The 115343-nt window shown below is 69.9% G+C and carries 103 protein-coding genes and 1 rRNA gene (1 of these 104 running past the window's edge); 68 read left to right on the top strand and 36 right to left on the bottom strand.

What is annotated here, in order from left to right; all coding sequences use genetic code 11:
• Window positions 1-284, top strand: the final stretch of a protein-coding gene (locus ACIBQX_RS29225) for a GTP-binding protein (RefSeq protein WP_397010005.1). The gene continues 295 nt to the left of window position 1, outside the view; only the last 284 of its 579 coding nucleotides appear in the window; its start codon lies beyond the left edge, outside the window; its stop codon occupies window positions 282-284.
• An 82-nt stretch (window positions 285-366) separates the two neighbouring features.
• Here the strand turns inward: ACIBQX_RS29225 and ACIBQX_RS29220 are convergent, their stop codons facing one another.
• Entirely contained in the window at window positions 367-1140 is a 774-nt protein-coding gene (locus ACIBQX_RS29220; protein ID WP_397010003.1) for an ABC transporter ATP-binding protein, read from the bottom strand.
• A 106-nt stretch (window positions 1141-1246) separates the two neighbouring features.
• On the opposite strand from ACIBQX_RS29220, the gene ACIBQX_RS29215 reads away from it, so the two are divergent.
• Complete coding sequence (locus ACIBQX_RS29215) at window positions 1247-1669, top strand: pyridoxamine 5'-phosphate oxidase family protein (protein ID WP_397010001.1); 423 nt, start codon at window positions 1247-1249, stop codon at window positions 1667-1669.
• A gap of 7 nt (window positions 1670-1676) precedes the next feature.
• Here the strand turns inward: ACIBQX_RS29215 and ACIBQX_RS29210 are convergent, their stop codons facing one another.
• The 3 genes from ACIBQX_RS29210 to ACIBQX_RS29200 are packed head-to-tail and all read right to left on the bottom strand — an operon-like array spanning window position 1677 to window position 4404.
• Window positions 1677-2531, bottom strand: coding sequence for an ABC transporter permease (locus ACIBQX_RS29210; RefSeq protein WP_397009999.1), 855 nt, complete (start codon window positions 2529-2531; stop codon window positions 1677-1679).
• Between the two features lie 29 nt (window positions 2532-2560).
• Window positions 2561-3406: an ABC transporter permease gene (locus tag ACIBQX_RS29205; protein ID WP_397009997.1), complete on the bottom strand. Its 846-nt coding sequence runs from the start codon at window positions 3404-3406 to the stop codon at window positions 2561-2563.
• Window positions 3403-4404 carry an ABC transporter substrate-binding protein gene (locus tag ACIBQX_RS29200; protein ID WP_397009995.1) on the bottom strand — a complete coding sequence of 334 codons (1002 nt, stop codon included), beginning with the start codon at window positions 4402-4404 and terminating at the stop codon, window positions 3403-3405. Before ACIBQX_RS29200 ends, ACIBQX_RS29205 begins: the two co-directional genes overlap by 4 nt.
• Window positions 4405-4999: 595 nt before the next feature.
• Here ACIBQX_RS29200 and ACIBQX_RS29195 point away from each other — a divergent pair.
• The 5 genes from ACIBQX_RS29195 (at window position 5000) to ACIBQX_RS29175 (ending at window position 10094) form a co-directional block, all read left to right on the top strand.
• A complete protein-coding gene (locus tag ACIBQX_RS29195; RefSeq protein WP_397009993.1) occupies window positions 5000-7789 on the top strand; it encodes a nitrate- and nitrite sensing domain-containing protein in 2790 nt (929 codons plus the stop codon).
• Window positions 7786-8208, top strand: a complete 423-nt coding sequence (locus ACIBQX_RS29190; protein ID WP_336208249.1) for a roadblock/LC7 domain-containing protein — start codon at window positions 7786-7788, stop codon at window positions 8206-8208. Before ACIBQX_RS29195 ends, ACIBQX_RS29190 begins: the two co-directional genes overlap by 4 nt.
• 4 nt (window positions 8209-8212) lie before the next feature.
• The gene (locus tag ACIBQX_RS29185; RefSeq protein WP_372462240.1) at window positions 8213-8617 is read left to right on the top strand and encodes a DUF742 domain-containing protein; all 405 of its coding nucleotides are present in this window, start codon (window positions 8213-8215) and stop codon (window positions 8615-8617) included.
• 7 nt (window positions 8618-8624) lie between these two features.
• Window positions 8625-9185 (top strand): GTP-binding protein, encoded by a 561-nt coding sequence (locus ACIBQX_RS29180; RefSeq protein ID WP_397009990.1) that lies wholly within the window; start codon window positions 8625-8627, stop codon window positions 9183-9185.
• Window positions 9186-9284: 99 nt separating this feature from the next.
• On the top strand, window positions 9285-10094 hold the full coding sequence (locus ACIBQX_RS29175; RefSeq protein WP_397009988.1) for a class I SAM-dependent methyltransferase: 810 nt from the start codon (window positions 9285-9287) through the stop codon (window positions 10092-10094).
• A 7-nt stretch (window positions 10095-10101) separates the two neighbouring features.
• Here ACIBQX_RS29175 and ACIBQX_RS29170 read toward each other — a convergent pair whose 3' ends face one another.
• The 6 genes from ACIBQX_RS29170 to ACIBQX_RS29145 are packed head-to-tail and all read right to left on the bottom strand — an operon-like array spanning window position 10102 to window position 16355.
• Complete coding sequence (locus ACIBQX_RS29170; RefSeq protein ID WP_397009986.1) at window positions 10102-11529, bottom strand: MmgE/PrpD family protein; 1428 nt, start codon at window positions 11527-11529, stop codon at window positions 10102-10104.
• Entirely contained in the window at window positions 11522-12406 is an 885-nt protein-coding gene (locus ACIBQX_RS29165) for a cyclase family protein (protein WP_397009984.1), read from the bottom strand. The genes ACIBQX_RS29170 and ACIBQX_RS29165 overlap by 8 nt, the downstream gene beginning before the upstream one ends.
• Before the next feature lie 28 nt (window positions 12407-12434).
• Window positions 12435-13886: a dihydroorotase family protein gene (locus tag ACIBQX_RS29160; RefSeq protein WP_397009982.1), complete on the bottom strand. Its 1452-nt coding sequence runs from the start codon at window positions 13884-13886 to the stop codon at window positions 12435-12437.
• An 11-nt stretch (window positions 13887-13897) separates the two neighbouring features.
• The gene (locus ACIBQX_RS29155; RefSeq protein WP_397009980.1) at window positions 13898-14632 is read right to left on the bottom strand and encodes an ABC transporter permease; all 735 of its coding nucleotides are present in this window, start codon (window positions 14630-14632) and stop codon (window positions 13898-13900) included.
• Between the two features lie 38 nt (window positions 14633-14670).
• Window positions 14671-15420: an ABC transporter permease gene (locus ACIBQX_RS29150; protein ID WP_397009978.1), complete on the bottom strand. Its 750-nt coding sequence runs from the start codon at window positions 15418-15420 to the stop codon at window positions 14671-14673.
• Window positions 15421-15476: 56 nt separating this feature from the next.
• Window positions 15477-16355, bottom strand: coding sequence for an ABC transporter substrate-binding protein (locus ACIBQX_RS29145; RefSeq protein WP_397009976.1), 879 nt, complete (start codon window positions 16353-16355; stop codon window positions 15477-15479).
• Window positions 16356-16900: 545 nt separating this feature from the next.
• Here ACIBQX_RS29145 and ACIBQX_RS29140 point away from each other — a divergent pair.
• From ACIBQX_RS29140 to dprA, 17 genes are all read left to right on the top strand, one after another.
• Window positions 16901-19714 carry a nitrate- and nitrite sensing domain-containing protein gene (locus tag ACIBQX_RS29140; RefSeq protein ID WP_397009974.1) on the top strand — a complete coding sequence of 938 codons (2814 nt, stop codon included), beginning with the start codon at window positions 16901-16903 and terminating at the stop codon, window positions 19712-19714.
• A complete protein-coding gene (locus ACIBQX_RS29135; protein ID WP_397009972.1) occupies window positions 19711-20133 on the top strand; it encodes a roadblock/LC7 domain-containing protein in 423 nt (140 codons plus the stop codon). The genes ACIBQX_RS29140 and ACIBQX_RS29135 overlap by 4 nt, the downstream gene beginning before the upstream one ends.
• A 95-nt stretch (window positions 20134-20228) precedes the next feature.
• Window positions 20229-20552, top strand: a complete 324-nt coding sequence (locus ACIBQX_RS29130; RefSeq protein ID WP_397010724.1) for a DUF742 domain-containing protein — start codon at window positions 20229-20231, stop codon at window positions 20550-20552.
• Window positions 20506-21120, top strand: coding sequence for a GTP-binding protein (locus ACIBQX_RS29125; protein ID WP_397009970.1), 615 nt, complete (start codon window positions 20506-20508; stop codon window positions 21118-21120). The genes ACIBQX_RS29130 and ACIBQX_RS29125 overlap by 47 nt, the downstream gene beginning before the upstream one ends.
• A 55-nt stretch (window positions 21121-21175) precedes the next feature.
• On the top strand, window positions 21176-22720 hold the full coding sequence (ffh, locus tag ACIBQX_RS29120; protein WP_397009968.1) for a signal recognition particle protein: 1545 nt from the start codon (window positions 21176-21178) through the stop codon (window positions 22718-22720).
• A gap of 197 nt (window positions 22721-22917) precedes the next feature.
• The gene (gene rpsP, locus ACIBQX_RS29115; RefSeq protein ID WP_397009966.1) at window positions 22918-23403 is read left to right on the top strand and encodes a 30S ribosomal protein S16; all 486 of its coding nucleotides are present in this window, start codon (window positions 22918-22920) and stop codon (window positions 23401-23403) included.
• 1 nt (window position 23404) lies between these two features.
• Window positions 23405-23650 carry an RNA-binding protein gene (locus ACIBQX_RS29110; protein WP_336208239.1) on the top strand — a complete coding sequence of 82 codons (246 nt, stop codon included), beginning with the start codon at window positions 23405-23407 and terminating at the stop codon, window positions 23648-23650.
• A gap of 67 nt (window positions 23651-23717) precedes the next feature.
• Window positions 23718-24218, top strand: a complete 501-nt coding sequence (gene rimM, locus ACIBQX_RS29105; protein ID WP_397009964.1) for a ribosome maturation factor RimM — start codon at window positions 23718-23720, stop codon at window positions 24216-24218.
• 5 nt (window positions 24219-24223) lie between these two features.
• Window positions 24224-25003, top strand: a complete 780-nt coding sequence (gene trmD / locus ACIBQX_RS29100) for a tRNA (guanosine(37)-N1)-methyltransferase TrmD (protein WP_397009962.1) — start codon at window positions 24224-24226, stop codon at window positions 25001-25003.
• Window positions 25004-25142: 139 nt separating this feature from the next.
• Window positions 25143-25505, top strand: a complete 363-nt coding sequence (gene rplS / locus ACIBQX_RS29095) for a 50S ribosomal protein L19 (RefSeq protein ID WP_189138260.1) — start codon at window positions 25143-25145, stop codon at window positions 25503-25505.
• A 143-nt stretch (window positions 25506-25648) separates the two neighbouring features.
• Complete coding sequence (lepB, locus tag ACIBQX_RS29090) at window positions 25649-26530, top strand: signal peptidase I (protein ID WP_397009959.1); 882 nt, start codon at window positions 25649-25651, stop codon at window positions 26528-26530.
• Window positions 26530-27123, top strand: coding sequence for a signal peptidase I (gene lepB, locus ACIBQX_RS29085; RefSeq protein ID WP_397009957.1), 594 nt, complete (start codon window positions 26530-26532; stop codon window positions 27121-27123). Before lepB (ACIBQX_RS29090) ends, lepB (ACIBQX_RS29085) begins: the two co-directional genes overlap by 1 nt.
• A gap of 52 nt (window positions 27124-27175) precedes the next feature.
• Window positions 27176-27844, top strand: a complete 669-nt coding sequence (locus ACIBQX_RS29080; RefSeq protein WP_397009955.1) for a ribonuclease HII — start codon at window positions 27176-27178, stop codon at window positions 27842-27844.
• 39 nt (window positions 27845-27883) lie between these two features.
• Window positions 27884-28207 carry a DUF2469 domain-containing protein gene (locus ACIBQX_RS29075; protein WP_026215037.1) on the top strand — a complete coding sequence of 108 codons (324 nt, stop codon included), beginning with the start codon at window positions 27884-27886 and terminating at the stop codon, window positions 28205-28207.
• Window positions 28208-28319: 112 nt separating this feature from the next.
• The gene (locus tag ACIBQX_RS29070; protein WP_397009953.1) at window positions 28320-28673 is read left to right on the top strand and encodes a YraN family protein; all 354 of its coding nucleotides are present in this window, start codon (window positions 28320-28322) and stop codon (window positions 28671-28673) included.
• Window positions 28674-30200 (top strand): YifB family Mg chelatase-like AAA ATPase, encoded by a 1527-nt coding sequence (locus ACIBQX_RS29065; RefSeq protein ID WP_397009951.1) that lies wholly within the window; start codon window positions 28674-28676, stop codon window positions 30198-30200.
• 50 nt (window positions 30201-30250) lie between these two features.
• Window positions 30251-31717 (top strand): DNA-processing protein DprA, encoded by a 1467-nt coding sequence (dprA, locus tag ACIBQX_RS29060; RefSeq protein WP_397009949.1) that lies wholly within the window; start codon window positions 30251-30253, stop codon window positions 31715-31717.
• 230 nt (window positions 31718-31947) lie between these two features.
• On the opposite strand, the gene ACIBQX_RS29055 is transcribed toward dprA, so the two are convergent.
• Window positions 31948-33141, bottom strand: a complete 1194-nt coding sequence (locus ACIBQX_RS29055) for a Cmx/CmrA family chloramphenicol efflux MFS transporter (RefSeq protein WP_397009947.1) — start codon at window positions 33139-33141, stop codon at window positions 31948-31950.
• A 474-nt stretch (window positions 33142-33615) separates the two neighbouring features.
• On the opposite strand from ACIBQX_RS29055, the gene ACIBQX_RS29050 reads away from it, so the two are divergent.
• Window positions 33616-34506 (top strand): tyrosine recombinase XerC, encoded by an 891-nt coding sequence (locus ACIBQX_RS29050; protein WP_397009945.1) that lies wholly within the window; start codon window positions 33616-33618, stop codon window positions 34504-34506.
• 334 nt (window positions 34507-34840) lie between these two features.
• Here ACIBQX_RS29050 and ACIBQX_RS29045 read toward each other — a convergent pair whose 3' ends face one another.
• Window positions 34841-35692: a M23 family metallopeptidase gene (locus tag ACIBQX_RS29045; RefSeq protein ID WP_397009943.1), complete on the bottom strand. Its 852-nt coding sequence runs from the start codon at window positions 35690-35692 to the stop codon at window positions 34841-34843.
• Between the two features lie 559 nt (window positions 35693-36251).
• Window positions 36252-37571, bottom strand: a complete 1320-nt coding sequence (locus tag ACIBQX_RS29040; protein WP_397010722.1) for an MFS transporter — start codon at window positions 37569-37571, stop codon at window positions 36252-36254.
• A gap of 640 nt (window positions 37572-38211) precedes the next feature.
• Here ACIBQX_RS29040 and ACIBQX_RS29035 point away from each other — a divergent pair.
• The 6 genes from ACIBQX_RS29035 (at window position 38212) to ACIBQX_RS29010 (ending at window position 44447) form a co-directional block, all read left to right on the top strand.
• Entirely contained in the window at window positions 38212-38835 is a 624-nt protein-coding gene (locus ACIBQX_RS29035; protein WP_397009941.1) for an ArsR/SmtB family transcription factor, read from the top strand.
• Window positions 38836-39554: 719 nt separating this feature from the next.
• The gene (gene rpsB / locus ACIBQX_RS29030) at window positions 39555-40475 is read left to right on the top strand and encodes a 30S ribosomal protein S2 (protein WP_397009939.1); all 921 of its coding nucleotides are present in this window, start codon (window positions 39555-39557) and stop codon (window positions 40473-40475) included.
• Between the two features lie 781 nt (window positions 40476-41256).
• Window positions 41257-42090 (top strand): translation elongation factor Ts, encoded by an 834-nt coding sequence (gene tsf / locus ACIBQX_RS29025; protein ID WP_397009937.1) that lies wholly within the window; start codon window positions 41257-41259, stop codon window positions 42088-42090.
• Between the two features lie 160 nt (window positions 42091-42250).
• Window positions 42251-42949, top strand: coding sequence for a UMP kinase (gene pyrH, locus ACIBQX_RS29020; protein WP_397010720.1), 699 nt, complete (start codon window positions 42251-42253; stop codon window positions 42947-42949).
• A 43-nt stretch (window positions 42950-42992) separates the two neighbouring features.
• Window positions 42993-43550, top strand: a complete 558-nt coding sequence (gene frr, locus ACIBQX_RS29015; RefSeq protein WP_397009935.1) for a ribosome recycling factor — start codon at window positions 42993-42995, stop codon at window positions 43548-43550.
• A gap of 57 nt (window positions 43551-43607) precedes the next feature.
• The gene (locus tag ACIBQX_RS29010; RefSeq protein WP_397009933.1) at window positions 43608-44447 is read left to right on the top strand and encodes a phosphatidate cytidylyltransferase; all 840 of its coding nucleotides are present in this window, start codon (window positions 43608-43610) and stop codon (window positions 44445-44447) included.
• A 135-nt stretch (window positions 44448-44582) separates the two neighbouring features.
• Here ACIBQX_RS29010 and ACIBQX_RS29005 read toward each other — a convergent pair whose 3' ends face one another.
• On the bottom strand, window positions 44583-45605 hold the full coding sequence (locus ACIBQX_RS29005; protein ID WP_397009931.1) for a suppressor of fused domain protein: 1023 nt from the start codon (window positions 45603-45605) through the stop codon (window positions 44583-44585).
• A gap of 148 nt (window positions 45606-45753) precedes the next feature.
• Here ACIBQX_RS29005 and rlmN point away from each other — a divergent pair, with 148 nt between their 5' ends.
• The gene (gene rlmN / locus ACIBQX_RS29000) at window positions 45754-46854 is read left to right on the top strand and encodes a 23S rRNA (adenine(2503)-C(2))-methyltransferase RlmN (RefSeq protein ID WP_397009929.1); all 1101 of its coding nucleotides are present in this window, start codon (window positions 45754-45756) and stop codon (window positions 46852-46854) included.
• A gap of 102 nt (window positions 46855-46956) precedes the next feature.
• Here the strand turns inward: rlmN and ACIBQX_RS28995 are convergent, their stop codons facing one another.
• Window positions 46957-47628, bottom strand: coding sequence for a hypothetical protein (locus ACIBQX_RS28995; RefSeq protein ID WP_397009927.1), 672 nt, complete (start codon window positions 47626-47628; stop codon window positions 46957-46959).
• Between the two features lie 82 nt (window positions 47629-47710).
• The gene (locus ACIBQX_RS28990; protein ID WP_397009925.1) at window positions 47711-48445 is read right to left on the bottom strand and encodes an ATP-binding cassette domain-containing protein; all 735 of its coding nucleotides are present in this window, start codon (window positions 48443-48445) and stop codon (window positions 47711-47713) included.
• 105 nt (window positions 48446-48550) lie between these two features.
• Here ACIBQX_RS28990 and ACIBQX_RS28985 point away from each other — a divergent pair, with 105 nt between their 5' ends.
• Together ACIBQX_RS28985 and ACIBQX_RS28980 are read left to right on the top strand one after the other, a co-directional pair.
• Window positions 48551-49087, top strand: a complete 537-nt coding sequence (locus tag ACIBQX_RS28985; RefSeq protein ID WP_397009923.1) for a DivIVA domain-containing protein — start codon at window positions 48551-48553, stop codon at window positions 49085-49087.
• Window positions 49088-49117: 30 nt separating this feature from the next.
• Window positions 49118-49615, top strand: coding sequence for a GNAT family N-acetyltransferase (locus tag ACIBQX_RS28980; RefSeq protein WP_397009922.1), 498 nt, complete (start codon window positions 49118-49120; stop codon window positions 49613-49615).
• On the opposite strand, the gene ACIBQX_RS28975 is transcribed toward ACIBQX_RS28980, so the two are convergent.
• From ACIBQX_RS28975 to iolC, 5 genes are all read right to left on the bottom strand, one after another.
• Window positions 49569-50576: an AI-2E family transporter gene (locus tag ACIBQX_RS28975; RefSeq protein WP_397009920.1), complete on the bottom strand. Its 1008-nt coding sequence runs from the start codon at window positions 50574-50576 to the stop codon at window positions 49569-49571. The two genes, ACIBQX_RS28980 and ACIBQX_RS28975, sit on opposite strands and share 47 nt — an antisense overlap.
• Window positions 50577-50657: 81 nt before the next feature.
• Entirely contained in the window at window positions 50658-52499 is a 1842-nt protein-coding gene (iolD, locus tag ACIBQX_RS28970) for a 3D-(3,5/4)-trihydroxycyclohexane-1,2-dione acylhydrolase (decyclizing) (RefSeq protein ID WP_397009918.1), read from the bottom strand.
• The gene (gene iolB / locus ACIBQX_RS28965; protein ID WP_397009916.1) at window positions 52496-53335 is read right to left on the bottom strand and encodes a 5-deoxy-glucuronate isomerase; all 840 of its coding nucleotides are present in this window, start codon (window positions 53333-53335) and stop codon (window positions 52496-52498) included. Before iolB ends, iolD begins: the two co-directional genes overlap by 4 nt.
• The gene (locus tag ACIBQX_RS28960) at window positions 53332-54237 is read right to left on the bottom strand and encodes a deoxyribose-phosphate aldolase (RefSeq protein ID WP_397009914.1); all 906 of its coding nucleotides are present in this window, start codon (window positions 54235-54237) and stop codon (window positions 53332-53334) included. The genes iolB and ACIBQX_RS28960 overlap by 4 nt, the downstream gene beginning before the upstream one ends.
• The gene (gene iolC / locus ACIBQX_RS28955; protein WP_397009912.1) at window positions 54234-55175 is read right to left on the bottom strand and encodes a 5-dehydro-2-deoxygluconokinase; all 942 of its coding nucleotides are present in this window, start codon (window positions 55173-55175) and stop codon (window positions 54234-54236) included. The genes ACIBQX_RS28960 and iolC overlap by 4 nt, the downstream gene beginning before the upstream one ends.
• 97 nt (window positions 55176-55272) lie before the next feature.
• On the opposite strand from iolC, the gene ACIBQX_RS28950 reads away from it, so the two are divergent.
• The 8 genes from ACIBQX_RS28950 to ACIBQX_RS28915 are packed head-to-tail and all read left to right on the top strand — an operon-like array spanning window position 55273 to window position 65420.
• Complete coding sequence (locus ACIBQX_RS28950) at window positions 55273-56679, top strand: extracellular solute-binding protein (protein ID WP_397009910.1); 1407 nt, start codon at window positions 55273-55275, stop codon at window positions 56677-56679.
• Window positions 56680-56683: 4 nt separating this feature from the next.
• Window positions 56684-57574, top strand: coding sequence for a carbohydrate ABC transporter permease (locus tag ACIBQX_RS28945; RefSeq protein ID WP_397009908.1), 891 nt, complete (start codon window positions 56684-56686; stop codon window positions 57572-57574).
• Window positions 57571-58389 carry a carbohydrate ABC transporter permease gene (locus ACIBQX_RS28940; protein ID WP_397009906.1) on the top strand — a complete coding sequence of 273 codons (819 nt, stop codon included), beginning with the start codon at window positions 57571-57573 and terminating at the stop codon, window positions 58387-58389. The genes ACIBQX_RS28945 and ACIBQX_RS28940 overlap by 4 nt, the downstream gene beginning before the upstream one ends.
• 1 nt (window position 58390) lies before the next feature.
• Window positions 58391-59461 carry an ABC transporter ATP-binding protein gene (locus tag ACIBQX_RS28935; protein WP_397009904.1) on the top strand — a complete coding sequence of 357 codons (1071 nt, stop codon included), beginning with the start codon at window positions 58391-58393 and terminating at the stop codon, window positions 59459-59461.
• Window positions 59458-60654 (top strand): CehA/McbA family metallohydrolase, encoded by a 1197-nt coding sequence (locus ACIBQX_RS28930; protein ID WP_397009902.1) that lies wholly within the window; start codon window positions 59458-59460, stop codon window positions 60652-60654. Before ACIBQX_RS28935 ends, ACIBQX_RS28930 begins: the two co-directional genes overlap by 4 nt.
• Complete coding sequence (locus tag ACIBQX_RS28925) at window positions 60645-61538, top strand: TIM barrel protein (protein WP_397009900.1); 894 nt, start codon at window positions 60645-60647, stop codon at window positions 61536-61538. The genes ACIBQX_RS28930 and ACIBQX_RS28925 overlap by 10 nt, the downstream gene beginning before the upstream one ends.
• Before the next feature lie 25 nt (window positions 61539-61563).
• On the top strand, window positions 61564-62700 hold the full coding sequence (locus ACIBQX_RS28920; protein ID WP_397009898.1) for a Gfo/Idh/MocA family protein: 1137 nt from the start codon (window positions 61564-61566) through the stop codon (window positions 62698-62700).
• Entirely contained in the window at window positions 62697-65420 is a 2724-nt protein-coding gene (locus tag ACIBQX_RS28915) for an alpha-mannosidase (RefSeq protein WP_397009896.1), read from the top strand. The genes ACIBQX_RS28920 and ACIBQX_RS28915 overlap by 4 nt, the downstream gene beginning before the upstream one ends.
• 34 nt (window positions 65421-65454) lie before the next feature.
• Here the strand turns inward: ACIBQX_RS28915 and ACIBQX_RS28910 are convergent, their stop codons facing one another.
• Window positions 65455-65949 (bottom strand): Lrp/AsnC family transcriptional regulator, encoded by a 495-nt coding sequence (locus ACIBQX_RS28910; protein ID WP_397009894.1) that lies wholly within the window; start codon window positions 65947-65949, stop codon window positions 65455-65457.
• Between the two features lie 240 nt (window positions 65950-66189).
• On the opposite strand from ACIBQX_RS28910, the gene ACIBQX_RS28905 reads away from it, so the two are divergent.
• The 8 genes from ACIBQX_RS28905 to ACIBQX_RS28870 all read left to right on the top strand — a co-directional run bounded on the left by ACIBQX_RS28905 (window position 66190) and on the right by ACIBQX_RS28870 (window position 75061).
• A complete protein-coding gene (locus tag ACIBQX_RS28905) occupies window positions 66190-67623 on the top strand; it encodes a gamma-aminobutyraldehyde dehydrogenase (protein ID WP_397009892.1) in 1434 nt (477 codons plus the stop codon).
• A 22-nt stretch (window positions 67624-67645) separates the two neighbouring features.
• Window positions 67646-68725, top strand: coding sequence for an ABC transporter ATP-binding protein (locus ACIBQX_RS28900; RefSeq protein WP_397009890.1), 1080 nt, complete (start codon window positions 67646-67648; stop codon window positions 68723-68725).
• A 38-nt stretch (window positions 68726-68763) separates the two neighbouring features.
• Entirely contained in the window at window positions 68764-69957 is a 1194-nt protein-coding gene (locus ACIBQX_RS28895; RefSeq protein ID WP_397009888.1) for a spermidine/putrescine ABC transporter substrate-binding protein, read from the top strand.
• 4 nt (window positions 69958-69961) lie between these two features.
• On the top strand, window positions 69962-70813 hold the full coding sequence (locus ACIBQX_RS28890; protein ID WP_397009886.1) for an ABC transporter permease: 852 nt from the start codon (window positions 69962-69964) through the stop codon (window positions 70811-70813).
• Window positions 70810-71601: an ABC transporter permease gene (locus ACIBQX_RS28885; RefSeq protein ID WP_397009884.1), complete on the top strand. Its 792-nt coding sequence runs from the start codon at window positions 70810-70812 to the stop codon at window positions 71599-71601. The genes ACIBQX_RS28890 and ACIBQX_RS28885 overlap by 4 nt, the downstream gene beginning before the upstream one ends.
• Window positions 71602-71741: 140 nt before the next feature.
• A complete protein-coding gene (locus ACIBQX_RS28880; RefSeq protein ID WP_397009882.1) occupies window positions 71742-73136 on the top strand; it encodes an NAD(P)/FAD-dependent oxidoreductase in 1395 nt (464 codons plus the stop codon).
• Window positions 73137-73195: 59 nt separating this feature from the next.
• Window positions 73196-74068, top strand: a complete 873-nt coding sequence (locus tag ACIBQX_RS28875; RefSeq protein WP_397009880.1) for an alpha/beta hydrolase — start codon at window positions 73196-73198, stop codon at window positions 74066-74068.
• 72 nt (window positions 74069-74140) lie between these two features.
• On the top strand, window positions 74141-75061 hold the full coding sequence (locus ACIBQX_RS28870; RefSeq protein WP_397009878.1) for a serine hydrolase: 921 nt from the start codon (window positions 74141-74143) through the stop codon (window positions 75059-75061).
• 3 nt (window positions 75062-75064) lie between these two features.
• On the opposite strand, the gene ACIBQX_RS28865 is transcribed toward ACIBQX_RS28870, so the two are convergent.
• The gene (locus tag ACIBQX_RS28865; RefSeq protein WP_397009876.1) at window positions 75065-77251 is read right to left on the bottom strand and encodes an alpha-galactosidase; all 2187 of its coding nucleotides are present in this window, start codon (window positions 77249-77251) and stop codon (window positions 75065-75067) included.
• 164 nt (window positions 77252-77415) lie between these two features.
• Here ACIBQX_RS28865 and ACIBQX_RS28860 point away from each other — a divergent pair, with 164 nt between their 5' ends.
• From ACIBQX_RS28860 to ACIBQX_RS28845, 4 genes are read left to right on the top strand one after another with little or no spacing between them, the layout of a single operon-like run.
• Window positions 77416-78570: an ROK family protein gene (locus ACIBQX_RS28860; RefSeq protein WP_397009874.1), complete on the top strand. Its 1155-nt coding sequence runs from the start codon at window positions 77416-77418 to the stop codon at window positions 78568-78570.
• 22 nt (window positions 78571-78592) lie between these two features.
• The gene (locus tag ACIBQX_RS28855; RefSeq protein ID WP_397009872.1) at window positions 78593-79546 is read left to right on the top strand and encodes a carbohydrate ABC transporter permease; all 954 of its coding nucleotides are present in this window, start codon (window positions 78593-78595) and stop codon (window positions 79544-79546) included.
• Window positions 79546-80445 carry a carbohydrate ABC transporter permease gene (locus ACIBQX_RS28850; RefSeq protein WP_397009870.1) on the top strand — a complete coding sequence of 300 codons (900 nt, stop codon included), beginning with the start codon at window positions 79546-79548 and terminating at the stop codon, window positions 80443-80445. Before ACIBQX_RS28855 ends, ACIBQX_RS28850 begins: the two co-directional genes overlap by 1 nt.
• 41 nt (window positions 80446-80486) lie before the next feature.
• On the top strand, window positions 80487-81842 hold the full coding sequence (locus ACIBQX_RS28845) for an ABC transporter substrate-binding protein (RefSeq protein WP_397009869.1): 1356 nt from the start codon (window positions 80487-80489) through the stop codon (window positions 81840-81842).
• 50 nt (window positions 81843-81892) lie between these two features.
• Here ACIBQX_RS28845 and ACIBQX_RS28840 read toward each other — a convergent pair whose 3' ends face one another.
• From ACIBQX_RS28840 to ACIBQX_RS28805, 8 genes are all read right to left on the bottom strand, one after another.
• Window positions 81893-83404 carry an MFS transporter gene (locus ACIBQX_RS28840; RefSeq protein WP_397009867.1) on the bottom strand — a complete coding sequence of 504 codons (1512 nt, stop codon included), beginning with the start codon at window positions 83402-83404 and terminating at the stop codon, window positions 81893-81895.
• Between the two features lie 35 nt (window positions 83405-83439).
• A complete protein-coding gene (locus ACIBQX_RS28835) occupies window positions 83440-86286 on the bottom strand; it encodes a BTAD domain-containing putative transcriptional regulator (RefSeq protein ID WP_397009865.1) in 2847 nt (948 codons plus the stop codon).
• 7 nt (window positions 86287-86293) lie between these two features.
• Window positions 86294-87046 (bottom strand): isocitrate lyase/phosphoenolpyruvate mutase family protein, encoded by a 753-nt coding sequence (locus ACIBQX_RS28830; protein ID WP_397009863.1) that lies wholly within the window; start codon window positions 87044-87046, stop codon window positions 86294-86296.
• The gene (locus tag ACIBQX_RS28825) at window positions 87043-87900 is read right to left on the bottom strand and encodes a cytochrome P450 (protein ID WP_397009861.1); all 858 of its coding nucleotides are present in this window, start codon (window positions 87898-87900) and stop codon (window positions 87043-87045) included. Before ACIBQX_RS28825 ends, ACIBQX_RS28830 begins: the two co-directional genes overlap by 4 nt.
• Window positions 87901-87985: 85 nt before the next feature.
• On the bottom strand, window positions 87986-88645 hold the full coding sequence (locus tag ACIBQX_RS28820) for a DUF998 domain-containing protein (RefSeq protein ID WP_397009859.1): 660 nt from the start codon (window positions 88643-88645) through the stop codon (window positions 87986-87988).
• Window positions 88642-89841, bottom strand: a complete 1200-nt coding sequence (locus ACIBQX_RS28815; RefSeq protein WP_397009857.1) for a glycosyltransferase — start codon at window positions 89839-89841, stop codon at window positions 88642-88644. The genes ACIBQX_RS28820 and ACIBQX_RS28815 overlap by 4 nt, the downstream gene beginning before the upstream one ends.
• 83 nt (window positions 89842-89924) lie before the next feature.
• Entirely contained in the window at window positions 89925-90728 is an 804-nt protein-coding gene (locus ACIBQX_RS28810; protein ID WP_397009856.1) for a DMT family transporter, read from the bottom strand.
• Between the two features lie 37 nt (window positions 90729-90765).
• Window positions 90766-91383 (bottom strand): DedA family protein, encoded by a 618-nt coding sequence (locus ACIBQX_RS28805; RefSeq protein WP_397009854.1) that lies wholly within the window; start codon window positions 91381-91383, stop codon window positions 90766-90768.
• Between the two features lie 391 nt (window positions 91384-91774).
• On the opposite strand from ACIBQX_RS28805, the gene ACIBQX_RS28800 reads away from it, so the two are divergent.
• Entirely contained in the window at window positions 91775-92905 is a 1131-nt protein-coding gene (locus ACIBQX_RS28800; protein WP_397009852.1) for a sensor histidine kinase, read from the top strand.
• A 1035-nt stretch (window positions 92906-93940) separates the two neighbouring features.
• On the opposite strand, the gene ACIBQX_RS28795 is transcribed toward ACIBQX_RS28800, so the two are convergent.
• Together ACIBQX_RS28795 and leuE are read right to left on the bottom strand one after the other, a co-directional pair.
• Window positions 93941-94594 (bottom strand): VC0807 family protein, encoded by a 654-nt coding sequence (locus ACIBQX_RS28795; protein ID WP_397009850.1) that lies wholly within the window; start codon window positions 94592-94594, stop codon window positions 93941-93943.
• A 257-nt stretch (window positions 94595-94851) separates the two neighbouring features.
• Complete coding sequence (gene leuE / locus ACIBQX_RS28790) at window positions 94852-95532, bottom strand: leucine efflux protein LeuE (RefSeq protein WP_397009848.1); 681 nt, start codon at window positions 95530-95532, stop codon at window positions 94852-94854.
• A gap of 135 nt (window positions 95533-95667) precedes the next feature.
• On the opposite strand from leuE, the gene ACIBQX_RS28785 reads away from it, so the two are divergent.
• The 3 genes from ACIBQX_RS28785 (at window position 95668) to ACIBQX_RS28775 (ending at window position 100761) form a co-directional block, all read left to right on the top strand.
• Window positions 95668-97497: a M14 family zinc carboxypeptidase gene (locus ACIBQX_RS28785; protein ID WP_397009846.1), complete on the top strand. Its 1830-nt coding sequence runs from the start codon at window positions 95668-95670 to the stop codon at window positions 97495-97497.
• Window positions 97498-97744: 247 nt separating this feature from the next.
• On the top strand, window positions 97745-99325 hold the full coding sequence (locus ACIBQX_RS28780) for a chitinase (RefSeq protein ID WP_397009844.1): 1581 nt from the start codon (window positions 97745-97747) through the stop codon (window positions 99323-99325).
• Window positions 99326-99336: 11 nt separating this feature from the next.
• On the top strand, window positions 99337-100761 hold the full coding sequence (locus tag ACIBQX_RS28775) for a carbohydrate-binding protein (RefSeq protein ID WP_397009842.1): 1425 nt from the start codon (window positions 99337-99339) through the stop codon (window positions 100759-100761).
• Between the two features lie 52 nt (window positions 100762-100813).
• Here the strand turns inward: ACIBQX_RS28775 and ACIBQX_RS28770 are convergent, their stop codons facing one another.
• Window positions 100814-102406 (bottom strand): molybdopterin-dependent oxidoreductase, encoded by a 1593-nt coding sequence (locus tag ACIBQX_RS28770; protein WP_397009840.1) that lies wholly within the window; start codon window positions 102404-102406, stop codon window positions 100814-100816.
• Between the two features lie 118 nt (window positions 102407-102524).
• Here ACIBQX_RS28770 and ACIBQX_RS28765 point away from each other — a divergent pair, with 118 nt between their 5' ends.
• Window positions 102525-103922 carry a hypothetical protein gene (locus ACIBQX_RS28765; protein WP_397009838.1) on the top strand — a complete coding sequence of 466 codons (1398 nt, stop codon included), beginning with the start codon at window positions 102525-102527 and terminating at the stop codon, window positions 103920-103922.
• Here the strand turns inward: ACIBQX_RS28765 and erm are convergent.
• On the bottom strand, window positions 103894-104619 hold the full coding sequence (gene erm / locus ACIBQX_RS28760; RefSeq protein WP_397010718.1) for an ErmE/ErmH/ErmO/ErmR family 23S rRNA (adenine(2058)-N(6))-methyltransferase: 726 nt from the start codon (window positions 104617-104619) through the stop codon (window positions 103894-103896). The genes ACIBQX_RS28765 and erm overlap by 29 nt on opposite strands.
• A 334-nt stretch (window positions 104620-104953) precedes the next feature.
• Between erm and ACIBQX_RS28755 the strand changes: the two genes are divergently transcribed.
• From ACIBQX_RS28755 to ACIBQX_RS28720, 8 genes are all read left to right on the top strand, one after another.
• On the top strand, window positions 104954-105634 hold the full coding sequence (locus ACIBQX_RS28755; RefSeq protein WP_397009836.1) for a response regulator transcription factor: 681 nt from the start codon (window positions 104954-104956) through the stop codon (window positions 105632-105634).
• Window positions 105631-107016 carry a sensor histidine kinase gene (locus ACIBQX_RS28750; RefSeq protein WP_397009834.1) on the top strand — a complete coding sequence of 462 codons (1386 nt, stop codon included), beginning with the start codon at window positions 105631-105633 and terminating at the stop codon, window positions 107014-107016. The genes ACIBQX_RS28755 and ACIBQX_RS28750 overlap by 4 nt, the downstream gene beginning before the upstream one ends.
• Window positions 107017-107061: 45 nt before the next feature.
• Entirely contained in the window at window positions 107062-107583 is a 522-nt protein-coding gene (locus ACIBQX_RS28745; RefSeq protein WP_397009832.1) for a hypothetical protein, read from the top strand.
• Window positions 107580-108677: a peptidoglycan-binding protein gene (locus ACIBQX_RS28740; RefSeq protein WP_397009830.1), complete on the top strand. Its 1098-nt coding sequence runs from the start codon at window positions 107580-107582 to the stop codon at window positions 108675-108677. Before ACIBQX_RS28745 ends, ACIBQX_RS28740 begins: the two co-directional genes overlap by 4 nt.
• Window positions 108677-109339 (top strand): ABC transporter ATP-binding protein, encoded by a 663-nt coding sequence (locus tag ACIBQX_RS28735; protein WP_397010716.1) that lies wholly within the window; start codon window positions 108677-108679, stop codon window positions 109337-109339. The genes ACIBQX_RS28740 and ACIBQX_RS28735 overlap by 1 nt, the downstream gene beginning before the upstream one ends.
• A gap of 20 nt (window positions 109340-109359) precedes the next feature.
• A complete protein-coding gene (locus tag ACIBQX_RS28730; protein WP_397010714.1) occupies window positions 109360-110532 on the top strand; it encodes an ABC transporter permease in 1173 nt (390 codons plus the stop codon).
• Between the two features lie 51 nt (window positions 110533-110583).
• Entirely contained in the window at window positions 110584-111438 is an 855-nt protein-coding gene (locus tag ACIBQX_RS28725) for a hypothetical protein (RefSeq protein WP_397009828.1), read from the top strand.
• A 97-nt stretch (window positions 111439-111535) separates the two neighbouring features.
• Window positions 111536-112258 carry a DUF6597 domain-containing transcriptional factor gene (locus tag ACIBQX_RS28720; protein ID WP_397009826.1) on the top strand — a complete coding sequence of 241 codons (723 nt, stop codon included), beginning with the start codon at window positions 111536-111538 and terminating at the stop codon, window positions 112256-112258.
• 5 nt (window positions 112259-112263) lie between these two features.
• Here ACIBQX_RS28720 and ACIBQX_RS28715 read toward each other — a convergent pair whose 3' ends face one another.
• Complete coding sequence (locus ACIBQX_RS28715) at window positions 112264-113289, bottom strand: AI-2E family transporter (RefSeq protein ID WP_397009824.1); 1026 nt, start codon at window positions 113287-113289, stop codon at window positions 112264-112266.
• Window positions 113290-113809: 520 nt separating this feature from the next.
• On the opposite strand from ACIBQX_RS28715, the gene ACIBQX_RS28710 reads away from it, so the two are divergent.
• Window positions 113810-115330 (top strand): 16S ribosomal RNA (locus tag ACIBQX_RS28710).
• Window positions 115331-115343: the final 13 nt, after the last annotated feature.

Here is a 115343-nt window from a genome sequence, read left to right as displayed (position 1 = left end):
TGCGTGGCGCGATCGGCGCGGTGGTGCTGGTGGACACCCGTCGGCTGGCCGACAGCTTCCCGGCCATCGACTACTTCGAAGAGGCCAAGCTGCCCTTCATCATCGGGATCAACGGCTGGGACGGGCAGTTCGCGCACGGGGAGGACGACGTGCGCGAGGCGCTGTCACTGGGCTCGCACACCCCCGTCGTGCGTCTGGACGCCCGATCCAGGGACGCGGTCAAGACCACGTTGATCACCCTCGTGGAGCACGCGCTGACGCGTCACACGCACGCTCCGGCGTGATCCGAGCGCCTCAGCGGTGCCGCGGGCACCGCTGAGGCGGCGAACCATCCCCCATCGATCAGGACGTCGATCAGTACGTGGATCAGTGCGCGACCGTGTGGCCGCGCACCAGCCGCCCGACCTCGGCCCGCAGGTGGACGAAGTCAGGGTGTTCGCGGGTGGTGATCTGGTCGCGGGGCCCCGGCAGCTCCACGTTCAGGTCGCCGACCACGTGCGCGGGCGCCTTGGACAGCACCACGACGCGGTCGCCGACGTACACGCTCTCGTCGATGTCGTGCGTGATGAGCACGATCGTCATCTGGTGGAGCCGGCGCACCTCCAGCACGAGGTCCTCCAGATCCTCCCGGGTCTGCGCGTCGACGGAGCCGAACGGCTCGTCCATGAGCATCAGGGTCGGCCGGTAGGCGAGCGCGCGAGCGATCGCCACCCGCTGCTGCATGCCGCCGGAGAGCTGGAAGGGATACTTCCGGCCCGCGTCCGTCAACCCCACCGACGCCAGCGCCTCCTGCGCCGCCTCACGCCGCTTGCGCCGGTCGAGACCCTTACGGCGCAGCGGCAGCGCGACGTTGTCGGCCACCGACATCCAGGGGAACAGCGACCGGCTGTAGTCCTGGAACACCACGGCCAGGTTGGCGGGCGTCTGCTTCACCAGCGCGCCGTCGACCTTGACCTGCCCGCCCGTGGGCGTGATCAGCCCGCCGATGGAGCGCAGCAACGTGGACTTCCCGCAGCCGGAGGGCCCGACGATGCACAGCAGCTCGCCGTCGGCCACCTTGAGGTCGAGCCCGTCGATGGCGTGATGCTCGTTCGGCCCACCGCCGCCATATATGTGCGTGAGGTTCTCTATCTCCAGCAAAATGAATTCCTAGGGCCGAGTCCGGCGATAACACGCCGACTCTATCGAAGGGGTCATATCTTGCACATGACTATGGCTAGCGCGCGTGAGTAGTGTGTGGTGCCTGATGAATGGCTTCACTGAGGCGGAGCTCGCCTACCTGCGCACCCACGACCTGGCAAGGCTGGCGACGGCCACGGCCGCCGGGGCGCCCCACGTCGTTCCCGTCCGGTTCAAGCTGGACCCCGAGCGCAATCTGCTCGCGATCGGCTCCCACCTGCTGCCCGACGGCGTCCGTCCCCGCCGCTACCGGCACAACGTCCGGCACAACGAGCAGGTCGCCCTCGTGGTGGACGACTTCACCGACGACGGGCCGCGCGGCGTCGCCGTCCACGGGGTCGGCAGGATCCACCTCCAGGGCGGTGAGGGGCTGAACCCCAGGTTCGAGCCGATCTGGCTGGCGATCATGCCGACCTGGATCTCCTCCTGGGGTGTGGACACGCCTCCCTACGCCGCGCCCCGCAGCCGGTGGGTGACCGAAGGACTGTGAGATCGGCTCACACCTCCACCCGCTGGGCGCTGTGGTGCCAGGCCAGCACGCGGCGCTCGGCGACCAGGAACAGTTCGTTGAGCAGATAGCCGAGGATGCCGAGCAGCAGGATGCCCGCCCACATCGCCGGCAGGTTGAACGTGGAGTAGGCGACGGTGAGCTGGAAGCCGATGCCGTTGGTGGTGCCGGGCAGCAGCTCGGCGAAGACCGTGACGATCAGCGACAGGGACAGGGCCAGGCGCAGCCCGGCGAAGATCTTGGGCAGCGCGGAGGGCAGGACGATCAGATAGACCTGCTGCGCCCGCGACAGCCGGAACACCTGCCCGGTGTTCAGGTGCAGCGGCTCCACCGAGCGGGCGCCGTCGGCGGTGTTGAGCAGCACCGGCCACAGGATGCTGAAGACGATGAAGGCCAATTGCATGCGCAGCCCGAACCCGAACACCACCAGGAAGACGGTGACCAGCGCCGGGGGCGGGATCGCGCGCAGGAACTGCAGGACGCCGTCGAGATAGTCGTACGCCTTGGCCGAAAGCCCCAGCGCCAGCCCGAGAGCGACGCCGATGACCGCGCCGCCCGCCAGGCCGCCCGCCATCCGGCCCAGGCTGGGCAGGACGTTCTCGACGGCCATGTCGGTCAGGAAGAGCCTCCCGGGTGGTCCGGAGAACCACATCGCGTGCATCCGGGTCACGATCGTGGACGGTGGCGGGAAGAACGCGCTGCCGGCGAGTGTCGTACCCCACTCCCACGCCGCCACCAGGACGACCAGCAGCAGCCACCGGGAGGCGAGCGCCCGCGCGAGCCGGCCGATGACCGCGCGCACCGCCCGCACCATCCTGACCGCGCCCACACGGACCGCGCTCACACGGACCGCGGTCGCCCTTCTCACCGCGATCACCGCCCGGCTCCCACGGCGACCGGCGCGCCGGAGGGCGCCCCGAGCCTGGCGTGCTGCCACGCGAAGAGCCGTCGCTCGGCCGCGACCAGCAGCGCGTTGACGACCACCCCGAACAGCCCCACCCAGACGACCCCGGCCAGGATGTCGTCCATCCTCGCCGGCACCGCGATGCCCGCGAAGAAGATGAACACCCCGATGCCCTCGCCCCGGCCCGCCACGATCTCGGTGCTGACAGTGAGGATCAGCGCCACCCCGGTCGCCAGCCGGAACCCGGTCATGATGAACGGCGCCGCCGACGGCAGCGACACCCACCACAGCACCGCCGGAGCGCGGAAGCCGTAGGACCGCAGCGACTCCTTGGCGACCGGGTCGACGCCGCGCAGGCCGTACATGGTGTTGTAGAGGATGGGCCAGAGGGAGGCGTAGATCACCAGGGTGACGCGCAGCTGCAGGCCCGTCCCGATGACCAGCGCCACCAGGGGGATGAGCGCCACCGACGGGATGGGGCGGAGGAACTCGACGATCGCCCGGGTCGCCGCGTCGATCAGCCGGACGCTGCCGAGCAGCAGGCCGAGCGGCACCGCGATCAGCGCCGCCACGCCGAGCCCGATGGCCCAGGCCAGCATGCTGGTCGCCGCGTGCGCGCGGAAGGCTGGATCGAAGAGCAGTTCGCCGGCGCGCAGGAGGATCACCGAGGTGGGCGGCAGGAAGCCGGCGTCGACGAGCCCGGCCCGGCCGAGCACCTCGAACAGCGCGGCGAAGGCGAGCACCCCGACCGCCCGCCGCGACCACCGTGCGGTGGCCGTGGACGGGCGGTCACGGGTGCGGGTCCGGGCGCTCACCCGGAGGTGGTGGGGGACATCAACGACTTGACGTCGATCTCCTTGCTGAGCCATTTGGCCTCCAGCATCCAGTCGGCCACGCGTTGCAGCCGGACCGGGTTGTCGGAGCTGGAGAAGTAGGGGAACGTCACGGTCGCGGCCGTGTCCTTGTCGATCTGGGTGAAGTTCGGCAGCACGTTGGCCACCACCTCACGGTTGTTCTCCATCATCTTGGCCGCGTTGTGCAGCCCCCGCTGGAATGCGGCTGCGGTCTTCGGATGCTTGTCGTACCACTCCTGCGTGCCGATATAGCCGGAGATGGGGAATTCGGCCGCGGGGCCGGAGGCGGGATCGAGAATCTTTCTGGCGCCCATCGAGGACGTTGCCGCCGTTACCATCGGCTCGCCCAAATATGCGGCATCGAGCTGTCCCTTTTGCCACGCGGGCATGATGTTCTGGAACGTCACGGCAACATACTTGATCTTCGTCGGGTCGACGTCGTTGGCTTTCAGGACTTGGGTGAGCGCGAGTTCCTGGAAATTACGCAGGACGTTCACATTGATCGTCTTGCCTTCGAGGTCCTTGGCGGATTTGATCGGTGAGTCAGGCAGAGCCATGATGCTCAGCGAGTCCGGTGCGGCGCGCGATCCTTCGGCCAGGATCCGCAGCTTCAGCGCGCCCTGATCGTGCGCCTGGAACATCGACACGTAATTGCCGAACATCGCGTCGATCTCGCCGTTGAGCATCATCGGAATGGCCTCGGGCGACGACTGGACGATCTCCGGCGTGACCTTGAGCCCCTCCTTCTCGAAGAGTTTCTGGTCAATGGCGACGAACAGCGCGGCACTGTCGATGGCCGGCAGGGCGGCGACCTTCAGTTCGGTCTTCTCCAAGCCGCCGTTGCCGGCGGCGGCGGACGTCTGTGGACTGGCTGTGTCGGATCCGCCGCCGCAGGCGGCGACTCCTAGCGCCAGGGCGAACCCGATGATGGCGGCCCGGGCGGGACGGCCAAGCCTCATGTCTTGGACTCCCTTCACACGATGAGGTGGAGCCTGGAGGGGAAGGAGGGGTGAATGTTACGGGGGATACTCGCGGGACAGTGTGCATGGCGCACGACAGGACCTGACGGTAGCACCACATGATGCGCCATCATCGAGAAAATAACACTTGTGGTTGCATCGCCAGTTTGGCGCTATATCGTAAGGATTGACCCGACCAGTAAACAGTCTTCGTGCTTTCGCCTAATATGGCGCGGTTCGTGCCCTCAGGGGAAGGAGGTGACGCCCGGGGAAGCGGATGCCGGTGGGGCGAGTCGAAGATCGGCTCATGCGAGCTGAGACGAGTCAGTCCGTTTCGCTATTCAGCGTGGCGGACCGGCCTTGTCATGTGCGACAAATAGGGATATGCACAGTGTGACATTTCCTGATGTTTGATCCCGGTCATCGTCGTATGCTCAAATGGCCCTCATTTCGATAGTACACAGAGCCCCGCATGCGACGAGCAAGCATGGTGATCGAGATTTCCCCTCTGGGGCGAGAGGTTGCGAAGGCAGTGACTACGCAGAACGCTGGAGCTACCGCTGACCGCGAGGCGCACGGCCATCAGAAGCGCCGGGTGCCCAAGCCTTCTACGAGAAGATTCGGGCTGGGGAACTGGCACGTCCGATCGCGACTCGTCGCGCTGATCGTCGTACCCACGGCGGTGGCCGTGGCGTTAGGCGGTCTGAGCGTGTTCACCTCGCTCCGGGACGCCGACACCTATCAGACACTGCGAGAGGTCGCCGAGTTCAGCGAGGCTCTCGGCGCCGTCAGCCACGAACTGGCCTTCGAACGTGACCAGACCGCTCTCTACATCGCCCAGGGCCGCCCCCCGGCCAGCGAGCCGCAGCTCCGCAACACCTACGACGGGGTCGACGACCTGGTCCTGGCGGCCAAGCAGCGTGCCACGGCGCTCGCCGGCACCCACGAGGCGGCGGTGCGCTCGGTGTTGCGGCGGCTGGAAGAGGTCGCGACGCTGCGCGAGACCGCGGTCAAGGGGAAGATCCAGCCGCTGCCGACGATCTCCAAGTACTCCCAGATCATCTCCTCCCTCCTCCAGTTCCACGACCAGGTCGGCGAGGTCGCGGTCGACGACCAGGTCTCCCGTGGCGCGGGCGCCGGGGCGGCGATCGCGCGGGCCAAGGAGCAGGCCTCCAAGCAGCGCGGCATCCTGGCCAGTGCCCTGGACAAGAAGGGGTTCGACGCCGGCGAGCTCGACTCCTTCACCGCCGCCAAGGCCCGGGAGGAGAGCGAGCAGACCCTCTTCGCCACCCTCGCCTCCCAGGAGCAGCTGGAGCTCTATCGCAACAGCGTCGTCGGCCGGGACGTCGACCAGACCGACCTGTTCCGGCTGCGGGCCATCGCCCAGTCGTCGGAGAGCAAACCGCTGAGCATCGGCACCAGACCGGCCAGGGACGTGGCCACCTGGTTCGACGTCAGCACAGGCAAGATCGACGCGATGCGCGAGGTGGAGAAGGGGCTGGCCGCCGCGGTCATCCTGCGCGCCCGCGCGCTGGAGAACGGCGCCAACACCACCGCCCTGGTCTCCGGCGTGCTCATCCTCATCCTGCTGGTCGTGGTGCTCGCCATCATCGCGCTCATCGCCCGATCGCTGATCAGGCCGCTGCGCAAGCTGCGCCGCGAGGCCCTGGAGGTAGCGGGCCAGCGCCTGCCGCAGACCGTGCGCAAGCTGCGGGAGAGCGCGGACGGCGTGGCCGGTCCGGTGGTGCCGATCGGCGTCACCACGCACGACGAGATCGGGGAGGTGGCGCGGGCCTTCGACGAGGTGCACCGTGAGGCGGTCCGCCTGGCGGGCGAGGAGTCGCGGCTGCGCAGCAACGTCAACGCGATGTTCGTGAACCTGTCCCGCCGTAGCCAGACGCTGGTGGAACGGCAGATTACCCTGATCGACGGGCTGGAGCAGGGCGAGCAGGACGAACAGCGGCTCGGCAACCTGTTCAAGCTGGACCACCTGGCCACCCGCATGCGCCGCAACAGCGAGAACCTGCTGGTCCTGGCCGGTCAGGACCCGCCGCGCCGCTGGAGCCAGCCGGTCAAGCTCGTGGACGTGGCCCGCGCCTCCCTGTCGGAGGTGGAGAACTACGAGCGCGTGGTGCTGCAGGTGCCCGACGGCGTCTCGATCGCCGGGCAGGCCGTCAACGACATCATCCACCTGCTGGCCGAGCTGGTGGAGAACGCGCTGTCGTTCTCCCCGAGAGAGACCCGGGTGACGGTGTCCGGCAGCCGGATCGACGGCGGCGGCGTGATGCTGTCCATCACCGACTCCGGCATCGGCATGACCATCGAGGAGCTCACCCAGGCCAACGAGCGGCTGACCGACGCGCCCAGCGTGGACGTGTCGGTGTCGCGCAGGATGGGCCTGTTCGTGGTGGCCAGGCTGGCGCACCGGCACGGCATCAGGGTGCAATTGCGACCGCACGGCTCGGGTGGGCTGACCGCCATGGTGCTCATGCCCGAGTCGCTGCTCGCCCAGCCGGCCGCTCTGGCGGGCGCCTCCAGCGGCCCTCGTGAGGAGCAGCCGTACGTGGGACCGCACGCGGCTCCCATGCCGGAGTTCGGTGCGGGGCCCTACCAGATGGGCCCGGCCCACCCGTCCTACCCGTCCAACCCCGACGGCCCCGGCTGGCCCGCCCCACCCTGGCCGCCGAGCGACGGCGGTGGCAGTGGTGCCGGAGGCGGCGGTGGCGGGAGCAACAACGGCAGCGGCTGGCCGGTCGACCCGCGCGGCCCCGGACCCGGGGCCGGTGTCGGCGGCTTCGACTCCGCCGACGTCTGGCTGCCCCCGCGCGAGCCCGGCTGGAACGGCGACCAGTTGCCCCGGCGCTCCGCTCCTGATCAGCCGCCGAGCTGGGCGAAGGGCGAGCGGATCGACCCGCCGCAGCGTCCCAGGTACGACTTCCCCGAGATCGAGCAGGGTGCGACGACCGACCCCGGACTGAAACCCGCTGGAGACGACTACCTGCCGATCTTCGCCGCCGTCGAATCCGCGTGGTTCGAGCGTGGCGGAAGCAGCGCGGTCTGGAGCTCGGAGAAGGCGGACGAGGGCTGGTCGGCGGCCAAGGCCGCGGTCGAGCCGGCGCGCGGCGGGGCGACGGCCGCGGGACTGCCCAAGCGGGTGCCGAAGGCGAACCTGGTGCCGGGCTCGGCGGAGACGGTCAACTCTCCGCGCGGGGTCTCACCGGTGCCCTCGGTCTCCCCGGACCGGGTGCGGTCGCGGCTGTCCAACTTCCAGCAGGGCTTCCGCGCGGCGCGCGAGGACATCAACGGCGGGCGCGCCACCGGGTCCGGCTTCGGCGGCCCGATGCGGGCGGTGGACGGCGGAGACGATCCGGAGGAGAACATATGAACGAGCTGAGCCATGCGGCGCGTGGCGTCGACTGGCTGATCACCGACTTCGTCAGCACCGTGCCAGGAGTGGCGCACGCGGTGGTCGTGTCGTCCGACGGGCTGCCGCTGGCGGCCTCGTCGGGCTTCCCGGCGGATCGGGCGGACCAGCTGGCGGCCATCGCGTCCGGCTTGGTGTCGCTCACCCAGGGCGCGGCCCGGGTGTTCGAGGGCGGCGTGGTCAATCAGACGATCGTCGAGATGCAAAGGGGGCTGATGCTCATCATGTCGATTTCAGATGGTTCATGCTTAGCGGTTTTAGCAGCCCCTGATTGTGATATGGGACTGGTGGCGTATCAGATGACGCTGATGGTGGACCGTGCCGGTCAGGTGCTGACACCGGCGGTCCGTGCGGAGCTGCGCGCGAGCCAGACTAGGTGATGTGGTGACGGATCCACGGTGGAACAGCGGTGGCTGGGAGCCCGAGTCCCAGCCGCGGTTACAGGCTGACCCGGCCTCGCCGGTGCGTCCGTACGCGGTGACCGGGGGGCGGACGGCGCCGCGGGTGAAGCTCGCGATGGAGGCGCTGGTGTCCTCGGCCACGGCTGAGCACAGGGAGTTCTCCCACATCACGCCGGAGTATCAGGCGATCAGCCAGCTCTGCCGGCAGGTCCGCTCGGTGGCCGAGGTGTCGGCCCTGCTGCGTATTCCCTTGGGTGTCGTTCGGGTGTTGATCGCGGACATGGCGGCCGAAGGACTGGTGCGGGTGCACCAGCCCGCGTTGGAAGACGCGGGCCGGCCGGATGTCAACTTGCTGGAAAGGGTGCTCAGTGGACTTCGCAGGCTCTAGTCCGGGGTTGACCTCGACGAAGATCGTGGTGGCCGGTGGCTTCGGCGTGGGCAAGACGACGTTCGTCGGTGCGGTTTCGGAGATCATGCCGCTGACGACCGAGGCGGTGATGACGGACGCCTCTGCCGGGATCGACGATCTCGGCATGACCCCGCTGAAGTCGACCACCACGGTGGCGATGGACTTCGGCCGGGTGTCTTTGGACCGTGACCTGATCCTCTACCTGTTCGGGACGCCGGGGCAGCACCGGTTCTGGTTCATGTGGGACGACCTGGTACGCGGTGCCATCGGCGCGGTGGTGCTGGTCGACACCCGGCGGCTGGCCGACAGCTTCCCGGCCATCGACTACTTCGAAGAGGCGCAGCTGCCGTTCGTCGTGGGCATCAACGGCTGGGACGGCAACTACGCCCACAGCGACGCCGAGGTGCGGGACGCGCTCTCGCTCGCGGCGCACATCCCGCTCATCCGGCTCGACGCGCGGTCGAAGGAGTCGGTGAAGAGCGCGCTGATCCACCTGGTGGAGCATGCGCTGACCGTCCGTACCGCCGTCCCCGGCTGGAGCGGCTGACCCCTGCCGGGGCAGACGCCGCCGCTTTCGGCCCCTTGTTGATCGTCAGCTTCCGTGACAGGCTCAAGATCACTGATCATGCGCTTGTGAGGGAAGCCGATGGATGCCAAGGATTACATGGCCGGCGTGTTCGACCGCGCGTCCGGCACCTACGAGCGGGTCGGCGTGCCGTTCTTCGCACCCGTCGCCGCCGAGTTGGTACGGCGGGCCGCGCCCGCGCCCGGCGACCATGTCCTGGACGCCGGTTGCGGGACCGGCGCCTCGCTCGTGCCGGCGGCGCATGCCGTCGGTCCCACCGGCCGGGTCGTCGGGCTCGATCTGGCGCCGGGGATGGTGGCCGCCACCGCCGCCGAGATCGAGCGTCACGGCCTGAGCCAGGCGATCGCCCTGCTGGGCGACGCGGAGCAGGCGGAGAAGCTACTGCCCGGTGAGCGGTTCGACGTCGTGCTCGCCGGGATGATGCTGTACTTCCTGCCCGACCCGCCCCTTGCCGTACGATCCATGGCGGGGTTGCTGCGACCGGGCGGGGTGCTGGCGGCCAGCCTGCTGGTCCGCTCGAGCCCGGCCGAGGCCGAACTGCTCGCGCTGGTGGAGCGGGCGTTGCAGCCGTACGCCGCCGGCGCGGGCAGCGCTCCGTTCCAGCACAAGCTGGGCGCGCCCGAGGACCTGACCGGGCTGCTCCAAGGGGGCGGACTGAGCCACGTCCGCTACGCGGATGTGGTGTTCGAGGTGGCCATCGAGGCCGGGCAGGTGTGGGACTGGCTCTGGTCGGCCGCCCGCAGGGCCCCGCTGGAGAGCATCCCGACCTCCCAGCGGGACGAGGCCAGGGCGGCCCTGGAGTCGTCACTGACGCAGGACCGCTACGTCCTGGCCCGCACCGTGCGCTTCGTCACCGGGTCGCGCGACTGACGACCGGTCAGGCTCCCGTCGCCGGTTCGAACTCCGCCACCAGACGGAGCAGTTCGCCGATGTCGCCGATCTCGTCCAGCCGGCCCGCGTGGTCCACCACGGCGTCGGCGGTGGCGCCGGAGAGCCGGCCGGCCACGTTGTCGCGGAACTTCAGCGCCAGCTCGGCCGCGGACAGCGGCCGGGCCGGGCCGCCACGGTTGGTGAGGACTTCCTGATGCCAATCACGCCCGTCGAGGTCGCGGGCGCGCAGCACGGCGGGGAACTGGTGCGGGAAGATCTTCGTCGCGCGGTCGTCGGGCACCACGTCCACCTTGGCCATCAGCTCGCGCCGCAGCGGGTCACGCGCCAGGTCGTCGGTGAAGTCGGCCAGTCCCACCCCGAGACCGCCGCCGCCGAGCAGTCCGGCGACCACCGCGTACGGCCCGCTGAACTGCGCCTCGTATCCCGTCCGCGGGGCGCGCTTGCGCTCCATCGGCTCCCCGATGGTCCGGATGACGGGAGCGGGGACGCCCAACGTCAGGCTCTCCACGCGAGCGGGGTCCAGCCCCTGTTCGCGCAGCCCGATCGCCGCGTCGATGGCCGCGTGGGTGAAGTGGTTCGCCGGATAGGGCTTGAAGAAGATCCCGGGCACGGCCCACTCCGTGCCGAGGTCGCGGGTGATCTCCTCCGCGGAGTAGCGCCCGTGCAGGAAGGCCTCGAAGAAGCCGAAACGTCCCTCAAGGACGGTCGGCGGCCCGCTGAACCCGCGCCGGACGAGATCCGCTGCCGTCACCGCCGAATGCGCCGCCCACCCGCAGTGCAGCCGTTTCACCGTCCCACCTGCCCGGTTGGACTCGATGATGCCCGAGGCCGTGGACGCGGCCAGGCCGAGGGCGTCGAGCACGCCTTCACGGGAGAGGCCGAGCAGGAGGGCCGCCGCGACGGCGCCGCCCATGGTCCCGCAGATCGAGGTGGCGTGCTGCCCGTGCTCGAAGAAGAGCGAATTGCCGGCTTCGGGGTCGTATCCCGCCATGCCCAGCCGCACGCAGACCTCCAGGCCGACGGCGATCGCGCGGATCGTGTCCCGGCCTGAAGCGTGCACCGTCTCGGCCGTGGCGAGCGCGGCCGAGATGACCGGGGCGCTGGGATGCAGTACGGAGGGCAGGTGGGTGTCGTCGTAGTCGAGGGAGTGCGCGAGCACCCCGTTGGCGAGGGCGGCCAGCGAGGCCGGCACCTGAGAGCCGCCGCCGACGATGTGCGCCTGCGGGCGTCCGCCCTGGTCACGGACGTAGTCCACGATGCCGCCGCTGGTCGGCAGCCGGTGCGCGGCCACGCAGAGGCCGATCACGTCGAGCACGCGCTTGCGCACGCTGTCGACGACGGCGTCCGGCAGCGTGGCGGCGGAGGCGTCGACCGCGAAGTCGGCCAGTCGCCGGCCGAGGGTCGTCTCAGTCACGGCGGGCTTCCCCTGCCTGAGCGGTCACCAGGGCCAGCGGCCGCACCGGCGAGCCCGTCGCGCCGAAGAACGGCAGCGGGGACAGCACGAACGTGAACGCGTGGACGCCGTCGCGAGCCAGCTCGTCCAGCTCCATCGTCTCGATGAGGTAGATGCCCGACTCCACCAGCAGCACCCGGTGCGCGGGCAGCACGCTGTGTCCCTGTCCGGGAGCCAGCCGCTCGAAGGCGATGGTGTCGGCTCCCACGGCATGCGCGCCGCGCTCGGCCAGCCAGTGGGCCCCGGCCTCGCCGACTCCGGGAACCCCCGACTCGCCACCGAGGTAGACCTGCGGGTCGGAGCCGGTGAAGTGGCGGCCCCATCCGCTGCGGACCAGGATGACGTCGCCCGGGGAGGGCTCGGTGCCCTGGCGCCGCACGGTCGCGTCCAGATCGGCCGGGGTGATCTCGTAGCCCGGTTCGCAGAGCTCCACGCCGAGCGCGGCGGGCACGTCCAGCAGCACGCCGCAGCGCACCATCGGCGCGATCGTGTGCACGCCGTGCTCAGGGTAGCGGCCTCCCACGCAGGCCGCGGCGGCGTCGGCCCCGCCGTACAGCCTGCCGTCCTGCGACACATGCGCCAGCGCGTCGATGTGCGTGCCGACGTGGGTGCCCATGGAGATCAGGTCGTTGGCGGCCGATCCCCCGTCGGAGCGCGTCCTGTCCCCGTGTCGGCGCGGGAGGGTGTGGGTGTAGGCGGGGTGGTTGGGTGACTGCGGCATGCCGGCGAAGAGCGGCCTGCCCAGGTCATAGATCGTCACTCCGCCACGTACGGCTTCGCGCAGGGGGTCGGCCTCGGGTCCAGGAGCGCCCGAAGGGGTGTTCACGTGCGTCGTCATGATCTGTCTTCTCTCCCGAACGGGGCGTTCAGGCGGGCCGGGGCACGAATCGGCCCACGTGGTCGCCCACGATCTTGCCGGCGTCCAGCACGTGGTTGCCGCGCACGAACGTGTCCGTCACCCTGGCGGTCAGCTCGAAACCCTCGAACGGTGTGTACTCCTGCGTCGACTCCGAGTCCTGCGCGCGCACCGTCCAGGTGCTCGCGGGGTCGACCAGGCAGATGTCGGCGTCGAAACCCGGGGCGATCGCGCCCTTGCGGCGCAGGCCGTACCGCTTGGCGGGATTCCAGGAGGTCAGCGCGGCGATCCGGCCGTACGGCAGACCCCTGCGGCGGCCCTCGGTGACCAGACCGGGCAGCAGGTACTCGGCGCCGCCGAACCCGGCCTTGGCCACGAAGACGTCGTCGCGCGGGTCGCCGAACTTGAGCTCGTCACGGCAGCAGGCGTGGTCGCTGACCACCCAGTCCACGGTGCCGTCGAGCACGTACTCCCACAGCGCCTCGACGTCCTCGCGCGGCCTGATCGGCGGGTTGACCTTGGCGCCGAGGCCGCTGGCCGTGTCGACGTCGGCGAGCAGGTGACCGATCGTGACCTCACGCCGGAAGTCGATGTGCGGGAACGTCGCCGCCATGCGGACGGCCGCTTCCAGGGCCTTGCGGGAGGACAGGTGCAGCAGGTTGACGTTGGCCAGCCCCGTCTCGTGGGCGAGGTAGGAGGCGATGAAGACGGCCAGCCCTTCGGAGTGCTGGGGGCGCGAGGCGCTGTAGGCGGCCAGCCCGCTCAGGTCGCCGGCCTCCTCGACGAGCTTCGTGTACGCGGTCATGATCTCGGCCGTCTCGCAGTGCAGCGACAGCGAGATCTCGTCGGCCAGCTCGGGCAGGCGCTCCCTGGCCGCCTGCACGCCGCGCATCACGAACTCGAAGTGCGCGTAGTCGTAGCGCTCGCCCTCCGGCAGCATGAGGAACGCCCGCTGGTCGTCGGATCGGCCGTGCAGCCCGTGCCCTCCGTAGAACATGAAGATCTTGAACGACGGGACCCCGAACCGCTCGATCAGGTCGGGCAGTTCACCGATGTGCCCGCGCGACATGGGCGCCAGGTGGAACCCGTAGTCGATGTAGGCCCGGCCCTCGGCCTGCTTGAGCACCTCCGGGAAGAAGTCGGCGTAGGAGCCGCCCCTGTTGAGGTAGTACTGCCCGGTCCGCATGTACGTCAGCGCGGTCGTCACGCCGCCTTGGGCGCTCGCCCTGCTCTCCGACTCGGCGTCCTCGGACAGCGGGTTGTAGATGCCCCAATGCTGATGGGCGTCCACGACCCCGGGGAAGGCCAGCTTGCCGCCCCCATCGATCACCTCGCCCGTCTCGGGTAGTAGTCCGGGCTGCACGTCGACGATGCGGCCGTCCACGATGGCGATGTCCGCGTTCGTGGGCTCGTCCCGGTCGTGGGTGACGACCCGTACGTTCTTCAGCAGCAGCTCGGACACGGGGGTTTCTCCTAAGCGATACGGTGCGCGTCGCGGTGCCAGGCAAGCACGCGCCGCTCCACCATGAGGAACAGGGTGTTGAATGCGAAGCCGAGCACGCCGAGCAGCAGGACGCCGGCCCAGATGGCCGGCATGTCGGCGTTGTTGCTGGCCAGGTTAAGCAGGTAGCCGATGCCTTCGGTGCTGCCCTTGAGCTCGGAGATGACCATCAGGATCAGTGCCAGGGACACGCTCAGGCGCAGGCCGGCGAAGATCTTCGGCGCGGCCGCGGGCAGGATGATCCGGGTCAGCCGCAGATACGCGGGCACACCGAAGACGGTGGCGGTTTCGAGCTTCAGGTTGTCGAGGTTGCGCGCGCCGTCGATGGAATTGAGCAGGATGGGCCAGACGATGCCGAAGACGATGGTCGCGACCTGCACCTGCGTGCCCATCTGGAAGAGCACGAGGAAGACCGGCAGCATGGCGGGTGGCGGCACCGCCCGGCCGAACTCGACGAGTGGCTCGAAGTAGTCGGCCAGCCAGGGCGTCCGGCCGAGCGCGACGCCCAGCCCCACACCCACGATCACGGCCAGTCCCCAGGCTCCGGTGACTCTGATCAGGCTGGGGAGGAAATTGTCGACGGCCTCTTCGGTGAGGATGTAGGGCCCGGAGAACCACATCTCGTACATCCGAGACAGAATCCTGGTCGGCGTGGGGAAAAAGGGGTTCTCGAGTGATAGGGCGAGCAATTCCCAGCCGCCCAGCACGACGGGGACCAGCCACAGCCGTTTGATCAACGTACGGATCATGGCGTTCGCCACCTGAACAGACGTCGTTCGGCGCGCACCAGCAAGATGTTGACGACGAGACCGATCGTGCCGGCCCACAGGAGGGCCGCGATCACGTCGATCATCGCGTCGGCGCCGATGCCCGTGCTCGCCTGGATGAGAAAGCTGCCGATGCCGCTCGCACCGCCGACGATGTACTCCACGCTGATCGCCAGGATGAGCGTGATGGAGGCGGCGAGCCGCACTCCTGTCGCGATGAAGGGCGCCGCGCTCGGCAGGGAAACCCGCCAGATCACTGCGGCCGGCCCGAAGCCGAACGCGCGCATCGTCTCCTTGGCCAGCGGGTCAACGTCCCGCACCCCGTAGAGGGTGTTGATCAGGATGGGCCACGCCGAGGCGAAGACGATGAGAGCGACCTTGGCGTTGATCTCCGGTGTGAAGAAGAACAGTGCCAGCGGGATCAGCGCCACCGAGGGGATCGGCCGGAGGAACTCCACGAAGACCCGGGTCATCTCCTCCACCGCCGGGACCGTTCCCAGGAGCACGCCGATGGGGACGCCGACCAGGACGGCGAGCGGCAGTCCGATGGCGCAGGCGGTGAGCGTGCCCTGCAGGTTCTCGAGGAACACGGGATCCACGGCGAGCGCCACGGTCCTCGACAGGGTGTCCCCGGCCGGTGGCAGCCACTTGAACAGGCCCGAGACGCCGAGGAGCTGCCAGGCAAGCAGAAAACCCGCCACGCCGGTGGCGTGGCGGGACAGCTTCACCAGGCTGGCACGGGTGAGCGGTCCACGTCCACGCCTCGCCGGAGAGACTGCGGTCATCATCCCTGAGCGGAATAGATCATGGAGCTGACGTCCATCTTCTGCTTCAGCATGCCCGCGTCGAGCATGAGGTCCGCCACCCGCTGGATGCGCTGGGCGCTCAGGGAGGTCGGGTAGTTGCCGAGGTTGATCGTGGAAGCGGTCTCAGCCGGGATCTTGGTGAAGGTCGGCAGGATCTTCGTCACCGCGGCGCGGTCCGTGGCCGCGATGTTCTGCGCCTTCGCCATGGCCCGCTGGAAGGCGGCCAGCGTCTTGGGGTTCTCCGCCACCCACTTCTCGGTGGCCGCCCAGCCGGTGATCGGCAGGCCGTCGGTCGGGCCGGACATCGTGTCCAGGAGCATGGTGGCGCCGAGCTCCTTCTTGGCCTGGCTGACGTACGGGTCGGTCATCCAGACGGCGTCCACGTCACCCTTGTCGAGGGCGGAGAGCCAGTTGGTCGTCGGCACCTCGACGTACTGGATGTCCTTGTTGTTGGCAGGGTCGAGACCGGCGATCTTCATGTGCGGGTTCATGGTGAGCACGCCCAGGCCGACCAGGGCGTTGGTCCCGATCTTCTTCCCCTTGAGGTCGGAGACCTGCTTGATGGGGGAGCCCTTCTTCACCATCACGCCGAACGCGCCCGCGGCGCCCTGGTAGGAGTCGGCGATGTACTTGAACTTCTCGGTGCCCGCCTCCTGAATCGACAGGATGGTGGCGTAGCTGCCGAGGACGACGTCCATGGAGCCGTTGGAGAGCTTGCCCAGGACCGCCTGGGGAGCCTGGATGGCCTCCTGCTTGACGTTGAGGCCCTCTTCCTTGAAGAAGCCGCGCTCCATGGCGATGAACAGCGGAGCCGAGTCGGCGCCGGGATACTGACCGATCAGCAGGTCAGTCTTCATGTCAGAGGAGGTGCCGGCGGCATCTGACTGTTCGCCCGAACCGGAACATCCCGTGACGACGAGGGTGGCCACCAGTCCAACCAGGGCGGTACGCCCTAATGTACCGAACCGCATTGCGGGTCTCCTTTGAATCGGGGGGTGATGCGAAGGGAGTGATCAGCGACGGTGGCACCCTAGCGCAGCTATCACACCTCTCCGCAGCCAGAACATCGGACGTTAACTCGAAATATGCATATATAGGGTGATTTATAACGTTTGTCTGACTTGATTGCACCGCTGCTGTTGATGTCGAAGGGGCGAGATTAGCGCTGTGATCTGCGTAAAATGCCGTGTTATGGACCGATTGTGACCCGTGGGGCATTGGCCGATCTCCTGGTGATGTGCTCCAATTGCTCTCGCCCCAAGGGTGCGTTGCGTCACGGCTGGCTCATGCGTGACATGATCTTCATGCACCAGACCATCGGAGAGAGGTTGCGGAGCAGGTGAAGACCGTTACCCGTGCTGCGGGCGGGGATCAGGGCTTTAGAGACGAAGCTCCCCGACGCGTGTCCCGTGGGCCACAGACGCCGGGCGGTGCGAAAGCCGGCAAGCGCAGGACGGGCCCCCGCTTCTCTCTGCGCAACTGGCGGGTCCGTTCCAAGCTGCTGGTCCTGGTGGTCATCCCCACTCTCGCGGCGCTCGTGTTCGGTGGCCTGCGCGTCACCACCTCGATCGCCACCGCCAGCGAGTACGCGCAGGTCAACGTGGTCGCCGTGCTGGCGAGCCGGCTGACCACCCTCGCGCACGAGGTGGAGGTGGAGCGCGACCTCAGCGCCCAGTACGTCGCTCAGGGACGCAGAGGCGGCCGACCGGCGGACGTGAGCGCTCAGTACGAGCGCGTCGACAAGCTCGTCATCGAAGTCAGGAGCGGCGTCGAGGAACTCGAGGTCGCTGACGGCCCCCACGCCGCCGAAGCCCTGAGCATCAAGAACCGCCTCAACGAACTCGCCACTTCGCGCACGACCGCGATCGACTCGCAGCTCGACCAGAACTCGGTCATCGCGCTCTACGACCGGTCCATCTCGGACCTGCTCTCGCTGAACGGCAAGATCGACCTGGGCGCGGTCGACAAGGAGTTATCGGCGAGCGTCTCCGGCTTCGCGGCCCTGTCCAGAGCCAAGCAGTACGTGTCCACCCAGCGTGCGCTGCTCGCGGGAGCCCTGGCCACCGGCACCTTCGGCAAGGACGAACTCGACGCCTTCATCGCCGCGCGCGCTCAGAAGAACAGCGAGCTCGCCACCTTCAGGGCGCAGGTCTCCCTCGCGCTCCGCCAGCTGTACGACGACACCGTCAGTGGCGCGGCCGTCGACCGCGCCGAGATCCTCTCCGCCCGAGCCCTGGTCCTGCAAGACGCCGGGCTCCCCCTGAGAGACCGCAAGCTCGGACTCGTCCGTGACGGCGAGACCTGGTACAACGCCATCAGTGAGACCGTCGACGGCATGCGCGAGGTCGAAAAGCAGGCGGCCGACTCCATCGTGCTGCGCAGCCGCGCCCTGGAAGGCGCCGAGCAGCAGAGCGCCGCGATCGTGGCCGGCGCGATCCTGGCCCTGCTCCTCCTCGTGCTGCTCGTCACCGTGATCATGGCGCGTTCGCTGAGCGGCCCGCTGCGCCGACTGCGCAGGGAAGCCCTGTTCATCGCCGGACGCCGTCTGCCCGATACCGTGCGCCAGCTGCGCGAGGCGGAGGCCACCGGCGAGAACGTCCAGGTTCAGCCCATCGGCGTCGCCTCCAACGACGAGATCGGGGAAGTGGCGCGGGCCTTCGACGAGGTCCACCGCGAGGCGGTCCGGCTGGCGGGCGAGGAGTCCCGCCTGCGCGCCAACGTCAACGCGATGTTCGTGAACCTGTCCCGCCGCAGCCAGACGCTGGTGGAGCGGCAGATCACCCTGATCGACGGGCTGGAGCAGGGCGAGCAGGACGAGCACCGGCTGGCCAACCTGTTCAAGCTGGACCACCTGGCCACCCGCATGCGCCGCAACAGCGAGAACCTGCTGGTCCTGGCCGGTCAGGACCCGCCGCGCCGCTGGAGCCAGCCGGTCAAGCTCATCGACGTGGCCCGCGCCTCCCTGTCCGAGGTCGAGAACTACGAGCGCGTCCTGCTCCAGGTGCCCGACGGCGTCTCCGTGGCCGGCCAGGCCGTCAACGACTTCATCCACCTGCTGGCCGAGCTGGTGGAGAACGCCCTGTCGTTCTCCCCTCGTGAGACCCGCGTGACCATGTCGGGCAGCCGGATCGACGGCGGCGGCGTGATGCTGTCCATCACCGACTCCGGCATCGGCATGACCGCGGAGGAACTCGCCCAGTCCAACGAGCGGCTGACCGACGCGCCGGCCGTCGACGTGTCGGTGTCGCGCCGCATGGGCCTGTTCGTGGTCGCCAGGCTGGCGCATCGGCACGGCATCCGCGTACAGCTCCGCTCCCAGGGCTCCGGCGGGCTCACCGCGATGGTCCTGGTGCCGGAGAGCCTGCTCGGCGCGCAGACGCCCGTCATGGACACCCCTCCGGCCGCGATGGACCGCGGACGGGCGGAGGCTTTCGCGGGACCCCCCCAGCAGGCGGCCCCTCAGTGGCAGAGCGGCGGCTACGAGCCCGGCCCCGGCCACCCCTCCTATCCCTCCAACTCGGACCCGAGCGCCTCCTGGCCCTCGGCGCCGCAGTGGCCGTCGGCCGGGACGGGGGAGGCCTGGCCGTCCGGCCCGCGCAGCACCAGCGGCGGCTTCGACACCGACGACGTCTGGATCCCCTCCCGCGTTCCCGGCTCCTGGTCCAGCGAGAGCAACCCGCTGCCCAAGCGCCCCACCGACGCGCCGCTGCCCGGCCGCGGCTTCGACGACCGGGTGAACGCCGGCCCGCAGCGCCCGCAGCACGACTTCCCCGAGACCGAGTCGGCGGCCACCGGCCCCATGCCGGTGGTCTCACCGTCCGGCCCGCCGCCGTCCGCCGGCGACGAGTTCCTGCCGATCTTCGCCTCCGTCGAATCCGCCTGGTTCGACCAGGGCGGCTCCGACGCGGCCTGGGGGTCGGCCAAGGCCGACGCCGGCTGGACCGCGGCCAAGGCCGCGGCGGAGCCGGTGCGCGACGGTGCGACGGCCTCCGGCCTGCCCAAGCGGGTGCCCAAGGCCAACCTCGTGCCCGGCTCCGCCGACACCGCGTCAGCGCCCAAGGGAGTCGTGCCGATGCCCTCGGTCTCACCGGATCGGGTACGCAGCCGCCTGTCCAGCTTCCAGCAGGGCTTCCGGGCCGCGCGTGACGACATCAGCGGTGGCCGGGCTCCGCAATCTGGTCAGCGGAACCACGAGAACAGGGAGGAGGGCGCATGAACGATCTGAGTCGCGCGGCTCACGGAGTCGACTGGTTGATCACCGACTTCGTCAGCACAGTGCCAGGCGTCGCTCACGCCGTTGTCGTCTCTTCTGACGGCCTGCCGCTCGCGGCCTCGTCGGGCTTCCCGCCCGACAGGGCCGACCAGCTGGCCGCGATCGCTTCCGGCCTGATCAGCCTCACCCAAGGGGCGGCCAGGGTGTTCGAAGGCGGCGTGGTCAACCAGACGATGGTGGAGATGCAGCAAGGGCTCATGCTGATCATGTCCGTCAGCGACGGCTCCTGCCTGGCCGTACTCGCCGCACCTGACTGTGACATGGGCCTGGTGGCCTACCAGATGACCTTGATGGTGGACCGTGCCGGTCAGGTGCTCACTCCAGCGGTGCGTGCCCAGCTGCGTGCCACCCAGACCAGGTGATGTGAGTGACGGATCCCAGATGGAACAGTGGCGGCTGGAACAGCGGCGGCTGGGAGCCCCCGCCCCCTCCGCGCTCGTCGGACCCGGCCTCGCCGGTGCGTCCGTACGCGGTGACCGGGGGGCGGACGGCGCCGCGGGTGAAGCTCGCGATGGAGGCGCTGGTGTCCTCGGCCACGGCTGAGCACAGGGAGTTCTCCCACATCACGCCGGAGTATCAGGCGATCAGCCAGCTCTGCCGGCAGGTCCGCTCGGTGGCCGAGGTGTCGGCCCTGCTGCGGATGCCGCTCGGCGTGGCGCGCGTGCTCATCGCCGACATGGCGGCGGAGGGCCTGGTACACGTGCACCAGCCGCAGCTGGAATCCGGTAGGCCAGATGTCAACTTGCTCGAAAGGGTGCTCAGTGGACTTCGCAGGCTCTAGTCCCGGGCTCACCTCGGCGAAGATCGTGGTGGCCGGTGGCTTCGGCGTGGGCAAGACGACGTTCGTCGGTGCGGTTTCGGAGATCATGCCGCTGACGACCGAGGCGGTGATGACGGACGCCTCTGCCGGGATCGACGATCTCGGCATGACCCCGCTGAAGTCGACCACCACGGTGGCGATGGACTTCGGCCGGGTGTCGCTGGACCGTGACCTGATCCTCTACCTGTTCGGGACGCCTGGGCAGCACCGGTTCTGGTTCATGTGGGACGACCTGGTGAAAGGCGCGATCGGCGCGGTGGTGCTGGTCGACACGCGCCGGCTGGCCGACTGTTTCCCGGCGATCGACTACTTCGAAGAGGCGCAGCTGCCTTTCGTGGTCGGCCTGAACGGGTGGGACGGGGAGTACGAGCACAGCGACTCGGAGATCCGCGACGCTCTCACCCTCGCCCCGCACATCCCGCTCATCCGCCTGGACGCCCGCGCCAAGGACTCGGTCAAAAGCGCCCTGATCAACCTGGTCGAGCACGCCCTTTCAGTTCGGATGGCCGTGCCAGGCTGGAACGGCTGACGAAGCGGATAGGCTGACTGCAGACCCACATTCGCTTCGAGGACTGGCCTACCACGTGTTCGAGACGCTTTCCGACCGGCTGACATCGGTCTTCTCCTCCCTCCGATCCAAGGGGCGGCTGTCCGACGCCGACATCGACGCCACCACCCGCGAGATCCGCATCGCGCTGCTCGAGGCCGATGTCGCGCTGCCGGTGGTCAAGGCGTTCGTCGCCCAGGTCAAGGAGCGCGCCCGCGGCGCCGAGGTCTCCCAGGCGCTCAACCCGGCGCAGCAGGTCGTCAAGATCGTCAACGAGGAGCTCATCGAGATCCTCGGCGGCGAGACCCGCAGGCTCCGCTACGCCAAGACGCCGCCGACCGTCATCATGCTCGCCGGCCTCCAGGGCGCCGGTAAGACCACGCTGGCGGGCAAGCTCGCCAAGTGGCTGCGCGAGCAGGGCCACGTGCCGATGCTCGTGGCCGCCGACCTCCAGCGCCCCAACGCGGTGCAGCAGCTCCAGGTCGTGGGCGAGCGCGCGCAGGTCGCCGTCTACGCTCCCGAGCCCGGCAACGGCGTCGGCGACCCGATCGGCGTCGCACGCGGCTCGATCGACGAGGCCAAGCGGCAGCAGTACGACATCGTCATCATCGACACGGCGGGCCGTCTCGGCATCGACCAGGAGATGATGCGGCAGGCCGCCGACATCCGCGACGCGGTCTCGCCCGACGAGGTCCTGTTCGTGGTCGACGCGATGATCGGCCAGGACGCCGTCAGCACGGCCCAGGCGTTCATGGACGGCGTCGGCTTCGACGGCGTCGTGCTGACCAAGCTCGACGGCGACGCCCGCGGCGGCGCGGCCCTGTCGGTCAGGCACATCACCGGCCGGCCGATCATGTTCGCCTCCACCGGTGAGAAGCTCGAGGACTTCGACGCCTTCCACCCGGACCGGATGGCCTCCCGCATCCTCGACATGGGTGACATCCTCACCCTGATCGAGCAGGCCCAGAAGACGTTCGACGAGGACCAGGCCGCCAAGATGGCGGGCAAGCTGACCTCGGGCGAGAGCTTCACCCTCGAGGACTTCCTCGAGCAGATGATGATGGTCCAGAAGATGGGCCCGATCAAGAACCTGCTCGGCATGATGCCCGGCATGGGGCAGATGCGCGACCAGCTCGACTCCATCGACGACCGTGACCTGGACCGCATCGCGGCCATCATCCGCTCGATGACCCCGGCCGAGCGCCAGGACCCGAAGATCATCAATGGCTCGCGCCGGGCCCGCATCGCCGGCGGCTCGGGCGTGACGGTCACCGCGGTCAGCAACCTCGTCACCCGCTTCTTCGAGGCCCAGAAGATGATGAAGCGGATGGCGGGCGGCATGGGGATCCCCGGCATGCCCGGCGGCAAGGGCAAGGGCGTCAAGGCGCAGAAGAAGGCGAAGAAGGGGCGCCGGGTGAGCGGCGACCCGCGCAAGGCCGCCCTCGGCAAGCCGGCGCCGGAGGCCCCCGCCGAGCCCAAGCAGGGCGGCGTGCTGGGCAACCTCGGCGGCAAGCTGCCCCCGGGCATGGACCTGCCGCCCGGCTTCGACCCGTCCAAGCTGCGGCTCCCCGGTCAAAAGTAACCTTTGCCCATCCGGTCCGGGCGTGCGGTCGAAGGCAGTGCCGTACATCTGGCACAATGACATGTTGGAACATCGCGATCAGGTGGGTGCCCTCTCACCTCCCGCCGGTCGCGCCTGTCCCTGGAGCGGGACCCTTGTCGTGCCCCACTCGATGAGACACCGCTCACCCGCGCTCGAATGCAGGAGAGACCACACCCGTGGCAGTCAAGATCAAGCTCAAGCGGCTCGGCATGATCCGCAACGCTCAGTACCGCATCGTCGTCGCCGACAGCCGCACCAAGCGTGACGGCCGGGCGATCGAAGAGATCGGCCTGTACCACCCGAAGCAGGACCCGTCGCGCATCGAGATCGACGGCGACCGGGCGGCCTACTGGCTGGGTGTCGGCGCGCAGCCGACCGAGCCGGTGCTCAAGCTGCTCAAGATCACCGGTGACTGGCAGAAGTTCAAGGGCGAGCCCGCCCCGGAGCCGATGAAGATGCCGGCGGAAGCTCCCGACCGTCACGCCCTCTACGAGGCCGCGGCCCGCGAGACGCTGTCCGGTGGCGACACCGCCACGGCGGCCACGACGCCGAAGAAGGCCAAGAAGAAGGAAGAGGCCCCTGCGGCTGCCGCCGAGGCCCCCGCTGCGGCTCCGGCCGAGACCGTCGCCGAGCCCAAGGCCGAGGCCGAGGGCGAGGCCTGACGTGCTCGAGGAGGCTCTCGAGCACCTCGTCAGAGGCATCGTCGAACATCCAGACGATGTCCGGGTCCGCGCTCGCCGCATTCGCAGCGGTCGCGTCCTGGAGGTCCGGGTGCACCCCGAGGACCTGGGTAAGGTCATCGGTCGCGGCGGGCGCACCGCCAAAGCGCTGCGCACAGTCGTGAATGCCCTGGCCGACGGGAAGTACGTACGGGTCGATCTGCTCGACCTGGACGAAGCAGTCCGTTAGCGTCAGGTTCGCGCGCCCTCATCGGTTCATCCGATGGGGGCGCTTGCGTTAGAGAGGCAAGGTTCACGTGCAGTTGGTCGTCGGCCGGATCGGCCGCCCACATGGTGTGCGCGGTGAGGTGACGGTGGAGGTGCGCACTGACGATCCCGAGCTGCGCCTGCCCGTCGGCGCGTCGATCGCCACGGACCCCGCCGACAGGGGGCCGCTCGTCATCGAGGGCCGCCGCTGGCACAAGGGCATGCTGCTGCTCAGCCTCGCGGGAGTCGCCGGCCGTGACGCGGCCGACGCGCTGCGCGGCACCATGCTGGTCATCGACTCCGCCGAGGTGGCGCCCTCCGACGACCCCGACGAGTTCCACGACCACGAGCTCATCGGGCTCACGGTCGTGACCGTCACGGGCGAGTCCATCGGCGAGGTCACCGACGTGCTCCACCACGGGCAGGACCTTCTCGTCGTCCGGCGCGACGGCCAGGACGACGCGCTCATCCCGTTCGTCAAGGCGCTGGTGCCGGAGGTGGACGTGGAGCACGGCAGGCTGGTGGTCGATCCGCCCGAAGGGCTGCTGTGAGCGCGATGCGGCTCGACATCATCTCGATCTTCCCTGAGTACTTCGCCCCGCTGGACGTCTCGCTGATGGGCAAGGCCCGTGAGCGCGGCATCCTCGACGTGCGGGTGCACCAGCTGCGCGAGTGGGCGCACGATGTGCACAAGACCGTCGACGACACCCCGTACGGCGGCGGGCCCGGCATGGTGATGAAGCCCGAGGTGTGGGGCGAGGCCATCGACGCGGTGATCGGCGACGGCGCCCCGCGGATGATCGTCCCCACGCCCAGCGGCAGGCCGTTCACCCAGGAGCTCGCCCAGGAGCTGGCGGCCGAGCCCTGGCTGCTGTTCGCGTGCGGCCGCTACGAAGGCATCGACTCGCGCGTCATGGCCGAGTACGGTTCGCGGCTGCGGGTCGACGAGGTGAGCATCGGCGACTACGTCCTGGCCGGCGGTGAGGTGGCGGTGCTGGTGATGGCGGAGGCCATCGGCAGGCTGCTGCCGGGCGTGCTCGGCAACGCGCACTCCGCCGTCGACGACTCCTTCGCCCCCGGAGCCATGCAGAACCTCCTCGAAGGGCCCGTCTACACCAAGCCGCCCGTCTGGCGGGGCCACGAGGTGCCCGCCGTGCTGCTGTCCGGACATCATGGGAAAGTCGCCAGGTGGCGGCGTGACCAGGCGCTGCGCCGCACTCTCGCCAACAGGCCGGAGCTGGCGGCGGCGCTCGACCCCGAGACCCTCGACAAGCACGACCGCCGGCTGCTGGAGGAGCTCGCGTTTCGCCTCCCGCCGGAAGATATGGCACACTGAAGCGTCGCCAACCGTCATGTGGTTGGTCCGTCATGCCCGAGAAGCGCTCTCGGGTTTCATCAGATCAGCAGGCGTGTCCGCCGCGAGCTTCAGGCCGGGTGGACCTCCGCGTGCTCACGAGACTTGAGGAAAAGCTCTCATGCACACGAAGATCCAGGAGCTCGAGAAGTCGACCCTGCGTAGCGACGTGCCGGACTTCCGGCCCGGCGACACGCTCGAGGTTCACGTACGAGTGGTCGAAGGCAACCGCTCCCGTGTCCAGGTCTTCAAGGGATTCGTGCTGCGCCGCCAGGGCAGCGGCGCCCGCGAGACCTTCACCGTCCGTAAGGTCAGCTACAGCGTCGGCGTCGAGCGGACCTTCCCCGTGCACAGCCCGGTCATCGAGAAGATCGTTCTCGTGACCCGAGGCGACGTGCGCCGCGCCAAGCTCTACTACATGCGCGACCTGCGCGGCAAGGCCGCTCGCATTCGCGAGAAGCGCGACGCCACGCCCGCCAAGTAACGCGAATGTCCTTCCGGATGGCCCGCCTGGCGTGCGGGCCATTCGGCTTTTGCGGGGCTGTTTCCTTTATGTGGAGCGACTCGTGCCCGTTGTAACGTCGGTCGAGGCTTGTCGGGCCTGCGCATCATCTAGGCTCGTCAACAATGACTAGCGAGAGCCAGGAGCACGGCGCGCCGCGCCGCCCTGTCGAGGACGAGGTGGACGTGGTCGCCGAAGAGACTCAGAAGCCAGCAGAAGACGGGAAGAAAGAGAAGAAGGGGTCGTTCTGGAAAGAGCTCCCCGTCCTGGTCGTAGTGGCGCTCGCGCTGGCGCTGATCATCAAGACCTTCGTCGTCCAGGCCTTCTACATTCCCTCCGAGTCGATGGAGAACACTCTCCTGATCAACGACCGGGTGCTGGTGAACAAGCTGGTCTACCACACGCGCGACATCGAGCGCGGCGACGTGGTCGTCTTCGCCGGCATCGACTCCTGGGACGGCGAGTTCGAGCTCGAAGAGCCGTCCAACCCCGTCGCGGGCTTCTTCCGCTGGATCGGCACCTCGTTCGGCTTGATCCCCGGCGAGAAGGACTACATCAAGCGGGTCATCGGCGTCGGCGGCGACCACGTCAAGTGCTGTGACGCCGACCATCGCATCACGGTCAACGGCGTGCCGATCGACGAGACGAGCTATCTCTATCCGGGCAACCTGCCGTCCAGCGAGAACTTCGACATCAAGGTGCCGCCCAACCGCCTGTGGGTGATGGGCGACCACCGCCAGGTCTCGCTGGACTCCCGCTTCCACACCGGCGACCCAGGGGGCGGATCCATCCCTGAGAGCCAGGTCATCGGACGGGCCTTCGTGATCGTCTGGCCGTTCTCACGAGCCTCCTCGATCTCCATCCCCGACACGTTCGCGCAGCCGGCGCTCCAGGCGCTCGGTGGGTCGGTTCCGCTGGTCGCCGGGTTCGTCCTGGCCGTGCCGGCGGTCGTGATCCGGCGGCGGTGGCTCGGAGCAGGGCGTGAACGGCTCGGAGTACGGCGTTGATGGCCGTCACCAAGAAGGCGCAGGGCGTGGAGAAAAAGAAGAAAAAGGGCAGCATCCGCGAAACGATCGTCATGCTGCTGATGGGCGTGGGGATCGCACTGCTGCTGCAGGCTTTCGTGATCGGCAACTTCTGGATCCCCTCGGAGTCGATGGAGAACACCCTCAAGATCGACGACCGGGTGTTCGTCAACAAGCTCGCCGGCTCGCCCGAGCGGGGCGACATCGTGGTGTTCAAGGGCTGGAACGGCGAGGACACCATCAAGCGGGTCATCGGCGTCGGGGGTGACAAGGTCGTCTGCTGTGACGACGACGATCGCATCACGATCAACGGCAAGCCGCTCGACGAGTCGGCCTACCTCTACCCCGGTGACTTCCCCTCAGGCGACGAGTTCGATGTGACGGTCCCGCAGGGCAAGCTCTGGCTGATGGGAGACCACCGCAGCTCCTCGGCCGACGCGCGCAGCCACATGGAGGAGCCGGGCGGCGGGTTCATCGGGGTGGATCAGGTCGTCGGCACGGCCGTGGTGCGCTGGTGGCCGCTGTCGCGGGGCTTGATCTTCACCAAGCCCGAGAGTTTCGCCAAGGTCGAGTAGAACGCGCTTCCAGTCGCGGTTTGCGGCGTTTGGGGCGTACGCTTCCTGTGTCATGACAGTTGCGTTCCGCCCTCGACCGAGCGTCGTCCGCCGCGATTCCGGACTCTACGCTTACGAGCGGGCGCTGGCCCGCCGCGGCCTCACTCCCATCGCGGGGGTGGACGAGGCCGGCCGCGGGGCCTGCGCCGGCCCGCTGGTCGTCGCGGCCGTCATCCTGCGCAGGCGGATCGACGGGCTGGCCGACTCCAAGCTGCTCACCCCGGCGGTGCGCGAACGACTCCATGACGAGATCATGGCCACCGCCCACGTCGGCGTCGTCACCATTTCCTCCGCGGAGATCGACGCCACGGGACTGCACAAGTGCAACGTGTCAGGAATGCGGCGGGCCGTCGCGCGGTTGTCGTGTGACCCTGGGTACATCCTCACGGATGGGTTTCCGGTGCCGGGCCTTCCGGCGCCGTCGCTGGCAGTGTGGAAGGGGGATCAGGTCGCCGCCTGCATGGCGGCCGCGTCGATCGTGGCCAAGGTGACGAGGGACCGGATGATGGTCGCGCTGGACGGCGACTTTCCGCTGTACGGTTTCGCCGATCACAAGGGGTACGTCACGCCACAGCATCGCCTGGCACTGGAGACGCACGGCCCGTGCGCGCACCACCGCTACTCCTTCGTTACGGTGGCCAGACGGATGGGCGAGAATGAAATGGGGGCCGGGGTTGCCTGAGCGGGCACACCGGGGGACCGGTACGACAGGAGGACCGCGATGAGCGCAGAGGATCTCGAAAAATACGAAACCGAGATGGAGCTGCAGCTTTACCGCGAATACCGCGATGTCGTCGGTTTGTTCACTTACGTCGTGGAGACGGAACGGCGCTTCTACCTGACCAACTCCGTCGACCTCGACGTGCGCACCGCCGAGAACGGTGACGTGTTCTTCGACGTGAAGATGCAGGACGCTTGGGTCTGGGATATGTACAGACCTGCGCGTTTTGTGAAGAATGTCCGAGTCGTTACGTTCAAGGATGTCAACGTCGAAGAGTTGGCCAAGGCCGACCTGGAGATGCCGAAGGAGGGCTTCTCGGGATAGCCGGACGGTCGTCCACAGCCTTGGGGGTATCGGCTTCGGATATCCCCAGAACGACGCTCGGCCGCCGGCGGCACGGTCGAAGTAGGCGAAGGTCAGTGCCCGGAGGTGGCACATGGCCGCGAAGAACGATCTCGGCAGGCACGGCGAGCAACTCGCCGTGGCCTACCTGCAGGCCGAGGGCATGACGATCATCGAGCGTAACTGGCGCTGCCGTTACGGCGAGATAGACATCATCGCCGAGGACGGCCCCAGCCTGGTGGTCGTCGAGGTGAAGACCCGGTCGAGCAGGTCCCACGGCACGGCGCTGGAGTCCGTGCGACCCGCCAAAGTGGCCCGCCTGAGGCTCCTGGCCGCCCGATGGCTCGCAGGCCAGCCCCGCGTCTTCACCCGGATCCGGGTCGACGTGATCGCGTTGGACCGCTTCGCCGGCGACTTCTCCCTGCGGCACGTGCGCGGGGCGTGCTAGATGGCCGTCGCACGCACCCGCAGCGTCGCGCTGGTCGGCGTCACCGGCCGCATGGTCGAGGTGGAGGCCGACGTGGGCAACGGCCTGGCGGGCATCCATCTCATCGGCCTGCCCGACACGGCCCTGAGCGAGGCTCGCGAGCGGGTCAGATCCGCGGTGGTCAACAGCCACTACGCGTGGCCGGACGCCCGCATCACGGTGAGCCTGTTCCCGGCCAGTCTCCCCAAGCGAGGCAGCCAGTTCGATCTGGCCATCGCTGTGGCGATCCTGGGCGCCGCGGGCGTCGTTCCCGCCGAGCGCGTCGCCGAGCAGTTCTTCCTCGGGGAGCTGGGTTTGGACGGCCGCCTTAGGCCGGTGCGCGGGGTGCTCCCCGCGGTCCTGGGCGCCGCCGACCACCCGGGCGCCACCGTGGTGGTCCCGGCCGCCAACGCGGCGGAGGCGGCCCTGGTGCCCGACGTGAGAGTGGTGCCGGTCGCCGACCTGCGCCAGCTCGTGGAGTGGCTGCGCAGAGGCGACGACCCGCCTCGGCATCCCGTCCAGGACGTCCCCCGGACGACCACCGCCCCCACCGTGGACCTCGCCGACGTGGTCGGTCAGCCGCTCGCCCGCCGCGCCCTGGAGGTCTGCGCCGCGGGCAACCACAACCTCTGGATGCTGGGCCCGCCCGGCACGGGCAAGACCCTCCTGGCGGAGCGCCTGCCCACCCTCCTGCCGCCGCTCGACCTCGACCACGCGCTGGAAGTGACGGCCATCCACTCCGTGGCGGGCGTGCTGCCGCCCGACAGCCCCACGATCGACAGGCCCCCCTTCGTCAGCCCACACCACACGGCGACCGCGGCGGCGATCATCGGCGGCGGCAGCACCGTCGTGCGCCCCGGCGCGGTCTCCCTGGCCCACCGGGGGGTGTTGTTCATCGACGAGGCGCCGGAGTTCCCCCGTCACGTGCTCGACTCCCTGCGCCAGCCCCTGGAGTCCGGCCAGGTCACGGTGGCCAGGTCGGCGGGCTCGGTCACCTTCCCGGCCAGGTTCATCCTGGTGCTCGCGGCCAACCCCTGCCCCTGCGCCCAGCCCCAGGACCAGAGCGACAGCTGCCAGTGCACGCCCACGATCAGACGCCGTTACCTGGGCAGGCTGTCGGGGCCGTTGCTCGACCGCATCGACATGAAGGTCACCGTCGCGCGTTCGTCGAGACGCGAGCTGATGGCGGACCGGCAGTTCGTCGAGACGAGCCAGACGGTCGCCGCGCGGGTCCTGCTGGCTCGCCGGCGAGCGGCCGTCCGGTTCGCCGGGACCTCGTGGCGGACCAACGCCGAGATCCCGTCCTCGGCCCTCCATGCCCGCTACCGCCCGTCGGAGTCCGCCATGAAGCCCATCACCACCTGCCTCGACTCCGGCACCCTGAGCGCCCGGGGCCTGGACCGTGTGGTGCGGGTGGCCTGGACCTTGGCGGACCTCGCCGGCAAGGACCAGCCTGACGAGACCGAGACATCGTCGGCATTGGCCTTGTGGCTGGGGATGTCGGGGTGAGCCACCCACCCGATCTCACATCCGCGGCCGCCCCTACTCTGGAGGACCCCTTGAGCACCACCCCTGAGCGTGAGGCAAGAGCCGCCCTCATGCGCGCGGCCGATGTCGGTGACGCGGTCATGGGCCGTCTCGTGTCCCACTGCGGCGCCTCCCAGGCTGTGGAGGCCATCCGCGCCCGCACCCTTCCGCCCGGCTTCCCGGCCGACGACGCGCCCCTGGGGCGCCCCGCAGATCTGGGCAGGCGCCTGAGCATCTGGCATGCCCGTCTGACGGCCTCCGACCCCGCGTCCGACCTGATGGCGGGAGAGCGGTCCGGGGCGAGGCTCATCATCCCGGGCGACGCCGAATGGCCCACTCAGCTTGACCAGCTGGGCGCCGCCCGGCCGCTCGGCCTGTGGCTCCACGGCACAGCCGACCTGCGGTTCTCCTGCCTGCGCTCGGTGGCCGTGGTCGGCGCGCGGGCGGCCACCGCCTACGGCGTGCACATCGCGGCCCAGTTCGGCGTCGGCCTGAGCGAGTCCGGTTGGACCGTGGTCTCAGGGGGCGCGTTCGGGATAGACGGCGCGGCCCACCGAGGCGTCCTGGCCTCGGACTCACCCACGGTGGCCGTCCTGGCCTGCGGTGTCGACATCGCCTACCCCTCCGAGCACCACGCCCTGTTCGCGGCCGTCCGCGACCAGGGCGTGCTCGTCAGCGAATGCCCACCGGGCGTCCACCCCACCAGAGCCCGCTTCCTCATCAGAAACCGCCTGATCGCCGCCCTGTCCAGAGGCACGGTCGTCGTCGAAGCCGCCCTGCGCAGCGGCGCCCTCAACACAGCCACGCACGCCCTGTCCCTGAAACGACATCTGGCAGCCGTGCCGGGGCCCGTCACCTCCGCACAGTCAGCCGGCTGCCACAGACTCCTGCGCGAACAGAAGGCCATCTGCGTCACCTCACCGGAGGAGCTCATCGACCTGGTGGGCGTCATCGGCGACGACCTGGCCCCGCTCGACAGGGCCCCCGCGCTGCCGAGAGACGCGCTCTCGGAGCCTGTCAGGAGAGTGTTGGACGCCGTCCCGGCCAGAGGCGGCGCGGGCCCCGCCTCCATAGCGGTGGCCGCCGGCGTAGACCTCAACACGGCCTTGAGCGCCCTGGGCGGCCTGGCGGCGGCCGGATACGTCGAACGCGTGCCCAAGGGTTGGCGCGCCCGCAAGACCGCATCCCCCATCTACCCCAAGGCCCGAGAAATGCTCGCCCTCAGCACACCCCCTGCCGATCACCCCCCGCCCACCTACACGAGGCCGCCCGCGCAGTTGGGGTCGCCTGCGGAGTCGGGGCCGCCCGCGGAGTCGGGGTCGCCCGCCGAAACGAGGCCGTCCGCCGAGTCGGAGTCGTCCGCGGAGTTGGGGTCGCCTGCGGAGTCGGGGTCGCCCGCGGAGCCGGGGCCGTTCGCCGCGGCTGCGTCTCCGGTGCCGGCGGGGGAGGGGGCGTCAGTCGTGCAGGCCGTGGTCCCACCTCAGACCGCTTCGGGGTGATCGCCTGTTTTCCGGTCACCGCGTTGCCACTTGCCACCTCCCCCTTCGCTCACCGGCGTCGCTGGACCTGCTCGGCCGTTCCCCCGTTCACCCGTTCCCCTATGCCGCCGTTCGCTGGGGAACCGGTAGCGGCCGGCCCACTTCATGATGGCTGCGGCGCGGGTGATGGGATGGGTCCGGCGTTGGTCGATGAGTCGCCGCCTCGGGGTGCAACGGCGTGTTGCGGTGCGTCATCGCACGCTGTTCTGGTCGTCGCTGGGTTCGAGGGCCTGACGGAAAGGCAGCGCGAGAAGAAGTGCCCCGGCGACCAGGGCGCTGCTCGCCCAGACAGGTCCCAGCTCAGCCGACCCAGAGGTCAGCGTGGCGGCTGCGAGGACGGGACCGGCGGTCGCCCCGACGTTGAGAGCAGCGGTGGCGTAGGAGCCTGCCATGGTCGGCGCGTCTGAGGCCTCATAGAGCACCCGGGCGATCAGTGTGCTCCCGAGGCCGAAGGAGAGCGCACCCTGGGCGAATGTGAGGATCAGCAGGGCGACAGGGGCGGACGCAGTGAGGGCGAGGGTGACCCAGCCGCTGAGCAGCAACGGCCCGCCGACCGCGACGACGACACCGGGCCGCCGGTCGGACAGTCGCCCGGCCACGGTGACGCCGGCGAAGGAGCCCAGACCGAACAGCACCAGCGCGACAGAGACCCACAGCGGATCCAGCCCGGCGACTTCGGTGACGATGGGAGCGAGGAAGGTGAAAGTGCCGAACGTCGCGGCATTCACCAGCGCCCCCAGCAGCAGAACCAGGACCAGTCGCGGACGCAGCAATTCAGCGAGCTCCCGCCGTAGATCCGGGCCGGCCGGTTTGTCCGGTCGTTCTCCTTTGGTTCGTCCTGTTTTGACGGGAATGCTGCTGACTACGCCGAGTGCCGAGGGCAGGCACAACAGCGCAATCCCCCAGAAGGTAGCGCGCCAGTCGAGCAGCGTCCCTACCAAGGCGCCACCGGGGACCCCTGCGATGGTGGCGGCCGTGATGCCCGCCAGCAGAACGGCCAAGGCCCGGCCCTTCCGATCCGGCGGGACCAGTGCGGCGGCTGCGGTGAGAGCGACCGCCAGGAATCCGGCGTTGGCAAGGGCCGCGAGAATCCGGGTAGCGAGCAGAACGGTGAAGCTGCTGGTGCAAGCGCCGAGGACGTGCGCGACCAGGAACAGGCCGAGAAAGCCCAGCAGGCTGGATCGCTGTGGCCACTGGCGCGCGAGTCCAGCCATGAGCGGGGCGCCTACGACCATTCCGATGGCGAAGGCCGAGGTGAGCAGTCCCGCCGTCGCAACCGGCACGCCGACATCTGCGGCGATGTCCGGCAACAGGCCGGCGAGCATGAATTCCGATGTACCCATGGCGAAGAGCGCCACGGCAAGCAGATAGAGAGGCAGGGGCATCGAGAGACTCCGAGGTGATGAGAGAGATCAGCTGAGACGTCTCGTCACCGCGGTCAGCGGCCCGGCTACTTCGGTCATCTGCCGCCATCGTGCGGCAGAGCAGGACTGTCCAGTGGGTTCAGGGGGCTGACGGGTGACCGAAAGCCCCCACCTTGGATGCCTCTGGGCTCGACATGGCAAGCACGATACTCAGTCGGACCACGCTGCGCACCTGGGTTTCCTCCTGGCCACGGGCCGTTCGAGCGCGTCACCGACGTTCTGACCGGCAACATCCAGTCACAAAGGGAACGGACCTATCCCCCAGCCACTGCTGGAAGGGAGTACCCACAGCCGCTGCTGGAACGAAGTATCGCCGGCCACTGCTGTAACGGACCTACCGCTGGCCACTGCTGTAACGGACCTACCGCTGGCCCGTTGCGGGGTAAGAGGTCCCTGAAAGAATGATCGCGAAGCGTGCGGTGAACGGAGAGACGCGTGGATCTTGACGTTGGCGAGGTGCTGAGCGCGTTCGAGGCGCATCTGCGGTTTGAGCGGAATATGTCCCCCCATACGGTTCGGGCGTACATGGGGGACGTGACGGCTCTGCTCGGCTACCTGGACGGACACCTCGATGGTGTCGACGTCACCACACTGCGGGGGTGGCTGGCCGAGCAGCATGATGCGGGCAAGGCGCGAGCCACCCTCGCGCGGCGGACTGCTTGCATCAGGACCTTCACCGCCTTCTGCCACCGGCAGGGCTGGCTGCCGAACGATCCGGGTCTGCTGCTGGGAACGGCCAAGGCCCCTCGGCGGCTGCCCTCCGTGCTCGACCAGGAACAGGCTCGGGAAGTGCTGGACGCGCCGCCCTCGGAGGGGGAGCCGCGGGACCTGCGAGACCAGGCCCTCCTGGAGCTGCTGTACGCCACGGGCATTCGGGTGAGCGAACTGTGCGGGCTGGATGTGGATGACGTGGATCGCGATCGTCGTGTCGTACGGGTGCTGGGCAAGGGACGTAAGGAGCGGTCAGTGCCATTCGGGGGACCTGCTCTGCGGGCGCTGGACAGGTGGTGCGTGCACGGCAGGCCGCTGTGGGTGCGTGGAGGGTCGGGACCGGCGTTGTTTCTCGGTGTGAGGGGCGGGCGGATCGACGCGGGGACGGTGCGGCGGGTGGTGCACGCGCGCGTGCGGCAGGTCGAAGGGGCTCCGGACATGGGACCGCACGGGTTGCGGCACAGCGCGGCCACGCACCTGCTTGAGGGGGGCGCGGACTTGCGTAGCGTTCAGGAACTGCTGGGCCACGCTTCGCTGAACAGCACGCAGATATACACCCACGTCTCCATCGAGCGTCTTCGCAGCGCTTACCGGCAGGCGCATCCCAGGGCGTAAGACTTGCTGCAGCGTAGGGCGACTCTCTCCGGTAGGCCCAGAACGCCACGGACGACGTCCAAGAAGGCCCAATCGCCGGTGGTCAGGGTCTCGCTGAGATCCACCTCAGTGAAACATGGCCATCGGAGAATCCGCAGATAGTGCCACCATGCCCCGCCGTGCCGCCTCGGCGACGGGCTGAGTGTTCGCCTCTACCGGTTTCACCGCTCTGAGCCTTGCCTTCAGGGTGGAAAGGCTCACTGCCGGCTCCAACTGAATCGGCGACATCGCCCGCGCGGGGCATTTCCTCATCGTTTCGAGCGCAACTACCTACCGGACAATAGTCGAGCACACGTCACTGTCGGCGGGTCCGTCTGCGGCGGTGCTTTCGGTGCTGGCCTGCCGTATGGAAGCGGGTTTCCGCTGTGGGGGTGTGATCGTTTCTTGTGGAGTGTCTTCCGCCTGCTGTGTTATGTCGGGATTTGTTGGTGCGCATTCGGCGTCGCAGCAAGATGAGGAGGATCAACACGGTTAGCAGTGCCGCGATGCCGAAAGCGGAGAACATCGGGATTGCGGTGGAGCGCAGCGAGAAGTTGTCGAGTCTTGCGATGGGTGTATGGGTGTGTTGCTCGTCTCGCCTGGCGGGGGCGAGAGGTGAGCGTGCGGACTGTTTCTCGGGTGTGTGGCCGTCTGAGGGGATGTGAGGGCTGGAGGCATAGGTGGGGGTGGCGTTTGGGGGAGTGGGACTGATCATCGGGGGCGGCTTCGCGTGCCAGTACGGCAGAAGGCGGATGCGGGCCTGGCCGAGCAGCAGCAGGGGATCCAGGTAGGCGGTGGACCTGCGGAGTCCCCAGTGGAGGCAGGACTCCGGGCAGTGTGGCGAACCTGGCTCGACGGTGCCCAGATGGTCGCCTGAGGAGACCGGATCGCCCTGTTTTACTGCGGCGGCGACGGGGAGGTAGGTCGTGCGCAGGCCGCCAGGATGGTTCACGGTGACGACGCCTCGCCCGGCCACCGTTCCGGCGTAGCCGATGGTGCCTTGACCTGCGGCCAGGACCGGGGTGGCGACGGGTGCGGCGAGGTCGACGCCGCGGTGGCCGGTCAACCATGGTTCAGGTGGCGGGGCGAAGCGACGCAAAATCCGCGGGGGCCCGTTGAGGGGCCAGCGCCAGGTTGCGGGTGCCGCCGTTCCCGGGGCTGCTGACATCGCTGGGATGGGGCAGAGAAGAGGGACAACGAACACGAGGGCGATAGCCATCACAATGGTGCGAATTGGTGCTCTGACGAGGGGGAAATCATGCCTCTTTGTGAAACGGGAGGGGTGGCTTGTGGATGGATTGGAGTGTATATGGCGTGCGGTCCGGAATATGGATGTAAATGCTCCGATGTACTTGTTTATAGTGGATGTGCTGTGGTCGGGCGGGGTGTAGTGGTAGTCAGGCTTCCAGTGGGGGAGGTGGGGGTGGCCTGAAAGGAGACAGGAAGCGGTGTTGGTCATTTGGGCGACGTGCATGCGGAGAGTATGTGATGTGCGCCGGTTGATGAGATAAGGCGAATGCGATTCTGTGGATAACGCAAGGGCGAGGGGATTCGTCTGTGGATAAGTCGTTCACGGATGGCGCCGCACTTGAAGAATCGTGATACTGCGAGGTAGTCGTTTATTGAGTCGCTGGATACGCGCTATCGTGGAGGCGCGTAAGTTCGTGGTAGCTTGCTTTCTGAGACTTGTTACATGAGTGCTCGGCGTTTGGCGGCTGTGAGATCGTTCAGTGTTTGCTGCTTGACCGCCGGAGCGATGTGCGAGGCGAGATGAAGCGGCTGGGCGGCTTGGGGCGTAGGGGCGAAGTCCAGATCCAGATGGTGCTTATGGCTATGCCGGCTGCGCAGATGAGGATGACCGGGCGCAGGCCGAGCAGTTCGGCCAGGAAGCCGCCGGTGACGCCGCCCAGGGCCATGACACCCTGAACGGCGAAGGTCATGGTGGCGTTGACGCGGCCTCTCAGCTGTGGGGTCGTGTCGCGAAGGATGATGGCGCCCATACAGGTGGCGAAGGCGACGACGATGCCACCGGTGATCGTGCCGGTCAGGGCGAGTATCGAGAGCTTCCACCAGAGCGGGCCGTCCAAGAGGCCTACGGCCAGGATTTCGATGGGGAAGAAGAGCACCGAGATGAGCAGGATCCGGTTCTCGCCGTACCGCTTGGTCAGCCGGGCGGTGGACCAGGCACCCAGCAGGCCGCCGACGCCGCTGAGGGCGATGAGCACGCCGATCATGAACTGAGGGATCTCCAGCGTGTGCAGCATGTAGAGCATGTACACGGCTGTGTATGCCATGGCGAAGAAGTTGATGGTCACGCCCGCACCCAGCAGGGCACGCAGGACTGGGTGGGTGGCGCTCGCGCGCAGTCCCTCCATGACGTCGCGCCACATGCCGCTGGAGGGGCCGGGATTGTTCTTCTCAGGGGTACGGATGGCGCGCAGGAGCAGGGCTGATGCCAGGAAGGAGAGGGCCTCCGCGAGCACGGCGAACGGTGCCGTAAGTGTCTGTACCAGTAAGCCGGCGAGCCCTGGGCCGCTGACCGAGGCGACTGAGTAGGAGGCGTTGAAACCGGCCATGGCGTCTGTTCGCTGCTCTGGTGGGACGACTGCGGCAATGTGCGGGAAGTTCGCGGCTCTGAACATCACTCCAGCGGTGCCGATGATCAAGGCTACGACGATGAGCCAGGTCACGTTCAGGCTGCCGATAAGCCAGGCCAGCGGGACTGACGCGGCTGCTGTTGCCGCGATCAGTTCGCAGGCGATCATCAACGGCCGGTGTCTGGCCAGCCGGTCAGCGACGGCGCCTGAGTGGAGTCCGAACAGCAAGGCGGGAACGAAGGACGCGGCAGTCAGAAGGCCCATCTCGGATGGGGAGGCGGTCAACAGGGTGACCGCGGTCAGGGGGACGGCGAGTTTGGACACCTCGGAGCCGGTGATCGAGATTGTGCGGGCCGTCCAGAGCAGGCGGTAGTCGCGCTGCTTGCGTAGGGGGACGGTGTGGAGGGGCTCCGGTACGTCGTCACCGCGGTTGGGGGGTTGCCCGTCCACATCATCACTGTGGAGGGGGAGATGCCAGTCCGCGTTGTCAGTGTTCGGGGGGAGGCGTCCGTCGACGGCGTCAGTATCCGGGGGAGGGTGCTCGCCCGCGGGCTCAGTGCCCCTGAAAAAGTGCTCGCCCCCGGGGTCAGGGCTGGGGAGGGGACGCTCGGTGGGCGTTGAGGAAGAAGAGGTGAGGGGGCTGGCCGGCGTTTCTGGCTCAAGCTTCGGGTCGGCAGTGCCGACTGCTTCCGGTGCTGTGCCGTTGGGTTGGTGGCTCGTGGCTGTGTGGTTCGGAGCTTGGTGGTTCGGGGCCTGGTGGTTCAGGGCCTGGTGGTCAAGGGGCTGATGGTGGGTCGGCTTCCCTGCGGTGCCAGGCGTTGGTTGGGTTGGTCGATGCGGGGTTGTCGAGTTTGACACTGCAATCGTCTCCGTGGATTCGGCGATCCGGCGGGGGTGAGCTGAGTTCTGGCGCTGGACAAGTGGGGGAAGGCGCTGGGGCCTATGTCGGTGGGCGGGAGGGTGTCCTACGAGGTAAGGCCTCCGCTTGGGCTGGCCGGCTAGACGTGAAAGATGTGCTTCGTAATTATGAAGGTAATCTTTCAGAGTTGTGAAGGCAACCCTTCAGGATTCGTACGGGTACCTTTGGCGCATGGAGCAGGACAGGGATGGGCTCAGCGATCCCAAAGCGATGCGGGCTCTCGCTCATCCGGCCAGGCTGGCGATTTTGAACCGGCTTGGAGTCGATGGCAGTGCAACGGCTACCGAGGTGGCCGAGATCGCTGGAATCACGCCGAGTGCGGCCAGTTATCACCTGCGGATGCTGGCCAAGTACGGGTTCGTGGAGGATGCGCCACCCCGGGGTGATGGTCGTGAGCGGCTGTGGAGGGCCACGGCTAAACGGGTGGCGATCGGCGTCGCTCCGGGTGATCAGCCGGATGTCCGTGAGGCTAAGAATCTGCTGATTCGGGCGGTGCGCAGAGACGCTGACAGTGAGGTGGAACGGGCGTTGGCCGCCGCTGCTCAGGAGCCGGACGAGTGGCGTGATGTGACCCGGTTCGATCGGACCTTGCTGCGGCTCAACGCGACGGAGATGGCGCGGCTCAGCGAAGAGATCGAAAAGCTGCTCGCGCCGTACAGGGCCCGTTATCGCAGGCAAGAGGATGCGCCGCCGGGGGCGAGGGTGGCGGAGGCGCAGGTGAACCTGTTCCCTCACGCCAAGCGGCCGGTCCCGGGACTGCCCAGCGAAGATCACGGTACCGGCTCCGGCACGTGAGCGTCAGAGCGGACAGGCCGCGTTCCGGGCAAACGTCAGTCAGCCGATCCTGGGAAGAGACGTAATCGTTTTCCGAGGCGAGGCGAGGCGAGGCGAGGCGAGGCGGCGCAACGGGAAGCAACGCAACGCAACGCGAGGCAACGGGAAGCAACGTATCGCCAGGCAGCGCGAGGCAGCGCCAGGCAGCGCGAGGCAGCGGGAAGCAGCGCATCGCCAGGCGACGCGACGGCAATGCGACACGACGGCAATGCGATGCGACGGCAATGCGATGTGGGGCCGGTGGGTGGTGGCTTGGGTGATTTCGCTGGTGTGAGGAACGGTGGCTTCTGGGCGCGATGCGCTGGTTTAGGCGGTCGGTGGCTGCAGCGTGGGTGGGTCGCGTTGGAGAGGGTGTGCGGTGGTCTGATGCAGCGTCGGGTGTGAGTATTCGGGGGTTTTGCGGTGAGGGTGGTAGGGCCGGGGTGGAGGAAGGGGGATTTGCGGGGGTGGGGCGCTGGTTGACCTGAACGGTCAGGTGGGGCTCATGCGGGAGGTAGACTTTTCGGTGGCCTGTCTTCACAGGCCGACTTCGCATGCCCCGTCAAGGGATCGCGCCTTCGGTCCAGGCCACGGCCTGGCTGGAGCGGTTCTGGGGCATCAGGGCGGCAGCCCGCCGGCTGTCGCGACACAACCGAGAATCGCGCCCGATCATGGGGCGCCCAGACCTGGAGGACCAGCACATGGCCCCCGTCGTAACCATGCGACAGCTGCTCGAGAGCGGTGTTCACTTCGGGCACCAGACCCGGCGCTGGAACCCGAAGATGAAGCGCTTCATCTTCACCGAGCGCAACGGCATCTACATCATCGACCTGCAGAAGTCGCTGTCGTTCATCGACCGTGCGTACGACTTCGTCAAGGAGACCGTCGCCCACGGCGGCACGATCCTGTTCATCGGCACCAAGAAGCAGGCCCAGGAGGCCATCGCCGAGCAGGCCGCGCGGGTCGGCATGCCGTACGTGAACCAGCGCTGGCTGGGTGGCATGCTCACCAACTTCTCCACCGTGCACAAGAGGCTTCAGCGTCTGAAGGAGCTCGAGGAGCTCGACTTCGACAACGTCGCCGCCTCGGGGCTCACGAAGAAGGAGCTCCTCATGCGCCGGCGCGAGAAGGACAAGCTCGAGCGCACCCTCGGCGGCATCCGCGACATGGGCCGCGTGCCCAGCGCGGTGTGGATCGTGGACACCAAGAAGGAGCACATCGCGATCAGCGAGGCCAAGAAGCTTGGCATCCCTGTTGTCGCGATCCTCGACACCAACTGTGACCCCGACGAGGTCGACTACCCGATCCCGGGCAACGACGACGCCATCCGCGCCGTCGGCCTGCTCACCAGGGTGGTCGCCGATGGTGTCGCCGCTGGTCTGATGGCTCGCTCGGGTGCCGCTCGCGGCGACGAGAAGCCGGCCGCGGCCGAGCCGCTGGCCGAGTGGGAGCGCGAGCTCATCGAGCAGGGCACCGGCGAGCAGGCCGCCGCTGAGACCGCGACCGAGGCTCCGGCCGAGGTTGCCGCTGAGGCCCCCGCCGAGGTCGAGGTCGAGGCTCCCGCCGAGGCGAAGGCCGAGGACGAGACCGAGGTCAAGGCCGAGGACGAGACCCAGCAGTAGGTCTGACGATCACGCGCCACGGTCCGGGGTGTTCGTTGCCTCGGGGTGAAACCCCGGTCAGGGACAGGCCTCGGACCGTAGGACTCGGATCGAGCACCTTCGGGTCGTTCGAAAGCCGAAGGCCAGGGCAGTTCGGAGGACGAGCGGTCTGGGTCGTAGAGCTCGGGCCGTTCGAGAGCTGAGGATCTCGGACAGGTCCAGAGCCGGCGGCTCAACCGGTCGGACTTCGGCGCGACGGCGAGGACTCTGCCAGAGGCCAGGCCGGGCCATAGGCCCGGTGGGACGGCAGGGCTCTGCCAGAGGCCAAGGTTCAGGCAAGGTCGGGCCGTAGGGTCCGGTCAGTCCAAGGCCTCAGGGGCCGGGCAGGCTGGGGTCGGAAGACCCGGGCGGTCAAGGCTCCAGGGGTCGGGCAGGTCGGGTCGCAGGCTCGGGTCGGCTCGGGGAACTGAAGGCGGGTCGGGGTCGCAGGCTCCGGCAGGTCCAGGGCCTCCGCCAAGGCAGGTCGAAGCCTCATCGAAGGCGAAGGCAGGCCAAGGCAGGTCCGGAGGCGACGGGTCCGAAGGCGATGGGTCAAGGCAAGGGCTAACTGCAGGCGAGTGGTCAGGGTAAGCCGGAGACGCGGGTTCCAGCGGTCAAGGGCCTCAGGGCTCGGATCGTACGAATCGCAGCCTCAGGTCGAGTAAGAGCTTCCTGTACGGCACGCGGTGTCGTACCAACAGAGGGTGGGCGCCGGATCCCGGTGCCCACCCGATCCACGACGAAATCCCACAAGGAAAAAGCAATGGCTTCCGTGAACATGGCCGACGTCAAGCGGCTTCGCGAGATCACCGCTGCCGGCATGATGAACTGTAAGAAGGCTCTGGAGGAGGCTGAGGGCGACTTCGACCGCGCCATCGAGCTCCTCCGCCTCAAGGGCGCCAAGGACGTCGGCAAGCGCGAGACGCGCACCGCCTCCAACGGCCTGGTCGCGCTCAAGCAGGACGGCGACTCCTCCGCCGCGCTGGTCGAGGTCAACTGTGAGACCGACTTCGTGGCCAAGGGTGAGCGTTTCCAGGAGCTCGCCGCGCAGGTGGTCGCGCACGTGCTGGAGAGCAAGCCGGCCGACGTGCCGACCCTGCTCGAGTCCTCCTTCGACGGCAAGAGCGTCAAGGAGCACCTTGACGCCGCCAACGCCGCGCTGGGCGAGAAGATCGAAATCCGTCGTTTCGCGGTGCTCGAGGGTGGCTACATCGGTGCGTACATGCACCGCACCGACCCGGCGCTGCCGCCGGCCGTCGGCGTCCTCGTACAGCTCGACAAGCCGAACGCCGAGGTGGCCAAGGACATCGCGCAGCACGCCGCCGCGATGGCTCCCCAGTACCTGAAGGCCGCTGCCGTCCCCGTCGACGTCATCGAGAAGGAGCGCAAGCTCTTTGAGGAGATGACCCGTGAGGAGGGCAAGCCCGAGGCTGCCATCAGCAAGATCGTCGATGGCCGGGTCAACGGCTGGTACAAGGACTTCACCCTGCTCCAGCAGCAGTTCGTCAAGGACAGCAAGAAGAGCGTGGGCAAGTACGCCGAGGAGAACGGCGTGCAGGTTCTCGCGTTCGTCAGGTTCAAGGTCGGCCAGGCTTAGGCTTGAGCGAGTTTCCGATCCATCGAACCGCCTAAAGAGGGAGGCCGCCGCCGTGCAGGACAGCAAGGAGCCCGCCACGTCGGCGGTCTCTTCGTCCCCGAACCAGCCGGGCCAGTCAGGTCCGGTGCCCCACCAGAGCCCGCTGCGCTGGAAGCGGGTGATGTTGAAGCTGTCGGGTGAGGCGTTCGCCGGCGGTGACCCGTTGGGCATCGATCCCGCCGTGGTGGACCACCTGGCCGATTCGATCGCCGAGGCGGTGCGCGAGGGCGTGCAGGTCTCGGTCGTGGTCGGTGGCGGCAACATGTTCCGCGGCGCCACCCTGTCCGAGGGCGGCATGGACCGGGCCAGGGCCGACTACATGGGCATGCTGGGGACGGTCATCAACTGTCTCGCGCTGCAGGACTTCCTGGAGCGGCGGGGCATCGAGACCCGGGTCCAGACGGCCATCACCATGCAGCAGGTGGCCGAGCCGTTCCTGCCGCGCAGGGCGATCAGGCACCTGGAGAAGGGTCGCGTGGTCATCTTCGGCGCGGGCCTGGGGTCGCCGTACTTCTCCACCGACACCGCGGCGTCCCAGCGAGCCCTGGAGATCGGCGCGGAGGCGTTGCTCAAGGGAACGCAGGTGGACGGGATCTACGACTCCGATCCACGTAAGAACCCCGACGCGGTGCGCTTCGACCATCTTGATTACGGCGAGGTGCTGATGCGTGACCTCGCGGTCATGGATGCCACCGCGATCAGCCTGTGCAAGGACAACGACCTGCCGATCGTGGTCTTCGACCTCATGGGCGAGGGCAACATCCTGCGAGCGGTCCGCGGTGAGAAAATCGGCACGCTGGTGAGTCCCGCAGGCAAATGAGGGCGCGAGCCCGATACCGCCAGCTAGTAGACAGGGAGCCGCTGTGATCGACGAAACCCTCCTCGAAGCCGAGGAGAAGATGGACAAGGCCGTTTCGGTGGCGAAGGAGGACTTCGCGAGCATTCGGACGGGCCGGGTCACCCCCTCGATGTTCAACAAGATCAGCGCCGAGTATTACGGTACGCAGACGCCGATCCAGCAGTTGGCCTCGTTCCACGTGCCCGAGGCCCGCATGATCATCATCCAGCCTTACGACAAGGGCTCGATGGCCGCGATCGAGAGGGCGATCCGCGACTCCGACCTCGGCGTCAACCCCGGTAACGACGGCCAGGTGATCCGTGTGTCGTTCCCCGAGCTCTCGGAGGACCGGCGCAGGGAGTACATCAAGGTCGCCAGGAACAAGGGCGAGGCCGCCAAGGTGTCGGTGCGCAACATCCGCCGCTCCGCCAAGGAGATCCTCGACAAGATGATCAAGGATGGCGAGGCGGGTGAGGACGAGGTCCGGCGTGCTGAGAAGGAGCTCGACGACATCACCCAGAAGCACGTCGCGAAGATCGACGAGCTGCTGAAGCACAAGGAAGCCGAGCTGCTCGAGGTCTGAGCGGCCCGCCGCACGGCCCTCGCCTGACGGCGGGGGCCGTGGCTCTGGAGAGACTCTGTGGAAGAACGTACGGCTGGCGCCGGACCGAGCGGCGGCGGCCGTACCGGCAGAAACCTGCCTGCCGCGATCGCGGTGGGTGTGGGGCTCGGTGCCTCGGTCATCATCTCCGTCTATACGATCAAGGAGATTTTCCTCCTGGTGGTCGTCGGGGCCGTGGGCGTCGGCGTGGTGGAGATGATCAAGGCGTTCGAGACCCGTGGCATCCGGGTGCCCGTGGTGCCGGCGCTGGCGGGGCTGGCGGCCATGCAGGCGGGCGCTTACTGGGGCGGGACCGACTGGCTGCTCGGCACGTTCGTGGTGTTCGCGTTCGTGCTGCTGATCTGGCGGATGTTCGCCGCCGGCACCGATGGATATGTCCGTGATGGGACGGCCTCGGTCTTCATCTTGTTCTATCCGGCACTGCTGGCCGGGTTCGTGGCGTTGCTGCTGGCTCCGGACGACGGGGCGCATCGGGTGGTCCTGTTCATCGCCGTGACCGTGGCCAGCGACATCGGCGGTTACATCGCGGGGGTGCTGTTCGGCAGGCATCAGATGAGCGCGATCAGCCCGAAGAAGACCTGGGAGGGGTTCGCCGGGTCCGTCATCGCCTGTGTCGCCGTCGGGGCGTGGTTGATGGCGTGGTTGCTGGGCGGGGAGCTGTGGCAGGGGGCCGTGATCGGCGTGCTCGTCGCGGCGCTGGCCACCGTGGGCGACCTGATCGAGTCGATGATCAAGCGGGATCTCGGCATCAAGGACCTCGGCACGATCCTGCCGGGTCACGGCGGGCTGATGGACCGGCTGGACTCGCTGATCACCACGCTGGTGCCGGTCTGGATGCTGCTCGCGCTGTTCGTCTGACCAAAGCGTCGGACCAACAGCGTCGTACCAACAGCGTCTGATCAACAACGTCTGATCAACAACGTCTGATCAACAACGTCTGATCAACAACGTCTGATCAACAACGGCTGGCGGCGGGCGTCTGATGGTGCTCGTCTAGCGACGCTGCTCTTCGAGCGCGTCGTGGGTGACGGGTGAGAGCCAGAGCCACCGTACGGCCTCGCCCCCGAACCCGAATCCCGACATATCCGGCATGCCGGGTGGATCGGCCTGCATGACGACCCCCGAATACTGCGAGCCCAGCGGGAACGTCGACGGCTCGTGATACCACTTCGCGGTGTGCCCGTGGCCCAGCCAGGTGACCGAGTGCCAGGGATACTGCGCCAGCCACACCAGCAGCAGCGCCGCGTCGCGTGGATCCTCGCGGGTGGCGACCGCCAGCTCGATCCGGGCGTACGCGCCGGGCCCGTCGATCCACTGCTCCACCGTCGGCATCCGCTGGCAGCTCATCCCGACCGTGGACAGCACGGTGAACTCACGCCTGCCGCGCGGCGGCCGCTCGGTGATGCCGACGGTCGGCAACCGCTCGCCACCGGCGTCCCAGTAGCGTCCCGCCGGTCCCAGGGTCCGGTCCAGATGGCCCATCACCATCTCCTGGAACGCCGGCCACGACCCTTCGGCCGATCGCCATCGCCAGTAGGCCTGGGCGTTGACGATCCGCGGTCGCAGCCCTTCCAGCGCTTCCGACAGCGCCCACGCGAACGGCGACTCGCCCACCGCGTCGCGGGCGTAACCGGGCATGCCGCGGCTCATGTCGGCCCACCCGGGGATGACGGCCAGCAGGTCGTCCTCCTCGTACAGCGCCACCCCGTCGCCCTCCTCGAACCAGAGCGGCGTGAGCTGGCCGAGCGGCCGGCGCCCGGTCGGGTGCAGCGTGTTGGCCCTCGGCATCAGCGGCGGCAGACCGGCGTTGATCCGGGCCAGGTCGACCACGGGCGGGGCGGGCCGGTGGTTGGCCAGCCACACCGCGCCGTGCACGGTGCCGTCGGGCGCGCACAGGTAGGCCACCGAGGAGTCCTCGTCACGCTCCACCACGAGCGTCCGGCTGCCGTACGGGTTGCCGGCGGTGAGGACGACCTCGGTGTGCCCCTCGCCAGAAGCAGACCGGAAAATCGCCATACGTGAAGACTGTAGATCGGCCGGTCGCCCTCATGCGAGGCTTACCGCACCGGGAGCACCGGGCGGCGTACGCCTTGCCACGGAATGTCACCTCCCCGCCCGGCGTTCACTACCCTGGTCGGTAACCCACCACAGCAAAGGCAGGATCGTGTCCCAGCAGCCAGGTCAGCTCACCTTCGTCGCGCCGCGCAGGGCCAAGCCGGCTCGGCACCTGGCGGACCTTTCCATGGCCGACCGCCGCGCGGCCGTCGCCGAGCTCGGCGAGAAGGCCTTCCGCGCCGACCAGCTCTCCCGCCACTACTTCGAGCGGCTCACCACCGACGTGGCTGAGATGACCGACCTGCCGGCCGCCGCCCGGGAGAAGCTGTCGTCGCTGCTGCCGTCGCTGCTCACGCCGGTCAAGGAGCTCACCACCGACGGCGGCACCACCCGCAAGACGCTGTGGCGGCTCTTCGACGGCGCGCTGGTCGAGTCGGTGCTCATGCGCTATCCCGACCGCGTGACCATGTGCGTGTCCTCGCAGGCCGGTTGTGGCATGAACTGCCCGTTCTGCGCCACCGGCCAGGCGGGCCTGACCCGCAACATGTCCACCGCCGAGATCGTCGAGCAGGTGGTCTCGGGCGCCCGCGCGCTGGCGGCGGGCGAGGTGCCGGGCGGTCCCGCCCGGGTGAACAACGTGGTCTTCATGGGCATGGGCGAGCCGCTGGCCAACTACAAGCAGGTCATCGCGGCGGTGCGGCGCATGGTGGAGCCCGCGCCCGACGGCCTCGGCATCTCCGCCCGCGGTGTCACCGTCTCCACCGTCGGCCTGGTCCCGGCCATCGGCAAGCTCGCCGACGAGGGCCTGCCGGTCACCCTTGCGCTCTCCCTGCACGCGCCCGACGACGAGCTGCGCGACACGCTGGTGCCGATCAACACGCGCTGGAAGGTCTCGGAGGTGCTGGACGCCGCCTGGGCCTACGCCGCCAAGACCAAGCGGCGGGTTTCCATCGAGTACGCCCTGATCAAGGACATCAACGACCAGGAGTGGCGGGCCGACCTGCTCGGCAAGCTGGTGAAGAACAAGCTGGTGCACGTCAACCTGATCCCGCTCAACCCGACGCCCGGCTCCAAGTGGACGGCCTCGCGGCCGGAGGACGAGCGGGCGTTCGTCAGGCGGCTGCAGTTCCACGGCGTCCCGGTGACGGTCCGCGACACCCGCGGCCGCGAGATCGACGGCGCCTGCGGCCAGCTCGCCGCCACCGAATAGCCCTCGCCGCGACGCACTCGCGCGCGTCGCCCGGCAACGGCCTCGCGCGCGTACGCCTGACACCCCACTCTCACCCCATGAGCTGGTACGACGCCCGAAACGTCATGGGCGGGTACGGCGCAGCCAGGCGTAGGCGGTGAGCCCGATGAGGCACCAGGCCAGGGAGATGCCCGCGAGCTCGGGGAGCCGGTCCAGCAGGAGATCGGTGTCCGCGGCCCGCATCCAGACGATGACCGGCACGGTCAGCCAGTAGAGCGGTGACGCGCTCAGGAGCAGTATCCCGAGCACGCCCGACAGCAGGGCCATGATGGACACGGCCGGCGACGGCAGGATCACCCTGCTGGTGAGCGCGCCGAGCGCGGTGCCCGCCAGCGCGGCCAGCACGTGCAGCAGCGCCGCGGCCCCCAGCACCGGCCCTGACGGGGTGGCGGCCAGCCCGAGCAGCACGCCGAAGGCCAGCGCGAGCGCGGCGAGGCCGGCGCAGGCGGCCAGCGCGGCCAGGATGCCGGCGGACAGCTCACGCCCGCTGCCGCCCACGCTGGTCGCGGACATCAGCCGCTGCTGGTCCGGTTCGGTGTCGAGCAGGCTCCGCGCGGCCCAGGCGAGAACCGGGATGATCAGCGCCGCCGAGTCCGTCAGCACGACGGCCTCGTGCCCTGCGGGCGCCGCGTTGCCGTGCATGACGGCGAGCAGGAGCAACAGCAGGAGCAGCGCCTGAAAGACGCGAAGCGACCGCACATAGGCGGCCAGCCTGAACGCGGCCAGCGCGATCACGGGATCTCCTCAGCGGCGGGTCCGAACGTAGGCAGGGGGTCAGGGGCGGGCGGAGCCAGGGGGTCGGGGGCGGGTGATGCGATCACCGGGTCTCCTCGGCGGTCAGTTCGCGGGTCTCATAGCCCTGGCGGCGCATCCCGTCCAGGAAGGTCCGGACCTCGGCGGCGGGGACGGTCACCGCGACGGTCACCGGCTCCGGCGGCACGTCGTCCGTCGTACCGGCCGTCAGCTCCTGGAGGCGGCCCTCGGAGAGGGACCAGCGGCGGGCGGACGGCAGGCCGCGCAGGCCGCCCTGGTGATCGCTGGCGATCACGATGACGCCCCGCCGGGAGAGCTCCTCGACGATCGGCGGCAGCGCCTCGCGGGTGTCGGCGTCCAGACCGGCGAACGGCTCGTCGAGCAGCAGCAGGCCGGGGTCGGCCATCAGGGCCTGGGCGAGGCCGACCTTGTGGCCGCTGCCCTTGGACAGCGCGACGAGGCGTACGTCGAGCAGTTCGGCCATGTTGAGCCGCTCCGCCCAGGGCTCCCAGCGGGCGCCGCCGCGGATGCGGGACATGTGGTTCAGGTACGCCGACACCGTGAAGGGCTGCTCGGCGGGGAAGCGGTCGGGGGCCAGGCCGACGACCGCCGGGCGGCCGGTGATCGTGCCGCCGGTCGGCCGGGTGAGCCCCGCCAGGAGGCGGAGCAGCGTGGATTTGCCCGCGCCGTTGGCGCCGGTCAGTTCGATCACGTCACCGGGTGCGAGCTGAGCGTCAACCCCCTGTATGACGGGTTGATCACGTCTTGTGTAGCGGAAGGACACATTCGTCAGGCGCATGGTGGTGTAACGGTATAGGCAGCTGCGCCTTGTCGTGATAAGGACTATGGGGCGATCGCCCAGCACAATCTCAGGAGGAAAGGCTTGAACCGCTTTCCACGCGTCATGGGTATGCGTTCAGGCTACGACCCCGTCGAAGTCGACGCCCTGATCGGGCGGATCGAGGCGACCCTCGGCAGGGGGCCGCGCGAGGTCGAGCTCGTCACCGCCGACGACGTCCGCAGGGCGACGTTCCGCACCAGGCGCGGCGGCTACCAGGAGACCGCCGTGGACTTCGCGCTGGAGGCGTTCGTGGTGGCGCTGGAGACCATGGCCAAGAGCCCGGTGCGGCTGGCGATGGCGGAGCCGACCGGCGACCTGTTGCGCGAGGAGTGGTTCGAGACCCAGGCGGCCAAGGTCGAGCGGGTGGCGTTCCGGCCCGGCCGGATGGCCACCGGTTACAACGAGGACGAGGTGGACGCCTTCCTGGACCGGATCGTGGCCACGCTGCGCGGGACGACCGACTATCCGCTCACGGTCGGCGAGGTGCGCGAGGCGAAGTTCTCCACGGTCCTGTTCCGCCCCGGCTACCTGATCGCGGACGTCGACGCGTTCCTGGAGGGCATCGCCGAGGTGCTGGAGCAGCGCGTGGCGCGGGCGTGAAGTCGCGGCGTCCGGGTCGCATAATGAGGCATGGCGATCTCCGTGCGAGCCGTCGAGCCCGCTGATCTTCCCGTGGTCACCCGCGTCCTCACCGACAGCTGGGGCGGCACCACCGTGGTGGCGCTGGGGCGCGGCGAGCTGATCGACGCGAGCGAGCTGCCCGGGTTCGTGGCCGTGGACGAGAGCGGCGAGGTGGCGGGCCTCATCACCTGTGCCAGGCGTGACGACTTCGTGGAGATCGTCACGATCGACGCGCTCCTGCCGGGCAGGGGCGTCGGCCGGATGCTGATGAACGCCGTGCGCGACGAGGCGATCGGGCAGGGCGTGGCCGCCCTGCGGCTGACGACCACCAACGACAACACCCGCGCCCTGCGGTTCTACCAGCGTTACGGCTTCGACCTGATCGCGCTGCACCGGCACGGGGTGGACGCGGCTCGCAAGCTCAAGCCGGGCATCCCGGCCGAGTCCGACGGCATCCCGATCAGGCACGAGCTGGAGCTGGAGCTCCGCCTGACGGCTCCTGGCTGAGCAGGGCGACGATCACCGAGGTCACGGGCGCGGCCAGGAAGGCGCCGGGGATGCCGAAGACGACGCTGCCGACCGTGATCGCCACCAGGATCACCGCGCCCGGCAGGTCGAGCGCCTTGCCGTAGATCTGCGGCGCGAGCACGTGCCCTTCGAGCTGCTGCACGAGCACGGTCACCCCGACCACGATCAGCGCGATCAGCCACCCCTTGGCCACGAACGCCACCACGGCCGCCAGCAGGCCCGCCAGGAACGCCCCCACCACGGGCAGGAACGCCCCGACCCACGTCAGCACGGCCAGCGGCAGCGCGATCGGCACACCGAGGATCCACAGCGCGACCCCGATGAAGAAGGCGTCCACCGCGCCCACGATGGCCACGCCCCGGATGTAGCGGCCGACGACGGAGAACGCGAGCGCGCCGGTGTCCCTCAGCCGCTCCCTGGCGGGGGAGGGGAACAACCCCGTCAGCCAGTGCCACAGCCGGTCGCCGCCGTGCACGAAGTACACCGCCAGGATGACGGCGAGGACCGCGCCGACGACGATCTCGCCCGCGATCCGCACCCCTGCCACCGCGCCCGTGGTGATCTGCTGGTCCCGCTGGGACAGCCACTGCCTGGCCTGGGCGAGCAGTCGCTGGTCGTCGAGGCCGAAGGAGGCGGCGAGCCGGTGCACCTCCTCCAGGACCCGGCCCAGGCTGGCCTGCAGCTCCGTCACGCTGGCGATGGTCGGCGGCACGAGCAGCGCGAACAGCCCCACGCCCAGCAGCAGCCCACCGGAGAAGACGATGATGGTGGCCGCCGCCCGGTTGTAGCCACGGCGGGCCACCCAGCGGGCAGGCGGGTGGAGCAGCGCGGTGATGAAGATGCCGATGATGATCGACAAGACCACCGTGCCCACGAAGGACAGGCAGTAGAGCACCACCGCGGCGATCCCCACCCACCCGAGCGCCCGCCAAGGCCCCATCCCCGCCCCCCGAGTCCTGCCTGGTCACAGGCTTCCCTCGGGTCGCCCGCGGCAATCCCCGCGGGCGACAAAGGATCATGCTCAGGCCGGCGGGTCCAGGTGCCGGCGACGGCCCTGCCTGGCGGTCTCGTACTCCGTCCTGATGTCCTGACCCGCCGCGTCGGCGGAGACCTCCGCCACCGGCACGTCCCACCACGCCTGCGACGACGGACCGTCGAGCAGGGGATCGGTCCGTACGTAGATCACCGTGCAGGCGGTGGCCGCCCGAGCCGTGTCCAGGGCCTTGCGCAGGTCGTCCAGCGTCTCGGGGCGCAGGACGGTGGCGCCGAGGCTGGCGGCGTTGGCCGCCAGGTCCACGGGGAGCGGGGCGCCGTCGTGGTAGGCGTACGACGTGCCGAGCCGTGCGGCGCCGACGCTCTCCGACAGGCGGCCGATGGAGGCGAAGCCGGAGTTGTCCACCAGCACGACGGTCAGCTTGACGCCTTCGGCGACGGCCGTGACGAGCTCCTGGGCCATCATCAGGTACGAGCCGTCGCCGACCATGACGAAGACCTCGCGGTCGGGGACGGCCAGCTTGACGCCGAGGCCGCCCGCGATCTCGTAGCCCATGCAGGAGTAGCCGTACTCGACGTGATAGCTGCCGGGGCCGCTGGGCCGCCAGAGCTTGTGCAGGTCGCCCGGCATCGAGCCGGCCGCGCAGATGACCACCCCGTCGTCGCCGGCGGCCGTGTTGACGGCGCCGATCACGGCGGACTGCGGCAGCGGGCTGCCGTCCAGGGAGTACGCCTCGTCCACGACGGCGTCCCAGGCCCGCGACAGCTCGGCGGCCCGGGAGCGGTAGTCGGCGGAGGTGGCCCAGCCCGCGCAGGCCTGGGTGAGCTCGGACAGGCCCTCGCGGGCGTCGGCGACGAGCTGGTGCCCGGAGAGCTTGGCGGCGTCGAAGCCGGTGATGTTGAGGTTGACGAACACGGCGTCGGCGGCGAACAGCGTGCGGGAGGCGGTGGTGAAGTCGCTGTAGCGGGTGCCGATGCCGATGATCAGATCGGCCTCGCGGGCCAGCGCGTTGGCGGCGGTGGTGCCGGTGGCGCCGATCGCGCCCATGGCCATGGGGTGGCCGTGGGGGAGTGCGCCCTTGCCCGCCTGGGTCTCGGCGACCGGGACGCCGAAGGTCTCGGCGAAGGCCCGCAGCTCCTGCGCGGCCTCGCTGTAGATGACGCCGCCGCCGGCCACGATCAGGGGCCGGGCGGCCGATCGGATCAGCTCGGCGGCGCGGGTCAGGGCGGCCCGCTCGGGGCGCGGCCGGGGAATGTGCCAGACGCGCCTGGCGAACAGCTCCTCGGGCCAGTCGGCCGCCTCGGCCTGCACGTCCTGCGGCAGCGCCAGCGTCACCGCGCCCGTCTCGGCCGGGTCGGTGAGCACCCGCATGGCCGCGAGCAGCGACTGGGGGAGCTGCTCCGGCCGGTTGACGCGGTCCCAGAAGCGGGAGACCGGCTTGAAGCAGTCGTTGACCGAGATGTCGTAGGAGCGTGCGTCCTCCAGCTCCTGCAGCACCGGGCTGGCCACGCGGGTGGCGAAGATGTCGCCCGGCAGCAGCAGGACGGGCAGCCGGTTGATCGTGGCGCCCGCCGCGCCGGTGATCATGTTGGTCGCGCCGGGGCCGATCGAGGTGGTGCAGGCCAGGGTGGACAGCCGGTTGGCGGCCCGCGCGTAGGCGGCGGCGGTGTGCACCATCGCCTGCTCGTTGCGGCTCAGGTGGTAGGGCAGGTCCTCGGTGGTGGTGGCCAGCGCCTGGCCGAGCCCGGCCACGTTGCCGTGGCCGAAGATGCCGAAGACGCCGCCGAAGAGCCGGCGTTCGACGCCGTCGCGCTCGGTGTGCTGGGCGGCCAGGAAGCGCACCACGGCCTGCGCCACCGTCAGCCTCATGAGGTCCTCCCGAAAGGCAGTCGCGGGTCGATCTCCTGGCCGTTCCACGAGGAGCGGATCCAGGCGTGGCGGGGGTCGTCGCAGAAGGCCATCGACCGCTCGCCGGCCGGTCCGGCCAGGACGTTCAGGTAGTAGAGGTCGTAACCGGGCGCGGCCATCGACGGGCCATGGTAGCCGTAGGGCACCAGCACCACGTCGCCCGAGGAGACCTCGGCCAGGGTGTCGATCCGGCCGCGCTCGGAGGAGTAGACGCGCTGGTAGCCCAGCCCCTGGTCGGCCACCTCGAAGTAGTAGATCTCCTCCAGCTCGGCCTCGTCAGGACCCGCGGTGTCGTGCTTGTGCGGCGGGTAGGACGACCAGTTGCCGCCGGGGGTGAGGACCTCGACCGCGACGAGTTTGTCGCATGCGAAAGTGCCGGGGGAGGCGAAGTTGTTCACCTGCCTGCTGGCCTGCCCCGCGCCGCGCAGCTCCACGGAGACCTCGGAGGCGGGGACGTACCGGGGCTCCAGGCGGCGGGTGGCGCGGGCGGAGGGCAGCGCGATCCGGCCCGTACCTTCCAGCACCACATGCTCAGAAATAGGGAGATAGGCGAAATCGGAGGGGCCGTCGAACACCGACGGCCGGCCCGTGAGCTCGAACGTCCGGGAGCCGCAGGTGACGGTGCAGGAGCCTGACAGCGGCAGGACGATCATCTCCTCCTCGCCGGTGTCGAAGGAGATCGGTGCGCCGGTCAGGTCGGCGATCCGCAGACCGGAGTAGTCCCACTCGGCCACGGCGGGAGTGATCTCCACCGACCACGGCCCGCCGGCGGCCTTGCCGAACGGAAGGAAAGTCATGAGTCAACCTCTCGAACCAGGGCGGCGGCGCCGTCCACGGCGGTGGCGACGTCGTCGTCCGGAGGGTAGAGCAGAGCGCGCCCGATCACGAGCCCCCGCACGCCGGGCAGTCGCAGGGCGCGCCCCCAGTCGGCGTAGGCGGCGGCCACGTCGGGCGGGTCGCCGCCGAGCAGCAGCGCGGGCAGCGTGGTGGCGGCCATGACCCGCTCCATCTCGGCCACGGCGGGGATCTTCAGCCAGGTGTAGGCGGAGGTGACGCCGAGCGCCTGGGCGACGCTGATGGAGCGGATGACCGCGTCGGGCGACAGGTCGTTGCGGACCGTGCCGCCTTCCGGTCGGGTCGACCAGAACGGCTCCACCATCGCGATGAGCTGCCTGCGGGCCAGGTCGGTGACCGCCCGCGCGCACGACTCCAGCGTCGTCACGGTGGCGTGGTCGGACGGGTCGATGCGGCACAGCATCTTGCCGCCGTCCAGCCGCATCTCGTCGATCGAGGCGGCGTCGAAGCCGGTGAACCGGTCGTCCATCTCGAACACCGAGCCCTGCAGCCCGCCCCTGTTCATCGAGCCGAAGGCCAGCTTGCCTTCGAGCGCGCCGAGCAGCAGCAGGTCCTCCAGCACGTCGGCCGAGGCCAGGATGCCGTCGACGCCGGGCCTGGCCAGCGCCACCCGTAGCCGGTCGAGCAGGTCGAAGCGGCTGGCCATGGCCAGCGGCCGGTCGCGTACGGCCAGTGAGCCGCGCGCCGGGTGGTCCGCGGCGATGATGAGCAGGCGCTCGCCCTCGCCGGGCAGGCCGCGCCGCCGCCGCCGGGCCGCCGCCGCGGCGATCTCCGCGGGGTTGGTGGCGCGGATGCTCATGAGCTGCTCGTAGGGAGCGGTCATGGACAGCGTGACATCGCTCATGGACGCACCTCGTTCGGCAGCAGGGCCAGCACCTCGTCCGTCGACGGCATGGCGTCCGCGCACGCCAGCCGGGCGGCGACGTGCGCGCCCGCCGCGTTGGCGAAGCGCACCGTACGCTCCAGCGACCAGCCGCGCACCAGCCCGAGCGCCACCGCGCCGCCGAACGCGTCTCCCGCGCCCAGCCCGTTGACCACCTCGACCGGCACCGGCGGGACCACCACGTGCTCGTCCTGGCTCCTGGCCAGGACGCCGCCGGGGCCCATCTTCACGATCGCCACCGCCATGCCCGCGTCGAGCAGCGCCCGCGCCGCCCGCTCCGGGTCACGGGTGCCGACGGCGATCTCCACCTCGTCGAGGTTGCCGACGGCCACGTTGGCGTGCCGCAGCGCCTGGCGCACCTCGCGCCGGGCGGTCTCGGGCGTGCCCCACAGCATGGGCCGGTAGTCCAGGTCGAACACCGTCCAGCCGGACGTGCGGGCCGACAGGGCGGCGGCGTGCGCCGAGCGGCTCGGCTCCTGGCTCAGGCCGGTCCCGGTGAACCAGAAGACCTTCGCCTCGGTGATCGCGGCCAGGTCCAGGGACTCGGCCGTGAGGCGCAGGTCGGGAGGATGCTCGCCGCGATAGAAGTAGATCGGGAAGTGGTCGGGCGGGAAGATCTCGCAGAACGTGACCGGCGTGGGCGGCCCGTCAACGGTGCCCACGAAGGCGTCGTCGACACCGAATCCGCGGATCGCCTGCCGTACCCACTCCCCGAAGGGGTCCGCGCCCACGGCGGTGACCACGGCGGAGCTCAGTCCGTGCCGGGCCGCCGCGACCGCGACGTTGGTCGGGCTGCCGCCGAGGAACTTGCCGAAGGTCTCGACATGGGCCAGACCCACGCCGGTCTGCAGCGGATAGATGTCGACGCCGCTTCGGCCGATCGTGATCAGGTCGTACAACGCACCTCCAGAGACGGAGCCTTCGCCACCCACTATGGCATATTGTCATGACATTCTTATGTCCGCTATGTTGCCTCTCGTGCCAAGGTTTTAGAACGTGTCGGAGGGGTTCATGGTGTTGCGCAGAAGGTCGATGGGCTTGGCCGCGGTGGTCGCCGCGACCGCGATGGGACTGGCGGCCTGTGGCCAGTCGTCGGGCGGCGACGATGGCGGGACCATCGAGCTCACGATCACCCAGAACGCCATCGCCGGCGGCAAGAACGCCGCAGCGGCCGACCACATCGCCAACTGGATCATTCCTGAGTTCGTGAAGGCCCAGAAGGCGAAGGGCAAGGACGTATCGGTCAAGTTCGTCCCCAGCGGCGTAGATGACGAGCAGTACAAGACCAAGCTCTCCCTGGACCTCAAGTCAGGCAAGGGCGCGGACGTGATCGACATCGACGGCATCTGGGCCGGCGAGTTCGCCGAGGCCGGCTACATCAAGCCGCTGACGGACGTGGTCGGCCCCGAAGCGGACAGCTGGGAGGGCTGGCAGCAGATCCCCGAGGCCGTCCAGGGCCTGGCCACCTTCGAGGGCAAGAAGTACGCGCTGCCCGTCGGCACCGACGGACGCGTCCTCTACTTCAACAAGACGCTGTTCGGCAAGGCCGGACTGCCCGCCGACTGGCAGCCGAAGAGCTGGCAGGAGATCCTCGACGCCGGCGCCAAGCTGAAGTCCTCGGGCGTGCCCGTGCCGATCCAGATCAACGCCGGCACCGCCATGGGCGAGGCCACCTCGATGCAGGGCGTGCTGCCGCTGCTCGCCGGCGCTGGCGGCGAGGTGCAGAAGGACGGCAAGTGGACCGGCGCCTCGCAGCCGCTCAAGGACGCGCTCGGCCTCTACCAGAAGATCTACGGCGGCGGCCTCGGCGACCCCAAGCTCCAGCAGGAGGCCAAGGGCCGGGACAAGTCCTTCCAGCAGTTCGCCGAAGGCAAGATCGGCATCCTGATGGAGGGCGACTACTTCTGGCGCGGCGTCGTCAACCCCAAGGACGGCGTGGCCAAGATGGCCGACCGCGACCAGGTCGTCGGGTACGCCAAGATCCCGGCCATCGAGCCCGGCAAGGGCGTGCGCGGCCAGGACTTCGTCAGCATGTCCGGTGGCGCGCTGCGCACCGTCAACCCGGCCAGCGAGCATCCGAAGGAGGCCTTCGAGCTGCTCGCCTTCACCCTCTCGGCCGAGGCGCTGAAGGAGGAGACCAAGGACGGCAACGTGCGCGTCACCCCGCGCACCGACGTCAACAAGGAAATCCTCGCCGGTGAGCCGCTGCTGACCTACATCTCCGACGAGGTGCTCCCGCTGACGGCCTACCGCCCGCCGGTGGCGGTCTACCCACAGGTGTCGGTGGCGCTGCAGGAGGCCACCGCCGCGGTGGTCGGCGGCACCCCGGCCGACCAGGCGGCGGCCGAGTACCAGAGCAAGCTCGAAGGAATCGTCGGTGGCGCCGGTAACATCGCCAGCTGATCCCGTGAAGGCCCCCGGCCGCTACAGCTCCGACGCGGCCGGCCTGGGCCGGCTGAGGGCGGGCGCCTTCGTCGCGCCCGCCCTGGCCCTCATCGCCGTCTTCCTGGTGTTCCCGGCGCTCTGGGTCATCTACCTGGGCCTGATGAACTACCGGCTCACCGGCCTGGCCGCGGCCGACCCGCAGTTCGTCGGGCTGGACAACTTCCTCCAGGCGGTCACCGACCCCGGCTTCTGGAACTCCACCTGGCTGACGTTCCAGTTCGTGCTGGGCTCGGCCGTCGTCGGCCAGGTGGTGCTCGGCTTCACGATCGCGTGGATGCTGCGCGACTGGCGCGGCCCGCTCAAGCGGATCGTCGAGGGCCTGGTCATACTGGCCTGGATCCTGCCCAGCGCCGTCGTGTCGTTCCTGTGGGTGGCGCTGCTGGACCGTGACAGCGGCACCCTCAACGCCCTGCTCGGCATCGAGGGCTTCGCCTGGCTGCTCGACCACCCGATGCTGTCCATCATCATCTTCAACACCTGGCGCGGCACCGCGTTCTCGATGATGTTGTACGGGGCGGCGCTGGGCAACGTGCCGCCCTCCCACCTGGAGAGCGCCCGCCTGGCCGGCGCCTCCGGCTGGCAGCAGCTCCGCGACGTGGTGTTCCCGCACATCCGAGGGCACATCCTGACCAACCTGCTGCTGATCAGCCTGTGGACGTTCAACGACTTCAGCCCGTTCCTGCTCACCGCGGGCGGCCCCGACGGCAAGTCCGAGGTGCTGGCGGTGCACGTCTACAAGACGGCGTTGCAGAGCGGCGACCTGGGCTACGGCGCGGCCATCTCCACGGTGATCCTGCTGATCAACCTGGTCGTGGCGGTGTTCTACCTGCGGCTGCTCAGGAGCAAGAAATGACGCGGTTCGTCGCCGGCCGGATCGGCGTCTACACGCTGATCGCGGTGCTGCTGGCCTTCTTCACCATTCCGCTCCTGTGGCTGGCCACCGCGCCGTTCACCTCCGACCCCAGCTACGAGGTCAGCCTGCCCGACTTCACCTTGGAGAACTTCCAGACGATCATCGAGCATCCGTACGCGCTCTGGTCGCTGGTCAACTCGCTGGTGCTGTCGATCGGCACCGCGGTGCTCGTGGTGGTGCTGTCGGCGCTGGCGGCCTACGCGCTGAGCCGGGTGCGGCTGCCGGGGCGCGACGCGCTGCTCTACGCGCTGCTGCTGCTGTCCTCGATCATCACCGGTACGGCCGCGATGGTGCCGCTGTTCCAGCTCGCCATCGAGCTCAACCTGATCGACTCGCACACCGGGCTGATCCTCATCCTGAGCGGCGGCCTGCTCCCGGCGGCCATCTTCATGATCAAGGACTTCATGGACACCACGCCGAAGTCCTACGAGGAGTCCGCCCGCGTCTTCGGCGCCTCGCCGCTGCAGATCGTCGCGCACGTGGTCGTCCCCCTGGTGCGGCCCGGCCTGGCGACCATCGCGGTGTGGACCGTGGCCAACGTGTGGGGCAACTTCCTGATGCCGTACCTGCTGCTCAGCGACGTCGACAAGCAGCCGGCGGCGGTCATCATGTACACCCTCTACACCGAGGGCGGCCAGGCCAACCTCAAGGTGCTGTCCACGTTCGGCCTGCTCTACTCCATCCCCGTGGTGATCATGTACCTGTTCGTCAGCAAGAAGTACGGCTTCCGCTTCCACGGAGGGATCAAGCGCTGAAATGGCCGCAATCGAACTTCGAGGCCTGACCAAGGTCTATCCCGGTGGCGTGAAGGCGCTCGACTCGCTCGACCTGAGCATCCCCGACGGCGAGTTCTTCGCCCTGCTCGGCCCGTCCGGCTGCGGCAAGACCACGTTGCTGCGGACGATCGCCGGGCTGGAGACCGCCACCGGCGGCGCGGTCGTCATCGGCGACCGCGACGTCACCGGCGTCCAGCCGGGCGGCCGGGACATCGCCATGGTCTTCCAGGACTACGCCCTGTTCCCGCACATGGACGTCACCGAGAACATCGCCTACCCGCTGCGCATCAAGAAGGTCGCCAAGGCCGAGCGCCAGGCCAAGGCCACCGAGGTGGGCGCCAGGCTGGGCCTGGAGCAGCTCATGGACCGGCGGCCCGGCCAGCTCTCCGGCGGCCAGCAGCAGCGGGTCGCGCTGGCCAGGGTGATGGCGACGCAGGCCAAGGCGTTCCTGTTCGACGAGCCGCTGTCCAACCTGGACGCCCGGCTCCGGCTGGAGGCCCGCACGTTCCTCAAGAAGCTCCAGCGCGAGCTCGGCGTCACCACCGTCTTCGTCACCCACGACCAGGCGGAGGCGCTGGCCATGGCCGACCGGATGGCGGTGATGGAGGCCGGGCACATCCGCCAGATCGGCACGCCGTCAGAGGTCTTCCAGCGGCCCGCCAACACCTTCGTCGCCTCTTTCATCGGCTCCACGCCGATGAACCTGCTGGACGCCGTCGTCAGGGGTGACACGCTGGAGGTGGCCGGGTGCGAGGTGCCCGTCCCCGCCATGGCGGCGGGCCTCCTGACCGATGGGGAGAAGATCGTGTACGGCGTCCGTCCCGAATACATGACCTACACCGACGAGCCCGCGACCGGCGGCCTGTCCGGCGCGGTGGTCATCGTCGAGAACCTGGGCGCCTCCCACCTGGTGACCCTGGAGGTGGCGGGCGTGCTCGTCCAGGCGGTGGTGCCTGAAGGGCGCGAGCCTGCGCTCGGAGATCAGGGGTACGCGGTGCCCAGACGCGACCGCGCGCTGGCCTACCGGGACGGCGAGCTGGTGTCGGCATGAGCGCGATCAGTGTGATCCGGGGCCACTGGAGCCTGGACGACCGGTTGGAGCGCATCCTGCGCGAGGTGGCGTTCGAGGTGCCCGCGGGCACCGCCGAGGTGACCGTACGGCTGGCCTACGACCGGTCGCAGGGGGTCCTCGACCTGGGCTGCGGCGGGCCCGGCGGCTTCCGGGGCTGGTCGGGCGGCGCGCGGGACTCGTACACGATCACCGAGGACTGGGCGACGCCCGGCTATCTGCCGGGCGAGCCGGAGCCGGGTGTCTGGAACGTGTGGCTGCGCCTGCACCGGGTGCCCCCTCAGGGGCTCGACTTCACGCTGGAGATCCACACCGGCGGCGTGCCGCCGGCCCGGCCCGAGGTGGAGGAGCCGCCGGCCGGGGAGCGCCCGCCGCGCCGGGACATTCCCGACCTCGGCGGCATGCGGTGGTTCGCCGGCGACTTCCACGCCCACACCCTGCACAGCGACGGCTCGCTGACCATCGCCGAGCTGGCCGAGCTGGCCCGGGGACGCGGCCTGGACTTCCTGGCCGTCACCGACCACAACACCGTCAGCCACCACCCCGAGCTGGCCAAGACCGACCGGGGCATCACGCTGCTGCCCGGCCAGGAGGTCACCACCGACCGCGGCCACGCCAACGTCTTCGGCGACGTCGGCTGGGTGGACTTCCGGGAGCCCGCCGACTCCTGGGTCCGGCACGCCGGGCGCGAGGGTGGGCTGATCTCGATCAACCACCCGCTGGGCGGCGACTGCGCCTGGCTGCAGCCGCTGACCGAGCGGCCCCGCGTCGCCGAGGTCTGGCACTCCGGCTGGTGGGACCGGCGCTGGGGCGCGCCCCTGGCCTGGGCCGACGCCTGGCGGTCCGACCTGGTCTGGATCGGCGCCAGCGACTTCCACAAGCACGGCTCGGACGGCCTGCCCGGCTCGCCCACCACCTGGGTGCTGGCCGAGGACGTCGGCTCGGTCCTCGACGCCGTCTCCGCGGGCCGCACGGCGATCTCCGCCGGCCCCGATGCACCGCTGCTCCTCAGGCTGGGCGACGAACTGCTCGCCCTGGACGCCGACGGCCTCATCCTGGTGCGCCCCGGCGGCGCCCGCCAGGTGATCCGCGGCGACCGGGTGCTGCTCCCGGCCGACGAGGGACGGCACCGTCTGGAAACCTACGAGAACGAGGTGATGGCGCTATGCGCCTGACAAGTGTCGCCAACGCCCCGGTGAGCTTCGGCGTGTTCGAACTGAGCGACGCGCCGCCACCGCTGACCGCCGACGAGATGGTGCGCGCGATCGCCGGCGCGGGCTACGAGGGCATCGACCTCGGCCCGATCAACTATCTCGGCACCAAGGACGACCTGGCCGAGCGCCTGGACGGGCTGCTGCTCGCCGGCGGCTGGGCCGACCTGCGCTACAGCGACGCCGAGGAGTTCAAGCGGGGGCTGACCGCGCTCGACGCCACCTTGGAGGTGTTCGCGGCGGCGCCCGCCGCCCCCGAGCACCTGGCTCCGCGCCCGACGCTCGGGTGCTCCGGCTCGCCCGCCCGCTTCGCCCGCCCCGGCGGGAACGCTCCAGGGCTGGAGCCGTCGCAGTGGGCCGCGTACGCCGCCCGCGTCCAGGAGGCCGCCCAGCGCTGCCGCGACGCGGGCTTCGAGCCCGCCTTCCACCACCACCTCGGCACCTACGTCGAGACCCCCGAGGACGTCGAGCGGCTGCTGGAGCTGACCGACGTGCAGCTCTGCCTCGACACCGGCCACCTGCTGCTGGCCGGCGGCGACCCGGTGACCGCGCTGCGTGACTGGGCCGCCCGCGTCGGCCACGTGCACATCAAGGACGGCGACCGCGGCATCCTGGCCCAGGCCATCGCCGACGGGGTGGACCTGCGCGAGCTGATGGGCAGGGGCGGCTTCGCGCCGCTCGGCCAGGGCGAGCTCGACCTGCCCGGCGTGGTCCGCACGCTGGAGGAGATCGGCTATCAGGGCTGGGTCATCGTCGAGCAGGACACCCTGCCCGGACGGCGATCAGTTACGCAGAACATCGCCGATCAGGCCGCCAATCGCGAGAAGCTGAGGGCACTCGGACTTTGAACCGGGCTTTACGCCGGTTCGGGCCATGCCGGAGGGGCTGGCCGGTGAGACCACGCTGGAGGAGCGGGCTTTGAAGATCGCGCTTGTCGGGTGCGGAGCCGTCACGCAGGCGGTGTACGTACCGTTGCTGTCGCGCCGCCGTGATTTGTTCGAGGTGACGGCCGTCTGCGATCTGTCGCAGACGCTCGCCGACACCGTGGGGGACCGGCTGGGCGCGCCCGGCCGGCACACCGACATCGGCCACATGCTGGAGGCCGGCGGGTTCGACGCCGTGCTCGTGCTGGCCTCCGGCTCCCACGGCGAGCCGGTGCGGCGGGCGCTGGCGGCCGGTTACGCCGTGCTGTGCGAGAAGCCGCTGGCGCTGACCCGCGCGGAGGTGGCGGCGCTGCCCCAGGGCCGTCTCATGGTGGGCTACATGAAGCAGTACGACCCGGCCGTCCGCAGGGCCGAGGCGTTGCTGGCCGAGCTGGGCGGGCCGGAGCGGATCAGGTCGATCGAGGTGACCGTGCTGCACCCCAGCGGGGAGTCGCAGCTCGCCTTCGCCAACCTGACCCAGGCCCGCGACGTGGACCCCGGGCTGCTGGCGTCGCTGCGCGAGGCCGAGGGCGGGCTCGTCTCGCAGGCTCTCGGCGCGTCCGCGCCCGAGCGGGTGCGCGGCCTGTACGCGGTGGCGCTCGGCTCGATCTGCCACGACCTGTCGCTGCTGCGCCGCCTGTCCGGCTCGCCCGCCGAGGTGTCGCACGTCGAGACCTGGGGGCCGGCGCCCGGATCCATCGAGATCTCCGGGCCGCTGCGCACCGGCGGCCGGTTCGAGATCCGCTGGCACTACCTGGAGGACTACCCCGCCTACCGCGAGACCGTGGTCGTCCACCACGACCGCGGCTCGCTGGAGCTGACCTTCCCCTCGCCCTACCTGATGAACGCGCCGACGACGCTGACCGTGGTGTCCCGTGACGCCTCCGGGGCCGAGAGCCGCACCGAGTGGCGGGACGTGACCGAGGCGTTCGAGGTGCAGCTGGCCGCCTTCCACGCCTTCGTCACCGATGGCACGCCGCCGCTCACCGACGCGGCCGGCGCCCTGGAGGACATCGTCACCGCCCAGCGCATCGCCGCTCGCTATGCCGTACAGCATGACCTGCAGATCGGAGGGGAAGCGGCGTGACCACCGCAGAGACCACAGGGACCACTGGAACCACTGAGATCGTCGTCGTCCCGCACACGCACTGGGACCGGGAGTGGTACGAACCGTTCCAGCGGTTCAGGCTGCGTCTGGTGGCGTTGCTGGACGAGGTGCTCGACACGATGGAGCGCGAGCCCGCCTACCACTTCACCCTCGACGGGCAGCTCGCCTGCGTGGACGACTACCTGGAGGTGCGGCCGGAGAACCGCGACCGCGTCGCCGCGCTGGTCGAGTCCGGGCGGCTGGCGGTCGGGCCGTGGCAGATCCTGCTCGACGAGTTCCTCTGCTCGGGCGAGAACATCGTGCGCAACCTGGAGCTCGGCATGGCCCGCGCCGACAAGCTCGGCAGGGCCATGGCGGTCGGCTATCTGCCGGATATGTTCGGGCACACCGCGCAGATGCCGCAGATCCTGCACCGGGCGGGGCTGCTGCACGCCTGCGTCTACCGGGGCGTGCCCTCGTCGGTGACGACCGACGCCTTCGCGTGGGTCGCGCCCGACGGGACGGCGCTGCGGACGCAGTACCTGCCGGCGGGCGGCTACGGCAACGGGGCACACCTGTTCGAGGACGCGGGGCAGCTGGCCGAGCGCGGGGCCGCGTTCGTCGAGACGATGCGCCGCTGGCACGGTCCCGAGGGGCCGCTGCTGGCGATGTACGGCACCGACCACTCGGCCCCGGTGCGCGGGCTGCCGGAGATGGTCTCCCAGCTCGGCGCCCGGATGGACACCCTGTCCGGATACATCGAGGCGCACTCCGGCGACGTGGCCGGGCTGCCCCGCGTGACCGGCGAGCTGCGCTCGCACGCGCGCGCCAACATCCTGCCCGGCGTCATCTCCGTGCGCGCGCACGTCAAGCAGGCCATGGGCCGCGCCGAGCGGATGGTCGAACGCTACGCCGAGCCGCTCGCCACGCTCTGGGGCGACGACTGGCCCGGCCGCTTCCTCGACATGGCCTGGTGGCGGCTGGTCGACGCCAGCGGCCACGACTCGGTGACCGGCTGCGGCGTGGACGAGACGGCCCAGCAGGTGGCGGCCCGCATCGCCGAGGCCGAGCACCTCGGGCAGGCCGTCCGCGACATGGTCACCGCGAAGCTCGCCGCCACCGTGCCGACCGACGGCGTGCTCGTCGTCAACCCGACGCCCGCCGCCCGGCGCGGCGTGGTGCTGCTGGACGTGGCGGGCGAGGACCCGCTGGTGGACCCGGCCGGCGCCAAGGTGCCGGTCCAGCCGCTGGAGTACGCTCCGACGCTGCTGCTCGACGAGGAGATGGACCCGGCCACGGCGCTGACGTTCGTGCACGGCACCGAGCTGTACGGCCAGCACATCACCGGCTGGTCCGTGGCGGACGGGGTGCTGACCTTCACCGTCGCCCGCGAGTCGACGGCCGCCTTCAACGTGGGCCAGGTGCGCGGGGCGCTGGACGGCGTGCACCGGGTCCGGATCGTCGCCCAGCCACGCCGCACCGTGGCCGCGCTCGTCGAGGCGCCGCCGCTCGGCCACACCAGCGTGCGGCCCGCGCCGTACGACAGCGTGACCGAGCCCGCCGACGGCGCGCGCGTCACCGGCGTGCGGACCGAGGAGCGGGTGCTCGACAACGGGCTGCTCCGCGTCGAGGTGGCGCGCGACGGCACCCTGACGCTGACAGGCCCCGACGGGGTCACCCTCACCGGCGCCGGCCGGATCGTCGACGGCGGCGACGTGGGCGACAGCTACAACTACGCGCCGCCGGCCGAGGACCGGCTCGTCTCCGACCCGGAGTCCGTCCAGGTGACCACGGTCTGCTCGGGGCCGCTGGTGGCCGCCTTCGACGTGTGGCGCACCCACCGGTGGCCCGGCGCGGGCGACGGGATCGAGGGCACCCCCGAGATCCCCGCCACGTCCCGGACCGAGGCCACCGAGGAGATCGCCGTCCGCACCCGGGTCGAGCTGCGCGCGGGCGAGCCGTACGTGCGGCTCGACGTGGAGTTCGACAACCGCTGCGCCGACCATCGGGTGCGGCTGCACGTGCCGCTGCCGCAGCGGACGGCGGTCTCGCACGCCGAGGGGCAGTTCGCGGTCGTCACCCGGGGCCTGACCGCCGAGGGCGGGTGCGGCGAGGAGCCGCTGCCGACCTTCCCGGCCTCCGGGTGGGTGGCCGCCGGGGGCGTGGCGGCGCTGCTGCAGCACGTCACCGAGTACGAGCTGGTGGAGGAGGGCGGCGAGCTGGCGCTCACCCTGCTGCGCTCGATCGGCTACCTGTCGCGCAACCGCCACGCGCTGCGCCCCGAGCCCGCCGGTCCCCAGTTGCCGACCCCGGCCGCCCAGTCGCGCGGGCTGCGCTCGGTGAGCCTGGCGCTGATGCCCTACAGCGGGACGTGGTCGGCGGTGCCGCCGGCGGCGGAGACGTTCCGGCACGACCTGCTCACGGTCGCGGGGACGGGCGCCCCGTACCTGCCCCTGCCCGCGCCGGCCGCCGGGCTGTCGGTGACGGGGGACGGCGTGGCGATGACCTCGCTGCGGGCCCGCGACGAGTGGCGGGAGCTGCGGGTGGTGGCGCTCTCGGACACTCCCACCGAGGCGGTCATCGAGGGGGCGTTCAGCCAGGCTCGGCGCACGGACCTGCGCGGCCGACCGGGCGAGGAGCTGCCCGTCACCGACGGCATCCTGCGCCTGCCGCTGGGGCCCTGGGAGATCGCCACCGTCCAGCTGGCGAACTCGGAGTAGATGCTCTTCGCCGGAGAGTCCTGGGGCGCCCGGGTCAGCGGGTGCCCCAGGAGTAGGTCTGCTTGCGGAGTTTGAGGTAGACGAAGGATTCGGTGGCGCGGACCGCCGGGATGGCGCGGATCTTGCTGAGGATCTCCAGCAGGTGGCGGTCGCCCTCGCACACCACCTCGACGATGACGTCGAAGGAGCCGGCCGTGAGCACCACGTAGTCGATCTCGTCGATGGCGGCGAGCTCGTCGGCCACGGACTCCAGGTCGCCCTCGCAGGTGACGCCGATCATGGCCTGGCGGGGGAAGCCGAGCGTGAGCGGGTCGGTGACCGCGACGATCTGCATGACCCCGGACTCCTGCAGCCGCTGTACGCGCTGCCGTACGGCCGCCTCTGACAGGCCCACCGCCTTGCCGATCGCGGCGTAGGGTTTGCGGCCGTCGGACTGGAGTTGCTCGATGATCTGCTTGGCGAGATCGTCGAGAACGAACTGCCCGGGCGCGGCGTCGTTGCTGCGGCGTACACGCGGCGGCGTCGTCATTCGCGGAACCCTCCTAGCGGCCCGGCGTTACAGGGGCGTTCCCGCTGGATTGCCGTCCTGGTGCGACATGTTGTCAGTTCTGGCCCGCCTGTCAAGCGAATTCGTAGCAATTTGGTATCTTCGCCACGAAATCCCTTGTCCGGTTTCACCTACTCTGTAAGAGTCCGCCTCACGACCGAGCTCGTTGAGGTCACCCTTGGACAAAGCAATCTCCGGTCTTCCGACCGACAGGGAGGGCGCATGACGACCCGTCTGCAAAACTTCATCAACGGTGAGCTCGTGGACGCCAAGAGCGGCCGTTTCTCCGACGTCATCGATCCCTGCACCGGTGCGGCCTATCTCCAGGCCCCCGTCTCCGGCGCGGAGGACGTGGACACCGCCTACGCCGCGGCCGCCGCGGCGTTCGAGTCGTGGGGCCGGACCACCCCGGGCGAGCGGGCCAACCTGCTGCTCAAGGTCGCCGACGCGATCGAGGCGCGCGCCGACGAGATCAACGAGGCCGAGTGCCTCAACACCGGCAAGCCGCGCGCCCGCATGGCCGAGGACGAGACCCCGGTCGCCGCGGACCACTTCCGCTTCTTCGCCGGGGCCGCCCGCACGCTGGAGGGCCCGACGGCGGGCGAGTTCCTGGCCGAGCACACCAGCGTCATCAGGCACGAGCCGATCGGCGTGGTCGGGCAGGTCACGCCCTGGAACTACCCGATGATGATGGCCGTCTGGAAGATCGCCCCGGCGCTGGCCGCCGGCAACACGATCGTGCTCAAGCCGTCCGACACCACCCCCGCCTCCACGGTGAAGCTCGCCGAGATCCTCGGCAGCGTGCTGCCTCCCGGCGTCTTCAACGTCGTCACCGGCGACCGCGAGACCGGCGCCCTGGTGGTGGCCCACCCGACCGCCGCCATGGTGGCGATCACCGGCTCGGTCGGCGCGGGCATGTCGGTGGCCAGGAGCGCCGCCGACGACCTCAAGCGCGTCCACCTGGAGCTCGGCGGCAAGGCTCCCGTCGTGGTGTTCGCGGACGTGAAGAACCTGCGCAAGGCCGCCGAGGACATCGCCGTCGCCGGCTTCTACAACGCGGGCCAGGACTGCACCGCCGCCTGCCGGGTGCTGGTGCACGAGAGCGTGCACGACGAGTTCGTGGCGGCGCTCACCGAGGCGGCCGGCGCCACCGTGACCGGCGACCTGTCCAACGAGGACGCCCTGTACGGCCCGCTCAACAACGAGAACCAGCTCGCCAAGGTCCAGGGCTTCCTGGACCGCGTCCCGGCGCACGCCAAGGTGGTGACCGGCGGTCACCGGATCGGCGACCAGGGCTACTTCTTCGCCCCCACCGTCGTCGACGGGCTCAAGCAGGACGACGAGATGATCCAGGACGAGGTCTTCGGCCCCGTCATCACCGTCCAGACGTTCTCCGACGAGGCCGACGCGCTGGCCAAGGCCAACGACGTCCGCTACGGCCTGAGCGGCTCGGTCTGGACCTCCGACCACGGCCGCGCGATGCGCATGTCGAACATGCTCGACTTCGGCGTGGTCTGGGTCAACACGCACATCCCGTTCGTGTCGGAGATGCCGCACGGTGGCTTCAAGCACTCGGGCTACGGCAAGGACCTGTCGGTATTCGGGCTGCACGACTACACGAGGGTCAAGCACGTCATGCACTACATCGGCGAATAGCGCACAAAGGGAATCTTCCTGAATGGCCGAGCGAGGTTTGACCGACAGCGCGATCGAACTACAGGACGTCGTCAAGGAGTACGTCTCGCACGGCGAAGTCGTGCAGGCGGTGAAAGGCGTGACGCTGGCAGTCGGCGAGGGGGAGTTCTTCTCCCTCCTCGGCCCGTCCGGGTGCGGCAAGACCACCACCATGCGGATGATCGCGGGCTTCGAGGAGCCGTCCAAGGGTGTGGTCAAGCTGCGCGGCGAGGACGTGACGAACGTGCCGCCCAACAAGCGCGATGTGAACATGGTCTTCCAGTCCTACGCGCTGTTCCCGCACATGAGCGTCTGGGACAACGTGGCCTTCGGGCTGAAGCAGCGCAGGACGCCGCAGGAGGAGATCCGGCGGCGGGTCGGCGAGATGCTGGAGATCGTCGACCTCACCGGCCGGGAGAAGCGCCGGCCGCGCGAGCTGTCGGGCGGCCAGCAGCAGCGGGTCGCGCTGGCCCGCGCCCTGGTCAACAGGCCCAGGGCGCTGCTGCTGGACGAGCCGCTCGGCGCGCTCGACCTTAAGCTCCGCCAGGCCATGCAGCTGGAGCTCAAGCGCATCCAGCGGGAGGTCGGCATCACGTTCGTGTACGTGACGCACGACCAGAACGAGGCGCTGACCATGAGCGACAGGATCGCGGTGATGAGTGACGGCCTGGTGGAGCAGCTCGCCGGGCCGCGCGAGATCTACGAGAGTCCGGCGACCACGTTCGTGGCGGGCTTCATCGGCACCTCCAACCTGATGGCCGGCACCGCCACCGCAGGCGTGCTGAAGGTCGGGGAAGGCCGGGTGCTGGTGCCGGGGCGCGACGGAGAGGTCTCGGTGACCGTCAGGCCCGAGAAGATCACCCTGTCCGTGGACGAGCCGGCCGGCGACCTGAGCGTCGTGCCGGGAACCGTGGCCGAGGTGGTCTACCTGGGCACCTACAACAGCTACACCGTGAGCCTCGCCGACGGGGCCGAGATCACGGTGTTCCAGCAGAACGCGCACGACTCGACGATCACAGCGGAGCGGGGCGACTCCGTCTGGCTGTCGTGGCAGGCGCAGCACTCTTACGTGATTGGAAGTTGATCATGCACGGCCTGCACACTCCTGCCCTCATCCGAGGGATGACCCAGCCCCGTACCCGACGTGACGCCTTCAGGATCGCCGGCCTGTCGGCGGCCGGGCTCGCCCTGGCCGCCTGCGGCGTGCAGGGGCAGAAGGCGGCTCCGCCCAAGGCCGACGCCGTCCAGGACTACTGGTCCAAGCAGAAGAAGAACGGCCAGGTCATCTTCGCCAACTGGCCCGAGTACATGCCGGAGGACAAGGGCCCGCTGGAGAAGTTCAAGAGCGAGACCGGGATCTCCTACGAGTACAAGGAGGTCATCAACGAGAACGCGGAGTTCTTCGGCAAGGCCGACCCGGTGCTCCGCGCCGGCCAGTCCCTGGGCTACGACATCGTCGTGATGACCAACGGCATCCAGCTCCAGCACATGATCGAGCTTGGCTACGTGGTGGCGCTGGACCCGTCGAAGATGCCGAACTTCCTGGCCAACGCCGGCGAGAAGTACAAGCAGCGCTCCTACGACCCCGGCAACGTCCACACGATCCCCTACACCTCGGGCGTGACCGGGATCGCCTACAACACCAAGTACGTCAAGGACGACATCACCAGCATCCAGGCCCTGTTCGACCCCAAGTACAAGGGCCGGGTCGGCATGATGAGCGACGCCCAGGAGATCGCCAACTTCGGCATGATCGCCCTCGGCCTCGACCCGGAGAAGTCCACCGAGGCCGACTGGAAGAAGGCTGGGGAGAAGCTCAAGGCCCAGCGTGAGGCCGGGATCGTCCGCAAGTACTACGACCAGAACTACATCGACGCCGTCTCCAAGGGCGACGTCTGGGTGACCATGGCCTGGTCGGGCGACGTGTTCCAGCGGCAGCTCGCCGGGGAGCCGGTCAAGTTCGTGGTACCGGACGAGGGCGGCACGATCTGGACCGACAACATGCTGATCCCCAAGGGCGCCGCCAACCCGGTGGACGCGATGATGCTCATGGACTACCTCTACAAGCCCCAGGTGGCCGCCGAGCTGGACGAGTACATCCAGTTCGTCACCCCCGTGCCGGCGGTGCAGGACCTGCTGCGCGAGAAGGCCGGGAGCGCGACGGGCGAGGACAAGAAGGCGCTGCTGGACATGGTCGACAGCCCGCTGATGTTCCCGACCGAGGCCGACTACGCCAAGCTGCGCACGTACACCAAGCTGACCACCGCGCAGGAGCAGGTGTTCAACCCGATCTTCCAGTCGATCACCCAGGCCTAGGCCGATGAGACGGCTCACCCCCTACCTGCTCGCGCTGCCGGGCTGGATGTGGCTGGCGATCTTCCTGGTGGTGCCGCTGGCGGCCATGGCGTCGGTGTCGCTGCAGACCGGCAACGTGATCGACGGCTTCGTCATGACGTTCAGCTTCTCCAACTACGGCGACGCGATCAGCGCCTACGGCACCCAGTTCGCCCGCTCCCTGCTGTACGGCGGGCTGGCCACGGCCGCCATGCTGGTGATCGGCTACCCGGTGGCCTACTGGATCGCCTTCAAGGGCGGCAACCGCAAGTCGATGTACCTGTTCCTGCTGCTGCTGCCGTTCTTCGTGTCGTTCGTGCTGCGGACGATCTCGTGGGGCTTCCTGCTGTCCGACGACGGGATCCTGTTCGGCACGCTCAAGGGGTGGGGCCTGCTGGCCCCGGACTTCCACGTGCTGGCCACGGCCTTCGCGGTGGTGGCGGGGCTGGCGTACAACTGGCTGCCGTTCATGATCCTGCCGATCTACGTGTCGCTGGAGCGGGTGGACCCGCGCGTGGTGGAGGCGGCGCAGGACCTGTACGCCACGCGGGGGGCGGCGTTCCGCAAGGTGGTGCTGCCGCTGTCGCTGCCGGGCGTGTTCGCCGGGGTGCTGATGACGTTCGTGCCCGCCACGGCCGATCCGATCAACGCCCAGGTGCTCGGCGGCACCGGCAACACCATGATCGGCAACATCATCCAGACGGAATACCTGGTGAACAACGACTACCCCACGGCCTCGGCGCTGTCGTTCACCCTGATGGCGGTGCTGCTCGTGGGCATCTTCGTCTACGCCAGGGTGCTCGGCACCGAGAACGTCCTAGAGGCGGCGGCCCGATGAGGCGCGGCAGGCTCGGTGACCGGCTGCTGCACGGCTACACCTGGCTGGTCATCGCCTGGCTGTCCTCCCCGATCGCCGTGATGATCCTGTTCGGCTTCAACGACACGCCGAGCAAGTCCAACACCAGCTGGCACGGTTTCACCCTCAAGTGGTACGCGCAGCTCTTCGCGATCCCGGACCTGACCGACGCGCTGTGGAACTCGGTCGTGATCGCGCTGGTCAGCACCGCCATCACCGTGGTGCTCGGCACGATGCTGGGGCTGGCGCTCGGCCGGCACCGCTTCCGCGGCCAGGGGGCGACGAACTTCCTGGTGTTCGCCGCCATCTCCACGCCCGAGCTGGTCATGGGCGCGTCGCTGCTGTCGCTGTTCGTCTCGGCCAACCTGCCGCGCGACGCGATCACGATCACCATCGCGCACGTGCTGTTCTCGCTGTCCTTCGTGACCGTGACCGTGCGGGCGCGGGTCGTCACGCTCGACCCGTCGCTGGAAGAGGCGGCCAAAGATCTCGGGGCGGGCCCGTGGGCCACGTTCAGGCAGGTCACGCTGCCGTCGATCCTGCCCGGCGTGCTCGCCGGGGCGATGCTGGCGTTCGCGCTGTCCATCGACGACTACGTCGTCACCAGTCTCGTCAACGGCTCGACGCTCACCTTCCCGCTGTGGATCGTCGGCTCGGTCAAGACCGGCATTCCACCTCAGGTGAACGTGATGGGTACGCTGATCTTCGGTATCGGCGTGCTGATCGCGATCGCCAACGCGGTGGCCGCACGGCGGCGCGTCCGCGCATGAGTTTTCCCGCGCGTCAGCGAGGGTCCTACGGCAAAGAACAGGGAGGCGAGATCGGATTTCGGCGGGGGGAACCCGCGCGTGATCACCGTTTGGTCCCGCGATTTTCATAGACAGAAGTCACCGTAAGGGATGTGGGATGTGTGGATCCGCTGAAGGCGCTTGCTGACGCGGAGCGCAAGCCGTACTGGCTGGACAGTCCAGCCAGGCCCGAGCCGCGACCGCGGCTCGTCGGCAACACGAGCGCCGACCTGGTCGTGGTCGGCGGCGGCTTCTCGGGGCTGTGGACCGCCCTGATGGCCAAGGAGCGAGACCCCTCGCAGGACGTGATCCTGCTGGAGGGCCGCAGGATCGGCTGGGCGGCGTCCGGCCGCAACGGCGGGTTCTGCATGGCGACCCTCACCCATGGCCTGCCCAACGGGCTGGAGCGCTGGCCGGACGAGATCGACCGGCTGGAGCGCATGGGTGTCGAGAACCTGGACGAGATCGAGCGGACGCTGCAGCGCTACGGCGTCGACTGCTCCTTCGAACGCACCGGAGAGCTGAACGTCGCCACCGAGCCGTGGCAGCTCGACGCGCTGCACGAGCACCTCGACCTCATCGAGCAGCTCGGCCTCGACTACGTGCCGCTCGACCGGGAGCAGGTGCGGGCCGAGGTCAACTCGCCCACCTACCTGGGCGGCCTGTGGGAGCGCAGCGGCTGCGCGATGGTGGACCCGGCCAGGCTGGCCTGGGGGCTGCGCGAGGCGTGCGTCCGGCTCGGCGTGCGGGTCTACGAGCGTACGCCGGTACGTTCGCTGCACGACGACGGCGTCAGCATCGGCCTGCGCACTCCGCAGGGCGCGGTCACGGCCCGCCGGGTGGCGCTCGGCACGGGCGTCTTCCCGCCGTTGCTGCGCCGCCTGCGGCACTTCGTGGTGCCGGTGTACGACTACGCGCTGACCACCGAGCCGCTCAGCGACGGGCAGCTCGCCGAGGTCGGCTGGCGTAACCGGCAGGGCGTGGGCGACTCGGCCAACCAGTTTCACTACTACCGGCTGACCGACGACAACCGCATCCTGTGGGGCGGCTACGACGCCGTCTACTACAACGGCGGCCAGGTCAAGCCGGAGTACGACCAGCGCGACGAGACCTTCGCCAAGCTGGCCGGGCATTTCTACGACACCTTCCCGCAGCTGGAGGACGTGCGGTTCTCGCACCGCTGGGGCGGCGTGATCGACACCTGCAGCCGCTTCAGCGCCTTCTACGGGCAGGCGCACGGCGGCCGGCTGGCCTACGCGGTCGGCTACACCGGCATGGGCGTCGGCGCCACCCGCTTCGGCGCGAACGTCATGCTCGACCTGCTGTCGGGTGAGCGCACCGAGCGGACCGAGCTGCGCATGGTGAAGGAGAAGCCGGTCCCGTTCCCGCCGGAGCCGGTGCGGTCGGGGGTCATCCAGTTCACCCGCTGGTCGATCGCCCAGGCCGATCAGCACCAGGGCAGGCGCAACCTGTGGCTGCGGGCACTGGACCGGATGGGGCTCGGCTTCGACTCCTGATCGTCCCGGAACGCCCGCGGCCCCTGCCGTGCCGCGGGCGTTTCGATCAGACTGTGGGCATGAGGACTGAGTTCGCCGTGGACGGCGTCACGCTGGTGGGAGAGCTCCGGGTGCCGGAGGGGGAAGGGCCGCGTCCCGCGCTGGTCCTCACCGGGCCGTTCACCGGGGTACGCGATCAGGTCACCGGCCTGTACGCCGCGCGGCTGGCCGAGCGCGGCTACGTCACCCTGGCCTTCGACCACCGCAACTGGGGCGAGTCCGGCGGGGAGCCGCGCTGCCACGAGGACCCGCAGGGCAAGCTGCAGGACCTGCGGGCCGCGGTGTCGTTCCTGCGCGCCAGGCCCGAGGTCGACGGGGACCGGATCGGCGCGGTCGGCATCTGCCTGGGGGGCGGCTACGCGCTGAAGTTCGCCGCCTTCGACCCCCGGGTGAAGGCGTTCGCCGGCATCGCGGGGGCCTACAACAACCCCTACGGCATGCGGTCGGGCATGGACTACGAGGCGGCGCTGGGCTCGTTCACCGAGGTGCTGGAGCGGCAGGACCAGGGCGGGCCGGTGGAGTATCTGCCGGCCGTCGCCGAGGAGGGCGAGGCCGCCATGCCCGGCGACGAGCCGTACGCCTACTACGGCACGGACCGGTCGGTGTCGCCGCACTGGGCGAACCGGGTCACCAGGGCGAGCGTGCGCGAGCTGATCACGATGGACAACATGATGGGCGCCGACTTCCTCTCACCCAGGCCGGCGCTGATCGTGCACGGTGTGGTCGACCGGTTCTGCTCACCGGAGGGCGCCGAGGAGGCGTACAAGCGGCTGGACGAGCCGAAGCGGCTGGTGTGGCTGGACGCCAAGCGGCACATCGACCTGTACGACCGCGAGCCGTACGTCACGCAGGCGGTGGACGCGACCGCAGAGTTCCTATCCCAGTACCTATAGGGACAGGTGTGTCCAATGCGACAACTGGGCAAGGTGAGCATCAGACCCCCATAAAGACCATGGGGGGCGCGGGTGCGTGCGAGATGGTGGGCCGGGATGGCCCTGGTGATGCCGCTGTTTCTGTTGCCGGCCGGCTGCGCAGGTGCCGTGGCCCCGATCGCGCCCGCGGCGGCGAGCCTGACCACGGTGGTCGCGCGCTGCGTGCTGACGATGCCCGACGCGGCGGCGGCCGCCGCGGCGCGGGCCAGGCTGACCCGTCAGGCGGACCGCTATCTGCGCGGCCGGCCGGGGCGGATCGTCTACAGCGCCCACGACCTGGTCAGCGGCGTGCGGCTCGGCCACGGGGCGCACGAGGACGGCCTGATCACGGCCAGCGGCGTCAAGGTCGACATCCTCATGGCGCGGCTGGCCCGCCGGGACCGGCTGAGTGAGAGCGAGCGGGACCTCGCCTCACGGATGATCCGCCGCAGCGACAACCTCGCCGCCGACGCGCTGTGGTGGCGGATCGGCGGGGGAGCCGGGCTGAGCGCCTACTACCGCAGGATCGGGCTGGCGGAGACGATCCCGGGGCCGACCCGCTACTGGGGCGGCACCCGGACCAGTCCCGCCGACCGGATCCGGCTGCTCGAACTGCTGGTGGACGGCGGCGGCGGGCTGAGCGCCGCCGAGCGGGGACTGGTGCTCGGGCTGATGGGACACGTCCACCACGACCAGGACTGGGGCGTCAGCGCCGCCGCCAGGACCGGCGACCGGGTGGCGCTCAAGAACGGCTGGGTGCCGCGCCCGTTCGCGCGCGGCACCTGGGCGGTGACCAGTTACGGCCGCGTCACCGGCCCCGGCAGGGACCTGCTGCTGTCGGTGCAGACAGATCTCCAGCCGGGCCACGGCCAGGGCATCCAGTCCATCGAGGGTCTGGCCAGACTCATCGGCTCCCGCCTCGGCACGCTCACGCCGACGCGGACCGGCCCGTGCGCCGCCCACCCCGGCGTCTGACGATCAGCGGCTCACCCGCCTGAACGCCACCAGGTCACTGCGGTAGTCCGCCCCGATCGGCTCCCAGGCGGCGGGCCTGATGCCGGCCGCCATCAGGGCCGAGCCGTGCCAGCGCGACCCGTGCGCGAGCCGGCCCGGCCTGCCCTCCCCGGCGTCGCCGCCCAGCACCACCTCGTACAGCGCGTCCGGGTCCAGCCCCGTCAGGCGCAGCCGCCGCGGGCCGCGCTTGGCGTTGCCCAGCGGGTTGTAGACCAGCGCCACGACCTGGTCGTCCAGCACGTACTGCACGGCCGAGCGCTCCTGCCCCGGCGTGCCCGCCAGCCGGAACTGGGCGCCGTGCTGGATGACGCGGCGCACGGACTTGTACTGGGCGATCAGGTCGGCCGCCTCCGACAGCTCCTCCGGCGACCACTCGGGCAGGTCGCCGCCGATGCCCAGCACACCGGCCATGGCCACGTGGAAGCGGTAGCGCAGCGGCATGGCCCGGCCGGTCGTGACGTTGGGGGAGTCGGTCACCCAGGCCGACATCGTGCTCGCCGGATAGAGCTGGGAGAAGCCGTCCTGAATCTGCTGGCGGTCCTTGGCGTCGGTGTTGTCCGACGGCCAGACCTCGTCGGTGCGCCGCAGGATGCCGAGGTCCACCCGGCCGCCGCCGCCGGAGCACGACTCGATCCGCAGCCCGGGGTGCCGCTCCCGCAGCCGGTCCATCACGTGGTAGACGTTGCGCGTGTGCTCGATCCAGACGCGGTCCTGCGCCGCGCCCTGCTCCGGCCAGCCGGCCTGGGTGAAGGGCCGGTTCATGTCCCACTTGAAGTAGTCGAGGCCGAGCTCGGTGACCAGCCGGTCGAGCCAGTCCAGGGCCCAGTCGCGGACGTCCTGCCGGGCGAAGTTCAGCACGAGCTGGTTGCGCTTCTCGTCCCTGCGGCGGTTCTCCAGGTGCAGGATCCAGTCGGGGTGGGCGCGGTAGAGGTCGCTGTCGGCGCTGACCATCTCCGGCTCCACCCACAGCCCCACCCGCATCCCCAGGTCGCGGATGCCGTCGAGCATGCCGCGCAGGCCGGCGGGGAAACGCTCGCGGTGCGGCCACCAGTCGCCCAGCGAGGTGGTGTCGTCGTCACGGACGCCGAACCAGCCGTCGTCGATGACGAACAGCTCGACGCCCAGCGAGGCCGCGGTCTTGGCGAGCGCCAGCTGGCCGGACTCGGTCACCGCGAAGGTGGTGGCCTCCCAGGAGTTGTAGAGCACCGGCCGTTCCTCGCCGGGTGTCGGCAGGACGTGGCGGCGGGCGTACTCATGCCAGGCCCGGCTTGCGGCGCCGAACCCGCCGGAGCTGTAGAGCCCGAGCGCCGGCGGGCCGGTCAGCTCCTGGCCCGGTTCGAGCGTCCAGCGCACGCCGTCGTGGCCGAACCCGGCCGAGACGGACACGCCGCCCTCGGGCCGGTGGGTGGTGGTCAGCCGCCAGCTTCCGCTCCAGGCCAGCGCGACGCCCCACACCTCGCCGTGCTCCTCGCCCGCCTCACCCGCGTCGATCATGATCCAGGGGTTCGCCTGGTGGCTGGTGATGCCCTGGCGGCTGGTGAAGACCAGCTCCCCGACGGGCAGCGGCGCGCGCTGGAGCTGGAACTCCTCCGCCCAGGCGCCGAAGACGCCGCTGTAGCGGTAGGCGGACTGGTCGGGGACGAACCAGTTGGCCGAGTCGAGCCGGGTCACGGTGACCGGCTCGCCCGCCTGATCGGGCAGGTGGCGCACGGTGGTCCACCGCTCGATGACGTCGGTGTCCTCGTGGGCCCGGACGGACAGCACGACCTCGAACGGGTGGTGGGCGTCGGCCAGCGTGAGGTCCAGCCGCCGGGCGCCGCCACCCTCGTCGTGCACGCCCGCCCCGGCGAACCGCAGCTCGACCGAGCGGGCGTGGCCGAAGGAGACCTGCAGCGACGGTGATCCCCACCGGGCGCCCCCGTCCACCGGCAGGAGCTCTTCGACCTCGGTCGGGGCGGAGAAGCTCGTGACGTGGCGGCGGGCCTCGCGCACGGAGAGCTCGCGGGCCGCGTCCGTGGACAGGCGGGGCCCCCAGTACATCTGCGCCGGCGCGGCCTCCCCGGTCGCCGGGTCCACCTCCACGCGGATCACGTACGTCGAAGCAGGCGTGTCGATCGCCCAGCAGTGCTCGTCGAGAGGAGTTACGGGCATGGCGGTCCCCCGGCTTCTTCAGTGTTCGGGCGGCTGGAGACTAACCCCAATAAGTGCACATGGTCAATGAACCCTGATCTCATATGGCGCAGAACGATAACAGGTGTGATCGGTATCACGTCTTTACTTGACACAGTGAATGAACTTACCCAAACATGGGCCGCGTGTTCTCACAGAGTGAACGGCTCACGGACGCCATGCGCTCGGTCTTCGTCGAGTTGCTGGTGCACGGACCCATGTCCCGAGCCGAGGTGGCCCGGCGGCTGGCCCTGTCGCCCTCCGCGCTGACGAAGGTCACCAAGCCCTTCATCGAGACGGGCTACCTGCGTGAGCAGCTGGCGGGAGAGGGGCCCTCGACAGTCGGGCGGCCGTCACTGCCTCTCCAGGTCGACGCGTCCCGCATGTCGTTCGTCGGCATCAAGCTCACCGCCGACGAGCTGTACGCCGTGCGCACCGACCTGGCCGCCACCATCCAGGAAGAGACCGCCAGGATGCTGATCGACCACGACATCGACAACGTCCTGGGGCAGATCGCCCAGACGGTCGCCGACCTGACGGAGGAGGGCCGGCCGCTGTCGGCCGTCGGCATCAGCCTCGCCGGCACGGCCACCCCCAGCGACCCCGTGGTGCACACCTCGCCGTTCCTCGGCTGGAGCCAGCTACCCCTGGCCCGGCTCGTCGAAGAGGCCGTCGCCGTGCCGACCGTGCTCGACAACGACGTCCGCGCCCTGACCGCCGTCCAGCAGTGGTTCGGCGAGGGCGTCGGCCATTCCTCCTTCGCCCTGATCACCGTCGGAGCCGGCATCGGCTGCGGGATGGTCGTCGGCGACCGGCTGGTCACCGGGAAGTCCGGGGCCACCGGGTTGGTCGGCCATCTCGCCATCGACGACCGGGGCCCCATGTGCGAGCAGGGCCACCGCGGGTGCGCCCGCGCCTACGCCAGCTCACCGGCCATCCGCCGGTCCGTCGCCACCGCGCTGGACCGGCCCGAGCTCACCTTCGACGACTGCCTGGCCCTGGCCCGTGACGTGACAAGCGACGGCCACCCCGTCGCCCGCCGCGTGCTCGACGAGGCCGGCACCGCCCTCGGCCAGATCGTGGCCACCGTCGCCAACATCACCGGCCCCGAGCTCGTGATCCTCTCCGGCGAGGCGGTCCACATGTACGAGGTGTGCGCGGACGCCTTCCAGGCCGCGCTCGCTCGCCACACGCATTGGACGTCCACCCCCGTACGGGTGGTCGTCAAGCCCTTCGCCTTCAACGAATGGGCCAGGGGAGCGGCGGTCACCGCTCTCCAGCACCTGCTGCTGCACCGCTGACTGGCGGGCACGAGGAGGTTGTATGACCAGCGACACCGCCCAAGCCGCGCCTCGCCGGACCGAGGCCGCGTCACGGGGCGCCCCTCCCCGCCGCCGTGGCCGGAGCCTGGGCGACCTGCCCGTCGCGCTCGCGTTCGTGCTGCCGGCGGCACTCGGTTTCGTGCTCTTCTACCTCTGGCCGGCCATCCGCGGCTTCTACCTGAGCCTGACCCAGTACAACGTGCTCACGCCGCCCCGCTTCATCGGGCTGGACAACTACGAGCGATTGCTCGGCGACCACCTGTTCTGGAACGCGCTCAAGGTCACCGCCGAGTACGTGGTGATCAACATCGGCACGCAGACCGTCATGTCGGTCCTGCTGGCCGTCCTCATGCACCGGCTGACGAAGTCCATGTTCGTCCGCGGCGTGGTGCTGCTGCCTTTCCTGGTGGCCAACGTGGTGGTCGCCCTGGTGTGGTTCTGGATGCTCGACTACCAGCTCGGCATCGTCAACACGGCGCTGGAGTGGATCGGCGTGGACCGGCTGGCCTTCTTCGGCGAATCCGAGCTGGCCATCCCGACCATCGCCCTGGTCAACACCTGGCGGCACGTCGGCTACACCGCCCTGCTGATCTTCGCCGGGCTGCAGATGATCCCGCGCAGCGTCTACGAGGCCGCCGCGATCGACGGCGCGGGTGAGTGGCGGATCTTCTGGCGGGTCACCCTGCCGCTGCTGCGCCCGGTCATGGCGCTGGTCATGGTGCTCACCGTCATCGGGTCCTTCCAGGTGTTCGACACCGTGGCCGTCACCACGGCCGGCGGGCCGATCAACGCCACCAGGGTCATCTACTACTACATCTACGACCTGGCCTTCACCCGCTTCCACTTCGGCTACGCCGCCGCCCTGTCATCGGTGCTGTTCGTGCTGCTGGCCGGGATCGCCTACCTGCAGCTCCGCCTCAGCCGGGCGGGCGAGTCCGACCTGAAGGGATCGTGATGGCAGCCATCTCGATGCGGAGCCGGCAGCTCCCCTGGGGGCGGATCGCCGGCTGGGCCGTGCTCGTCGTCGTCATGATCGTGACGCTCTTCCCCTTCTACTGGATGCTGCGCACCTCCTTCTCCAACACCCGCTCGCTGGCCGCCGGCGCCACCGATCTGCTGCCCGTCGACTTCACGCTCGGGGCCTACCGGCGGGTGCTGGGCCTGTCCACCACCGCCGAGGCGGTCGCCGAAGGCGGCTCCAGCGGCACCGTCTCCTTCTGGCTCTTCCTGCGCAACTCGATCGTGGTCGCCACCGTCACCACGGCCGGGCAGGTGTTCTTCAGCGCGATGGCCGCCTATGCCTTCGCCCGGCTGCGCTGGCCCGGCCGTGACGCGGTCTTCCTGCTCTTCCTCACCGCGCTCATGGTGCCGCCGATCTTCACCACGCTGCCGAATTTCATCCTGATCAAGGATCTCGGCCTGCTCAACACCTACCTCGGCATCGTGCTGCCCGGCCTGCTCATGACGCCGTTCGCGGTGTTCTTCCTGCGGCAGTTCTTCCTCGGCGTCAACTCCAGCCTGGAGGAGGCGGCGCGCATCGACGGCGCGGGCCGGGTGCGGATCTTCTTCCGGATCATCCTGCCGGTCAGCAAGGCGCCGATCGCCACCCTGGCCATCCTCACCTACATCACGAGCTGGAACGACTACTTCTGGCCGCTCCTGGTCGGCAAGGACGAGAGCGTGCGGGTGCTCACGGTCGCCCTGGGCATCTTCCGATCCCAGACCCCGCAGGGCAGCCCCGACTGGGCGGGCCTCATGGCGGCCACGCTCTTCGCGGCGCTGCCGATCATCATCCTGTTCACCATGCTCGGCCGCAGGGTCATCGACTCGATCGGCTACACAGGCGTCAAGTAAGCCGCCGCCCCACTGGTAACACATGCAAAGAAGGTTCTGTGATGCAGGGACACCTCCGCTCACTCGCTGCCGCCGCGACCGCGGCGCTGCTCCTCACCGGCTGCGGCGGCGGCGCCGCCGAAGGCGGCGATGCCGCCGCCGGCTCCACGACCATCGACTACTGGCTGTGGGACGTCGCCCAGCAGCCGCAGTACCAGGCCTGCGCCGACGCCTTCCAGAAGGCGAACCCGAACTACAAGGTCAAGATCACCCAGTACGGCTGGGACGACTACTGGAACACCCTGACGACCGCCTTCGTCTCCGGCACCGCCCCCGACGTGTTCGTCAGCCACCTGTCGCGCTACCCCGACTTCGCCGCCCAGGGCCAGATCATGCCGCTCGACGACCTGGTCGCCAAGGACAAGGTGGACCTCGCCCTCTACCAGGACGGCCTGGCGGACCTGTGGGTCACCAAGGACGGCAAGAGGTACGGCCTGCCGAAGGACTTCGACACGGTCGCCGTCATCTACAACACCGAGCTGCTCAAGGACGCGAACCTCAAGCCGGAGGACATGGAGAAGCTGGAGTGGAACCCGCGGGACGGCGGCAGCTACGAGAAGACCATCGCCCACCTCACCGTGGACAAGAACGGCAAACGCGGTGACGAGCCCGGCTTCGACAAGACCAAGGTGGCCGTCTACGGCCTCGGACTGGTGGGCAGCGGCGCGGGCTTCGGCCAGACCGAGTGGAGCATGTACGCCATGAGCAACGGCTGGCAGTACGCCGACCAGAACCCGTGGCCCAGCCGGTTCAACTACGCCGACCCGAAGTTCAAGGAGACCATCACGTGGTTCACCTCCCTGATCGACAAGGGCTACATGCCCAGCATGGCGATCGCCGGCGCGGGCGTGGGACAGATAGACGCCTACGGGGCCGGCAAGTACGCGATGGTCACCGAGGGTAGCTGGAACACCAAGTCGTACTGGAACCTCAAGGGCGTGAAGTCGGCTCTGGCGCCGACCCCCGTCGGCCCCACCGGCAAGCGGGCCAGCCTCTTCAACGGCCTGGCCGACAACATCTCGGCCTCCACCGACAACCCGGACGCCGCGTGGGCCTGGGTGAAGTTCCTCGGCTCGGCCGCCTGCCAGGAGGAGATCGTGGCGGACCAGGCCGTCGTCTTCCCAGCGATCAAGAGCGCCCAGGCCAGGGCTGAGCAGGCGTTCGAGAAGGCGGGCATCGACGTCAAGCCCTTCACCATGCACGTCGAGGAGGGCACCACGCACCTGGCGCCCATCGCCGACCACTGGGCCGACATCACCGCCACGATGACGGAGACGATGGACGCGATCTTCTCCCGCAATGCCGACGTCAACGCCCTGGACGGCGCGAACGAGCGGGTCAACGGCCTGTTCGGCTAAGCCCTCGCCCGGGTGGCGCGCGTCATGCGCGGCGCGCGCCACCGAAGCTGCTAGGAATGCGCGCGGGTCAGCACCTCCTCCGGGATCACCTTGGGTACGCCGCGCAACCCGACCAGGGCGATCACCGCCACGACCGCCAGCATCGCGGCCGTGGCGAGCGAGGTGACGTGCACCGCCTCGACGAAGGCCGTCCGGGCGGCCCCGATGAGCTGCCCGGCCTGCTCGGCCGGCAGCGACTCGGCCGTGGTGAGCGCCCCCGCGATCGACTCCCTGGCCGCCTGCGCCGGGATGCCGGCGGGCACCTGGAGGGCGCCTCTGTAGGTGCTGTTCAGCAGGGTGCCCAGGATGGCGATGCCGAGCGCGCCGCCCAGCTCGAACGACGTCTCCGACACCGCGGCCGCCGCCCCCGCGCGCTGGGCGGGGACCGTGGCGAGCACGTTGTCGTTGTTCACGGTGAACGCCAGCCCGATGCCCATGCCGCCCACCAGCATGAACCCCACCATGACCAGATAGTTGAGCTCCAGGCCGAGCGTGCTGTAGTAGAGGAACGCGGCGGCGTTCATGGCGAGCCCGAGCGCCACGACCCCGTTCCTGCCCAGGGGGTTGATGAGCCTGGCGGCGAGGATCCCGCCGAGCGCGCCGCTCAGCCCGCCGGGCAGCCCGGCCAGCCCGGCCTGCAACGGCGACCAGCCGAGCACGAGCTGGAAGTACCACGCGAAGATCAGCGACATGGTCATCATCGTGAAGATCGCCAGCAGGTTGGTGCCGATCGACGCCGAGAACGCCCGCCGCCGGAAGAGCCGCACGTCGATCAGCGGCTCGGCCAGCCGCGTCTGCCGCAGGCCGAACGCCACCAGGCAGGCGATCCCCAGCACCCCCGCGACCAGCACGTCGGCGTGCGCCGGACTCTGATGCGCCGCCTCCTTGATGGCGTAGATGACCGCGATGATGCCGGCGAAGGAGAGCGCCACACTCGGCAGGTCGATGCGACCGGCGTCCGGGTTGCGCGACTCCGGCAGCACCATGATGCCGCCGACCAGCACGATCGCCATGATCGGCACGTTGATCAGGAACACCGACCCCCACCAGAAGTGATCCAGCAGCAGCCCGCCGACCACCGGGCCCACGGCGAACCCGGCCGCGCTCATCCCGCTCCAGACGCCGATCGCGGCTGTCCGCTCACCCGGATCGGTGAACACGTTGCGGATGATCGACAAGGTGGACGGCATGATCGTCGCACCGGCCACGCCGAGCAGCGCCCTGGCCGCGATGAGCAGCTCCGGGCTGGGCGCGTAGGCGGTGACCGCGGAGGCGGCGCCGAAGGCCACCGTGCCGATGAGCAGCAGCCGCTTGCGCCCGATGCGGTCACCGAGGTTGCCCATGGTGATGAGCAGGCCGGCCAGCGCGAAGCCGTAGATGTCGCCGATCCACAGGAGCTCGGTGGAGCTCGCGCCGAGGTCGGCCACCAGCCTCGGCAGCGCGAGGTGCAGCACCGTGAGGTCCAGCGAGAGCAGGAGGGTGGCCAGGCACGCGATGGTGAGCGTGGCCCATTTCTTCGTCATGCCGCCCACGATCGAGGCCGGCGCTGACCGATCTCCTACCGCCCGCTGACCGTCAGCCGGGTCAGCCCCGCCTTGATGCGGACGGTGAGCTCCTCGGTGCTGTACCACTGGTCGGGGCACTCGGCCAGCGCCCGCTCCAACTGGCGGCGCGCCTCACCCAGGTCATCCCGGGCCAGCGCCACCTCGCCCAGCCCGCAGTAGGCCCTGGCGAGGGTGTCGGCCGAGCCGATCCGGCGGGACAGCTGGACCGCGAGGCGGTAGTCCTCCTCCGCGCCGGCCAGGTCTCCGGTGCGGGCGACGGCGTCGGCCCGGCGGCACAGGCTCTCCGAGATGTCGGCCATCGCGCCCAGCTCGCGCGACAGCTTCAGCGCCTCGTCGGCCATCGCGTAAGAGGACGCGTAGTCGCCCTGCTCGAAGGCGAGGTCGCCGAGCCCCGACAGGACGAGCATGCACCCCCAGCGCTCGCCCAGGCGTCGGAAAGCCCCCAGCGCCTGCTCGAACTCGGCCTTCGCCTCCTCCACCCTCCCCTCGATCTGCAGCAGGAACGCCGTGCCGCAGTGGGTGAGCGCTCTCGGCCAGGGCGGCAGCCTGTCGATGATCTCGTGCTGGTGGTACGGCACCTCGAAGGCGGGTGGTGGGCCGGTGAACATGGGCAGGAGCATCGTCAGGAACTCCAGCCGCGCAGGCAGATACTCCTTGGGCAGCAGGTCGCGCAGCGAGTGCAGCCGGGCGGAGTGCTCCGCGCCGATGTTGCCGGCCCACGCGGCGACGAGCAGGCACATCATGTGCTCCTCGTTCAGGCCGGCCGGCACCTGGTCGCCGACGCGCGTGAGCAGGTCGGCGGCCAGGTGAGCGCTGGCGGCGCGATGACCGCGCATCCACCAGTAGTAGGCGGCGAGCGCGACCAGCCGTAAGGCCAGCTCACTCGGACCCGACTCGGTGGCCCAGCGCACGGCCGCGGCGAGGTCGTCGCTCTCCTCGTCCAGGCGGGCCAGCCAGTCGAGCTGCTCGGCGCCGCGCAGGTGCGGGTCGGCGGTGCTCACCAGGTCCAGGTAGTAGGCGGCGTGCGCGTGGTGGATCGCCTCCGCCTCGCCGGCCTCCTCCAGCCGCTCGGCGCAGAACGCGCGAATCGTCCGCAACATCCGATAGCGGCCGTCGACGACCTCGACCAGCGACTTCTCCGCCAGCGAGAACAGCACGTCCTCGGGCAGCCCGCACACCCGTTCGGCCGCCCGCGCGGTCGCGCCGCCCGCGAACACCGTCAACCGCCGGGCCAGCGCCTGCTCGCCGTCGTCCAGCAGGTCCCAGCTCCACGCGACCACCGCGCGCAACGTCTGGTGTCTGGGCAACGCCGTACGGCTGCCGCGCGTCAGCAGCCTGAACCGGTCGTCCAGCCGGGCCGCCACGTCCGGCAGCGACAGCGTGCGCAGCCTGGCCGCCGCCAGCTCGATGGCCAGCGGCAGCCCGTCGAGCGCCCGGCAGATCTGGATCACCTGCGCCGCGTTCTCCCCGGTGACCTCGAACGCCTGTCGCACCGCGGCGGCCCGGTCGGCGAACAGCCGGGCGGCGGGGTAGGCGAGCGGGTCGGCGGCGTCCGGCGGCGGCAACGCCAACGGTGAGACGGGCAGGATGCACTCACCGGTGATGCCGAGCGCTTCGCGGCTGGTCGCCAGCACGCGCAGGGCGGGGCAGGCGGCCAGCAGCGTGTCGGCCAGGGCCGCCGTCGCCTCTATCAGGTGCTCGCAGTTGTCCAGCACCAGCAGCAGCCTGCGGTCGGCGAGCGCGGTCGCCAGGCGGGCCATCGGCTCGACGACCGGCAGGTCACGGGCGTTCGTACGATCGCGGATGTCGAGCGCGGCCAGCACGGCCAGTGGCACGTCCGGCCCGTCGGTCACCGGCGCGAGCTGCACGACGCACACGTCACCCCCGGTCCGGGCGGCGGCCTCGACGGCCAGCCGGGTCTTCCCGGCGCCACCCGGGCCGATCAGCGTGACCAGCCTGGTCGCCTCCAGCTCGGCGCTCACCTGACGCAGCTCCTCCGCCCTGCCGACGAAGCTGGTGAGCTGGGCGCGGATGCCCTGCCTGACCGCCGGCGCGCCCGGCACGCCCGCGCCCGGCACGCCCGGGGCTGGGATGCTCGCGCCCGGGACGCCCAGGGCCGGATCGGATCGCAGCACCGCGAGGCGGGTGGCGGACAGCTCCGCGCCCGGCTCGATGCCGAGCTCCTCGTCCAGGATGCGCCGCCCCTCGTCGAAGGCCGCCAGCGCCTCGGCCTGGCGGCCGCTGCCGTACAGGGCGCGCATGAGCTGGGCGCGCGGCCGCTCACGCAGCGGGTGGGCGGCGGTGAGCTGGCTCAGCTCGGCCACCAGCTCACGGTGGCGGCCCAGCTCCAGCTCGGCCTGGACCCGGTCCTCGATGGCGGCCAGCCGCAGCTCCTCCAGCCGGGCGGCGGCCGCCTCCGCGTGCGGGGCGTCGGCCAGCGGCACCCCTCGCCACAGCTCCAGTCCCTCACGCAGCAGCGCCGCAGCGCGCCGGGGATCGCCGCCGGTCAACGCCTGCCGGCCCGCTGCGGTCAGCCGCTCGAAGCGGTGCGCGTCCACGTCGAGCGGGTCGGCCACCAGCCGGTAGCCCGCTGGATGGAACTCCACCCGGTCACGCCCCAGCGCCCTGCGCAGCCGGGACACCTGCGACTGCAGCGCGTTGGCCACGCCGTCAGGAGGCCGTGTCCCGTACAGGACGTCGACGAGCCGGTCCGAGCCGACGATCCGGCCCGCCTCCAGGGCCAGCAGCGCGAGCAGCGCGCGCACCCGCGGACCGCCGAGCGCCACCGGCGCTCCGCTGTCGTCGCGCACTTCGGTCGGCCCGAGGATGTCGAAGCGCATGCTCCGATTATTGTGCTTCAGGCAGCATGGCGGTGATGTCCGCATAGGTGGGCAGTGCGGGCTCAGGCTCTCCCTGTACGGCCCGCAGCTCGGCCAGGGCGCCCCGCAGGCTCGCCCGGTAGAGCAGCGACCCGGTGCTCACCCTCGCCACGCCTGCCCCCGCGAGCTCGGCCAGGCTCGGCCCGCCCGGCTGGTAGAGCACGTTCACCGGCAGCGGGGTGCTCTCCACCAGCCGCGCGATCTCGCCCAGCTCGCTGAGTCCGGGCACGAAGACGCCGTCCGCGTGCCCGTAGGCGCGCACCCGTTCCAGGGTGTCGCCGGTCCCCAGCCAGCGGGTGTCGGTCCTGGCGTTCACGAACACGCCGTGTCCCTTGGCCGCCTCGATGATCGCCTGATGGGCCTCGATCGGGCGCAGTGTGCCGTCGGCCCGGCCGTCCTCCAGGTTGACGCCCACGACGCCGAGCCCGGCCAGCGTCGCGACGAGCTCCGCCACCTGCGCGGGATCGTCGCTGAAGCCGCCTTCGACGTCCACGCTCACCAGCACGCCGAGGTCCTTGACCGTCCTGGCCAGGGCCACCGTCTCGGCCTTGGTGGCGCCGCCCGCGTCGGGCTTGCCGTGCACGGCGGACACGCCCAGGCTGGTCGTGCCGATGGCGGCGAACCCCTGCCGGGCGAGCAGCGCCGCCGAGCCGTAGTCCCAGGCGTTGGGCAGCAGCAGGGGGTCGCCCGGCCGGTGCAGCTCACGGAACCTCGCGCTCATCCGTGCCCCTTACCCAGCAGCGCCTCCAGCACGCCCGCCGCCAGGGCGAGCCCGTGCCGGGAGGCGGGGCAGGGCCGCAGGCCCGCGCCGAACGTCAGGTGCGGCGTCGCACCCCGCGAGGCGTCGAACCGGCCGGGATCCGCGAACACGTCAGGGTCTCGGTTCACCGCCACCAGATCGATCACCATCTCCGCGCCGGTCCGCCGATCGACCCTCCGCGTCGCCTGCAACGGCGGGTCAAGCCGAAGCACCTCATCCAGCAACCCGTCCACCTGTCCGCCGGGCTCCGCGCAGGCGTCATCGCCGGGGTCCGTGCGGGGGAACGTGGCTGAGCGGGTCCGCGCGTGTCCGAGCGCGGCGTCGATGAGGCCCTCGGTGGCGGCGTGGGCCTGGAGGAGCAGGGAGATCCGGGCGATGCTTTCGGGGCTTTCGGGGCTTTCGGGGGTGGTGCCGCCGGCCAGCCGGATCAGGTCGGTGACCGCGGCGTCCGCCTCGGGGCTCTCCACGCCGGACAGGTAACCCGTCGCGGCGGTCCGTACGGCCTTCGTCAGGCGGCCGGTGTCGTCGAAGCCGAGAGCGGCGCCGAGCACCGCGGTGGGAACGTCCCGCCAGTCGCCCCCGCGTTCGAGCGTCAGCTCTCCGGCCGCCGATCGCAGCGCGTCCGCGTCGAGCGTCGCCAGAACGGCGGTCAGCACCCGCCGCCGCTCAGCGTGGACCTCCCCATGACTGAACCGCGACACCCGCGAGCGCAGCCAGGCGAGCGTTCCGGGCTCGCCGTCCTGCCGCACCGGCGGCGGGACGTAACGGGGGTCCGCGAGCAGCGCGCGGGCTTCGGCATGACGGGTGATGAGCATGGGCTCACGCTAGAACGACATCCTTTCGGCGGGCGGCGAAGCATGCCCGCGCGGCGGCCGGCCGGCACCGGGGCGGCCCCGCGCCTCAGGCGGCCAGCCGTTCGTCGCGTGCCGCCGGGGCGGCGCCGGCCACCGGTGGGGCCATGACGGTCCGGCGGATCATGAAGGCCACCGCCATGGCGGCGACCAGCACGACCTCGGTCAGCACCAGACCCCGCTGCAGCAGCCCGTAGTAGGCCTCGCCGCCGATCCACGGCGAGGTGAAGGAGGCCGGGTGTGCCGCGAGGTAGACGGCCAGCGCCACCGCGGAAGTCACGCTCAGCGCCTTGACCGCGGTCCAGCGCGGCAGCGCCGCACGCCCGCGCGCCAGCCCCCACGCCGCGACGGGCAGCGTGGTGAAGACGACCGCCCCGGCCCAGCGGTGAATCTCCCCGGACACCGACTTGATCACCGTGGCGTCGGTCGGGAACAGCGCGCACAACATCAGGCCGCCGGCCGCGGCCAGCAGCAGCACCCTGGTGGCCGCGGTGCGCCCCGGCTCCCCGGTCGCGAGACCGTACGCCAGCGACAGGCAGGCCGACGCCAGGGCGAGCATGCCGATGACCACCGGCAGCAGCCCGCCGGAGACCAGCGCGTAGTCGCTGAGCAGCGGCCGGTCAGGCAGCATGAACTCGGCGTAGCCGAACGCCAGCAGGGCGACCAGCGTGCCCGCCACGGTCACGGTGCCGGCCGTCTGCTCGCTCATCGTGCCACCTCATCGTAGATCTGCTCGAAACGGGCGAGGGAGGCCTGGTGGTCGTGGGTGAGGGCGAGCTCGCGGCTGGCCCGGCCGAAGCGCTCACGCAGCGCGTCGTCGGCGAGGATGCGCGTCAGGTGCCCGGCCAGCGCCGTCACGTCTCCCGGCTGGAACAGGTAGCCGTTGCCGTCGACCAGGTGCGGCAGCGCCATGGCGTCGGCGGCGACCACGGGCAGCCCGCTGGCCATCGCCTCCAGCGTCGCGATGCTCTGCAACTCGGCGACCCCCGGCATGGCGAACACGTCGGCGGCGGCGAACGCCTGCGGCATGCTCTCGTCGGGCACGAACCCGAGGAAGAACGTCCGCTCGCCCACCCCGATCCGCCTGGCCAGCCTCTCCAGCTCGCCGCGCTGGTTGCCCTTGCCGACGAACGCCACCTGCGCGTCGGTCTCGTTGAGCACGTACGGCAGCGCCCGCACGATCTCGTCGAGCCGCTTCTCCTCGTCCAGGCGGCCGACGAACAGCACGGTGGGCCGGTCGGGCAGCTCGAACCGCTTGCGGGCCCAGGCCTTCGGCTCGGCGTGCGGGTGGAACCGGGTCAGGTCGATGCCGCAGGAGACCGGCTCCACGTCGTAGTCGAAGCCCTGGGCGGTGAGCAGGCCGGCGGCCAGCGGGGTCGGCGTGGTGATGTGGTCGGCCTTGCCGAAGATCCGGCCGAAGTCGCGCCAGGCCAGCCGGCCCGCCTTCTCCCGCAGCTTGGCCGGGATGTGGGCGAACTGGAAGAGGTTGTCGGGCATGAAGTGGTTGGTGGCCACGATCGGCACGCCGCGGCGGCGGGCGGCGGCGATGGCGGACCTGCCGACCACGAAGTGGCCCTGGGTGTGCAGCACGTCCGGCTCGATGGCCTCCACGAGCCGGTCCAGCCGGGTGGGGACGGTGACGCGCATGGTCGGGTGGACCAGCAGCGGCGCCGAGCGCAGCCGGTGCACGATGACGCCGTCGACCACGTCGGAGCTGGCCGGGCCGAGCTCCGACTGGCAGACCACGTGCACCTCGTTGCCGCGTTCGGCCAGGCCGGTGGCCAGCCTGTGGGTGAAGTAGGCGGCGCCGTTCACGTCGGGAGGATAGGTGTCGCTGGAGATCAGGACCCGCCGGGGACGAGTGGGGGCGGGGGCGAGTGCGGTCGTTGCTTCGATGGTGCGCATGGGCATGGCCATGATGGGTGACTCCGTTTTCGAGATTTGAACCCCGGCTGGGGAAGGCCGGAGAGGTGAGATCGAGGTGAAGATCAGTGCCGCGCCTCCAGCGGGCTGGTGCGCGCCAGGGCGAAGGTGCCCGCCGCGGTGATCGCCGCCGCCGCGATCGGCAGCACGCCGGTGGGCAGCGGCTCACCGAGCAGCAGGGCGCCGAAGGCCACCGCGGTGAGCGGGTCGGCGATCTGCAGGGAGGCGAAGGAGACGCCGAAGTGGCCGACGGCGTAGGCGCGCTGCAGCATCATCAGCGCCAGCAGCGCCGGAACGGGCAGCGCCAGGAGGTACCACCAGTTCCAGCCGCCGTCCACCAGCACCCGGACCAGCGTGGCGGTGGCGCCGTACAGCACTCCCGAGCTGGTGGCCAGCAGGGCGGCGCGGCCGGCGGGGGAGGCCGCCTTCGAGCCCGCCCACAGCAGGACCGCCGCGACGCCGGCCACGCCGAGCAGGGTGAACAGCCCCTGCGTGGTCAGTTGTGTGGGGCCCGCCGACTCCGGGACCAGCAGCACCAGCCCGATCAGCCCGGCCGCGACCACGCCCGCCGCGGCCAGCTCGTTGCGAGCGGGTTTGCGGCCGTGCAGCGTGGCGGCGATCGGCAGCGCGAACAGCAGGCTGGCCACGCCCATCGGCTGCACGACGGTCAGCGGGCCGAGGCCGAGCGCCACGATGTGCAGGCCGCCTCCCACCAGAATGGACAGTCCGCCGAACAGCCAGCGCGGCCTGCGCAGCAGCGCCAGCAGACCGGGCTTGGCCGTACCGAACGCCTCGAACTGCTGCAGAGCGGCGCCGAGCGCGAAGAACAGCGATCCGATGAGGGCGATAGCAGCGGCCAGCACAGTCATGCCGACTCCTTTCAATCTGGATGGTCACCGGGCAGGGTCAAACGGACGTGTCCACCGGGAGGCGCTGGGGAGAAGCCTTGGTGGCGCGTCGCTTCCTGGCCCACCGGACCACCTCGACGATCGCGGTGATGCTCAGCGCGATGCCGAGTCCGAGCAGCAGGCCCTTGATCGGGTCCTGCTCGAACGCCATCCCGCCGAAGAAGCCGATCAGCCCGGAGTAGACGCCCCAGGAGACGGCCGCGATCGCGTCGAAGAAGGTGAACGAGCGCAGCGGGTAGCGGACGGCGCCCATGGTGAGCGTGGTCGCGGTCCGGCCGCCGGGAATGTAGCGGGCCACGACCAGGACCAGCCCGCCGCGCTCGGCGAGCGTGTCACGCGCCCACACGAACGCCTTGCGCCGCCGGATCCTGCCACCGGCCTTGCGTCCGAGCGCGTAGGAGATGTGGTCACCGGCGAAGGCGCCCAGGGCGGCCACCACGATCACCAGGGCGAGGTTCGTCTGCCCGGTCGCCGCGAACACCCCGGCGGTGATCACCGAGGTCTCCGCCGGCACGACGGGGAAGAACCCGTCGAGCAGCGCCAGCCCGAACAGCGCCAGATACAGCCATGGCGACGACATCACCTGCTGGAGTAACTCCAGGACAGCGTGCGACATCAGCGTGTACTCCGATCGTTGGGGCGCCTACTCAGCCTGGCGGTGAGGAGGGCCATGAGACATCGGGGATCTCCCCGATCGAACGAGGACCTGTCCCTTACCGGGGGCAGGGGTCGTACGGTCCCAAGCCTCAATCCCCGCAGGTCATGGCACATCGGTCGATCGGTAGGCGCCACCCCCGACTTTCGTCAGGGGCGGATGCGCGGCCCCCGGTGACACTCTTCGATCCAACCGGTCGCGGCGCCCCGGCACAGCAGTGCGGGTATCCGCCTTTGAGGTAGGGCCAGCCCCACCCCGGCGGTGACACGGTCACCACCCTTCCTTTCGTCAGGGCCGGCGGTGGACGATCGGCCGTGCCGGGACGCGGGCGGGGGCCTATACCGTCGTCGACGTGAGACTTCCGCGCCGAGCGAGCCGACGCCAGGTGGCCCAGGACGTGCTGCTGTGGTGCCTGCTGTCCATCGCGGTGTCGGCCATGGGCCCCGATCCGTTCGAGCAGCCGATGGCCTTCGCGGGGATCACCGTGCCGCGCGTCGTGCTGGCCGGGCTGGCCGTGCTGGCCGGTCGGGCGTGGCCGCTCGCGGCGGTGGCGCTGCTGCTGCCGCTCGGCCCGTGGGACTTCACCGTAGGCCTCGCCACCTCGGACCTGACGTGGATCGCACCGTCCGGCGGCTACGTGAAGATCTTCCCGTTCGTCGCGACCTCGCCGTTCGTCATCTGGTACGCCTACCTCACGGGCCGGCGGCTGCCCCGGTTCCTGCCCGCCCTGGCGCTGGCCTTCGTGCTCTCCGCCGTCGGCGTGGGCCTGGTGCTGTCGCAGGGCGGCACGGTCGGCCTGTGGACCACCATGACCACCGGCCTGCTGGGCACGTACGCGGTGCCGTACCTTCTCGGCCTGCTCCGCGGCAGGCTGCTGCAGCAGCGGGAGCAGGCGAGGTCGTCGGCCGAGGCGCAGGCGAGGCTGCGCGAGCGGGCCAGGATCGCCCGGGACATGCACGACTCCCTCGGCCACGACCTGGCCCTCATCGCGGTCCGGGCCGCCGGGCTGGAGATGGCGCCCAGCCTGGATCCCGCTCAGGTCAGGGCGGCGGGCGAGCTGCGGCTGGCCGCGGCGGACGCCACCGAGCGGCTGCACCAGATCATCGGCGTGCTCCGCGACGAGGCCGAGGCGGCGCCGCTGTCCCCGGCGCGCGAGGACGTGGCCGCGCTGGTCGGCCGGGCCCGCGCCTCCGGCATGACGATCGCCCTGCGCCTGGCCGAGCCGGTGCCCGCCCTGGCGCACGCCGTGGTCCAGGAGGGGCTCACCAACGCGGCCAAGCACGCGCCGGGCGCCGAGGTCACGGTCACCGTCGCGCCGGGCCGCGTCGTCGTCGCCAACGGCCCGGCCACCCGCTCCCGGTCGGCGGTCGGTTCCGGCGGTCTCGGGCTGGCGGGCCTGCGCGAGCGGGTACGGCGCGAAGGCGGCACGCTGGCGGCGGCTCCCACGGCGGACGGGTTCGAGCTGGCCGTCGACCTGCCCTGACGTGTCTCCCCCTGGCGTGTCTCCCCCTGGCGGGGGAGGCGGATCCCCTCGGCGCGGGAGGCCGGGCGACGCCGCTCGGAGCAGGCTCGGAGCATGAACGAGAAGAAGGCCGGAATCGGCCGGATCACCGCGGCGATCGTGGCCATCGCCGCCATGCTGCCCTACCTCACGCTCAAGATGCTCTGGCTGACGGGCAGTTCCCTGGGCATCACCGACCCGGAGCTGATGAGCGGCTCGGTCATGATGGGGATGAACACGCTCACCTTCGTCATGGACGCGATCGCGCTGGTCCTGGCGCTGGCGTTCACCATGCGGTGGGGGATGCGGCTGCCCGCCTGGCTGGTGCTGCTGCCGCTGTGGGTGGGCGCCGGGCTGCTGTCGGTGGTGATGGTGACCGCGCCGCTGAGCGTGATCATGGCGGGCGTGTCCGTGTTCGACACCGGCGGCCCGATCGAGCCGTGGGTCTACCTGGCCGTCTACACCGGCTTCATCGGGCAGGGCGCCGGTCTCATGACGGCGTTCGCCCTCTACGCCCGCGACCGCTGGACCAGCGTCTTCACCACCTCCATCGGGCACCCGTACACCTCGCTCACCCGGCCCTTCCAGCGCGTCGTGGGCTGGGGATCGCTGCTGGTGGCCGGGATCGTCGGCGGCACCCGCCTGTACTGGGCGCTGGGCGGCACGGCGGGACTGCCCGGGGAGACCGCCGCCGCGATGACCCCGGTCGGGGGCATGAGGGAGGCGGTGCAGGGTCTGATGGCCATCGCCGCCGGTGCCGCGCTGGTGGTCCTGGTGCGGGCGCGCGGGCGCGGGCCGTTCTGGCGGCCGCTGGTCGTGGGCTGGCTCGGCTCCGGCGCGCTGTTCGGCTGGGGCCTTTACGCGATGATCGTCACCTTCGCCGCGGGGCCGCTCGGCGCGCACACCCTCGGCGGGCCCGACTTCGTGGCGCTGTTCGGCATGCTGACCGGGCTGGTGATGGGCATGTGCGGGGCGTTCCTGCTGGCCGAGCGCTCCGGCGCGCTCTCAGGCGGGCTCTCAGGCGGTCTCTCCGGCGTGGGTGACGTGCAGCCTGCGCAGCAGCCGCTTGAAGCCGAAGATGGAGATGGTGATCGCCAGGCCGCTTATCACGGCCACCGCCGAGGTGCGCAGCAGCATGTACCCGCCGAGTGAGCCGGCGAGCGACTCGTACACCGCGAGGGCGATGCTCAACGTCGAGTTCGCCAGCAGCACGAACGCCCACAACAGCGTGATCCTGGCGAAGAACCTGCGCACCCGCTCGTGCTTGAGCACCGCGTTCGGCAGATGGATGTAGTCGAGCGTCAGCTTCTGCACGAGCGGCCTGTTCAGCCGCACCGAGGCGAGGAAGGCCATGCTGATGCAGATCGTGCCCAGCTCCGGCTGGATGAAGTACCACATCCAGGTGCCCGTCCACAGCCCCACGATGGTGCGCAGGGTGATCGCCGCCGCGGCCAGCAGCATCGTCGCCGGCACCGGGATCCGCCTGATCAACCGCCAGGCCACCCCGCCGTACACCCACGCGCAGGTCAGGATCAGCGCCCACTTCAGACCCAGCACCACCATCGCGAGATAGAACACCGCCATCGGCGCCACGACCGCTTCGAGCAGTCTCGGCGCCGCCTGCCGGGCCAGGGCGGTGAGCCGGGGCAGGGTGACTGGTGGGTGGGTCATGGATCGCTCCGCAGATAGGCCGACGGCCGGGCACTACCCGGGCGCCGGGCTGGCAGGCTTACCAGATGGGCCGCTCGACATCACCTGGCGGCCACCTTGAGGCCCCGACGATCGCATCGGGTGGTTGCCGGTCGCTTTCCGGTGGCTTACCGTACCTGACCGTCTGAGCGGTGACTGCGTCTTTCGGCACGTTCAGCAGGCGGAGACGGCCTTCTCCTACGCGTTCGCCCAGGTCAGGGCCCGGTATACCTTTCTGGTCAGCCCAGTGAGGTGGTGGCCAGCTTCGCCCCGAATCCCAGGAACAGCGCGCCCACCCCCGAGGTCAGCCCCGCGCTCAGCCGCCTGCGGGTGCGGAACTGAGCGGCCAGGAAGCTCCCGCCGAAGATCAGCGCGGACAGGTAGAGGATGCTGAAGACCTGGATGATCGCCCCCAGGATGAGGAACGACAGCGCCGGCGCGGCGTAACCGGGATCCACGAACTGGATGAAGAACGAGACGAAGAACAGGATCGCCTTCGGGTTGAGCAGGCTGATCGTCAACGCCTTGCGGAACGGCCGCACCGCCTTGGGCCCGGGCCGATCGGACTCCATCACCGCCGCGGCGGCCACCTGGCCGAGCTCGCCCTCGGGCCGCGCCCGCCAGGCCTGCCAGGCGCCGCGCAGCATCTGGAAGCCGATCCAGGCCAGATAGGCCGCGCCGGCGTACTTCACGATCGCGAACAGCACCGGATTCGACCGCAGGAGCGACGCGGCGCCCGCGGCGGCCAGCGCCATCAGCACGGTGTCGCCGACGAACACCCCCGCGGCGGCCCGGTACCCCTGGCGGACCCCGCGCTGCGCGGACAGGGCCAGGACGTACACGGAGTTGGGGCCAGGCAGGAGGATGATCAGGAAGGCGCCGATGACGTAGGTCCAGATGTCGGTGATTCCGAAGAACATGTGGTCTCGCTCCAGCTTGCCCGTGGTGACATGTCACGGTACCGCCGATATTTGGGTCTTTCCTAGTTGGCCGGTCCTCTTCACTCTCAGTGCAGGCGCGCGTAAACACCAAGCCCGCGTGCCTGGGAGGACATGGTGAAACGCCGATTAGTCATCCTGCTGGCCGTCCTGGGACTCATCTGCCTGACCGGCATGACCGGGGCGGGGGCCACCGCTGAGCCGCCGGCCAACAAGCAGTACCGCGTGCAGGGCCCGGCCGACGCGCGGGAACGCAGCGCCGTCGCGTCGACCGGCGCCGCCATCGACGAGGTGACACAGGACTCGGTCCTGATCACCGCCACGGAAGCCGAGGTCGCCGCGATCGAGCGGCTCGGCTACCGGGTCACGGAGGTGCCGCGCCCGTTACCCCCGTCAGCTGCCGTGGCAGCTGACTTCCCGCCGGCGGACTCGGGCTATCACAACTACGCGGAGATGACCGCGTACGTGGACGACGTGGTCGCCGATCATCCGGCGATCGCCCAGAAGTTCACCTACGGTTCCTCCCACGAGGGCAGGCCGCTCATCGGCGTCAAGATCAGCGACAACGTGGGGACGGACGAGGCGGAGACGGAGGTGCTGTTCACCGCCCACCAGCACGCCCGCGAGCATCTCACGGTCGAGATGGCCCTCTACCTCATGGACCTGCTCACCGACGGCCACGGCACCGACACCCGGATCACGGACCTGGTGAACACCAGGGAGATCTGGATCATGCCGGACCTCAACCCCGACGGCGGGGAGTACGACATCGCCACCGGCAGCTACCGGTCCTGGCGGAAGAACCGGCAGCCGAACAGCGGCTCGTCGGCCGTCGGCACGGACATGAACCGCAACTGGGGCTACAACTGGGGCTGCTGCGGCGGCTCCTCCGGGTCGCCCTCCAGCGAGACCTACCGGGGCACGGCCGCCGAGTCGGCGCCCGAGGTCAAGGCCGCGGCGGACTGGGTGCGCGGCCGGGTCGTCGGCGGCGTGCAGCAGCTCAAGGCGCACATCGACTGGCACACCTACAGCCAGCTCATCCTCTGGCCGTACGGCTACACCTTCGACGACACCGGGCCGGGCCTGACGCAGGACGACCGGGACGCGCACGCCACGCTCGGCCAGAACATGGCCACGACCAACGACTACACCCCCCAGCAGGCCAGCGACCTCTACATCACCGACGGCACCATCGACGACTGGCTGTGGGGCACGTACAAGATCTTCAGCTACACCTTCGAGATGTACCCGGCCAGCTCCAACCCCGGCTTCTACCCGCCGGACGAGCAGATCGTCCCCCAGACGACCCGCAACAGGGAGGCCGTGCTCCGCTTCCTGGAATACTCCGACTGCGTCTACCGGATCATCGGTAAGGAGTCGCAGTACTGCGGCACGGGCACCCCGCCGGTGACGGTCCACTCCGACACCTTCGAGACCGCCACCGGCTGGACGACCGACCCGAACGGCACCGACACGGCCACGGCGGGGCAGTGGGAGCGCGGCGATCCCGCGGCCACCTCCTCCTCCGGGGCCAAGCAGCTCGGCACCACGGTCAGCGGCGCCAACGACCTGGTGACCGGCCGGCTGGCGGGCAGTTCGGCCGGCACGTACGACATCGACGGCGGCGTCACCTCGATCCAGTCGCCGCCGATCGCCCTGCCCGCCTCCGGCGACCTCACCCTGTCGCTGTCGTGGTACCTCGCGCACGGCTCGAACGCCTCCAGCGCGGACTACTTCAGGGTCAAGGTGGTGGGTTCGACCACGACCACCGTCTTCCAGCAGGCGGGCGCCGCCACCAACCGCAACGGCGCCTGGAGCGTGGCCACGGCCGACCTGAGCGCCTTCGCCGGCCAGACGGTGCGCGTCCTCGTCGAGGCCGCCGACGCGTCAGGCGCCTCACTCGTCGAGGCCGGCGTCGACGACGTACGCATCACCCAGCAACCCTGACATCCAATGCCCCGCCGTGATCAATACGGCGGGGCCTTTTATTGGGTCTTGTAAGGAACCCTTGTCAAGGCTACGATCGCGACAACTCTTAGGAAACTTTCCTAACAGAATCTTGCCGGATTCCCCCGGAACCCGGCTCCTGCTGACCCCCCAAGCGCCCGCGTCGCCTCCCGCGGGCCGTGCCGTGCGGCTTGCGCTCTACCCCCCAGGCGCAAGCCGTACGGTACGCCAGCAAGAAGGATGAAATGTGAAAGTTCGCGTGATCTTAGTATCGCTCGCGACCCTCGCCCTCAGCCTCATCGCGCTCCCCGCCCACGCCGCCTCGGCCTCCGCCACCTTCGTCAAGGTCTCCGACTGGGGCACCGGCTTCGAAGGCAAGGTCACCGTCACCAACGGCACGTCCACCCCGATGAACGGCTGGACCGTACGGTTCGACATCCCGTCCGGTTTCACGATCCCCTCCGCCTGGGACGCCGTACTGACCAAGGACGGTAGGCAGCACACGTTCACCAATCCGAGCTGGGCGTCCGCCCTGGCGCCGGGAGCCAGCGTCAGCTTCGGCTTCAACGGCAGCCCCGGCAACTTCCCCGGCATCTCCAACTGCACGCTGAACGGCGCGTCCTGCGACGGCGGCTCCGACCCCGAGCCCGGCGTCCCGGGCAAGCCGGGCGCCGTGACGGCGAACCCCACCGACAGCGCCATCGCCCTGTCCTGGGGAGCCTCCGGCGGCACCGTCACCGGCTACCGGGTCTACGAGGGCACGGCCGTCAAGGCCACGGTCAGCTCCACCGGCTCGACCATCGGCGGCCTCGGCGCCTGCGAGACCCACACCTACACGGTCAGGGCCTACAACACGGCAGGGGAGTCGCCCGCCAGTGACCCGGTGACCGCGACCACCACCGGCTGCGACCCGGGCGAGCCCGGCGGGGATCTGCCCGCGCACTTCCTCACCGGCTACTGGCACAACTTCGTCAACCAGGCGACCGAGCTGAAGCTCTCGGCGGTGCCCAACGACTACGACCTGATCGCGATCGCGTTCGGCGAGGCCACCGCGACGCCGGGCGAGGTCGTCTTCGGCGTCGACGCCGGGCTGTCGAGCGCGCTCGGCGGCTACACCGACGCCCAGTTCAGGGCCGACGTGCAGGCGCTGCACCAGCGAGGCAAGAAGGTCATCCTGTCCGTCGGCGGTGAGACCGGCCGGGTCCAGGTGGCCGACGCCGCGGCCGCGACCAGGTTCGCCGACACGGTGCACGCGCTCATGCGGAGCTACGGCTTCGACGGCGTCGACATCGACCTGGAGAACGGGCTCAACGCCACCTACATGGCCCAGGCGCTCAGATCGCTGCGCGCCAAGGCGGGCGCCGACCTGATCATCACGATGGCGCCGCAGACCATCGACATGCAGTCGCCGCAGATGGAGTACTTCAAGCTCGCGCTGAGCATCAAGGACATCCTCACCGTCGTCCACATGCAGTTCTACAACTCCGGCTCGATGCTCGGCTGCGACCGGCAGTGGGCGTACTCGCAGGGCTCGGTCGACTTCATGACCGCGCTGGCCTGCATCCAGCTGGAGAACGGCCTGCGTCCCGACCAGGTGGCCCTGGGCCTGCCCGCCGGGCCGGGGGCGGCCGGTGGCGGAGTCGTCGCGCCCGCCCTGGTCAACCAGGCGCTGGACTGCCTGGCCACGCGTACCCGCTGCGGGACCTTCACGCCGCCGCGCGCCTATCCGGGCATCCGCGGCGCGATGACGTGGTCCATCAACTGGGACGCCAGCAACAACTGGAACTTCTCCAGGACCGTCAAGCCGCACCTCCAGGGAATGTCATGAAATTTCGTCGCATGTTCCTTGCCTTACTCGCCTCCCTCGCCCTGACCGTCTCCGGCCTCGCCACCATCGCCCCAGCGGCCTACGGCGCGGCGGTCGTCGCCGCCCCCGCCTGGGCGGCATGGACCCCGTACACGGTCGGCACCCGCGTCACCCACAACGGCGTCGACTACGAGTGCCTGCAGAGCCACACCTCCCAGCCCGGCTGGGAGCCGAACGTCGTGCCCGCCCTGTGGAAGGTCGTCTCCGGCGGCGGCGGTCCCGACACCAGCGCCCCCTCCGTGCCGGGCAACCTCCGCTCGACCGGCGTCACCGCGACCAGCGTCTCCCTGGCCTGGAACGCCGCCACCGACAACGTGGGCGTCACCGGCTACAACGTCTACCGGGGCTCGACCCTGGTGACCACCGTCTCCGGCACCTCCTACACCGACACCGGCCGCGCGGCGAACACCAGCTACACCTACACGGTCAGGGCCCGCGACGCCGCCGGCAACCTGTCGGGCACGAGCAACACCGTCACCGCCAGGACCTCCGAAGGCGGCGGCCCCGACCCCGGCCCGAACCCGTCCAGGATGCCCGGCGCGCCGTACCTCTGGATGGGCTGGGGCAACCCGCCCAACCCGGGCACGGTCATGGACGCCACCGGCATCAAGTCGTTCACCATGGCGTTCATCCTGTCCAGCGGCGGCTGCAACCCGGCCTGGGACGGCCAGCGCCCGCTGACCGGCGGCGCCGACGCGCAGGCGATCAACACGATCAAGTCCAAGGGCGGCAGCGTCCAGATCTCCTTCGGCGGCTGGCAGGGCAACAAGCTCGGCCCGAACTGCTCCACCCCGGCCGCCTTCGCCGGCGCCGTGCAGCAGGTCATCAACGCCGTCGGCCCCGCGGTCGTCGACTTCGACATCGAGAACACCGACGAGTTCGAGAACTACACGGTCCAGGACCGCATCCTCAACGGCCTCAAGATCGTCAAGCAGAACAACCCGAACGTCAAGGTGGTCGTCACCTTCGGCACCTCGACGACCGGCCCGAACGCGCACGGCGTCCGCCTGATCAACCAGGCCAGGGCGCTGAACGTGCCGATCGACAACTTCACCATCATGCCGTTCGACTTCGGCAGCTCCAACATCTACACCGACACCGTCAACGCCGCCGAAGGCCTGAAGAACGCGCTGAAGAACGCCTACGGCTGGTCCGACGCGCAGGCGTACGCGCACATGGGCATCTCCGGCATGAACGGCCTGTCCGACCAGCAGGAGCTCACCACCCCGCAGACCTGGACCCAGATCGTCAACTGGGCGAAGGACAGGGGCCTGAACAGGCTCGCCTACTGGGGCGTCAACCGTGACCGCCCCTGCCCCGGCGGCGGCGTGGTCTCCAACTGCAGCGGCATCGCGCAGGCCGACTGGGAGTTCACCAGGATCACGGCGGGCTTCTGACCGATACCGATACCGATACCGGGCCCGGGGTGGTGGCGAGGCCGCCCCGGGCTCACGGCATGCGCACGAGGTGGGTGGGTTTCAGCGGGAGGCCGGCGCCCGGCGGCCGGTAGACCGGCAGCGCCTCGCCGTACTCGTGCATCCAGGCGTGGTCGATCAGCAGCCGCATCCGCCGCTCGCCCGGCTCGGTGCCGGCGACGGCCGGTTCGAGGCGCCCGGTGGTGAGCTTGGCCACCGCGTCGGCGATCAGCCGCGCGTCCGGCGGGGCCAGATCACACCGCTCGTCCGGCCCGATGAGCAGGTCCACCTGGGGCGGCAGCGGGTAAATCCACCTCGGCAGGGCCAGCACCCGTGGCGGCGGCGCCATCGGCAGCCCGTCGCGCACCGCCTCCAGCAGCACCGACCGCGAGGTCCGGTGCTCGAACAACCCGTCGCCGAGCGCCCAGCTCAGCGCCCCCACGTCGGCGCGGTCCTCACCGCACGCGTGCAGGCACAGGTACGGCACCAGCGGGATGTCCGGCCCGGCCGACGGCTGCGCCCAGCCGTCCCGGCAGCCGGTGAGCACCAGCAGCGCCAGCATCGCCCGGTAGGCGGTGTCGGCATGCGGCGTGTCCAGCCACCCCGGCACGACCATGCACCGCCCGTGGGTCTTCTCCGCCGTCACGCCCAGCTCCCGCGCGATCTTCACCGCACGCGAGGCGGCCACCCCGGTGTACGCCTCCTGCCAGCCGGGCGTGTACGGCTCGGCGCGATCGTCGTAGCCGGACGGCCAGCGGCCCGGCAGCCCCGGCCGGGCCACCCCGTACGTCGCCAGCAGCAGGTCGAACACCGTCGTCACCAGGTGCTCGCCGTCCCGGACCGCGGGCACGCCCCGGGGCAGCACGCCGGGCCCGTCGTCGAAGCGCGGCAGCAGCACCTCGGCCCCCTGCGAACCGTCCGCGCCGTACAGGCTCAGCCGGTCGGCGGCCGGCCCGAGCAGCCCGCCGGGCACGAGCACGCCGCCGCGCTCGCGCAGCCGCACCAGGAACGGCAGATCGGTCCACTCCATCGCGTGCTCGGTGAAGGCGGGCCGGTCCAGGTAGAACTCCTTGAGCAGCACATGCCCGACCGCCATGGCCAGCGCGCCGTCGGCGCCCGGACGTACCACCAGCGTCTCGTCCGACAGCCGCGTCGGGTGCGGCCCGATCGCCACCACCTTCTGCCCCTTGTAGCGCCCGGCGATCACCCACGGCGTGCCGGGCGCCCGTACGGTCCGGTTGTTCTCCCCCCACAGCAGCACATAGGCCGCCTGCGCCCAGTGCTCGGTCGCCGGCCCGGGGAAGCTCGGGCCGAGGATCTGCGCGGGCGCGCTGGACTGCTCGGTCAGCACCGCGCCGCCCATCCCGCCGACCAGCCCGGCCAGCGGCGAGGTCGCCAGCGCGGCCACCTGGTCGGCCCCGTGCTCGGCGGCGGTGTGCACGATCGCCGCCGCGGCCAGCTCGGCGGCGGTGTGGTCATCGAGGGGAACCCGCCGCCCGCCACGCGCCTGGCGGTAAACCTCCGAATTCGCTGTGAGTTTCGCCCAGGCCGCGACGGGGTCCCGTATCCCTTCACGGACCTCGAAGTAGAGCCTGACCAGCGCCTGGTTGACTAGCGATCCCCCCATGCGAAAAGTTCAGCACAGACGGTCATGATCTGACGCCTTTAGGCACCGCATGTCGGGGATAAGAATTCAGAAGTGCAGGTAGCACCATGCTTTTCTGTACGGCACTCTAGATCCCGCCATGGATTACGCAGTCATCACGGGGATCATCCTCGTCACCGGAATCGCCCTCGCCCTGATCGCCCAGTGGCGAGACTGGCGGCCGCCCCTGATCGTCGCCATCTGTGTGGGCATCGTCCTGCGGGTGCTGTTGCTGTTCACCGCGGCCGACGACTCCTGGCAGCCGGTCGACTTCATCCACAGCTTCAAGCCGGCGGGCGAGGCGGTGCTGCGCGGCGAGGACCCGGTCCTGGCCAGCGAGGGCGGCTGGCACTTCCTGCCGACGATCCCGTACGTGTACGGCATCCTGCTCTGGCTCGGCATCCCGTGGGAGTTCGCCGGCCGGTTGGTCACCGTGGTCGCCGACATCGTGCTGATCCCCCTGGTGGCCAAGCTCGCGGGCGGCCCCAAAGCGTCGCTGCGCGCCTTCCAGTACGCGCTCAACCCGCTGGCGTTGCTGGTCGCCTCCATCCATGGCCAGGTCGAGCCGGTGGCGCTGGTCTTCGGCGTGGCCGCGTTCGTCGTCGCGCGCGGGCCCGGCTCCCCGGAGCGGGCGGGCATCCGCACCGACGTCGTCGCCCTCTTCCGCAGCCTGACCGCCAACGGGTGGGCAGCCGCGCCGCGCCCCCTGCTCGGCATGCTCCGCCAGGGACTGCGACCCGGCCCCACCGACCGCGCCGACCTCAAGCGGGCCGCGCTCGCCGGAGTGCTGATGGGCCTGGCGCTGTGCGCGAAGAGCTGGCCGATCTGGCTGATCCCCGGCTTCCTGCTGCTCCTGCCGCACCTGCGGGCCCGGATCGTGGGGCTGTTCGTGACGGGCGTGGTGCCGCTGTTCTTCCTGGTGACGCTGCCGATCTTCGCGGGCACCTCGCTCAGCCAGATCCCCGAGGTCATCAGGGTCATCCAGGACATCAGGCCGATCGTCGGCGAGTGGGGCTGGACTCCCTGGTTCACCGGTGGCAACTGGGCGCTGGAGCCGGTGCTGGCCAAGGTCGGCACCTACCTGATCTACCTCTGCGTCGTCGCGGCGGTGGTGATCTGGCGGCGGGCCGACCCGATCGACATGACGCTCGCCATCCTGCTGATCTTCATGGTGGTCACGCCGCGCCTGGGCGCCCAGTACCTTCTCTGGTTCATGCCGTTCCTGATCGCCAGGCCCACCAGGTTCGCCTGGCCGGCCATCCTGGGCACCTGCTTCTGGGCGGCCTACGGCTACGTGTGGATGACGCAGTACGACCAGGCCGGCTGGTTCCTGCAGCACACCTACTGGTCGCGGGCGTCGATCGTGCTGCTGCCGGTCCTGTTCCTGGCGATGCCGTGGGCCCGCCGCGAACCGCCCCTGCCGGAGCTCGCCGAGCCCGTCGAAACGACAGGCCCGGCGAGCGATCACCTCACCGGTGCAGCCGGGCGTACAACGTGATCCACTGATCGGGACGGACGTGGCCCACGACCGTGTCGCGGGCCACGCCCGCTGCGGCGAGCGCCGCGTCCACCCCGTCGTAGCGGGTTCGCAGCGAGGCGCGCAGCGACCCGCCCACCCCACTGAACCCCAGCTCGACCAGCCGCTGATAGTCCCGGCCCGACCGCACCAGCGGCTCGGGCCGGCGCTGGAGGCGCAGGATCGCCGAGTCGACCGACGGGACGGGCCGGAAGCTCGCCCTGCCGATCCGGTCGCCCAGCCGCCAGTCGAACCACGGCCATGACTCCACGGTCACCAGGCTCCAGCGGCCGTAGTCGCCCGCCCTCTTGCGCGCGTACTCCCGCTGCGTGAGCAGGGTCGCCGAGGTGAGCCCCGGCGCCCGCAGACACCAGCGCACGATCTTCGACGTGATCGAGTAGGGGATGTTGCCCACCACCGCGAACGGCTCACGCGGCGGCCGGGCGGTGGTGAAGTCGCCCCGCACCACGTCGATCCGGGGATCGTCGCGGGTCAGCGACGCCAGCCTGCCGGCCAGCCGCGGGTCGAGCTCGTAGCCGATCACCCTGGCTCCGGCCCCGGCCAGCGCCCTGGTCAGCACGCCTTCGCCCGCGCCGGGCTCCAGCACGAGCCCTTCGGGACCGGCGGCCTTGACCACCAGCTCCACCGCGTGCGGGTCGGCCAGGAAGTTCTGCGACAGTTCCCGTCTCGTCCTGTCGCGGGGCGTACGACCGCCCGTGACCTTCTTCTGGGTGTGTGAGTAGTTTCCGTGTGCGAAATTCTGCGCCACAGCTGCCCTTCCGGGTCCTCGAGTCGATAGAGATCTCGAAGGGCCCCGGGCACGCCGGTGGACGCGCTCAGTCAGTCATCGCGTCCACCGGCGGGCCAGAGGCCGGCCGTGACGGATGCGGACCGCGTACAAGCCGTAGAAGCACGTGCACATGCCGCCGACGCTAGGCGGGCGCTCCCGGCGGTGGCAACCGAATAAAAGCGCTTTGAGCCGGCATTGAGGTGCCTGGGGTAATCCTTGGGGCATGGACCGTCCGGCCAGGGTGCTCGTCGTCGACGACGAACCCAACATCCGCGCGCTGCTCTCGCAGACACTGCGCCTGGTCTCCTTCGAGGTCAGGACCGCCGAGACCGGGGCCGAGGCGGTGACGGCGGCCCGGGACTTCGCCCCCGACATCGTGGTGCTCGACGTGATGCTGGACGACATCGACGGGTTCGAGGTGGCCAGGCGGCTCGGCGACCGCGTGCCGGTGCTCTTCCTGACGGCGCGCGACGCCGTCGAGGACCGCGTCCAGGGGCTCTCGCTGGGCGCGGACGACTACGTGGCCAAGCCGTTCAGCCTGGAAGAAGTGGTGCTGCGGATCCGCGCGATCCTGCGGCGCAGCGCCGGCGGCGCCCAGCGCGAGGACGTCATCCGCTACGCCGACCTGGAGCTGGACGCGGCCGCCCACGAGGTACGGCGCGGCGGCGTGCCGGTGGACCTGTCCCCGACCGAGTTCAAACTGCTCGAATACCTGCTCACGAACGCCGGCCGGGTGGTCAGCAAGGCGCAGATCCTCGACAACGTCTGGCGCTACGACTTCGACGGCGACGCCAGCATCGTCGAGTCGTACGTCTACTACCTGCGCAAGAAGATCGACAAGGTGGAGCCGCAGCTCATCCACACCGTGCGCGGCGTCGGCTACACGCTCAGGATCCCCCGGTGAGGCCCTCCACCTGGACCCTGCGCGCCCGCCTGGTCGTGGCGATGCTCGGGCTCACCACGCTCGCGCTGACGCTGGTCAACGTGTTCGGCATCACGCTGCTCCGCGACACCATGGTCCAGCGGGTGGACCAGCAGCTGACCGGCCTGACCAAGGTGTCCGGTCAGCGGGTCATGGCGATCCGGCCCGGACTCCCGCCGCCCGGAGAGATGGGCAACGTGCTGGAGAAGCGCCTCGCCTCCGTGATCCGGATCTACGTCTTCGGGCCGGACGGCGACCTCGTCAGCGCCCTCCCGCGCCACAACGCCCCTGGCCCGGAGCTCGGCGACGTCCACTACGGCGCGCCGTACACCGTCGCCGGCTCCGACGGCCCCTCCTGGCGCGTCCTGGCCACACCCGCCGACGACGGCACCACCTGGGTGTTCGCGCAGTCGCTGGCCGAGGTCGAGCAGACCCAGACCTCCAACGTCGCCATCGCCACCGCCGTCAGCGCGCTGGTGCTGCTCCTGCTCGGGCTGGCCGCCGACGCCGTGGTACGGCTCGGACTGCGCCCGCTGACCAGGATGGAACGTACGGCGGGCCACATCGCCCGCGGTGACTTCGCCAGCCGCGTGCCCGCGCCCGACGGGCACACCGAGGCGGGACGCCTGGGCACGGCGATGAACGTCATGCTCGACCGCGTCGAGTCGGAGATCGCGGCCAGGACCGCCTCCGAGTCGCGGATGCGGCGCTTCCTGGCCGACGCCTCCCACGAGCTGCGCACCCCGCTCACCTCCGTACGCGGCTTCGCCGAGCTCTACCGCAGAGGCGGCGCCGACACCGGCGAGATGATGGGCCGGATCGAGGACGAGGCCTCCAGGATGGGGGTCCTGGTCAACGACCTGATGACGCTGGCCCAGCTCGACGAGGAGCGCCCGCTGGACCGCCGGCCCGTCGACCTGCTGGAGGTGGCGGCCGAGTCGATCCGCGACGCCCGCGTCCGCGTCCCCGACCGGCAGGTGCGGCTCGCCGGCTTCGACGACTCGCTCGTCCCCGTCTCCGTCGTGGGCGACGAGGCCCGCCTGCGCCAGGTGGCCGCCAACCTGGTCGGCAACGCGCTCACGCACACCCCCGCGGACGCCTCCGTCACGGTCCGCGTGGGCAGGCGGCAGGGCATGGCCGTGCTGGAGGTCGCCGACACCGGCCCCGGCGTGCCGCCCGAGCACGTACCGCACGTCTTCGACCGCCTCTACCGGGTCAACCCGGGCAGAACGCGAGGCAGCGGCGGCGCCGGACTCGGCCTGGCCATCGTGGCCGCCATCGTGCACGCCCACGGCGGCGAGGTCGAGCTCGACTCACGGCCCGGCGAGGGATCGACCTTCCGCGTCCTCCTACCTGGCTCCTAGGCGGCTCCCAGCCGGCTCCGATGCGGCCCGGCCACAGTCGGGAGCATGAGACGAGCATTACTCGCCGCCGCGCTGATCACCCTGGTCGCGGCCTGCGGAAACCAGCCGAGCACCACCGGCGTCGCCTCGGTGACGCGGGCCTCCGGCACGCCCACGACCTCCGCCTCGCCCACCGCCTCCGCCGACCCGGCGGAACAGGGCAGGAAGTTCGCCCAGTGCATGCGCGACAACGGCATCGACATGCCCGACCCGGATCCCGCCAACGGCAATGTCCGGATCATGACCAAGAAGGACGCCGGAAAGGGGGACATGAAGAAGGCGATGGAGGCCTGCCGGTCCCTGGCCCCCTTCAAGGACCGCAAGGAGCTGACCCCAGAGGACCAGGAGAAGATGCGCGAGTTCGCGCGGTGCATGCGCGACAACGGCGTCGACATGCCCGACCCCGACCCCGACGGCGGCGGCGTACGGATCAAGGGCGGGAACGGCATCAAGCCCGGCGACCCCACGTTCCAGAAGGCCCTGGAGGCCTGCCGGGACATGGCGCCCCTCAGAGGCGGGCGCAAGTGACCCAGACCAAGGAGGAGAGCGATCTGCGGAGCCGCGCCCTGCCACCACGCCGCCGGAGCCCCCTGCGCGTCGCCGCCTGGACCACCGGCGCCGCCCTGCTGGCCGCCGCGGTCACGGCCGCCGCCGTCGGCGTCGGCGGCACGGGCACAGGAACGGGCCCGACCACCGCGACTCGCACGCCCCCGGCCACCGCCCAGGTGACCAGGACGACACTCACCGAGACCAAGACCGTCGACGGCACCCTCGGCTACGGCGAGCCCCTGACCATCGCCGCCAAGGCCCAGGGCACGATCACCTGGCTGCCCGCCGAAGGCGCCACCATCACCCGGGGCAGGGCCGTCTACAGCGTCGACGCCGACCGCCGCCCCCTGCTCTACGGCGCCATGCCGCTCTACCGCACCCTGGAGGACGGCGTCAGCGGCAAGGACGTCGAACTGCTGGAACGCAACCTGGCCAAGCTCGGCTACACCGGCTTCGACGTGGACGACGCCTACACCTGGGCCACCAGGGAGGCCGTCGAGGACTGGCAGGACGACCTCGGCGTGCAGGTCACCGGCAAGGTGCTCCCGTCCGACGTGGTCGTCGCCGACGGCCGGATCCGCGTCGCCGAGCTCAAGACCACGCTCGGCGCCACGGCCGGCGGCCCGGTCCTCACCGCGACCGGCACCACCCGTCAGGTCCTCGTCGACCTCGACGTGGCCGACGCCCACCTGGTGCGCAAGGGCATGAAGGCGACCGTCGAGCTGCCCGACGGCACCGAGGTGAACGGCAAGGTCACCCGGGTCGGCAAGGTCGCCGAGACCGGCGGCGAGGACGAGGCCGCCACCACGGTCGAGGTCGAGCTCTCGGTGAGCGGCGTTCGGCAGTCCTTCGACTCCGCCCCCGTGGACGTCACGATCGTCTCCCGGCAGCGCGAAGACGTGCTCGCCGTGCCCGTCGGCGCACTGCTCGCCCTGGCCGAGGGCGGCTACGGCGTCCAGGTCGTCCAGGGTGGCGTCACCGCCTACGCCGCGGTCGAGACCGGCATGTTCGCCGACGGCCAGGTAGAGATCACCGGCGTCGACGAGGGCGCCACCGTGGCGGTGCCCAAGTGATCGTCGAGCTTGAGGACGTGAGCAAGGTGTACGGCGACGTCGCCGCGCTGCGCGGCGCCTCCATGACCATCCGGTACGGCGAGCTCGCCGGCATCGTCGGCCCGTCCGGCTCCGGCAAGTCGACCATGCTCAACATGATGGGCACCCTGGACCGCCCGTCCGGCGGCACCGTGCGCATCGCCGGGCACGACGTGAGCGCGCTCACCGACAGGCAGCTCTCCGCGTTGCGCGCGAACGTCATCGGCTTCGTGTTCCAGCAGTTCCACCTGGCAGCAGGGGTGTCCGCGCTGGACAACGTGGCCGACGGCCTGCTGTACACCGGGCCGCCCCTGCGCGAGCGGCGCGAACGGGCGGCCGAGGCGCTGGAGCGGGTCGGCCTCGGGCACCGGCTCGGCCACCGCCCGCACGAGCTGTCCGGCGGCGAACGGCAACGGGTGGCCATCGCCAGGGCCGTCGTCGCGGACCCGCCCCTGCTGCTGGCCGACGAGCCGACCGGCAACCTCGACTCCCGCTCCGGCGCCGGAGTGATGGAGCTGCTGCGCGAACTCAACGCCGCCGGCACCACCGTCGTCATCATCACCCACGACCGCGACATCGCCGCCCGGCTGCCCCGCCAGGTGGAGATGCTCGACGGCCGGGTAGCGGAAGGGGCCAGGCTGTGACCGTCCTGGAAAGCGCCCGGATGCGGCCCCGCGACGTCGTCCGGGTCGGTGGCGCCGGCCTGCGGACCAGGCCGCTGCGGGTGTTCCTGTCGGCGCTCGGCATCGCCATCGGCATCGCCGCCATGATCGGCGTCGTCGGCATCTCCGCCTCCAGCCAGGAGGACCTCAACCGGCAGCTCGCGGCCCTCGGCACGAACCTGCTCTCGGTCTCCCCTGGCCAGACCCTCTTCGGCGACGACGCCCACCTGCCGAGCGAGGCCGAAGGCATGATCGGCCAGATCGGCCCGGTCACCTCGGTCACCGCCACCGGCGCCACGCAGGCCAAGGTCTACCGCAACGACCACATCCCCGAAGCCGAGTCGGGCAGCATCTCCGTCCTCGCCGCCCGGCTCGACCTGCCGCGGGAGGTGAGCGTTCAGCTGGCCGGCGGCGCCTGGCTGAACGAGGCCACCCACCGCTATCCGGCCACTGTGCTCGGCGCCAAGGCGGCCGACCGGCTGGGCGTCGTCCGAGCGGGCCCCGACCAGCGCGTCTGGCTGGGCGGGCAGTGGTTCACCGTCGTCGGCGTGCTCGCCCCCGCGCCGCTCGCTCCGGAGCTCGACACCGCGGCCCTGGTCGGCTGGCCCGTCGCCGAGGAGCGGCTCGGCTTCGACGGCTACCCCACCACCATCTACACCCGGGCGGAGGAGGAGTCCGTGACCGCGGTGCGCGACGTGCTCGCCGCCACCGCCAACCCCGAGGCGCCCAACGAGGTCGAGGTGTCCAGGCCGTCGGACGCGCTGGCGGCCCAGCAGGCCGCCGACGCCACGCTCAACGCCCTCCTGCTCGGCCTCGGCGGCGTCGCCCTGCTGGTCGGCGGCGTCGGCGTGGCCAACACGATGGTGATCTCGGTGCTGGAACGGCGGGCCGAGATCGGCCTGCGCCGCTCGCTCGGCGCCACCCGCGGCCAGATCAGGCTGCAGTTCCTGGCCGAGTCACTGCTGCTGTCGGCCATCGGGGGAGTGGGCGGAGTGGCGCTGGGCATCGCGGTCACCGCCGCCTACGCGAGCCTGCAGGGCTGGCCCGCGATCGTGCCCGTCTGGGCGATGGCCGGCGGCGTGGTGGCCACCCTCGTCATCGGCGGCCTCGCCGGCTTCTACCCGGCCGTGCGCGCCGCCCGCATGTCACCCACGGAGGCGCTGGCCGCCCCATGACGCGTCCGATTCCTACAAGCTTCGCCGGGCCCGTGCCAGTAGCGTCGCCCCATGGACGTTATTCACCGAGCAGGCACCTACCTGCAGCTTCACGCCCGGCTGATCGACAGGCTCAGGTTCGAGACGCTGTTCGCAGGCGGGTCCCGGGACCGGGTGCTCGACGCGCTGCGCTGCTACCAGAACTCCGACGGGGGCTTCGGCAACGCGCTCGAACCCGACCTGCGCGGCGCGGGCAGCCAGCCGGAGCCGGTCGAGGTGGCGTTCTGGATCCTGGACGAACTGGACGCCTTCTCCGACCCGATGGTGACGGCCGCCTGCGACTACCTGCTCGGCGTCACGACCGAGGACGGCGGCGTCCCGTTCGTGCTGCCCAGCGTCCGCGACACCCCGAGGGCCCCCTGGTGGGAGACCGCCGACGACCCGCCGGGCCACCTCATCCCCACCGCCTCCCTCGCCGGACTCCTGCACAAGCACGGCATCACCCACCCCTGGCTCGGGCCGGCCACCGACTTCTGCTGGCGCGCCGTCGCCGCCATCGACAAGATCACACCGTACGAGGCCCGCGCCGTCGTCACCTTCCTTGACCTGGTCCCGGACAGGGAACGGGCGCTGGCCGAGTTCGACCGGCTGAAGGACGGGATCCTGGCCACCGTCTCGTTCGACCCGGACGCCGAGGGGGAGGCGCACTTCCCGCTGGACTTCGCGCCGGAGCCGCTGCGGCTGCCGCTGTTCGACGCCGACGTCCTCGACCGCCACCTGGACGCCCTGCCGGCGGCCCAGTCGGAGGATGGCGGCTGGCACCCTAACTTCCTCATGTGGACCCCGGTCGTGGCCCACGAGTGGGGCGGCTACCTGACGGTAGGACGCCTCAAGACCCTGCGCGCATACGGCCGCCTGCCGACCTGACCGCCACAGACCCCCGCTCGCCCGACCGAGTGCCGTAAGCGCCGCTCACCCCTCCCTTGCCCGGCTAAGTGTCGTAGGCGCCGCCTAGCCTTGAGGCATGTATGCGGAATGGGCGCCGGAGCCGGCTCTGGCCGGACGGGTCGCCTGCCTGTGGCGGCGGGTCGGTGAGAGGGAGGGCACCCAGCTGGTGGTGCCCGACGGCTGCGTCGACCTGATCTGGGGCCCCGACGGCCCCTTCGTCGCCGGCCCCGACACCGGCCCGGTCCCCAGCAGGATCCGCCCAGGTGACGTGCTGTCCGGCATCCGCTTCAAACCGGGCGCGGTGGGCGAGTTCTTCGGCGTCCCCCTCCCCGACCTGCGCGACCAGCGCGTCCCCCTGGCAGCGCTCGGCGCCCTGCCGCCCCTGGCCGGGCCGGGGATCCGGCTGTGGGACGTACAGGACCTCGATCCGGAGGGGGCCGACCCGCTGCCCGTCCTGCGGGCCGCGGTTGCGGCCCGCCTGCGTGAGATTCCCGGCCCCGACCCGGCCGCGCCCGCCATCCTCACCGCGCTCCGCGCCGGCCGGGGCGTGCGGGAGGTGGCCTGGGAGCTGGGGCTCAGCGAGCGCCACCTGCACCGCAGGACCGTGGCGGGCTTCGGCTACGCGCCGAAGACGCTGCAGCGCGTCGTCCGGTTCCAGCGAGCGTTGCGGCTGGCCCGCTCGGGCGTCGCGGCGGCGGAGGTCGCGGCGGTGGCGGGCTACGCGGACCAGGCGCATCTGTCACACGACGTCAAGCGGCTGAGCGGCGTGACGCTGCGCCACCTGCTGCAGGGCGGGTAGCCCGTTCAGGCGGGCGGCGGCCTGTTCGAGACGAGCGCGGCGGCCCACTTCGCCGCCGGATCGCTGTCGATCAGGAGGGCCTTGGCGAGCAGGCTGAGGGGGATCGCCAGCACGGCTCCCAGCGGACCGAGCACGAAGGTCCACACGATGAGCGAGATGAACGTCATCGTGGTCGACAGCCCCACCGCGTCCCCCAGGAACTTGGGCAGGATGAAGGACTGTGTGACCACGTTGATGACGGTGTACGCGGTGATCACCAGGACCATCTCCTGCACGCCGCCGTCCAGGAGGGCCAGGGTCGCCGGCGGCAGCAGACTGAGGACGAAACCGATGTTGGGGATGTAGTTGGCGATCAGCGCCAGGACTCCCCACAGCAGCGGCAGCGGGACGCCGATGACCGTGAGGGCCAGGACGTCGAGGACCGCGCTGATCAGCCCGAAGATGGTGGAGACGATCAGATAGCGCCGCGTCTTGTGGGCGAAGACGTCCAGCGCGGTCACCACCCCGGGCCTCCTGTCCACACTGGTGGACAGGATCCTCGACGTGGCGGGCGCGTCCAGGCACATCGCCAGGAGCAGGACGACGATGAGGAACAGCCCCGAGAAGACCCCGATGACGCTGCCGAGCAGGCTCTGCGCGATGCCGATGATCCGCTCGGGATCGAAGCTCTCGATCGCTCTGTCGAGCTGCTCGACGCTGACGCCGTGGGCGACGGCGAAGTTCTGCGCGTCGACGAGCAGCGCCTGAAACTCCCGCGTGTAGGTGGGGACGAGCGAGCCGAGCTGCACCGCCGAGATCGTCAGCACGCCCGCCATGGCGAGCAGCACCATGACGAGAATCAGGAACGGCAGCGCGACCTGCACCCAGATCGGCGCCCGCCGGGCCGCCAGCCAGGTGCGCACCGGGGACACGGCGATGACAAGCACCAGCGCGAGCACGAACGGCCCGACGATGGACGCCACTTCGCGGATCCCGAAGAGAACGATCACCGCACCGGAGAGTCCCACCAGGACGATGAGGGTTCTCGGCACGGATTGATGCTCCACGCGGGGTACGTACCCCTGCCTCCGAAGTGACACTGCCGCAGACGGGTAAACCGTCGATTTGACGGTTCCGGGAGCCGTACATAGAGTTCACCAGTCCCACGAGGACGGCGTTGATCGTCGGCCTCACTCGGGGACACCTCCCTAGCACCATCCAGTCCGTGGATCTTCGCGTCCACGGGGAGTCGATTCGACAAGAGTCAGACTTTGGAGTAAGTTAGAGGGGTTGTCTCCGAAACGGGGCAGCGGATATTCCTGCAGGTCGAGCGAGTCCGGTCAATTTGACAGAGACTCAAACGGCTGACAGGATTAAGACATAGCAAAGACGAAATGAACGCCTCCGAGCGAGGATCCCGAGAGGGTTTCTGGTGAGGATGTACGCGTCCGTTTCTTGAGAACTCAACAGTGTGTTAAAAGCCAGTGCATGATGCACAACCCCGTCATTTATGACGGATTCCTTTGGTTGACATTTTTGCGAATGTTGGCCGGGTGAAACCATTCCAAGCATTTTTTGGAGAGTTTGATCCTGGCTCAGGACGAACGCTGGCGGCGTGCTTAACACATGCAAGTCGAGCGGAAAGGCCCTTCGGGGTACTCGAGCGGCGAACGGGTGAGTAACACGTGAGTAACCTGCCCCTGACTCTGGGATAAGCCCGGGAAACTGGGTCTAATACCGGATATGACCGCCCCAGGCATCTGGTGGTGGTGGAAAGTTTTTCGGTTGGGGATGGACTCGCGGCCTATCAGCTTGTTGGTGGGGTAATGGCCTACCAAGGCGACGACGGGTAGCCGGCCTGAGAGGGCGACCGGCCACACTGGGACTGAGACACGGCCCAGACTCCTACGGGAGGCAGCAGTGGGGAATATTGCGCAATGGGCGAAAGCCTGACGCAGCGACGCCGCGTGGGGGATGACGGCCTTCGGGTTGTAAACCTCTTTCAGCAGGGACGAAGTTGACGTGTACCTGCAGAAGAAGCGCCGGCTAACTACGTGCCAGCAGCCGCGGTAATACGTAGGGCGCAAGCGTTGTCCGGAATTATTGGGCGTAAAGAGCTCGTAGGTGGCTGGTCGCGTCTGCCGTGAAAGCCCGCAGCTTAACTGCGGGTCTGCGGTGGATACGGGCCGGCTAGAGGTAGGTAGGGGCAAGTGGAATTCCTGGTGTAGCGGTGAAATGCGCAGATATCAGGAGGAACACCGGTGGCGAAGGCGGCTTGCTGGGCCTTACCTGACGCTGAGGAGCGAAAGCGTGGGGAGCGAACAGGATTAGATACCCTGGTAGTCCACGCTGTAAACGTTGGGCGCTAGGTGTGGGGATCTTCCACGATCTCCGTGCCGGAGCTAACGCATTAAGCGCCCCGCCTGGGGAGTACGGCCGCAAGGCTAAAACTCAAAGGAATTGACGGGGGCCCGCACAAGCGGCGGAGCATGTTGCTTAATTCGACGCAACGCGAAGAACCTTACCAAGGTTTGACATCACCCGGAAACGTGCAGAGATGTGCGCCTCTTCGGACTGGGTGACAGGTGGTGCATGGCTGTCGTCAGCTCGTGTCGTGAGATGTTGGGTTAAGTCCCGCAACGAGCGCAACCCTTGTTCCATGTTGCCAGCAACCTCTTCGGAGGGTTGGGGACTCATGGGAGACTGCCGGGGTCAACTCGGAGGAAGGTGGGGATGACGTCAAGTCATCATGCCCCTTATGTCTTGGGCTGCAAACATGCTACAATGGCCGGTACAGAGGGCTGCTAAACCGTAAGGTGGAGCGAATCCCTAAAAGCCGGTCTCAGTTCGGATTGGGGTCTGCAACTCGACCCCATGAAGTCGGAGTCGCTAGTAATCGCAGATCAGCAACGCTGCGGTGAATACGTTCCCGGGCCTTGTACACACCGCCCGTCACGTCACGAAAGTCGGCAACACCCGAAGCCCGTGGCCCAACCAGCTTGCTGGGGGGAGCGGTCGAAGGTGGGGCTGGCGATTGGGACGAAGTCGTAACAAGGTAGCCGTACCGGAAGGTGCGGCTGGATCACCTCCTTTCTAAGGAGCATCG

Origin of the sequence: Nonomuraea sp. NPDC049714, assembly GCF_044465295.1 — a bacterium.
GTDB lineage: Bacteria > Actinomycetota > Actinomycetes > Streptosporangiales > Streptosporangiaceae > Nonomuraea.
This window is presented reverse-complemented; position numbering and strand designations above follow the sequence as displayed.

Excerpts from the sequence above, each read along its gene's own strand:
- ACIBQX_RS29070 (WP_397009953.1), top strand. The coding sequence starts at position 28,320 with ATGGCCGCGAAGAACGATCTCGGCAGGCACGGCGAGCAACTCGCCGTG.
- ACIBQX_RS28830 (WP_397009863.1), bottom strand. The coding sequence starts at position 87,046 with ATGAGCGCGAGGTTCCGTGAGCTGCACCGGCCGGGCGACCCCCTGCTG.
- ACIBQX_RS29175 (WP_397009988.1), top strand. The coding sequence starts at position 9,285 with ATGGATGCCAAGGATTACATGGCCGGCGTGTTCGACCGCGCGTCCGGC.
- ACIBQX_RS29045 (WP_397009943.1), bottom strand. The coding sequence starts at position 35,692 with ATGTCAGCAGCCCCGGGAACGGCGGCACCCGCAACCTGGCGCTGGCCC.
- ACIBQX_RS29075 (WP_026215037.1), top strand. The coding sequence starts at position 27,884 with ATGAGCGCAGAGGATCTCGAAAAATACGAAACCGAGATGGAGCTGCAG.
- lepB (WP_397009959.1), top strand. The coding sequence starts at position 25,649 with ATGACTAGCGAGAGCCAGGAGCACGGCGCGCCGCGCCGCCCTGTCGAG.
- ACIBQX_RS28930 (WP_397009902.1), top strand. The coding sequence starts at position 59,458 with ATGAGCGCGATCAGTGTGATCCGGGGCCACTGGAGCCTGGACGACCGG.
- ACIBQX_RS28810 (WP_397009856.1), bottom strand. The coding sequence starts at position 90,728 with ATGACTGTGCTGGCCGCTGCTATCGCCCTCATCGGATCGCTGTTCTTC.
- ACIBQX_RS28725 (WP_397009828.1), top strand. The coding sequence starts at position 110,584 with ATGGACGTTATTCACCGAGCAGGCACCTACCTGCAGCTTCACGCCCGG.
- ACIBQX_RS28935 (WP_397009904.1), top strand. The coding sequence starts at position 58,391 with ATGGCCGCAATCGAACTTCGAGGCCTGACCAAGGTCTATCCCGGTGGC.
- ACIBQX_RS28770 (WP_397009840.1), bottom strand. The coding sequence starts at position 102,406 with ATGGGGGGATCGCTAGTCAACCAGGCGCTGGTCAGGCTCTACTTCGAG.
- ACIBQX_RS28845 (WP_397009869.1), top strand. The coding sequence starts at position 80,487 with ATGCAGGGACACCTCCGCTCACTCGCTGCCGCCGCGACCGCGGCGCTG.
- ACIBQX_RS29135 (WP_397009972.1), top strand. The coding sequence starts at position 19,711 with ATGAACGATCTGAGTCGCGCGGCTCACGGAGTCGACTGGTTGATCACC.
- ACIBQX_RS28745 (WP_397009832.1), top strand. The coding sequence starts at position 107,062 with ATGAGACGAGCATTACTCGCCGCCGCGCTGATCACCCTGGTCGCGGCC.
- tsf (WP_397009937.1), top strand. The coding sequence starts at position 41,257 with ATGGCTTCCGTGAACATGGCCGACGTCAAGCGGCTTCGCGAGATCACC.
- pyrH (WP_397010720.1), top strand. The coding sequence starts at position 42,251 with ATGTTGAAGCTGTCGGGTGAGGCGTTCGCCGGCGGTGACCCGTTGGGC.
- ACIBQX_RS28855 (WP_397009872.1), top strand. The coding sequence starts at position 78,593 with ATGACCAGCGACACCGCCCAAGCCGCGCCTCGCCGGACCGAGGCCGCG.
- lepB (WP_397009957.1), top strand. The coding sequence starts at position 26,530 with ATGGCCGTCACCAAGAAGGCGCAGGGCGTGGAGAAAAAGAAGAAAAAG.
- ACIBQX_RS28990 (WP_397009925.1), bottom strand. The coding sequence starts at position 48,445 with ATGCGCCTGACGAATGTGTCCTTCCGCTACACAAGACGTGATCAACCC.
- ACIBQX_RS28775 (WP_397009842.1), top strand. The coding sequence starts at position 99,337 with ATGTTCCTTGCCTTACTCGCCTCCCTCGCCCTGACCGTCTCCGGCCTC.
- ACIBQX_RS28765 (WP_397009838.1), top strand. The coding sequence starts at position 102,525 with ATGGATTACGCAGTCATCACGGGGATCATCCTCGTCACCGGAATCGCC.
- ACIBQX_RS28815 (WP_397009857.1), bottom strand. The coding sequence starts at position 89,841 with ATGCGCACCATCGAAGCAACGACCGCACTCGCCCCCGCCCCCACTCGT.
- ACIBQX_RS28865 (WP_397009876.1), bottom strand. The coding sequence starts at position 77,251 with ATGCCCGTAACTCCTCTCGACGAGCACTGCTGGGCGATCGACACGCCT.
- ACIBQX_RS28885 (WP_397009884.1), top strand. The coding sequence starts at position 70,810 with ATGAGGCGCGGCAGGCTCGGTGACCGGCTGCTGCACGGCTACACCTGG.
- ACIBQX_RS29145 (WP_397009976.1), bottom strand. The coding sequence starts at position 16,355 with ATGAAGACTGACCTGCTGATCGGTCAGTATCCCGGCGCCGACTCGGCT.
- ACIBQX_RS28755 (WP_397009836.1), top strand. The coding sequence starts at position 104,954 with ATGGACCGTCCGGCCAGGGTGCTCGTCGTCGACGACGAACCCAACATC.
- ACIBQX_RS29190 (WP_336208249.1), top strand. The coding sequence starts at position 7,786 with ATGAACGAGCTGAGCCATGCGGCGCGTGGCGTCGACTGGCTGATCACC.
- ACIBQX_RS28925 (WP_397009900.1), top strand. The coding sequence starts at position 60,645 with ATGCGCCTGACAAGTGTCGCCAACGCCCCGGTGAGCTTCGGCGTGTTC.
- ACIBQX_RS28975 (WP_397009920.1), bottom strand. The coding sequence starts at position 50,576 with ATGGGGCCTTGGCGGGCGCTCGGGTGGGTGGGGATCGCCGCGGTGGTG.
- ACIBQX_RS28825 (WP_397009861.1), bottom strand. The coding sequence starts at position 87,900 with ATGCTCATCACCCGTCATGCCGAAGCCCGCGCGCTGCTCGCGGACCCC.
- ACIBQX_RS28720 (WP_397009826.1), top strand. The coding sequence starts at position 111,536 with ATGTATGCGGAATGGGCGCCGGAGCCGGCTCTGGCCGGACGGGTCGCC.
- ACIBQX_RS29005 (WP_397009931.1), bottom strand. The coding sequence starts at position 45,605 with ATGGCGATTTTCCGGTCTGCTTCTGGCGAGGGGCACACCGAGGTCGTC.
- ACIBQX_RS28730 (WP_397010714.1), top strand. The coding sequence starts at position 109,360 with ATGCGGCCCCGCGACGTCGTCCGGGTCGGTGGCGCCGGCCTGCGGACC.
- ACIBQX_RS28960 (WP_397009914.1), bottom strand. The coding sequence starts at position 54,237 with ATGAGCGATGTCACGCTGTCCATGACCGCTCCCTACGAGCAGCTCATG.
- ACIBQX_RS28920 (WP_397009898.1), top strand. The coding sequence starts at position 61,564 with ATGCCGGAGGGGCTGGCCGGTGAGACCACGCTGGAGGAGCGGGCTTTG.
- ACIBQX_RS28805 (WP_397009854.1), bottom strand. The coding sequence starts at position 91,383 with ATGTCGCACGCTGTCCTGGAGTTACTCCAGCAGGTGATGTCGTCGCCA.
- ACIBQX_RS28980 (WP_397009922.1), top strand. The coding sequence starts at position 49,118 with ATGGCGATCTCCGTGCGAGCCGTCGAGCCCGCTGATCTTCCCGTGGTC.
- ACIBQX_RS28910 (WP_397009894.1), bottom strand. The coding sequence starts at position 65,949 with ATGACGACGCCGCCGCGTGTACGCCGCAGCAACGACGCCGCGCCCGGG.
- ACIBQX_RS29055 (WP_397009947.1), bottom strand. The coding sequence starts at position 33,141 with ATGCCCCTGCCTCTCTATCTGCTTGCCGTGGCGCTCTTCGCCATGGGT.
- ACIBQX_RS28875 (WP_397009880.1), top strand. The coding sequence starts at position 73,196 with ATGAGGACTGAGTTCGCCGTGGACGGCGTCACGCTGGTGGGAGAGCTC.
- ACIBQX_RS28940 (WP_397009906.1), top strand. The coding sequence starts at position 57,571 with ATGACGCGGTTCGTCGCCGGCCGGATCGGCGTCTACACGCTGATCGCG.
- ACIBQX_RS29035 (WP_397009941.1), top strand. The coding sequence starts at position 38,212 with ATGGAGCAGGACAGGGATGGGCTCAGCGATCCCAAAGCGATGCGGGCT.
- ACIBQX_RS28890 (WP_397009886.1), top strand. The coding sequence starts at position 69,962 with ATGAGACGGCTCACCCCCTACCTGCTCGCGCTGCCGGGCTGGATGTGG.
- trmD (WP_397009962.1), top strand. The coding sequence starts at position 24,224 with ATGCGGCTCGACATCATCTCGATCTTCCCTGAGTACTTCGCCCCGCTG.
- ACIBQX_RS28900 (WP_397009890.1), top strand. The coding sequence starts at position 67,646 with ATGGCCGAGCGAGGTTTGACCGACAGCGCGATCGAACTACAGGACGTC.
- leuE (WP_397009848.1), bottom strand. The coding sequence starts at position 95,532 with ATGTTCTTCGGAATCACCGACATCTGGACCTACGTCATCGGCGCCTTC.
- ACIBQX_RS29080 (WP_397009955.1), top strand. The coding sequence starts at position 27,176 with ATGACAGTTGCGTTCCGCCCTCGACCGAGCGTCGTCCGCCGCGATTCC.
- ACIBQX_RS28835 (WP_397009865.1), bottom strand. The coding sequence starts at position 86,286 with ATGCGCTTCGACATCCTCGGGCCGACCGAAGTGCGCGACGACAGCGGA.
- rpsB (WP_397009939.1), top strand. The coding sequence starts at position 39,555 with ATGGCCCCCGTCGTAACCATGCGACAGCTGCTCGAGAGCGGTGTTCAC.
- ACIBQX_RS28795 (WP_397009850.1), bottom strand. The coding sequence starts at position 94,594 with ATGACCCACCCACCAGTCACCCTGCCCCGGCTCACCGCCCTGGCCCGG.
- ACIBQX_RS28905 (WP_397009892.1), top strand. The coding sequence starts at position 66,190 with ATGACGACCCGTCTGCAAAACTTCATCAACGGTGAGCTCGTGGACGCC.
- rplS (WP_189138260.1), top strand. The coding sequence starts at position 25,143 with ATGCACACGAAGATCCAGGAGCTCGAGAAGTCGACCCTGCGTAGCGAC.
- iolB (WP_397009916.1), bottom strand. The coding sequence starts at position 53,335 with ATGACTTTCCTTCCGTTCGGCAAGGCCGCCGGCGGGCCGTGGTCGGTG.
- ACIBQX_RS29200 (WP_397009995.1), bottom strand. The coding sequence starts at position 4,404 with ATGAGGCTTGGCCGTCCCGCCCGGGCCGCCATCATCGGGTTCGCCCTG.
- ACIBQX_RS29065 (WP_397009951.1), top strand. The coding sequence starts at position 28,674 with ATGGCCGTCGCACGCACCCGCAGCGTCGCGCTGGTCGGCGTCACCGGC.
- ACIBQX_RS29165 (WP_397009984.1), bottom strand. The coding sequence starts at position 12,406 with ATGACGACGCACGTGAACACCCCTTCGGGCGCTCCTGGACCCGAGGCC.
- ACIBQX_RS28985 (WP_397009923.1), top strand. The coding sequence starts at position 48,551 with ATGGGTATGCGTTCAGGCTACGACCCCGTCGAAGTCGACGCCCTGATC.
- ACIBQX_RS28895 (WP_397009888.1), top strand. The coding sequence starts at position 68,764 with ATGACCCAGCCCCGTACCCGACGTGACGCCTTCAGGATCGCCGGCCTG.
- ACIBQX_RS28820 (WP_397009859.1), bottom strand. The coding sequence starts at position 88,645 with ATGAGCGAGCAGACGGCCGGCACCGTGACCGTGGCGGGCACGCTGGTC.
- ACIBQX_RS29215 (WP_397010001.1), top strand. The coding sequence starts at position 1,247 with ATGAATGGCTTCACTGAGGCGGAGCTCGCCTACCTGCGCACCCACGAC.
- ACIBQX_RS28840 (WP_397009867.1), bottom strand. The coding sequence starts at position 83,404 with ATGACGAAGAAATGGGCCACGCTCACCATCGCGTGCCTGGCCACCCTC.
- iolD (WP_397009918.1), bottom strand. The coding sequence starts at position 52,499 with ATGAGGCTGACGGTGGCGCAGGCCGTGGTGCGCTTCCTGGCCGCCCAG.
- ACIBQX_RS28850 (WP_397009870.1), top strand. The coding sequence starts at position 79,546 with ATGGCAGCCATCTCGATGCGGAGCCGGCAGCTCCCCTGGGGGCGGATC.
- ACIBQX_RS29125 (WP_397009970.1), top strand. The coding sequence starts at position 20,506 with ATGTCAACTTGCTCGAAAGGGTGCTCAGTGGACTTCGCAGGCTCTAGT.